Below are 115343 nucleotides of genomic sequence, written 5' to 3' on the forward strand. Positions count from 1 at the left end.
AAACCCGGGTGCCGGACTGGAAAGTAAAACAGGCCGTAACGCTAATGGAAGAGCATCAGGCATTGCTGTCACAGGTTGGCAGGGAATATGGTGTACAGCCAAGGTTTATAGTGGCGCTGTGGGGCAATGAGTCAAACTTTGGGCGTATTCAGGGCAGTTACCCGGTACTTTCTGCACTTGCCTCACTGGCGTTTGAAGGTCGGCGCGAAGCGTTATTTAAAAAGCAGTTTATGGCGGCGCTGACTATTTTGCAGGAGGGGCATATTCCCCTGAAGGACTTTAACGGCTCCTGGGCGGGGGCTATGGGACAGAGCCAGTTTATTCCCACTTCATTTTTGCAGTACGCCGTTGATTACGATGGCGATGGTCGCAAGGATATCTGGGGCACGCCGGCAGATGTTTTTGCCTCAATAGCCAATTTCCTGGCTTCCGAGGGCTGGCAGGATAGCCAGACCTGGGGACGCCAGGTTAGCGTTAGCAGTGATTTTGATTACACCCTGGCCGGACTTGACCGGGCTAAATTTAAACCTCTGTCTTTCTGGCAGGAGCAGGGTGTGCGCCGTTTTAATGGTAAAGACCTGCCCGAAGTGGATATTAACGCCTCCCTAATTATGCCCGATGGTAACAACGGCCGCCTGTACCTGGTTTATCAAAACTTCCATACGCTGATGAAGTGGAACCGCTCCAGTTATTTTGGTGTGTCTGTCAGCTATTTGTCAGAACGTATCAAACAGGGGAAATAACATGTATCACCATACCTCCTTATCGGGCGAACACATAGACTTGCCGGTTGGCAAAGTGGTGTGTGTGGGCCGCAATTATCTCGACCACATTCAGGAATTAAACAACGAAGTGCCCGCTGAACCTTTGTTATTTATGAAGCCTGCAACCGCACTGTGTGAGATCAGCAAACCGCTGGTTATCCCTACCGACATGGGGGAGTGTCATAACGAGCTGGAAGTTGCTCTGTTAATTGGTCAGCCGTTGCGTCAGTGCAGCAGCATGCAAACTGCAGTCGATGCGGTATATGGCATTGGCCTGGCGCTCGATTTAACCTTGCGTGATGTACAGCAAAAACTGAAAGACAAGGGGCAACCCTGGGAGCGCGCCAAGGCGTTTGACGGGGCATGTCCGGTTAGCAGCTTTACGCCGTTGGACAATTCCGCCGCTCTCGGTAACCTTGATTTCTCGCTGACAATCAATGGCGAAGTCCGCCAGCAGGGCAACACCAAAATGATGATGCGGGATGCCTGTTCATTGCTGTGCGCTATCTCTGAGGTGTTTACCCTGCAACCCGGTGATATTGTATTAACCGGCACCCCCAAGGGGGTTGGGCCATTATTACCTGGAGATCAGCTACAACTTAAGATGGCGCCATGGTTTGATATTCGCACACAGGTTGGGGAGTAACATGGACGACCGTTTTTGGGAAACCAAGTCACTCGATGACATGAGCCGTGAAGAGTGGGAGGCGATTTGTGATGGTTGTGCCAAGTGCTGCCTGCACAAGTTTATCGACGACGATGATGCCGAAGAAGCCGCGCCAACGGATTATATGGAGCATCATGAGACCATTCATTACACCAGTATTGCCTGCGATTTGCTTAATACCAAAACCTGCAGCTGCACACGCTATGCCGAACGTCAGCAACTGGTCCCGGATTGCGTAAAATTAACCAAAGAAAACCTCAAAGATATTTTCTTTATGCCTACGAGCTGCGCTTACCGGCGCCTGCACGAGGGGCGCGGGTTGCCGTCGTGGCACCCACTGCTAAATCGCGGTAAGAAAACGGCGATGCACCGGGAAGGAATGTCGGTGCGCGGTAAGACCGTGCCTGAATCAGACGCTGATTTGGACAACTTCGAAGAGTATATCGCTATCTGGCCATTGGAAGACCTAGACTAGGGAGGGCCATTAATGCCGCTCATCGATTAAACTGGTCAGCACTGGCAGATTTTGCTATCACTGGTATTAACACAAAGGAGTGTCGTTATGCCCTATAAAATTAATTTCTTCGCCCGCCCCATCGATTCGGACTATCGGTTGAACTGGGAAAGTTTGCTCATCGAGTTATCGCTGGCTGTTATCTGTACCACTATGGCTTTGTATGGCTGGGACAAAGGGATGCTGTTGATGGCGTACCCGGCAGGCTTTGTTGCCCTTATGTGTTTTGGCCTGGTTAGTTATTCCCTGATTAGCTTTATACGCTCCAGGCTTCAAAAATAAACCCCTGTTACGACATCTTTATATCTACTTGATTAGTTTTTCTGCAAGCAATTTCATTTATTGGTCAAAGGAGCGGCCATCTTGATACCGGTTTTCCACGGTCGGCTTTGTAAACCGGACCTTCACAACTTAGTCTTCCAGCTTCAACTATGAGCGAAAAGCGGAAGTGGGCAGTGGGCAGTTCATTCTTTGCGTAACGAGTAAGAAGTTCTTAGGCGACGTTCGCCTCTCTAATAGTTGAGTGAGCGCTTTCATTCCAAAGAATATGAATTCAAATGGTTTACCCTGCTCATCGACTAATTCAACAGTGGGACTTGTTCTGACCTTTCTTATTTGTTCAGCATGTTCTTGATTCTCTGTCCGTTTTCACCATAAGGCCAGCCAATTTCTGTGTTAATCAAAACGCCATTTTCAAAGTAATAAAATGAAGGGGTTCCCCAATATTTTAATTCATTCCAATCAGCATTCTTATATGACACTGCATAATTTAAATCTGAAAATACTTCATAATCTTCTTCAAAGGGAATCCATTGCGGCAGCAAAAATAAGGTTTTTGTATCTCTTAATAAATTATACTTACCTTCATTTCTATACCAATCGGCAAACCTCTTTGAAGGATTACAAAAAGGAGAGCTCACAATAACCAGCAGTTTTTCAGAAAACTTATAGCTCTTTGAGAAATACTTTCCATCTTCACCTTTCTCGATAATTGTGTGAGTTTTTTTATCCTTAAATTCTTCTATTTTGGTGGTTTTTATATATAAATTGTAATTAGAATTTATTTTTTCGATAAGTTCAACGTCTCTTGCGTGAGACGCCAGTTTACTTATTTTTAAAATAATAGGTTTGATGTTATCATGATATTCAGCTCTTTCATTAATTTCATCTATAATCAAAAGGAGTTTTTCAGCTATTAAATTTTTCAAAGTTAAATAATATGCATCATATAGTTGTTCTTGTACGGATTTTAATTCATGGTTTGATAGAGTTTTTAAAAAATCTTTTTTTATAGCAAGGTCAAAGCATTTATCAAAAACACGAGAAACCTCTATACCTTTGTCCATTGGTATGTGGTCTTTTCTTTGGCTTGTATCAACAATTTTCTCAATTGATTTCAACCTTTCTGAAAGATAATCCAAATACTTCTCACTATCAATTTCATTTTTGCAATTTGACTCTGCATTTACATTGATTGAAAATGCCAAGAATAATGTCGGTGTGATTTTTTTCATTTTAATTAAATATTTTATAAATTAAATGCGGACCGAAATGAGAGTATATCTTGGTATATGGCTTTAAAATATTTCTAGCAATTGGATGTGCATATACGATTACTGTCACGAACACACGTGCCACGCGATTCGCACTTGTAACCTTCGTGGTCTGCACCTATACCAATAACGCCAGAATCGAAACTAGAAGTTGTAACTCCAGAGTTAGTTTCTTTCTCATTAGATAGAAACGCTGGATTGTTCATAAGTAAATAGTCTGAATTAGTTACAATCCGAGCGTTATCAAACATTGGAACTAGCCGTTGCAATCCGAATAGTGATAATAGATTATAAACTTCTGTCGGTGTAAGTTCCGATTCCAATATTTTATAATTGAAACTAGCTAGTCCACTATCACTAAAAATCAAAGAGTCCAAGAATTCGACTCTCACCGATTCTGACAAAGTGTTTATTGGTGAGTCAAATTTTTGTAATTCAATTGACAGGTCGTTTAAACTTTTTACTGGAGCTAAACTTTGAGACAGAGCCTTTTCATAAGCGTTAGAATGAATAACTTTTGGAGTTGAATTTTCTGTATTTGCATAGATAGAAGTAGAAAATAATAATGCAAAGAAAAACATATTGATTTTCATGATATTCCTTAAATAATTATTGTAATGCGAAAAACGAGTCCATATCAATTCGCAAATTTAATGTAAATTGTAGCCATTTTATTGTCAAGTGTAGTTGCTCATATCGTAAAGGCCTGTTCAAACGTGATTTTAATGCTTTTGAACGTAAATAAGCGGCATTGAGCGCCTATTTAGTGGAGCGAAAACTAAGAAAGAATGGCAGACTGTCAGTAAAAGATATGGCCATCTAAGACTTAATCCAGCAATATAACAAGCGGATCCATTTTCCCCAAAGCTACGCGTCGGCTGAGGTAACTTCCACTCCTTGTCTAAAGCAGAAGCCATTATTTACTTGTGTGGATAAATTAGCGATAACTAAATAACTGATCCTAACTCTGCTTCATCTCCCGAATTCAGATAATAAGTGCACCACTCATGGTTAAAGGGTGACAGACGATCAACTGCCTGTTGGTGGTATTCTAAAGTCGCCAAACAATTAGAGTATTACCATGAGTTACATGCAGTTGATCGAGGGACAAAGATACCAGATCGAGGCCTACTTACGCGAGGGTTTCAGTTATCGAGAGATTGGAAAGCGTCTGTGTGTAAGTCACAGCACCATTAGTAGAGAAGTTAAACGTAATCGAATTCGAGATAGCCATTACCTACCGGAAGTCGCTCAGGCCAAGGCATTAAAACGACGTTGTCAGGCCGCAAAATACAGGATATCTGAACTGACGATTACCTTTGTAGAGTTTGGGCTGAATGAGAAATGGAGCCCTGAGCAGATTGCTGGTGTAGGTAAAATCATCGGTCATCACGTCAGCCATGAATGGATTTATGGCTACGTTCAGCGTGATAAATTAAGCGGCGGTAAATTGTATAAACAGCTACGCCAGAGCCACCGAAGATACCGTAAAGGTAGCCGCGCGAAGCGTGTAATTATCCCAAATCGCGTTGGCATAGAGCATCGTCCCGCTATCGTGAACAAGAAGAAGCGGTTCGGTGACTGGGAAGCTGACACGGTTTTAGGCAAGCAAGGAACGGGCGCGATTGTTAGCTTGGTGGAGCGTAAAAGTAAGCTGTATCTGATACGCAAAGTGCCAGCGAAAAGTGCAGCCGATGTGGCCCGTGCCATGGTTGGCATGTTGTGGAAATATCGCAGTCATGTCCGAACTATCACGGCGGACAACGGCAGCGAATTCTGTGATCACGAGCTGGTCGCAGAGAAGCTTAAAACGGATATTTACTTCGCGAACCCTTATTCTTCCTGGGAGCGCGGACTGAATGAAAACTTTAACGGTTTGCTTCGCCAATACATACGTAAAGGCTCCGATTTGCGGACAGTAATGGACAAGCAAATTGCTCAGATTGAACGGGCATTAAATGCCAGGCCGAGAAAGTGTCTCGGCTTCAGGCAACCTGTCGCGATATTCAATGAATTACGCAAGGCTGCCTAATTTAGCGAGTGGTGCACTTCGGAGTTGAATTCGCGGCTTGATAATAACTGTCGTATCGATTAGTTTAATTTAGCTAGCTTTCCCCTATTGTTTTCTTGCTTTATGAGTAAATATGTTCAAAATTACAATTACTTATATTCGACCCATATTTAACTTATGAATATCAAAATTCTCAAGGCCAACAACGGCGACTCTATTTTACTCTCGTGGCTCTATGGGGGCATCACAAAAAATGTTCTCATAGATGGTGGTAAGTCGAATACCTACAAGCAAGGCTCATTAAAGAAAGATTTATTCAAAGTTTTGTCTAACGTCAAGGAAAAAGGACAAAGGATTGATCTTTTGGTGCTGACACATGTTGACGATGATCATATTGGTGGTCTCTTGAAAGCTTTCAAACATGGCGAATTGTTGAGGGAGCTTTGTGACAATGTATGGTTTAACTCAGGTTTGCTCATAGATGAATATTTTCAAAAAGAGCATGACGATACACATGAGATTTTCTTTGATAAAGCTACGACAGGATCTGATTCAGATAATTATACTAGCATTCGTCAAGGAGTGAGCTTTGAGGAAACAATTACTGAGTTGGATATCTGGCATCGAGAAATTATCAAAGCTAATGACGTTCATGAACATTGGGGGGCTAAATTTTCCATTCTTTCTCCTACAGAAAAAAAGCTGGAGAAACTTTTAGTTAAATGGAGAAGAGAGAAACCTGAATCTCTTACATCGAGAAAAAAAACAGACTATACAAAGACCTTTGACGAGCTCTTAGTAGCAGATGAGTTCAGAGATGACAGTTCGATTCACAATGGCAGTTCCATAGCATTTTTATTGGAACTAGAAAGCAAAAGTATGCTTTTGCTCGGAGATGCCCACGATGACGTTGTTGTTGAAGAAATAAAAAGATTAAAAGATGCAAATGGAAAGCAATATTCGGAAGGTAACCCTTTAAAAGTGAACTTTGTAAAATTGTCTCATCATGGCAGTCAGTATAATACAAGCCCCGAGTTTTTGCGGCTGATAGATGCTGAAAACTTTATTATATCTACTGATGGCAGTGCCCACGGGCTCCCAGATAAGCGAACTGTTGCTCGCATCCATCAGCGATTTCCAAATGCCACTATTTATTTTAATTATGATAGTCCTAGAAAGCACATGTTCAAGCGTGAAGAACGAGAGCAGCTAGAGCAAGCAGGGTTTAAGCTAAAGGTAATTGAAAACGAATTGGAACTATGACGGAAGCATTAAGGCAGGTTGCCAAACGACATGTGGTAAAAGTAGCTGAAGGCAGCGGTGTTTTGATTCAGCCTGCTAACGAAGATTATAGCTATGTACTAACAGCAAAACATGTAGTAAAAGAATCCGAATTTCCAGAGATCTCAGATATTTCTGTTCTCGACAATAATGGTAACTCAATAACTGTTCAGGAACGATACTTCCATCAGGAAGAAGGTTGCGACCTCGCCATACTAAAAGTGGATTTTCAGCAAGGGCTAGAACTTGGATACTTTTATAATGAGCTTAGTATTGGAATGTCAGTTTCAATTTACGGACACCCGAGAATCAGAGAGCCAGAGCAGGGATTGCCTAGTGAGCCATCGACGTATGAATTAATACTCCATGATATTCGTGAAAATGAACTCTTAGAGTTTAGGAACCAGTCTCAAGCAATATTTGAGGATATTGAAGGCTATTCAGGCTGCGGAATATTTTTCTTCAATGATAAGACAAATAAAGTTGAATTAGTAGGCATAGAAAACCGGATGGCAGCAGCCATTTCGAATGATGGTCATATCTATGGATACATATTTAAAAAAGTTGAAGAAACTATAAAATCACACAAGTTGGTTGAGATAAAACCTCCGTATCTTAAAAGCTTTAGCTACCACGAAGACAAATTGTTTAATTCAGTCCAATTGCTTGATGATGATGGAATTGAATGTGTTAAAGAATTAGCTAAGTATTATTTTCATCAAAATCAAATTCACACATCTTCTGAAATCAACCCTGATAGCATCATCGAAAAATTTGGATGTGTTCTGCTCGCATACAAGCAAAAAAATGAAGATCTTTTTGACAATAATATTTGGAGCAGTTTCCTTGAGTTTTTATTTGTTCAATTTGTTATTCATTTTGAAAGGACAGGGAGTGAGTTAGTTCATGAGGAGTTTTTAGATAATCTTTTCAGCGGCTATAGATTGATTTTCGACCATGAAAAGCTGAGTTATAAACTTCTTTGGTGGCGCTATATTGCCCAGACTTCATTTGAAGAGCTAGAAGAGACAGCTAAGATTATTATTTTATCGAAGGGAAGTACACCTCCAAGTGCTCGGATACCAGAAAAACTTAAGAGAACACCAAAAAATATTACTGAAGGTTCAGATAGACACAATCTAATAGATAGAGTTATTAAAAATAAAGCAATGGATAATCCGATATTTCATTGGGATGCTTTAAATAAAGCATGTATAGAAAACAATGAAGAGCAATTTGAGAGCTTGAATCTTACTGATCATAAAGATCAAATTGAAGAACTGGTTAGGAATGAGTATGTCAACATATTAAATGAAGGCCAAGAAGATGAGTGATAAACAATTTATCTTTAAACGCAAAGAGTTAGCACTTCCCTGCTTTTCTGATTTTGATGCGGAGTTTATTACATTTAATGTTGAACTTTCCACAAATGCAACAGCCACTTGCATTTGTTGCATATCTGATACAGCTCAGTTTATTCAGGATAACTGGGAAAACGTGGTACATGAAGTTAATTATGACTATATCACTACCGACATAAGCAAATTTGAGCTTTGGAATATCTACCTTGTTTTTGCTAGCAAAAAGCAGTTGGATACTGAAACCCAATATAAGTTAGAAAATAACAAGATCGCTATGCGTAAACTGTATATTAAACTTCCAGATGACTTACAGCCAACTCAAAGTGAGCAAGTTTTGTCCAGCATTCTAAGCAACAAATTGTTAATAGCAGATGTAAATATTGAACTGCAACAGGAAGCAGCCGGCAGCTTTGCAATAAATGAAGGAAGCTTTGGTTATAGAGTCTGTGAACTCAAATTAACCAATTCTCGTGCCAGAGATGACGCTGACAAAAGGAAGCGTTGGTTGAAAGAAGAGTTGCAAAGGAGATTAAGTAATGAAGATTAAACGAGTCGAAATTCAGGCGTTTAAGTCATACCATCATGCCAAAGACGGTACTTTTGTCTTTTCTGATGAAGCGGGGAATCCAGCTAATTTCATATCAATATTTGCCCCCAATGGCTTTGGTAAAACCTCTTTTTGTGATGCGGTCGATTTTGCCATTACAAATAAAATACATCGCTATTCAAGAATGAAGCAGATTGAAAAGTTGTATGATAAGGAAATGAAAGAAGGCAATCAAACTGGTGAAAGGCAATTCGTTATCAGAAACAAATTTGCAGATAATTCACTCGAAACTGCTATTTCTGTTGAAGTAGATAGCCAAAACGAAGCTTTCCAAAGTGAATACAGAAATCCTCGCATTGGGGGGGGCGATTATAAATTTGATGGAGAATCCACAGCAGGAACAGAGTTTTTCCAACATGCCATGCTTTATCAGGAAGCCATAGATAGCGTACTCAGAGAGACTGACCCGGAAGAGCGCTTTTCCAAACTTGCCGAAAATGAAGAAAACCTATCGAAAATTACAATAAATAGAGCATCGCTAATTGCAGCAAAAAATGAAGCAGAGAAAGAGAAAAAAGAGGTTGAAACAGATAAGACTCGAATTGCGGGAGAGATGTTAATTTACGATGATAAGAAAAAAGATGTTTCAGCCCTGAACACGCACTTGAAACAAGTAAACAGTATATTAAACAAGGACGAGTTTAACATTCTTGATGAATTGCAGCCTTTTACGCAAGAACGGTATGACCAATTTGAACAATCTGCTATAAGCACAACTCGCACTATAGAAAACCTTAAAAGCAAAGCGTCTTCGACTAAATCAGAGTTGATAAAGCACCTGTCAAAGTTGGATACCTATCAAGCTGCATATGCAGATAAAAGGGCTACTGATCAAGAGATTGCCCTGATTAATGATTCACAATATAGAAAGAAGTCTATTGATGATCTAGAAAAGCTGAAAGCCCAGTTCTTAGAAGAAGAAAAGAACTATGTGGATTTACTGAATAAGCTCAGAAAAAATGAAGCTCAGGTGAGTGGATATTTTGAGTTAAAGAAAACTTATGATTCTAAATTGCTTGAAAAAGAGAAACTTAATACTCTAGAAGAGCAAAGAATCTCCACTCTGACGAGTTATAGGACAGAGCATAAAAGGCTCTTAAAAGAATTTAATGTATCGAACAAGGAGCTTCATGAACAGCTAGAACTTTTGCAAAATTCTGATCAGACTTTCGCAGAAATAACTTCACTACAAAAAAGGGAAAAGGAACTTGTCCAAAAACTAGGGGAGTTAAAACAACAAGAGAAAAAGCATATCGAAGATATCGAGACGCTAGAGATGAATGTTCTAGCATTAAATCGTTTATCAATAGAAAGTGCGAATCTTGCTGAATATGAGTCAATTATTGCGGAAAATATGTTGTCTGAAATTATGCAGCAAAAGTCTCTCTTTAAGAAATATTCCGAGAGTATTAATGAGAAACAATCACTATTGACGAGAAAAAAACAAGAGTTGGCTCAAGTTCAAATCCATTCCAGCCAACTACAGCAACTTATTACTCAGGCTCATGAACTAATTCTTCATACCAAGCAATCCGAATGTCCAGTTTGTCAGCATTCATATGCAGATTTCTCTGCTTTAGAAACGAAATTAAAAGAAAACCCAAGTTATCATAACAGAGAACAGGCGTTGTCGGAAGAGAGTGCCGCATTAAATAAGCAAATAGAAGAGCTTGAAATATTAAATAAAAACGCTCGTAACAAATTTGATGCACTAAGATTTGACATTCTGCAACAGTTAGATAGAGAGCTTGCAAAGGAACGGGATATTAAGAAAGGACTCGACATTTCTCGCTCAAGACTTGTACAAGAGCAGAGCAAAACAAAAGAAGATTTGAACTCATTAAATGAAAAAGTATCATTTAAAAACAAACTGAGTTATGAATCGAATCTAACCAAAGAGCTAAATAAGTTAGAGAAGCAATCAACACGACTCAAAGATGATATCTCTAAAAAAGAAGATGAGATTGGGACTTTAGTCGAACATGAAAGTCATTCGAAAGGCTTACTGGAAAAACAAAACCAAACAGTTTCCCTACTAAGAAAAAGACTCAACTCGTATAATGAATTTATTACCTTTCTAGAAAGTAATAAGTGGCAAAACTTAGACTCTGAAGAAAAGTTAGCCCAAGCCTTCATAACGGAAATAGAGAGAGTTAACTTATCCAGAAAAAAAGAATCCGATTCAGTTAAAGGCACGAAAGAGGATATTCAGAAATTGAAAGGGAAACTTCCTAAGAAATTTCTAGTGACTTCTATATCCGAATTAGAACAAGAAAAAGACTCTTTGAGGAAAAAACAGACAAAATTGTCCGAAATGGTTCTACAATTTGAACGGGTAATAGAAGACATAAACTGTTCTGCCCAGCATAGGCAGGATATGGAACAGGTTAGTCAACTTATTACTCAGAAAGTTAAAGAACTTGACGAAGATGTTGCACTGTATTCAACAGGAATTTCAAGCTTGGAAACAGCGAAAGCATTAGCAAAGGCGCTAGTTGGAGTTGAAGGATTAAAGGCATTAGAAGAGAAATATCAGATCGCGGAAAACAAAGAGTTGGTTCTTGATGGAATTATTAGTGAGTTGCAAGGCGATATCGATACTCTTGGGCAATACATTCAAAGTAAGGTTGATGCCTTCTTTAAAACTCAATTAATTAATCAGCTTTATCAGGCCATAGATCCTCACCCTGAATTCAAAAATATTTGCTTCGAGTGTAAAACCGATGGTGATAAACCGAAGCTGCTTATTAAGGCTAAAACATCCGATGATTCAATGAATGTTTCACCAGTGTTGAATTTTAGCTCAGCACAGATCAATGTGTTGGCTTTAAGCATATTCTTGGCGAGAGCGCTTACGTTAACTGACGGTGAGGGTAACCCAGTTAATTGCATCTTTATTGATGATCCTGTCCAGTCAATAGACTCTATTAACACTCTTAGTCTTATCGACCTCTTCAGAATGTTAACAATTAAGTTCGATAAGCAACTTATTGTGACGACACATGACGAAAACTTTCATGAATTATTAAAAAAGAAAATGCCTACAAAGCTATTTCCCTCCAAGTATTTACGACTAGAATCCTTTGGTAAAGTCGCAGTGGATGCGCCGTAGATATAAAAATTTTTCGCACTATTTGACCTAATAAAAAGTCTTGTGCACCAAGTTAAAGATTAAGCTTTAGCTCGCACCAAATACAAGTATTCAGATGATGTAGTGTATCTCCATTTACTTTGAGAAAAATAGAGGTAGCAGTGTGAATCTATTGGAACACGTCAAAAACCGAGGGCGACGCTGAACTTACCTTGTCTATTAGTGCCAGTCATCTTCAGCTATGTACGTCTAAGTACTCAAGCCTTAAAGGACACCCAAAAACAAGAACATAAATAGCTTCTTGCGAGGCGTCAAATATCCATGTTATTCAAATTAATGTACGACAGAATTTCGACTGCGTTATCCATTTCTCTTATGCAATACACCCACACCTTTTCATCATTTCCATCAGTAAAATGCGGGTTCACACATAGAGTGTTTACTCCTGAAAGCGAGGCCCAATGATCATTACTAGAATTCCCTACAAACAAAACATCCGATAGCTGATATTTTCTATGCGCAATCAGTTTTTTGATGTAGGTTGCCTTGCCCTCAAAATCATGAGGGGTTCCCCTAATATCAGATAGTTTACCATTTCGAAATTTGAACTCATTAGCTTCGATGTTAGTAAACATTTGAAACAACTCGTCTCCCAGAACACTCCTAATTATGTAATCAATAGAGCCTGATACAATATGCACTTCTATATCATTTTCGACCAGCGTTGTGATCAATTCTTTGACACCCGCGACTAGTTCAATTGACTTAGCAACACTTTTAAGCAAAGACTCATCACAATCTCGATCCATGAATTTTTCACACGTTATCTGGCACCACTGCTCATGTGAAATCATATTATTATTATATTGTCTGTGGTAGTAATTGGTATCATTTACGGTGTAGCCTAACTTTTCCCAGATTATTTCCCATGTTGTTCTAGACTTTGCTCTGGTGAGTGTTCCATCGAAATCGAATACCACAGCTTTTTTCGGTAGTAAGTCAAAGGTTTGATCTCCCCGTATATTCTTCGTGGTTTTTTTGCCTCTATTTATATAGTAATAATTCACATAATGAGAAAGCATATCGTCGTCTTGACCGACAGATAACAAACCTCGGCATTCGAGCACATCTTCGAGCTTTTCTAAAATTAATTGATCACATTCCCTAAAAGGCAGCTCATTAATATCGTCGTGATTTATTTTTTTGACAGACTCTAAGCTGGAAATATGAGCTCTTTTCACTCCAACAGTTCTGGCAAGTTCAGTCAAAGACATGTTTTTTGTTCTGCGTGCATAAAATAGCTTGTATGCATTAATTTTAACTTTTTTTAATGGATCATTTTGCGTGGCATTGCTCAGGCCTTTCTGTACCAAATGTGCTATTTCTTTTTCAATTTTATCGATTATCTCGATGGACTCGACATACGGAATTAGCTCGTTATTATGGCTAAGGGACTTTATTTCCTTTATTAAATCGAAAATAGCTAAGTTATCGATAAACGTTGGTTGAAAGTGCTTTCGCTGTGCCTTTGGTTGATTAGTGTAGGTGTAATACTCGTGGATTACGCTCTGTTTTACGAAAGTTAGTATTTTTATCCCAACAGCCCTAGCTTGCAAATACTCTTGTTTCGTAATTGAGTTTATTGTTCTACCATCTGTGGAGCTTATGCCGTCACTGACCGCTGAACCATAACGAGAACCAATGACTAATACCATCATGTCGCAGTCTTTTACGGCCTCGTAACAAGAATAATCCATTGGTTTATTATGGTCGTAACTAATCCCTCCCCGCTCCATTGAGACAGCGTTGAAGTGCCGTTCATTAAAACATGATAAAATAGCATTTCTTGTTTCTACTAAATCTAAGTATGTCGAACTAATAAATACACTTGGGAATGCCATTCTGACTCCTTTCTAACGGCTATGATTTGAACTCTCAACATTGAACTGTACATAATTTCACCACCCTGTTCAAATAGTGATGTGCGTTGACTGTTCGATACTTGATCGTCTGCAAAATTCCACATCATCAACAAAGAGGCTATTGCTGCTACAAGTGAGGCGATTTATGCAGACAGCCTAATTTTTTCCGAGTGATAAGCATGGACTGCAGAAGATGTAACACAATTAGGATCCGTTATTTAGCAAACGAAGCCGAACTACAATTTTTGTTTTTGAACGTCCTTTGTCTAAAGCAGAAGCCATTATTTACTTGTGTGGATAAATTAGCGATAACTAGTGGTTGAGCAATAGGCTGAAGAGCAGGGCATCCTGATTGAGAATGCGGCGTTTGCAGAGGGCTTCTTTTTTGGCACCAATGGCGTGAGCAAGTTTAATACTGGGCTGGTTATCGGGCAGGGTGAAATACTCAATACGGTTAAGGCCTAAAGGTTGTCTGGCAATTTCTATCAGGCGTTCACACAGTTTAACTGCCAGGCCCCGGCCTCTGGCCTCAGGAACCAGCCATAAACCCAGGTTGGTGTTGAGATGCACCGGATGAATGTAGTTAAGCAGGCCCATTCCCAGGCACTGTTCATTCCACATCATCAGGTAGGTAATGCCATAGCCGATTTTACGTTGCTGTTCTAATGTCTCGATGAGGGATTCAGCATGACGCAGGGTAGTGGGAGTTAAACCTGAACCCATCCAGGGCTTAACGGAGGAGGAAGCGAGTTTTCCAGCTTCCGATAAGGCCTGTGCGTATTTGTGATGAACGCGGATAATTTTGACCGGCCCGGCATCCGTAAAAATGGGAGCCAGTCTGACAGGCAGGGTGGTAAGGTCGATCAAAAGAGTTTCTTATCGATAACTCTGGCTAGCAGCACAACCATTAAAACAACAAAGTAAGCGCCAAATATGATTTGCATCCACTCGGCCATACCCATGGAGAGGAATTGCCAGCTGTTTTCCAGACAGTCACCCTTGGCGGCAAAAATGGCGGGTAGCCACTCATGAAGTGGGGCCCACTCGGGGAAGTTAGGGAAAATTTCACAGGTGCCAAAGAACGGATCGTCCGACTCGATAATTTCAATGTGTTCAGAAGCTATCATAAAGCCTCTTACTGCACTGTATCCCCACAGTCCATAACTTACCAGGCGGGTGAGCGGGTGGTTGAACAGCAGCACCAGCAGGCCTGCCAGCACAATGCCCCACATTGCTGTACGTTGGTAAATACACATTATGCAGGGTTCGAGGCCCATACCGTGTTGAAAATAAAGCGCCGTGCACTCCAATGCCAGCGAAGTGGCGAAGAGCACCAGCCAGGCAGACTTCTGTTCTGCCCAGCTACTTAGTCCATTCAACAATCCCATTCTTTGTAATGCTCCTAATGGCCGCTGTTTTCGGCACCAGGGATGCCAGTGTGATGTTCTATGAGGTGTATGTCATAAAGCCACTGGGTAGCGTCCGATAATCCCCAGTAAGTGGCTAGTAAGCCCACAATTGCCAGCACAATGGTATAGGGCAGTGCCATAAAGACCATGCGTCCGTATGACAGTCTCAGTAGCGGTGCAATAGCGGAGGTCAGCAGGAACAGGAATGCGGCCTGACCATTCGGGGTAGCCACACTTGGCAGGTTAGTGCCGGTGTTGATGGCGACTGCCAGTAAGTCAAACTGGTCGCGGGTAATTTCGCCATTGGCCAGTGCGGTGCTGACTTCGGTAATGTATACGGAGCCCACAAAGACGTTATCACTTACCATCGAGAGCACCCCGTTGGCGAGATAGAACATTACCAACTGCGTGGTGCCTTCAAAACTCAGTACCCAGTGGATAACCGGCGCAAACAGACCCTGTTCAATAATCACCGCCACCACACCGAAAAACACACACAGCAGGGCGGTAAAGGGAAGTGCTTCTTCAAAGGCTTTACCCAAAGCGTGCTCTTCAATGACACCGCTCATAGAGGTGGCCAGCACGATAACCGAGAGTCCGATTAAGCCAACTGCCGCCATATGCGTTGCCAGGCCGACAACCAGCCATACGCCAATCAGGGCTTGCACACCCAGGCGCGCTTTATCACGAACTGAACGGGCTTGGTCCATAGACTTATCATAATCCATCAAAATCTGGCGTACTGCACCTGGCAGCTTGGCGCCATAACCAAATAATTTGGTTTTCTCAAGTAATACAGTGGTGAGAATACCCATCAGGAATACCGGAATAGTGATGGGCGACATGCGGATGAAGAACTCCACAAAATTCCAACCAGCTTTATCTGCGATGATCAGGTTTTGCGGTTCACCGACCATGGTCATTACACCACCCAGCGCGGTACCGACTGCCGAGTGCATCATCAGGTTACGCAGGAAGGCGCGGAAGTCATCCAGATCGTTTGAGCCTAAATCTGCCACACTATCGTCAGAGGTGTGGTCGTGTTCGTGATGAAATTCTTTGCCCGATGCGACCTTGTGATAAATGGTGTAAAAGCCCAGGCCAACGGCAATGATTACCGCTACCACAGTCAGTGCATCAAGAAACGCAGAAAGAAATGCCGAGGCAATAATAAACGCGAGTGACAGAACCGTTTTATTACGTACCCGGATAACCAGCTTGGTAAACAAAAACAGCAGCAGGTCTTTCATAAAATAGATACCGGCCACCATAAATACCAGCAGCAACAGCACTTCCAGGTTCACCTCTATCTCATGCATCATGTGTTGGGGGGTTGTCATGCCTATGAAGAGCGCTTCAATCAGTAACAGCCCGCCGGGCTGGAGGGGATAACATTTTAACGCCATAGCGAGGGTAAAGATAAACTCGATAATCAGTAACCAACCGGCCAGAAAGGGATCGAGCATGAAAATCAGAGGGTTAGCAATTAAACAGCCAATAATAGTCTTTTTGTACCAGTCTGGCGCATGCCCCAGAAAATTCTTATAGATCGCCATGGTCATAGAGGTTTGCATGGAGTAATTTCCTTTTTTATCACAGGCTTAATTTGTTGTTCTCAGCTAATAATAGACGAGTTTTATAATTTTTTGTCACCTCCAGGGTGACAGTTTGAATGTGAATGTCTGTTTTTAGGACACTTTTCGTCTAAGTCTGCAAAGACTAACCGAAAACTATCACGACAGGAAGTATAAAGCGACGTATCTCAGACCATATTCACACAGCTGTTTAAAAAATGCGCTAACTGAGAATTGTTTATGGATTTGGGCAACATTTAATGCTCAAAACGGCAAGCTATCGCTCTGGGCTGGTTTCTTATGCTGTTTTCGTCTTTAAAACTGTTACAATCGGCCGCATATGTCTGAGTTAAGTGTGACTTGCCGGTTAGCGGCGATTTATTCATTGTGCTTATGAAAATTCATCTGGTACAATCAGTTTGAAAATAACAAAAACGTTCAGTGGCGAGCAAATATGATATACAAGGCACAAAGTCCGGCTGGTTTTGCCGAAGAATACATCGTAGAGTCGATTTGGAGTGGGCGTTTTCCTCCTGGTACTATTCTTCCCGCTGAACGGGAATTGTCTGAGCTTATCGGCGTTACACGCACCACCTTGCGCGAAGTATTGCAGCGTCTGGCGCGTGATGGCTGGTTAACGATCCAGCATGGTAAACCCACTAAAGTGAACAATTTCTGGGAAACCTGCGGGCTCAACATTCTTGAAACCCTGGCCCGACTCGATCAGGATGGAATTCCCGAACTGGTTGATAATCTGCTGGCAGCCCGGACCAATCTGAGCGCGGTATTTATTCGCGGTGCCATCCGTAAAAATCCACAGGAGTCTGCGGAAATAATTGCCCGGTATAAAGATGTTGAGGAAGACGGTAAAGCGTTTGCGCATTTTGACTATCAGCTAAACCACGATTTAGCCCTGGCTTCCGGCAACAATGTATTTGTACTGATGATGAATGGTTTTCGTGGTTTGTATTCACGCATCGGCGGTTTCTTTTTCTCGGATCCCCGTGCTCGCGATGTAGCCAAAGAATTCTACGCCAAATTACAGCAAGTGGCTGAGCAGGGCGATTATAAATCAGTGCCTGCCGTGGTTCGCGAATACGGTTATGCTTCAGGGCGGGTATGGAATGAAGTTCGTGATACCATGCCTCAGGACCTCGTCGATTAAGCGCCGCACTCGCGGCGTTTTTGATCTGTATTGTTACAAATCCCGCCAATAAAAATGTTTTTAGTATGTGATTTCTAAATTCTCCTTTTACACTGATACACAGTTAGCAAAAGGAGACCAAATCATGGCAGCTAAAGACGATATCAAAAGCAAAATCAGCGAAGCTGAAGAATTCGCCCGTAAAATCTGGTTGGCAGGTTTAGGGGCTTATGGCAAGAGTGTTGATGAGGCGCAGGGCCAGTATGAAAAACTGACCAAAGACGCTAATAAGATGTTTGAGGATCTGGTGTCTAAGGGTGAGACCCTGGAATCAGACGCTAAAGACAAATTCAAAGAAACTACCAGTGAAGTGGAAAGTCGCGTAGCCGACGTTCGTAAGAAGCTGGGGCTGGATACCGACGACACCGACCAGAAGATTGAAGAGCTTTCTGCGAAAGTGGATGCACTGACTGAAGCGGTCGCTAAACTGGCAGCAAACAAGTAACAACTGAGCGGGCAGCGATGTCTGCCCATCAGCTAAGGAGTTATCATGTCAGATAAAAAACCGACATCACCCATTATGGGCTGGTTCGAAGCAGGCTTAGGCTTGTTTACTGACCAACTCAATGCGGCCAATCAGCAGGTGCAGCATAAGGTGGATGAGTCACAAAAAACACTGGACGAGCTCGCCGCCCGGGGCGCTGAGGTGGAAGCGCAAATTCGTAAAACGGTTGATCCATCACAGTGGCTGGAGCTATGGCGTCAGTCGCCTCTGCATCACTGGATGCCAACATTTACCACGCCCAAACAGAAACGGGCAATGCAGATTGAGGCATTATCGGCCAAAGTGGATTTATTGGTAGAACAGGTGGCGTTACTGGCCGCTAAACAAGCTGCAGCCAAAGCGGCAGAGGCCGAGAGCAAATCAGAAGCCAAGCCGAAAACCACCCGGGCAAAAACAGCCACAACCACTAAACGGACAACGGCTAGCCGAACAGCCAAGTCGGCGACAGCTCGCAAAACGGCGAGTAAGGACTCTCCCGCCGAAGGGGAGTAATAAAAGATACTGATGGAAGGCCGGTTAATCACCGGCCTTTTTTATTGCCCGTCTTAAACCACCTACTTCAGTAGGTGGTTATCATTCATGAGAGGGCTTTGCCCGTATACCCACCCATGTTAAATCTCCCTTTGATTTTTAGCGAAGTCAAAAAGGAAATTAACATGAGTAGATACGAGAAAGCATCGCATGTGTTCTGGCGATGTCAATATCACATAGTGTGGACACCGAAATATCGGTTTAGGATTTTGAAAAATAAACTAGGGAAGGATGTCTATAGATGCATTCATGTTTATTGCGAGCAACTAGGTTGTATCGTTATGGAATTGAATGTCCAAATCGACCATGTTCACTTAGTTGTAAAGGTCCCGCCCAAGCTATCCATATCGAATTTGATGGGAGCGTTAAAGGGAAAAATAGCTTTAAAACTCATCAGTAAATATCCGCATTTAAGAAAGAATAAGATGTGGGGCAACCACTTTTGGCAGAGAGGCTACTTTGTTGACTCAGTTGGGATAAACGAAGAGATCATAAGACGATATGTTCGTCACCAAGAGAAGGTTGAAAGACAAGAGCAAGCTCAGCTAGCCCTTGAATAGAAGGCCCCCTTTTAGGGGGTTAACGCAAAGCCACCTTCTTTAGAAGGTGGATTCTTTACTATGCCTGGTAAAAAATAGAGGTTACTGGTCGTCAATTTTTCTGTTAGCAAGACAGGTTTTCGTTATTGCTAAGAGCAACGATATGTATGCTTAATCCGCAGCTCGTTGGTTTTTCAGTTCATCAGCATACGCTTTGGACATCTGCAAAATCTTGGGGTAAACGTCTTGCATCAGTTGCTGAGTTATTTGCATGGAAGCGGCCATGACCTCAGGCATTTTCTTCACTACCGACTGACCGGTTTCAGATTGGTAAAATGCCAGCATATCCTGTAATTCCTGTTCGGTGTAATGGGCCATATAAAGATCAATCATAGGCGCTTTCAACGTCTCCCAGTTCATTTCTTCTCGAAGCATCAGGCTGACTTTTTGCATATGCTTATTAAAGCTGGCCCGCTCAGATTCTTTAATTTTAAATTGCTCTGCCATATTGGCAAACACGCCGTCAAACTGAGCATAAACCGCATCCAGAGTGCTATCTGCCCCGGAGGCAATTAACAGGGCTTCCACGGTGTCACGCTGCCCAGAATCGGCAACGGCGGTGGTACTTAAACCGAGGGTGGCAAGAATAATTATGAGTGCCTTATGCATGGTAAATTCCTTTTCTTTTGGTTAATTCCACATCCAGTCTACCCCAATAGCAGTTGCTGATCGATAGGGGTAAATACGCTGGCGGACTGCATCAGTGAAGCCGCGGTAAGCGCCGGTACGCCATATACTTCAACTTTGTTTTGATTTTGTTGAGTAAGCCGGTCGCACAGAATGCTGAAATCGCCATCACCAGACACCAGGATCAGGGTGTCGGCTTCACTGGCGGCATCCATCATGTCGATGGTGATCCCTACATCCCAATCGCCTTTCGCAGAACCGTCTGAGCGCTGGATAAAGGGTTTTAGCTTTACTTCAAAGCCAATGGCACGCAGGATATTCTGAAATTCACGCTGCCTGGTATCGCCGCGCTCTACGGCATAAGCAAACGCTTTTACCACCTCTCGGTTAGCGGTGGCTTTGCGCCAGAAAGCGTTGTAATCGAAGTTCTTGCGATAGGTTTGACGGCTGGTGTAATACACATTTTGCACATCAACAAATATAGCTACGCGTTCCATAAACGTGTTGCTGCCTTACAGTGAACAAGGGAAACCTCATACTAACAGAAGACTTGCTGAAATATTTGATAAGACGCGTCAATATTCTTACTCATCAGGTTAACCGAACAAAGCCTGGCCCCCTGGGCGCGAGATTACAGCACTGGCGTGTTGCAATTACAGGGCGTGAGCGCTGACGAGCGGCGCTGCAATGTCGTCTGTTGTCAGCTTCGCATTCCCGAATCTGTGTTCTGCCGGGGCCAGGCACCAGTAAAGCTATGATTTCGATGCCCTGGCCTCCAAAATTTGCCGTTGATGAAGACACAATAGAATCCGGTGTTACATACTTTTCTATTATGTTGGCGCAACAGGCGCTTAAGTTTGATTATCAATTGTTAGCTGACGGAGGTATAAAAATAGCGGTAGTCCTAAAGATACCCCTACACAGAGCGTTGCCAATACCGCCAGCCAGGATTTTTCGATGGCCAGGCGTCTTCCTTCAACAACGATAAAAGTGATAAGCACCAGTGCAGAAACTACCACATCAAACACGAAGAAGCGGCTGATACGGTTGGCCAGTAAGTGCTCAAAAAACAGTGGCAGGTCAGCGCCGTTAACTATGAGCCAGGGCACAAATTGTGAAAGCGGCAAGGCAGCGCCTGCTACGCAGAAAATCAAGTACACATGTTTGAGTGTCAAACCTTAATCCTTATGGTTTACAACTATTTTTTTACAGGTTATTCCATAATACCCTCAGGCGTATGATCAAACAAACGGGCTTCCCGGGCTTTCAGCGCTCTTAGCTTACTGCGCAGGGTTTCGCTTATCCGGGTATTGCGGTCAATCACATCCAATTGTGACCAGGTGGCCCTTTCGCCGCTGGCAATAAGTTCCTGAATACTGCTCAGCGTTGGATTGGCGGCAACCTGCATTAAATTGCGTAACTGCTTTTGCGGCAGGATATTAATATTGCCCACATATTGCTGATCTATCACCGAGCGAACTTTATGCAGCGCCAGTTTGCTGCTGCGATTAGGGACTAAGTGCTCCATAATGTCGAAAGCATAAATGCTATTCGCTTTGGCAAGCTGGCGTAAATGCCGGAAGGTCATGCTTGAGAGCGTTTTAGCCTGAGTACGTGAAGATGACAAAAACGGTACCGCCAGGGGGTTGGTCTGACTCACAATACTATGGTTTACGCCGTATAGCCTGGCAAGGCGTTCAAAGGGTAAATCGGCCATAATCGAACCATCGGCGAAGCGGCGGTTGGGAATATACGGCACAATGTCGCCAGTGGCGCTTTTGGCTTTTAGCTGTACTGATGTGAATAACAGCGGCACCGCACAGGACGCGCGAATAGACTGCATAATTAAGGCGTTCGGGGAGGTTTTTGCATTCAAAAGCCTTGAGTACTGATGTAAATCTGCCGGCGACACGGTAACGGTGATATGACGACCAGTTTTCTTGTAAGCCTCTTCAAAAGTAGTCAGGTCGAACAGTTCAATGAGCGTATTTTCCAGTGCCCGGCTGTCCAGTATGCTTTTCCGGCCCAGGCCGCCCCATAATCGCCAGTTCTGAAAGTGTTCAAAAATAAACTCTGCACTTAGCGCTTCGAGTAATTCGTCGTGGGTGCGGGTGCCCAGTATACCGGCAATGATTGAACCTGCACTGGCGCCCGATATAACGGTAGGCAGAAGGTTATGCTCATTCAGTGATTTCACCACCCCACAATGGAAAAAGCCCAGCCCGGCACCGCCAGACAACATTAAACAACTGCGGCCGAAAGCGTGCGCCGTCTCTTCAAAAAAGGACAGCTTGTCGTAAAAATCGATATGGTCCTCATCGGCGTGATAGATTTGCTCCAGCGCACTGACGACCTGGGTAATAAACTCTTCAATCAGCTGTTTAGTACCAATTTTACAATGGCCAAGTAACTCGGGGTTCGCAATGTTACCTAAATTGCCGTGGAGCCCTTCGTGAAGAATAGACATTAAGCCGCTGATATCATCCTGACTTTGGGCAAACTTGATACGCTGCACCCGTTTGCGGATTAAACGGTAATCATATAAACGGCAGGGATCCTTGGCTTTCCAGTCGTCTGCCCCTGACAAAGCGTCATGGGCCTCGCAGGCTTCCTTGTATGCCTGATAACTGCCAGCATGCTCAATGGCGCGTTCCAGTTCGCCTAATTTAGATTGAAATACGGTCATACATCCCCCGGCACTGATTTGGTTAATTTCCGGTATTTGCGCCTATACTGGCAGTGTAGAGTGCACAATTAGAATCGGCTAACTAATTTATTGGACCACGGGAATGGCGATAGTACGTCATCAGAGGTAAATAACCGGACGAAACGGTTTAAGTTGATCTAAGCCGATGTATAAACAAAGTTAATTTGACCAATAGCACACCACAAAGTAGCCTGAGCATTGACAATGATAACAATAGCCTTGTAGCACCAACATGGAATGGAATGTACAAACCTTAAGTTTGCTGTCTATCCCGCTGATTAGCGCGTTAGTGGGGTGGATCACCAACTATCTGGCGGTAAAGATGATGTTTTATCCGCTCAAGTTTGTAGGGATCCCGCCGATTTTTGGCTGGCAGGGATTGATTCCGGCCAAACGTCGGCAAATGGCCGAGATTGAGGTAGAACTGGTACTCGGTAAGTTACTCAGCGTTGAAGAGCTGGCCAGTCGGCTCGACCCTCAGGCGCTCACCAATGCCATTGAACACCGTCTGCAGCAGGTGGTACGGAAAATCGTTAACGAAGTGATGGAAGAATCGGCACCGCAGCTATGGGCCGCTTTACCAGTGCAGGGCAAAAATCTGGTGTACCGCCGCATTGAAGACGACATCCCTTATGTGGTTAGCAAAATGGTGGAGGATTTCCAGCATAACGTCAATGAAATCCTCGATATTAAAGAACTGGTGGTAGCACAGCTGGTTAACTCTCCTGAGCTGATTAACGAGATTTTTCTGCGGTCCGGTGAGCGGGAGTTTCCTTTTATTGTGCGTTCCGGCTTTTACTTTGGCTTTTTATTTGGTCTGCCTACTATGGCCTTATGGTATCTGTACCAGGCCTGGTGGATCCTGCCTTTAGGCGGTTTACTGGTGGGTTATGCCACTAACTGGATTGCCATTAAAATCATCTTTGAACCCAAGCGCCCGGTGCGTGTTATGGGCTTTACCATTCAGGGCATGTTCCTTAAACGCCAGAAAGAGGTGTCGCGGGTATACGCTGACATTATTGAAAGCAAACTGATTAATTCAAAAAATATCACCCATATGATTTTGCATGGCTCCGGCTCCGCGCAACTGCTGGAACTGATAGAACTCCACGTGAACGATGCTATCGAACGCTATGTCGCCATTGCGCAGCCTTATTTTGCATTGGGCGTCGGTTCGGAAAATTACTTCAAAATGAAATCCATGGCGGTCAGGCGGTTGTTCGAAGACACCGATAAATATCTGCTTTACGCCTTTGATTATGCCAATCAGGCCCTGCGGGTAGGAGACGATTTATGTGAGCGTCTGCAAGCCTTGCGATCAGAGGAATTTGAAAGCGTACTGCGACCGGCCTATCAACAGGATGAGTGGAAACTGATTGTCACCGGGGCCTTGCTTGGCATGGCTGCGGGTGTTGCGCAACTTTACCTGCTGATGATGGGCTAGGGCACAGAATTATGGCTAGTAAAACCGCAGAACGTATCCTCGCCGCCGCACTCACCTTGTTTAATGAACAGGGCGAAAATGCCGTAACGTCGGTGGATATTGCCATGGAGCTGGATATTAGTCCCGGTAATCTGTACTACCACTTTAAGGGTAAAGAGCAAATTATTGATGGCTTGGTGCACTGGTACAGCGAAGCTATGCAAACGTTGTTACGCCCGGCCACACTGGAAAAGGTGCAGGCAGAAGATTTCTTCTATTTCATTGCCATTGTGTTGGATAAACAACAACTGTTTCGCTTCATGTATCGCAGCCCGGCCGACCTGGCCGAGAAGTATCCTAAAGTAAAACACTGGCACAAACAGCAAATAAGGCAGTTGGAGGTGAGTTTAAGCAAACTGCTATTACGGTTTGCGGCGCAGAAGGCATTGCTCGCAAGCCCCGCTGAACAGCGCTTAATGGTGGATCTGATTATTATGATCCTGACTCAGGCAAATCAATACGATGACCTGCGCAACAACGATGATCCTCAGGCGCAAAAGTTTCACGCTTTAAGCCTGATGATGACGGCGCTGCTGCCCCGCTTTCGCTTAAAAGAAACAACCGTGGCTCAGCTACGTAAAGCCATTGAGCATCACTCCATGGCCAATCTCATGTTGCCGGCCGCCAAGGGGGAGGTATGAGCCAGAAATTGTCGTTTCTGGACCGGTCGTTTTGGATCACCGAGTCTAAAGCCAATCCCAAGCATGTGGGCTGTCTGCAACTGCTTGAAATGCCAGAGGGCAGTGATCCCAAAGCCTACGTGAGTGCCTTACATAAAGACATGCAGGGTTTTGCCCGGGCCTGCCCGCCGTTTAACTGCCGGGTAAAAGCCGTGGCTATCTGGCCTCTGGGTTTGCAGCCCGTTAAGCATATGCAAATGGATTATCACGTACAACTTCATCAGGTGGAGGATGTTCACAACCGTCAGGCACTGGATGAGTTTATTGCCCGCATGCATGAAACCCGCCTCGACCCGGACAAGCCGCTTTGGCAATACCACTTTTTGTATTCCACCACCCAGCAGGTGTTTGCTATTTATGCGCGGGTTCATCATTTGTATGGCGATGGCGCTACCCTGGTGCGCTGGTTTCAGGCCGGTTATCTGGATGAGGCGCAAAGCTCCGGCTTTGTGCCGGTATGGGCTTTAAAGCGGCTGCGGCATCAAAAACGCCCGCAGTACAAGCGCATGAAACGTTTTTGGATGAATCTATGGGAATCGCTCCTTACCGGTAAGGATTTGCTGGTGATTTTTACCCGCTTACTGTTACGCCTGATTCGAATTAACCGCCATTATATGCCGGTACCCTTTACCGGCACTCGTACGGTGCTTACCGGACAGGTCAAAGCGGGACGGACAGTAGCGACCTTTGATTTGGACTTTGCCCGCGTGCAGGCGCTGGCCCGGCGCACCAGAGCCTCTGCTAACGAAGTATTACTCACCGCTTTTGATATTGGTATTCATCGGTTGTTACAGGATCACGGCCATGTATTTACCCGTGCGCTGTATACCAATATGCCCATAAACTTAAGAAAGCCCGGCGAAAAAACCACCGGCAATCGTATTGCCATTGTGCCGGTGCAGTTAGCTCATGATGAGAGCGATCCTTATTTGCGCCTTCGCCAGATTATTTACCATCATCGCATTGTTAAACAAGCCGCCCAGCGGGCCCGGCCTTCAGCTTTCAGCAGTTATACCATTGTTATCCAGGCCATCGCGTTGGTATTTGAATGGTTGCATGTGTCAGACTGGGTAAAACCTATAGCCAATGTGCTGGTATCAAATATTCCAGGTCCCAAACGACAAAAATACTTCAAAGACAGTAAACTTCTGGCCTGTTATCCTATTTCCACACAAACGCCCGGGGGCGGCGTTAACATCACCCTCATGACATACAACGGTAAAGCCAATATCGGTATGGTGTGTTGTAATCAGCACATTAAATCGCTGCAACCGCTGGCGGATTATTGCAGTGAAGCCTTCGAAATGTTGGAAGCCAGCGTTGACGATCCGAGCCTGAGTATCGACGACATTGGTGAGCACAGTGACGAGGTGCCGCTTTCCATTGTCAGCGATCACTAGTAGCATTGCCGCTCCTGTTTTACTGAGGTATAACTATGTGGCGTTGTCCGCTTTGTCAGCAACCTTTACAGCAATCGATGCGCACCTGGCGGTGTGAAAATCGTCATGCCTTCGACGAGGCCAAATCCGGCTATTTAAACTTACTGCCGGTGCAGAATAAAAAGTCCAGACAGCCCGGCGATGACAAAACCATGGTCAATGCCCGCAGGCAATTTCATGATGCAAAAGGCTATCAGCCACTGATGGCAGCGCTGGTGGAGATTATTCAGGAGCACTATACAGTGCAATCGGCAGTGCGCTTATTTGATGCCGGTTGTGGCGAGGGCAGTTATCTTGGATACATCGTCCAGGCGCTACAGGATGCAGAGCTAACGGTTAAAGCAGCTGGCTGCGATATTGCTAAACATGCAGTTGATCTGGCGGCGAAACGCTACAAAAACTGTCATTTCGCGGTAGCCAGTAGTGCCCATCTGCCGCTTGACGATGCTTCGCAGGACGTGGTGCTACAGGTATTTGCGCCGGGTAGTGATTCCGAGTATAAACGGGTGATTGCTCCAGGTGGCCTGCTGATAACGGTGGATCCGGCCGATAATCATTTATGGTCAATCAAGCAGGCCATTTACGATAACCCGAGACAGCACAAGGTGGAGTTTTCGAACCGGCCAGGTTTTAGTCAGGTGATTGAGCGACGGTTAAGTTTTACGGTGGATTTATCCGACCAGCAAACTCGCCAGGGATTACTTGAAATGACACCTTATTACTGGCGGCTACCGCAGGATGAAGCTCAGGCGCGGTTCGCCGATTTAGAGCAGGTGGAAGCGGATTTTGTTATTCATGTATGGCAACGGGAACACAGCTAAACTGACATTTTGTGTGCTCTGTATATTGTGGAATCATTTCTCAGCCCACATAGTAACGAGATGTCACTAAGTTGTTAAGGAAAACCCATGCATCTCGCCCAACTCAACATCGCCAGGCCCAAATACCCTATGGATTCTATCGGGATGGCAGACTTTGTGAATAATCTCGATCCGATCAATGCCATTGCGGAAAATAGCCCAGGGTTTATCTGGCGCTTAAAAGACGACACCGGCAACGCCACCAGTATCTCTATTTTTAATGATCCTGAGCTGATTGTGAATATGTCTGTATGGCAGGACGTCGTCTCGTTAAAGCAATTTATGTTTAAAACACATCATATTGATTTTCTGAAACGCAAAAAAGAATGGTTTGAGCCCCTCGACAGTGCATCTTACGTGATGTGGTGGATAGAGGAAGGGCATATCCCAACGGTGGGGGAAGCCGAGGAGCACTTACTTCATTTACGGGAGCATGGCGAAAGTGATTTCGCGTTTAGTTTTAAGCACAGTTTTAACATGTCATAAGGGGCGTAACAGTCGTCACATTGCTGCGACAAATCGATAGCCTCACTAACAATGTCTGTACCTAAAAATGTGCTTTTACCCTGCTGCTATCGGCACATTTCGTGAAGCTAAGGCCGATAAGCAGCGTTGTTATCTGAAAATGATGTGGCTTAAATCAGTATTTGCCAAAGTTGCTCAATAAGGCCTCATCGACTACACCATTATGCTTAAAGATAACGCCATTTTTCATGACCATGTCGACATCCCGTACTAAATTCATATATTTAAGTACGTTGCCACGAACGGCGATGATATCGGCTACCTTGCCCGGCGTTACTGAACCGTAACGGTCCTGAACGCCCATCATTACCGCAGGCCAGTATGTTGCGGCCCGCAGTGTGTCCATGGCATCAAACCCCATGTCATGCACCCAGACCGCCATTTCCTGCCAGGTAGACTGACAGTGAAACTTCATCGGGATCCCCGAGTCCGTACCTACTAGCATCATTACACCAGTTTGCTTTAACTGATTGATTTTATTTTTAATCGTAGGGGTTCTGAGCGGCGTGAGCTGCATGTAATTGAGATGACCTGGTTTGGCTATCGATTGTTTGATATCAGCAATGGTGTCGTCTTTCAAACCCCGTTTCCAGCACGCATCGTCGAGCTCTTCAGGGTTAGCCACCAAATCCGGGTAGGTAAATAGCCCTTCCATGGTAGGCGTCCAGAATAATAACCCGTCAAAAATACCGGTGGCGGTGCGCTCTACCAGTGTATCCAACACATCCTGCGGGTATCCCGGCGCAGTGGTAAGCCCTGTATGTTCAAAATTATCAATGCCTATTTCCACACCAACGCGAATTTCATCCGGTTTATGAGCATGAGCGACTACTTTCATGTTGAGTCGGTGCGCCTCGTTTACAATGGTCTGGGCTACCGCCCGCGGCATATCATCATGGTCGATGAGCTTGACAATTTCCATTCCGGCCTGGTGCAGGCGATTCACGGCGGCTTTTGCTTCACTCTCGGTGGTGATTTCCCAACGATAGTGTTTTTGCCAGTCCTGGACTTCGGCCTGTAAGAAAGGGCCTGAGGTATACAGCGTAGGGCCGGGAATCTCCCCGTTGGCGAGTTTTTTCTTGATGGCTACAGAGTCTTCCAGGGGAGCACCAAGGTCGCGAACACTGGTGATGCCGGCGAGCAACAACTGCACCAGTGAGGCAGGCATAATTTCATCCACCTGACGGTCGCGATAAGCTTTCTGCCAGTGTGTATAGTTGGCGTGACCGGTGAGCATTATGTGGGCATGACTTTCCCATAAACCGGGCAGCACATCGTGCCCCTCGGTGGAGACTATACGGTAGCCCGCGGGCACGGGTAACGAGTCCACTGTGCCTACTTGTTCAATGATGCCGTCTTTTACCAAAATCACGCTATTGTGCAACGGGCGTTCGGCAGTGCCGTCGATAAGTCGACCGCCCACCAGGGCGATATTTTCTGCCTGCGATGGCATGCCAGTGAGCAGGCCGGTTAACAAAGTGAGTGTCGTTAGTAACCGCATTATTTTTCCTTATTCTGGTTATGCTGAATTACGTTATGCTCACAGATTAAACAAATCAATGTTTTCTTTAGAGATATTGATGCAGGCGCAATTATGCTTAATAGCAAAAAGCATCAGTCTTGCCCGACTGATGCTTTTCAATGGCAATGGCGTTTAAGATGCCTCAGCGGCCTTTAAATTTTCGCGACTCTTTTTGCGAAAAGTTCACAAATCGGGTAAAGGCCTTATCCTTTGCCCTTTTTTGTGCCAGTGAGGCTGAGTTGAGCGCATCTTCGCGGAGCAATTTCTGGTAGTTGGCTAGTCGTCGTGGATCAAGTAAGCCTTGTTCCACGGCGGCAAGCACTGCGCAGCCAGGTTCCCGGTCATGCTGACAGTCGGCAAACCGACATTCTGCGGCGAGCTTCTGGATATCAGCAAACGCCGAGGTAATACCATCATGACAATCCGCTAACTGTAATTCCCGCATGCCCGGAGTGTCGAGAATGAGTCCGCCATGCGGCAATGCTAACAGTGAACGTCCGGTAGTGGTATGACGCCCTTTGGCATCTTCCTCGCGAATTCCTTGCGTAGCCTGATGGGATTCACCCAGCAAGGTATTGGTCAGCGTTGATTTGCCAACCCCTGATGAGCCAAGCATGACCACTGTTTTTCCGGGCTTGAGCCAGTCGCTTAACGCATCGATACAGGTGGGGGCCAGTGCGTTAACCGTGACCACCTGCAATTGTTTATCGATGCGGCGGACATCGTCGCGCCAGCATTCGGGCTCATCGGTTAAGTCAGCCTTGGTTAGCACTACCACCGGTTCTGCATCGGCCGCTTCTGTGAGCGCCAGGTAGCGTTCAATGCGACTGGGATTAAAGTCCTCATTCATCGAACAGACGATAAAAGCTGTGTCGATATTCGCCGCAATTAACTGCCACTCCTGACCGGTGCCGGCAGATTTGCGTTTAAAGCAGCTATATCGCTCGAGCAAGCGTACAAACTGCTGATGCTCATTTAGCAATATCCAGTCGCCAACTACCAGTGGAGGCATGGCGGGCGTGATTGGCAAATTAAAAGTATGCGTATCGGCTGCTACAGTCAGCTGAGATTTATGTTGTTCAGTGACTCTGACAGGGATTATTTGTTCCCACTCTTCAAGTGTGAGTTGTTGTTGAAAAAAGGGAGTCCAGCCCATAGTGGCCAGAAATTGAAAATTAGTCATAACTAACCCTTAACTAACGTTAATGTTTTCATTAAGGGGGCAAAAGGCCCCGGTATTAGAACCGGGCAGTAAAAGGGCGGTTTAGTTAGCCCAAAGCCCGGTCAGGTTGACGACAATCATCAATATTCTCCTAACCGTTATTCGACATCGTGAAGTATAGCCTAACAGAAATCTGTATGCACAGGCTTAAGGCTGTCTTTATTGTGCTCAGGGTAGTCTTTCTTGGCTCACGGCTGTTCAGTAAAGTAAAACCGCAGTTGTTTTTCTTCCACGGCTACCCGTTTGCCATAGCGGGCAAATAAAAACTCCCGCCAGTGAGCGTCATCCATGGTGTATTCCAACGCGCGTTCATCGAGCCTGGCGATTAACTCTTTGGCGAGCCTGGGTTTGTGGTAATCCAGAATTCGCTGGGTGTTGCCATGCAAGTAAAGCTTCAGGTAATCCAGTGCCTGATCGGTAGAGCCCGCCGACACCAGACTCAGTGCCGAACGCAACGGCTGGCCAAGTAAGGAGCCCAGCCCGGATAACGGTAAAGGCAGTAATTTATCAATAATAAACTGAGTGTCTTTTACCAGTGAGTACTGGTCGTTGAGCAAATGAATAAAATCGACCCGTGTATCGGTAAGATGTAATGAGCAACTGGCCGGATAGTAATTGGGCAATGCGCTGATGCCTGCAACGGTGTGGGCTTTATAGATTCGCGAACCCATTACTTTTACTTCAATGGCACAGAGGATCTGTAAGGTTAGCCGGTTGGTGGATGTCGGCATACTGAGCTGCGCCTCAAGGCAGGTAAAGTGACCTTCCCCGATGGGCACGGCCAACGGTTCGGTAAAGGGGAAGTGCGGGGCGATGAGTGCATTAAGCTCTTGTTCGGTAAATATATCGTACTGCAGTCGGCCGCTTTTAATCAGGCAATACCCGACCAAAGCATTCACTCTATCGCGCCAGCTTAATGGAGGTAACAAACATCAATCCTTGCAAAGTTTAGTGGGCTAAACCCATCGTTGCGCTAAATCATAACAGTGCTGTTTATAACGGCTCAAGGCATAAAATATTTTGCGTCGCTGGCGACAATGGCGTAGCTTAATTTCAACTGGTACAATCAGTTGGTGGCGGTTGCTTTAATCTGGCCAGAATATAACCATTCAACAACGGGTGAATAATGCATATACCTGTTCAACAATTTGATTATGTGATCATTGGTGCCGGCTCTGCCGGCGCAGTGCTCGCCGCGCGATTAACGGAAAACCCGTTGATTCGGGTATGTCTGGTTGAAGCCGGCAGCAGTGACCGCAACCCGTTTATCCATATCCCGTTTGGCTTATCACTACTGGCACGATTCGACAGTATCGGCTGGGGTTATAACACCGAACCTCAACCCGCACTGAATGACAGAGAGCTGTTCTGGCCGCGCGGTAAAACCCTGGGCGGTTCCAGCTCAATAAATGCGATGTGTTATATCCGCGGTCAGGCCGAAGATTACGACCATTGGGCGGCACAAGGCGCCGATGGATGGGACTTTGAATCTGTGCTGCCTTATTTTAAGCGGGCAGAAAATTACTGCGGTGGTGCCGATGAATATCACGGTGTAGGTGGGCCGCTAGATGTAAATAATCTGCGCCATACCGCCGAAGTCTCCGATACGTTTGTTAACGCGGCTGAATACGTAGACCTGCCGGTAAGAGATGACTTTAACCGCCGCGACCGCGAGGGGCTGGGTTACTATCAGGTTACTCAACGTAACGGGCAGCGTTGTTCCACCGCGAAAGCTTATCTCACTGACGCCCGACAGCGAACAAATCTCACTATCATCACTTCTGCGCTGGCAGAGCGGGTGCTCGTCAAACAACAACGAGCTATCGGCGTACAGCTGAGGTGTAAGGGGAAGGCCATGCGTTTAATGGCGTCCCGCGAAGTTATTCTTAGCACTGGTGCAATCAATTCACCTCATCTGCTGATGTTATCGGGGATTGGCCCGGCCGACGAACTTGAAGACAAAGGCATATACGTGCAGCAGGATTTGCCTGGTGTCGGCAAAAACCTGCAGGACCACCTGGATGCCATTGTTCAATACCGCAGCAAGCAGCATCTTGGTTACCCCATTGCGGCCAGAATGTTGCCACGTTATATCAAAGCAGCTTGTCGTTACTTATTTAAACGGGGTGACATTTTTTCTTCTAACGTGGCTGAATGCGGCGGTTTTGTGTGCTCTTCCCTGGCCCAGGCATCGCCGGATATTCAGTTTCACTTTTTGCCAGCCATTCTTCAGGACCACGGCAGGCATTTTGTGCACGGTTTTGGCTACGGTTTACATGTTTGCGCGTTGTATCCCAAGAGTCGTGGCGAAATTACGCTACAAAGTAATCATCCGGCCGATCATCCCGCCATCCAGCCTAATTACCTGACTGAGGAAGCGGATCTTGCGGTGATGATTGATGCGGTGAAGTGGGCGCAGAAAATACTTAAGAGCGAAGCGTTTGCTCAATATGATGGTTACCTGAGTATTGGTGAGCACTGCCTCGATTCGGACGAAGATATCGCTGCGTTCATCCGCGAACGGGCCGAAACCATCTATCATCCCGTCGGTACCTGTAAAATGGGCGCCGATGATGACCCTATGGCAGTAGTGGATAATAAGTTGCGGGTGCGCAATGTGGCTGGTCTGCGGGTGGTTGATGCCTCGGTAATGCCAACGCTGGTCGGAGGCAATACCAATGCGCCTACCATTATGATCGCCGAGCGCGCAGCCGAGTGGATCCGCGCCGACCAGTAAAAATCAAGAAATAAAGGGGTCAGAGTACATTATTAGCAATAATGTACTCTGACCCCTTTATTTTTTAGGCAGTAACATCAGCACTGCACAGTCGCACATCTCATCGATATGGCTGGAATCGGCGTACACGCCGTCGGTTACCAGTTTTGCCAGGCCATGCAAGGTTGCCCAGATGACCTGTGTCTGGCGCAGTGCTGGCTTATCGGCCAACAGTAAGCCCTGTTGCTGCCAGTGGGTAATTAATCTCAGCATATACTGAAACGCCGGATAGGCTACATCTTTGAGCTCATCGTCAGCCAGATCGTTTTTCCAGATAGGACGGCCAAACATAAGATCGTACAACTGCGGGTGTTCCACAGCCCAATGGACATACCCATACACAAACTGCTTCATCCTTTCCGGTGCAGGTACAGACTCATCGCCGCCAGATTCAGAGGTCATAGCAATCCAGTTGGCAAAACCGTTGGCGGCTACCGCGTTAAGCAGGGCGTTTTTATCACGAAAATGGTGATAAAGCGCTGAGCGCGATACACCTACGTCATCAGCCAGCTTGCGTAATGAAAGCCCTTCAATGCCCTGATTTTCAATACGGGCGGTAGCCGCATCTAATAATGCAGAACGTAAATCACCATGATGATAGGTTTGTGTGCCGGGTGACGGCATGGAGCGTCCTGAAAATTGTCACAATTGCTGACTAGCATAATCTTTATCTTGACAGTGTCAAATTCAATGCTATCTTGACACTGTTCAGTTTAATGAAAAGTTAATAAACGGGGTTCTCATGTCGCAGACAACCGCTGCTAATCAACACCAGGCGTATCCGCATTTATTCGAGCCGCTGGATTTGGGGTTCACCGAGTTAAAAAACCGGATTGTAATGGGCTCAATGCACACCGGGCTGGAGGAAATGCCTAACGGTCATTTAAACATGGCTGAGTTTTATGCTACGCGGGCCAAAGGCGGTGTGGCATTGATGGTAACCGGCGGTATCGGACCTAACCAGGAAGGTGGCGTACATATAAAAACCAAAATGCTCGACAGCGACGAAGCGGTTGAACATCATAAAATGGTCACCGACGCGGTGCATGCTAACGGCGGCAAAATCTGCATGCAAATTCTGCATACGGGGCGCTATGCCTATAACCCCAATCTGGTTGCACCTTCTGCGTTGCAAGCTCCTATAAATCAGTTCAAACCCCGCGAGCTTACCAGCGAAGAAATTGACGGGCAGATTAACGACTTTGTTGAAACGGCCAAACGGGCCCATTCTGCCGGCTATGATGGCGTTGAAATTATGGGGTCTGAGGGCTACTTTTTAAATCAGTTTATTGCTGCGCGAACCAACCACCGCAGTGATGAATGGGGTGGTGATTACCAAAACCGTATTAAGCTACCGGTGGAAGTGGTGCGCCGTGTACGCGAGGCTGTGGGTGAAGAATTTATTATTATTTACCGGTTGTCGATGCTCGATTTGGTAGAGGGTGGTTCAACCTATGAGGAAGTTGTCACGCTGGGCAAAGCCATCGAAAAAGCCGGTGCCACTATTATTAATACCGGTATCGGCTGGCACGAGGCGCGTATCCCTACCATCGCCACCAAGGTGCCGAGGGCGGCTTTTACCTGGGTCACCGCTAAATTTCGCAAGGCCCTGAGTGTACCGGTGATTACCTCTAACCGTATAAATACGCCGGAAGTAGCCGAGTCGGTGCTGGCTCACGGTGATGCTGATATGGTTTCGATGGCTCGGCCATTCCTGGCCGATCCCGAATTCGTGAACAAAGCACAAGCTCAGCGCAGCGATGAAATTAACACCTGTATTGGCTGTAATCAGGCCTGTCTTGATCATATCTTTGATGGCAAACTCACCAGCTGCCTGGTGAATCCCTTTGCCTGTCATGAGTTGATGTACAAAATGACCCTGGCTGAATCACCGAAAAAAGTGGCCGTGGTGGGGGCAGGCCCGGCCGGTCTGGCTGCGGCTACCACGGCAGCCAAACGCGGCCATAGTGTGGTCTTGTTCGATGCAGCCGGTGAAATAGGCGGGCAGTTTAATATTGCCAAGCAAATCCCCGGCAAGGAGGAGTTTTACGAGACCTTACGCTATTTCAGTCGTCAGTTAGAGTTACTCAACGTGGATGTCAGACTCAATACGCCGGTCACTGCCCAGACATTAAACGAACATGGTTTTGACGAAGTATTGCTGGCTACCGGTATAGTGCCGCGTACGCCGGATATCGAAGGTATCGACCACGGTAAAGTAATGACCTATCTGGACGTACTGCGGGATAAAAAAACAGTAGGCGCTAAAGTGGCAATTATTGGCGCAGGTGGCATTGGCTTTGATACCGCAGAATATTTAAGCCACGGTAAGTCTGTACCGAGTCAGGATATCGCCACGTTCATGCGCGAGTGGGGGATTGATATGACATTCTCTGCCCGCGGCGGGGTGGAAGGGATACAGCCACAGCCTGAGCCGTCGCCACGACAAATTGTCCTGCTGCAACGTAAATCCAGCAAAATAGGGGCGGGCCTGGGCAAAACCACCGGCTGGGCGCATCGTATGGGTCTGCAAATGAAAGGGGTGAAAATGATCCCAGGCGTGCAGTACCACAAAATCGATGATAACGGCTTGCATATCACAGTGGGCGAAGAACAGCAGGTGCTCGATGTTGATAACGTGATCATTTGTGCCGGTCAGGAGCCCCAGCGGGCATTGGTAGAAGGTCTTAGCTTACCTTACCATCTTATTGGTGGCGCTGATGAAGCGCTGGAGCTCGATGCCAAACGGGCCATAGAGCAGGGCACAAAGGTCGCTATGGCCCTTTAACTGGCGTTGCTAGTCGTTATTGGGACAGCAGCTTCTCGCTGCTGACTCATGAAATGTTGCGCTAATGGCAACGAAACCTGCTGGTCTCGGCGTATAGCCCTTTGGCGTACTGAGTAACATTTGCCGCGAATGTTTTAATATTATGTTGCGTCTGCGTAACGTCAGAGACTCGCTGCACTGTCTGCTTCAGGCTTAGTGAATTCGATTTTGCGGTGGTCGCCACTTCCTCAATTGAAACAGCTTGTTGTTGATTTCTATCATTAACGTGTTGGAACGTTTTTGTAATGCGCTGCATGGCAACTATTGCTTCATCGCCAAGATTTCGGCTATTTGTTACCTGATTCTGGCTTACCTGCATATTCTGCAGGAGTTGATTGACTTGTTTTTGCATCTCTTGTGTTATCTCGTTAATGTTGGCGGTTGCGGCAACGGTTTTTTCCGCGAGGGCTCTCACCTCATCAGCAACAACAGAAAAACCTCTCCCGGCTTCTCCGGCTCTAGCCGACTCTATTGCGGCGTTTAACGCAAGTAAATTAGTTTGTTCGGCAAGTCCGCCGATCATTGCGGTAACACCATCAACGTCTTTCGATGATGCATCCAGCTTGTCTAATTGCTGTCGTAGCGAATCAAACATGTTGGAGAGTCCTTCCATAGAACCCAGTGCATTATTGATAATTTCGCCACCATGATTAGACTCCTCCCGGGCAGCTTTTGAGAGCTGATTGGTTTCATCCAGAGACAATGCCATTTGTTCTACAGTGGTTGTTATTTGATCGATAGCCTCTGATACCTGGCCCAGTTCGCGCTCTGTCATTTCACTTGCTTCGCTTTGTTTATTTAATGTGTAATGAAGTTCTGATGAACGATCATTTAAAGCGTGACTGGCTGATTGTACCTCAGACAATACCTTGCTAAGTTTTTCGGTTAAATGGTTCACGGTATTGCCCAGACGATCAAAGTCATCGTTCCGCTGCAGGTTGACCGGGAGTTGTTGAGTGAGATCGCCGTCAGCTATTTTTTCCAGAGTTGTCACTGTGTTTGCCAGTGTACTTGTTGCATGGCGCCAGATTAACCATAATATGAATGAACAAACGACCATGACACCAACCCCCAGAGTCAGCATGGCTATACGAGCTGAAACGGTGATTTTGGTGGCCTGATTACTGGCAACACTGCGCTGTTGCGCCAACCGTTTTTCTTGTTGATGTAACAAATCCTGCAAATGGTTTAACGACGATTGTGCTGACGATTGACTTGAATGTAATTTCAACACGGATGCCGTGACGCCATCCAGCGCAATACGAGTTTCCGTGAGCAGATCGTCGAAGTCCCCTCGCATTCCGATGTAATCAAAAAATTCATCAAATGTCTGATATTCACTATTGACCAACTCAACGGATGCAGGGTTGTAACTTTCTAACATTGGGCCGAGCGCATCAACAAACGCATTGAACTTACTCACCATATGCGTATGAATATTGGCTTTCAGGTAATCGATCGCGATGAACAGATCATTACGTAAACCGCTATCATTATCAGTACCCAGTATTTGCTGCTCTCGTTGCACTCTTTCTATACTGCTGGCCCAACTGTCGAAGGCCTTTGTCAGTGCAGGGCCAAATGCTACGCTTTCGTTGTTTAGCTTTACCAGTAATGGCGTAACCGATTGCCTGACATTCTCTGTATCAAAAACTGTCTTATTGGCGCTGGGTACCGCTTTTATCTGGCTGCGCAGTTGCTCCAGCGTAAGTAATTGTTGATTGGTTTTTGTTAGTGTACTTGCTGCTAAATTTTGTTGATGAAAGGCGAAGAGTGAGGCGCCAATAACAATACAGAATCCCACTATTATTATGACTACCAACAATAATAGTCGCTGACGAAAACCACTTAGTTTGGTCATGAAAACACCTTATTTGCACAACATATTCAGCGAACTGTCCAAATAAATAGCTGCACACTTATTAAGTTGGAATATTTTTACTTTTTTGATTTCTAGTTGCTCGTCAGCACACAACTAAAATCCATGTCATAGAGCAATTTTTGAAGAGACAACTAACCGAAGGTACGCTGGATTTGCTAATCGTTAGTACGCACCCAGCCAATGTAGTGGCTTAACCGTAACGGTTACATTGGTAACAGGCATTATTTTTATAGAACTTTAGTGTAAAGGGTAATTTAAGCGGCGAGTTCATTTGTTTACGATAGTTTAAATTTCGGGCTGAATTGCACCGTATTGAACACAAGTTCAATATTACAACTTGTCCACTTCCCTTTTAACTCACTGCTCAAATGAAAGTAATTTTGAAAAGTCGTTGAGGGTCTGGCGAAGTGTTTCGCTTCCCCCAAGGTTGTATTTACTGTGCAGAGTAAGGAGACGAAGCTCCTGAATGGATTTGGGCGTAACAAATTTGTTGGCGCTAAAGTCTGAGATATCGAAGGAATAAAGCACTGGAACCCGATTTAAAACACCACATCGAGCAGGGAAAACCCTGTCAATAGCCGTGTAACTGGCGCTGCTCTTAAACTATGTGCCAGTAGCAAGTTAACGCATCTGACCTTTTTAATAAATTAATTTGACGTTTCTGGCAGGGAAAAGCCGACTTCTAATTTGCCAATCTTGCTTTGTTTTATGTCAGGCAGAACGTTAGCCTCAATCATAAAACCGCTATTGTTAAAGTGAAAAAAGCAAAGTGATTCACTTTGCTTTTTTCGACAGATCACCTGATCGTTATTCTACGTCAATTTTCTTACCCTTCATACGCATCAGGGTGCCGTCTTTGTCGATAATATGGTGCTTTAAGGCTCCGACTATATGCAGAACAATACAGACAATTAGCAGGTAACCAACGATTTCGTGCACTTCTTCTGCCATTTCACCCAGTTCGGCGTTGCGCGGAATGACATCCTGTGGGTTAGCCGGATCGTGGTTGGCCGGGATCAAATCGATACCGAACAGTGGTACATTGTGGCCGCCCATCGACGACATGATGACACCGGAAATGGGCATAATCAGAGTACCCAGAATCAGTACCCAATGAACCGCATGGGCTAGTGTATGCTCCCAGGCTTTATAGTGACCGGCCGCGAGTGGCCAGCCGTTTTTCATCCGCCAGTAAACCCGGCCCAGCGCCAGCACCAGTACGATGACACCAAAGGATTTATGCAGGCCATACAGGCTGTAATCTTTATTCTCGGTCATGTAAATGCCAACGGCCAGCAAGGCGATCATTAGCAGGGCAACGATCCAGTGCAATGATATGGTGATTTTACTCAATTGCTGTCGGGTGTCTGTTATCATTATAAACTCTCTATCAGGCAGTAAAATGTGTAAGGATTAGTTTGAGCTAGCTTGTAGGTGAACCACATGCGGTAAATCCTACCACTAAATGATAAGCCGTAAATCAGTGTAATAGAAGGCAAAAATGACGGTGCATCAGGCTGGTTCGGTAAGCGTTGGGGCTAGTGATTAAATTCGGACGTATTGCGCCATTCGGTAACTATTTTTCCAGCCAATGTTGCATGGGCGGGTAGTCTTTGTGCGGCTTGAAATAGGGACGTACTGAGTGATAAACGGATAACCCCTGAACCCCGGTTCGAAGGCCCGGGTTAACCAGTGTACGGCGTTACTTTTGTTATTGCAGGCGGGGCGGTAGCTCGTGCCAGCATACCATTAACCTGAACAACCTGTTTCTGCGCACTGGTAAGAGAAATCTCTGCCACCCAGCCAAGTAAGCGAGCTCGCAGCGTAAAGGCAATTTGTATAATCAATGGCTTGGTACTGGCCGTGCCAAAATCGGCTCAATTGGGGGAAACGGATCGATAAGTTGCTGCTGGACGATAACTTTCTATTCACCGTGGACCTCAATAGCGGCGATACTGTTGGAAAAGTCTTTTTGACCTGCTCCCTCACCGGCGAAAGAGCTCAGTGCCGATTAACCGTCAACGGTACAGGTTTGATGGTCAGGGTAATGGTCTGGCCGGCTACAGCGGCTATTGTGGTCGCTATGGAAGGAAGTAACGTCTCACTGGCGTGGTGTTAGCAACAGTTCAGCAGTGGTTTGATCAAGCTGAAAATGAAACTGTTTTAGCACGTTCATGCCCAATAAACCGTCGGCTTGCTGCAAGGTCGCTTCAGGCATCACAAACACACCAATATTACTTAGCTTATAGGGGCCCAGTGTCATATTGTCTATTCGCACCAATGGAGAACGGATTGGGCCGCCTGCGGTGCGTACATCAAACAAGCCAATTACAGGGATCTGATTAAATCGCCTAAGCGTTTTGTACAGCTCAAAACTGATAGCGGTACTGCTTGCTCCTGTATCCAGTAGTAGCGCTGCAGGGCGGTTAAGGATGTCAGTTTCTGCGATATACTGGTCGCCATAGCGGGTCAGGGCCAGTCGGGTTACCGGGGGCTGTTTTGCACCAGCGGGGTTTTCCTCGTTCTTTTCTAAAGAGGGTGCTTGCCCCGGTAGAAACCGCTGGCGCAAACTGCGGGCACCGGCGTTATTGATACTCAGGTTCGCCAGTATGTCTTCCATTAGCGTAAACTTTTGCTGTCTGGCGTAGGCTTCGGCAAGTTTGAGCGTAAGCAGCTCATCGGTGCTATTGAGCTGAAATAACGGCTCTAAAAATTGGGCCAGCATATCCCAGTCGCCGGCGTTATACAGCGCACTGATGGTATTTTCGATTAACTCTGCGCTACGGCTTGCCAGCTCTTTGCGTTGCTCGCGGTTAAACAGGCTGAGTTCCTGTAAAGCGAAAAGATGACTAACGGCCACGCTTAACGGCTCGGTAGCCAGAATATAATCGGCTTCCAGCAATAGCAGTTGGGGCGACTCAGGACTCGTGCGCAGCGCATCAATTAAAAAATGCTCTACCCTGGCAAAGTCGCCTTGTTCAAGCCATTGGCGAACGGTGTCGATATTGGTTGCTGGCGGGGCTGGCAGGTCAGACGCGGCCTGGTAAGCTGGTGCTGACTGCTGCATTGTTAAACCCGGTGGATTAGTCACTCTTTTTGCCGTTGCCGTTGCCGTATTTTCTGGTTTGTGAGGGGCATGCTCAGCAGCTGTGGGCACAGGGGCTGGCCAAAGCAAATAAATGTTAAGGCTAACGGATAGCAACAGACAAACCGAAGCAACCAGGCCATAGCGCGACATGATTTATTTAGCCTGGCTGGCCAGACAAGCTGGCAGGTAAATATCAATGAACGCTTTTGGCATACGGGTGGGGGCACCGGTAGCGAGTTTTACGCAGGCAAACTGTGTGTGACCCCGATACACCGTTTCGCCATCGCTTTCGCGAATATACTGAAACTCACGGGAGAGCGTTATTTTACCGTCGCACTGGGTGATCCAGGTGGCGCAGTGCAGCGTGTCGCCCAGTAAAGCCGGTTTTAAATAATGTAATTCGTGGCGGAAGATCACCATGCCCCGACCGGCCTGTTGATAATGTTCAAATCCCAGCCCCAGCGCTTTAGAATGTGCCCAAGCGAGTTTTTCCTGCTGGCTTAAATAGGCCACGTTATTAACATGATTGTAGTGATCAATATCCTGAGGCTGTATTTCCCAGGTTTTTATAAAGGGGGCCGGGTATTGCCAGTTAAGGGTGTCAGACATAAGGGAGTGGATTTTCTTCAGTCAGGTTAATGGCAGGGTCGAGTAACTGTTTGTTCAGCGCTATTTCGGTAGCGATAACCGGCTCAATAAAGGCGTTTACGTTACCGAGATCTTTAAAAGCCACAAATCCCCGCTGTAAGAATTCGTGCATACTCAGCAGTCCCGCCATTTTCGCCGGTCGACGGGAAAGTTTAATCAGCAGACCAATGCCCGGGATTTTCACCACATCGGCCAGTTGTTCACCCAATCCCGCAACTATTTGAATTTGTTGGGCCCGGTCATCGCCACGGCCCACTTCACGGTAAGCCCGGGCATAATTCTCTCTGTTCAGTGGTGCGTCACCAAGCGATTGTGCCATAGTCATATCCAAGTCGAACGACAGGGCATTAAGCCACAGCGCCTGCTCAATGGCGAGCATCGCTTTGTTCGGCAAGGCTTTGGCGAGTTTTGGAATGACCCGCATTAAGTCGGCATCGCGCTGGCTGAAATCCTTTGGGCCGTAAAGTTCTTCCACAAAAAAATCCATGGCTTTCGCGTAGGCCGGTTTTTGTGCGAGTTCGGCATGGGTGGCGAGCAATCTCTGACATTGCCATTCCTGCAGCGCCTGAATAGGCGCTAATAACTGCATTTGTTCTGCCAGACTGCGTCGGGCATTCACCTGGCGTAAATGGGCAATGATTTGTTCTACCACAAGGCGTCCTTGTTGCTACGCTGTACATTGACTTTATAATACCTTAAACACGCTGACAAATCTGGCCCGTGCTGGCAGATTTTGCTATTCTGCGCGGCCATTAAATAACGATTATCACAAACTGAACTCTGTATGCAGCAGACAATGGCACCAGCCATAAAATACGATAATGATCCTGACGTTGAGCCGCTAATGGCATTATTCGACCAGACGTTTCTTACCCGGTTCAACACGCGCCTGATCAGAGGCGGCGATGAGCCGGTTTACCTGCCTGCTAATGCCACCACTCCTTACCACCAGGTTGTCTTTGCCCACGGCTATTTTTCCAGTGCACTGCACGAAATAGCACATTGGTGTATAGCCGGTCAGCAGCGTCGGTTGCTGGAAGATTACGGTTACTGGTACTGTCCTGACGGGCGTGATGCCACTCAGCAGCGGGAGTTTGAGCAGGTCGAAGTCAAACCCCAGGCCATTGAGTGGGCCATGACCATTGCCGCCAACCGACGCTTTCAGGTCAGTACCGATAACTTAAATGGCGCTGAGCCGGATCGTGAGGGGTTTACCCGCCGGGTACGGGCACAGTTGCTGACCTATTTAAACACCGGCTTTCCGCCCCGGGCCACTCTTTTTATTCATGCGCTGCGAGAGACGTTTCACGGGCCTGTGTTAAGTCAGACCTGGCTGAATAAGGAGTACCCCCAATGAGTAAAACCTTTCGATTAGGCGTGGTGATTAATCCTTTTGCCGGGATCGGCGGTGCCATGGCGCTTAAAGGCAGTGACGGCGAGGCTATTCGGCAGCAGGCGCTGGCGGCGGGCGCAACCAAACTGGCCAACGAGAAAATGACCCGGGCGTTGCGTAAACTGACAGACTTCCCTCACCTTTCAATACTTACTGCCGGCGGTGAAATGGGGGAAACCTGTTGTGCCGCCCTGGGGCTGGATTACAGCGTTATTTATACCAGCCAAAGCGCCGAGACAACACCGGCCGATACCGAAAACGTGGTGCGCGAGTTAGTCGCGCACAATGTGGACCTGATTCTCTTTGCCGGTGGTGATGGTACGGCGCGCAATGTATGCAGTATTGTGGGAGACAAAGTGCCAGTGCTTGGTGTACCCGCCGGGGTGAAAATTCATTCCGGTGTCTACGCAGTAACGCCCTCTGCAGCTGGTGAGGTCGTGGCCAAAATGCTGACCGGTGAACTGGTGAGTGTGCGTCAGGCCGAGGTACGCGATATTGATGAAAGCGCCTTTCGCGAGGGTAAGGTGCGCGCTCAGCATTATGGCGAAATGCAGGTACCAGACGAACTCACCTACGTACAGTCAGTTAAAATGGGCGGTCGTGAAGACGAGTCCATGGTCATTAACGAGATTGCCGAATACCTGAGTGAACTCATTGCCGATGATGACGAACACTTGTACGTAATGGGCTCAGGTTCTACCGTGGCTGAGGTGATGACACGCCTTGGTCTTCAAAATACCCTGCTGGGCGTGGATGTGATAAAAAATGGCGAGGTGATTGCCGCCGATGTCACCGCCAGTCAGTTACTAGCGCTGGTCAGCCAGTCACCGGCCCGATTGGTGATTACCGCCATCGGTGGTCAGGGGCATGTGTTTGGCCGGGGAAACCAACAACTCAGCCCGGCGGTGCTGCGAGCCATTGGCCGCGACAATATCTGGATTGCCGCTACCAAACAAAAACTTCAGCAGCTTGATGGCCGACCATTAAGAAGCGACAGCGGTGACGAGCGCCTGGATGACGAACTGGCGGGAATCATTGCTGTGATTACCGGGTACGATGGCCGGGTGTATTATCCGCTGCAATAAATTAACAGATGATAAGCGAGACACTATGCAACAACAGGTTAAAGCCAACGATGAATTCGTGAACGCCGTAGAGAAAATCGACAGTGCGCTGGACGGCGTGGTAGATCATGGCAATGACGATGAATTGTTTATTGCCAGTTACCTGCAAGGGCACTTTGCGGTAGAAGCACGTAAGCTCGAATTGGATGAACAGGCCTCAGTGGAAAAGCTCTGTCTCACCATGCAACAGAGCCTCGAGCAGGCCTTCGCCAACAACGAGTTGGAACCGGCCGACCAACAGGCGGTGACGGCATTGTGGCAAAAATTGCTGGCTGGCGTTTAAATTCCGGCACGTCCTTGCCGCCTGTAAGCGGCGAATCCCTTTATACCCGGCAGATATAATCTGGTGCGATAATTGCAAAACCTGACTTGTAAATACAGGCTGGATCCCATTATGCGTCAAAATATTCTGCGAACGACTTTTCTTACCACGCTGCTGGCAACCGGGTTACTGAGCGGCTGCAGCTCTGCACCACCGGACATGGAAATGACTAACGAACAGGTGCCGGTGCCTGCGCTGGGTAATGTGGAGTATCACACTTATGTGCTGGCCAATGAACTGTTTGCTAATGTGCGCCCGGCCCGGCAAACCCGCTACGCAGTTACCGGTTTTGTGCCGGTGGACTCGCTGACTTACGATGAAACCTTTCAGCATCCGTTGCAATTACTCGGTCATCAGTTGGAAGAAGGGATCCTTACTGAAGCCACAAAACGTGGATTTACCGCTCAAGAGTTTAAGCTGACGAACGATATAATAGTAGGAGAAAAGTCTGACAGGGTATTGTCGCGCGATATTGACAAGCTATCTGCGATAGAGCGGGTCGATTTTTTCATCACTGGCACGCTGGTTTATCAGCAGGAAGGAGCGATGGTTAACGCGCGCATTATTAATGCCCGGACCCGCGATGTGGTAGCAGCTGCAACGCGCTTTTTCCCGGCAGAATTGTTTTGGCTGGATGAGCAGGTGACAACCCGTAATGGCCGGCTATATCGTACAGAGAATAAAGGGTAATCATTATGCAAAGGGCAGTAAGGGCAACAAGACTTGGCATACTTCTGGTGGCGGCTGCCACGGCAGGCTGTCAAAGTATGGATGAGGAAATGGTGCAAACCACTCAGCCTGAAAAAATGCCATCGCTTAATGTGGTGGACATCACTGCAGCCGATCGCTCAAATCATCAACCCATGATGGCAGAAGACGTCGATAGCTTTGGGGCATTGGGTCAGCCACCGTTGTACTCCAGTGTTCAGGGGGCTTATAAAGGTCGTCCTTTAACCAAGCACGTGGGTGATTACGTAAAGGCCCTGACCCAGGACCTGATTGCCAACATGGAATACGTTACTAATAAAACGCCGGTAGGGGTGACGCATTTTGCGCTATTGGATTCCGATCTGCAGCAAACCAATTTGCTCGGTCAGCAAATGGCCGAGTCCTTCGTTCATGAGCTGCATAAATTTCGTATCCCGGTGATTGATTACAAAGCTACAGACTTTATTCGCATCACTGAAGAGGGCGATTTTGTGCTTACCCGCGATTATCTGGAGCTCGATGCCAGTTTACCCATGGAATATGTGCTCACCGGCACCATGGCCAAACATCAGGGTGGCGTGATGGTGAATGCCCGCATTATTGGTATTCAGTCGCGGGCGGTGGTAGCCAGCGCCCAAATGCTGATACCGTTTTACGTGGCAGACGCGCTGATCCCTAGTGATGGCAGTGAGCGCGGCGGCATGCGTGATGGTGTCAAATTAAGCCGGGGGTAATCATGCGTCAGTTTTTGGCCTGTATGTTTTGCGTAGCGCTGTTCAGCGGTTGCGCCAGCCAGCCTAAAAGCGGTTATTTCTGGTTTGGTAACGATGATGAAGTGCCACCTCAGGCCGGGCAGGCGCAGGTACGCCCGCCTGAAGACAGCGGCCTGGAGTACCGACCGGATTCCCGCGACATTGAAATGCACCGGGTTCAGCAAAACGTGCGGGGCTATCGGGATCCACTGCAAACCGGCTTTACGCCGGGGGTTACCCATAAGGCACTAAATGATTATGCGGCCAGTCTGGCTATGGCATTAATGGATGGCTCGGTGCAGGTGAATACCGATGAACTTATCGGCATCGCCAGTTTTGTGCGCCTTAACCGCTCTTTGCGTGAAACTACGGTGCTTGGCAATCAGCTATCTGAATACCTGATTGCAGAGTTGCAACAATACGGACTCGGCGTGGTAGATTTCAAACTGGCTAATAGCCTGGATGTGACCGATTACGGTGATCTGGCTTTAAGCCGGGAAGGGCGGCGCATTGCTAAACGCCTGGAAATGGATCATATCCTCACCGGCACGCTGGTGGAGCAACCGCGCGGGGTGAATGTGAATGCGCGGATCATCTCCATCGACAAGCAGCGTGTGGTAGCCAGTGCCAATGTGTTTATTCCTGCTTTTGTGGTGACGTCGCTGGTGCCAATGGCGCCGGTGCTGGACACCGAGTAACCCTACTATGCTTGTGGCGGGCGCTTAAACGTTCGCAGCATAAACCGTTCAGGGGCCAGCGCTTGCAACAACTGTTCGCTCATCGGTAACGGCTCATGACAAAGCTGACAGGCCAGGATTTCAGCCATTAGCGGAGCCGTAGTTAACCCTCTGGAGCCCAGTCCGGTCAGCACCAGCAACGCCTGTTCATCGGTGGCCACTTCGTACTGACCGTGGTGCTTGCCTTTATACAATTCACGATAGCGCTCGGTGGTTTTTTGAGGTGGGATAACTGCACCAACCACAGGCTGGTGATCAGCACTGCCCAGGCGTATTGACGCCCTGGCGGTATTATCATGTTGAATCGACTGAGCCCAGTCATAGCCAGCCAGCGCTTTGGCGTGAGTGGCAAGATTCTGCGCACTTTCTTGCTCTTTGCTGGTGGTACTGGTATCGCCTTTAACATAGGTTGAGCCAAGGGCATGACGGCCATCCCAGCCAGGCGTTAAGTAACCTTTATGACAGAGTACGGTTGTTAACTCGTTAAGTGGTGTTTGCTCGGGGACCGCTTCTACCTGGCCGCGCACCGGTCGCAGTGGTAAATGCGCCAGTTCGGCCATTTCGGCGCATTCGTGACCCGCGGCAATGATCACCCGGTCTGCCTTAACCGGTTTGCCATCCTGCAGAAGCAGTACTGTTGGGTTATTCTCTGATAGCGTCACGCGCTGCTTATAAAACTCACTGAGTAAGCCGGTTTTGCGGGCCGCATCAAGTTGAGCGGCAACCACTTCGGCAGGACATAGCCAGCCTCCTTGCGGCACAAACAGCCCGTCGCCGTGAATATCAATACCACTTAACTTAGTGGCCTTTGCGGCGTTTACCGGCTGAATGAGTTGCTCCGGCCACCGATCTTTTTGCCGCAGATTTTGCTGGCGTTTTTGTACCTCTTCATTAAATCCCAGCAGTAATACACCGCAAGGCTGCCAGGTAAAGCTTAGTCCTTTTGCTGCGAGGGCATCGTAGTATCGCCTGGCGTATAAAAAACCGTGGGCCTGAATCAGGGCAGGATTACTCTGATCGGCCTGCAGTTGTGGGTAAAAGCCGCCTTGCCGATTGCCCGATGCACCATCAGCGGGGGTAGGGGCCTGACCAAATAGGCTCACCCTGATTCCGCGCTGACAAAGCGCCAGTGCCAGGGTTGAACCGGCCAGTCCGGCACCGATAACGGCAATGTGTTGTGCCTGAGTGGCAGGCGTATCAGGATATCGGTAATGCCAGGGCGTGGTCACTCTGCGCTCTGGGGGGGTAGTCAACACGCCGGTGAGCATATCCCGTTTGCGACCAAAGCCCTTGCGCTTGGCTATCTCAAAGCCGGCGTTCCTTAAGCCGCGCTTTACCACGCCGGCTGCGGTAAAGGTGGCCAGGGTGGCGCCGGTTTTACTTAAGCGCGCCATCTGGCTGAATAATACGTCGGTCCACATATCCGGGTTTTTGCTGGGCGCAAAGCCGTCTAAGAACCAGGCATCCACCAGACCATTTTGCGGGCAGTGCCATTGTGGTAATAATTCGTGTACGTCACCGAGCCATAAATCGATACTGGTGTGCCAGGCGTCGAAATTCATGCGGTGGCAGCCTCCCAGAGCTGGCGGGTATTGTGCGATCAGCGCATTCACTTCGGCGCTGACCGAAGGAAAAACGGCCAGGGCATTTTGTAAGTCCGTCTCGACCAGCGGAAACTTCTCGGTACTAAGAATAAATAATCGCCTGAGCGGGTGATCGGGATGGTTAGCCCTGAACTGTTTAAACTGCTGCATGGCAATAATACAGTTGAGACCGGTGCCAAAACCGGTTTCGGCAATAATAAAATGTGGTGCCTGCCAGTTTAGCCAGCGCTCAGCGAGATCGTTACCGTTGATGAATACATGTAAGGTTTCATCACAGCCGCTGTCGTTAGAGAAATAGACATCATCAAAGCTGTCTGCCACGGGCGTGCCGGACTCGTTAAAATGGACGTTGGCAGATTGCAGGCGTTTACTCATGGCGTGGCGTTTCGGGTTAATCGTTTAAAGCACGCTATAATAACAGTATTAGTCAATGCATGACAGAAATCGAACCTGAAGCCGACATCAGGGTCGAAATGCACTACAATAGTAAAAATCTTGGATTGTGGTGGAAATTTGCTACTAAATCACGTAGAACAGGGTCGCAAAAGAGCAGACCACTTAGTGTCACAAAATCATTACCATATGCGGCACTAACGCAAAAGGATAATTATGAGAAGAGCAGTTATTACAGGGCTGGGTATTGTATCCAGTATCGGCACAAATCAAGAACAAGTTACCGCCTCACTCAAAGCAGGCAAATCTGGTATTACCTTTTCCGAAGAGTTTGCAGAAATGGGCCTGCGCAGCCAGGTGTGGGGCAATGTGGATATCGATTTTAAAGAACATATCGATCGCAAAGCCATGCGCTTCATGGGTGATGCAGCCGCCTATGCTTACGTTGCCATGCAACAGGCAGTCGCCGACAGCGGATTGGAAGCGAATGAGGTATCTAATATTCGCACCGGTATTGTTGCAGGCTCGGGCGGCGGTTCGTCGTTTAACCAGGTAGCGTCCGCAGACGTTATCAGAGAAAAAGGCATTAAGCGGGTAGGGCCATATATGGTTCCGCGTTGTATGGGATCTACTGTTTCTGCCTGTCTGGCCACGCCATTTAAAATTTTAGGTGTTAACTATTCCATTTCTTCCGCCTGTGCCACCAGTGCTCACTGTATTGGCCACGCGTCTGAATTGATTCAACTGAATAAGCAGGACGTGGTATTTGCCGGTGGCGGTGAAGAGTTAAGCTGGGCATTGTCTGGTCAGTTTGATGCTATGGGGGCGTTATCGACCAAATTTAATGACAACCCGGCAGCCGCATCCCGTACTTATGATGCCGATCGTGACGGTTTCGTCAGCTCTGGCGGCGGCGGTATGGTGGTGGTTGAAGAACTCGAACACGCGTTGGCTCGTGGCGCCACCATTTACGCAGAAGTGGTCGGTTATGGCGCGACCTCTGATGGTTACGACATGGTTGCACCATCCGGTGAAGGTGCGGTGCGTTGTATGCAAATGGCGCTGCAAGGCGTTGAAGGCCCAATCGATTATCTCAATACTCACGGTACGTCTACGCCTGTGGGCGATGTAAAAGAACTCGCCGCTATTCTGGAAGTCTTCGGGCAGTCCGGAGTGCCGCTGGCCTCTACCAAGTCGCTGACAGGCCATGCATTAGGTGCTGCCGGGGTTAACGAAGCTATCTACAGCCTGTTAATGATGAAGCACGGCTTTATCGCGCCTTCGATCAACATTGATAACCTTGACGAAGCGGCTGCTGGCCTTGACGTGGTAACCGCTACCCGTGAAGCCACACTGAACACTGTAATGTCTAACAGTTTCGGTTTTGGTGGTACCAATGCTTCGCTGGTAATGAAACGCTTCGAGAAATAAGCGCAATCAATCAGCCGGAGCGGACGCTCCGGCTGTTATTCCCATTTGTTGTTAAACCGCAATGAATAGGTTTTCGGTTCCTCGCGAACTTGCGATAAAATCCCATCCCATGAAAATACGTTACGAAAACTCACTGCCGCTGGCAGCGGAATATTTTAGTACCTTTGGTGAAGCGTCAGGTTACGATGTTGGCACGCTAACACCTGAGCAACTGGTCGACGTAGACGTACTGGCTGTACGTTCGACTACCCGGGTTACGGCTGAATTGCTTAATTGTGCTAACCGGCTAACCCTGGTCAGTACGGCCACGGCGGGTATTAATCATCTGGATACCCGATATCTGGACGCTCAGGGCATTCACTGGATGTCGGCAGCCGGGTGCAATGCACAGGCGGTGGCTGAGTATGTGTTAAGCGTGCTGTGTAATGCCCACCTTGAAGGCTTTTGCGATCTGCACAGTGCCCGGGTGGGTATTGTGGGAGCCGGGCATGTGGGCAGTGCATTAACGCGCTTACTTGACTCCCTGGGCATCGACTATCTGTTATACGATCCACCGCTGGCAGAGCAGGGGGATGACAGAGATTTTACAGACTGGCAGACAATTCTGACCTGTGATGTGATCACCTTGCATGTTCCCTTTGTACCGGACGGTGCTCACCCTACCGATAAGATGATTGATGCAGAGGTGCTGGCTCGTTTGAGCGCTAATCAACTGCTGATCAATGCTTGTCGTGGTGAGGTAATAGACGAAGTGGCGTTAAAGCAACGTTTAATAGCGAGCGATGGCCCTAAGGTGGTGCTGGATGTGTTTGCTAATGAGCCGGGTATTGATGACGATTTACTGCAGTATTTGTGGCTGGCGACACCACATATTGCCGGGCACAGCCTGGAAGGAAAATACTCGGGTACACAAATGGTGTATGAAGCCATTTGTCGGCTGGCCGGACAAACACCGGAGAAATCACTGGATGAATTTTTACCCGAACGGCCAAATTTGCACGTAGACCTTGAATTATACAGCGATCGAGGCGACAATCTCGCCCCCGCCATAGCACTCGTGCTGTCGGTATACGATGTAAAAGAAGACAATAATAATTTTCGTCAGGGGCTGGCAGGGCCAACGAGTTTTACTGCCATGCGAAAAGAGTACAGAGTTCGTCGCGAATTAGCCGGCCATACGGTGGAATGCTCGCTGCAACCGAACTCAGCGATTGCAACGCAACTTGCAAAATTAGGCTTTAACCTAAAATAACGACAGAACAGAAAAAGTCAGTTTTTTTAAAGGGCAGATACCTGCCAAGTTAGAGTATTAGGAGCTTAACCTACTATGTCACAAGCCTTTAACGTTGCCGTTCTTGGTGCCACCGGTCTGGTTGGTCAGACCATGATTGAAATTCTGGAACAACGGAAGTTTCCGGTTGCAAAACTGTATCCGTTAGCCAGTAAACGTTCTGCCGGCGGTACGATTACGTTTAAGGGCGAAGAAGTAGAAGTGCTGGATGCCGAAGAGTTCGACTGGACCCAGGTACAGTTTGGTTTCTTCTCTGCCGGTGGCAGTGTATCGGCTGAATTTGCTCCGCGCGCTGCGGAAGCTGGTTGTATCGTAATCGATAATACCTCACATTACCGTTATGAGCCGGACATCCCGCTGGTGATACCGGAAGTAAACGCCCATGCACTGGCGGATTTCCGTAACCGAAACATTATTGCAAACCCGAATTGTTCAACCATTCAGATGCTGGTGGCGTTAAAACCAATTCAGGACGCTGTAGGCATTGAGCGCATTAATGTGTGTACTTATCAGTCTGTTTCTGGCGCGGGTAAATCGGCGATGGAAGAACTGGCAAAGCAAACGGCCGATCTGTTGAGCTCGCGTGAAATCACGCCGGAAGCTTTCAGCCGCCAGATCGCCTTTAATGCTATCCCGCAAATCGATGTCTTCATGGACAACGATTACACCAAAGAAGAAATGAAGATGTCTTGGGAAACCAAGAAAATCATGGGTGATGATACCATTCTGGTGAACCCTACGGCGGTGCGTGTACCGGTGTTCTTTGGTCATGGTGAAGCCATCCACATTGAAACCCGTCAGCCAATTGATGCCGAAGAAGTGAAGCAACTGCTGGCCAACGCGCCGGGTGTAAAAGTTTATGAGGCACGCGAGGAATTCCCTACGCAGGTGAGCAGTGCCAGTGGCAATGACGAAGTCCACGTAGGGCGTATCCGCAACGATATCACGCATCCAAATGGTATCAACATGTGGGTCGTGTCTGATAACATCCGTAAGGGTGCGGCGACAAACAGTGTACAAATTGCCGAAGTATTGATTCGCGATTATTTGTAAGCTAACGCGCTGAGCGTTCTAAACTTATGACCAATTTGGTCGATAACACAAAAGCGGGCTGGTTCCCGCTTTTGTTGGTTTAAGCGTAGGATGCTTTTAGACTTAGGTCTATAAAAACGTCTTAAAGGTCATCAGCCTGCAACATTTTCTAGATCGACTCGGGCAACTGGTTTATATTTTAGTAAGTGTAAAGAGCCACAAATTGGCTGATAAAGGCTTACAACGAACAAGGTGAAATAAACCTGGCAAGGTTAATCACCAAGACCGTCCCCACAGCAGTTACGGGGGAGAAATTGCCAACATAACAACAAACAGGCCAGCCTTAGCGCGCTAATGTAAGGGCTGGCACCGCGGATGTGAACAGGGATGATGACATCCGGCACATGACGCTTGAGGGCAAAAAAGGAACGCTATGAAATTGCATTTAACCGGCTGCATACTACTGATGATGTTGATCAGCTTAGTCAGCGATCCGGTTGCCGCACAAAATACGCCTCTCAGAGGGCCAAAAGACGCCACAAACCAGTATTCTGGTGTAGTGTTTGGGCCTATCGACGGGAATGATACCCTGTGGCGGGTAGCCAGCCGCTATCGTCAGAATCCTAACCTGTCTATTTACCAGGTGATGGTGGCAATTTATGAGCTCAACCCGGACGCCTTTGAACAAAACAACCTGAATCTGATGGTTGACGGCGCCACCTTAAAACTGCCATCCGAACGCTATATTGCCCGTATAGACAGAGAAAAAGCCCGTCAGAAAGCCGAAGCCGATGACGCTGCCTTTGCCCGCATGGCCAATCAACCCGGCGATAGCCTGAATAACCTTAAGCCGCCGGTACCGTTGGTTAATCAGGATGATCTGACCCAAACCAAAACCCAACTGGAGCAACAGCTCAGTCAGATAGACGCCTCTCAGGCCCGCCAGTTTGAAGAACTGCGTGATCAATTCGCCACCTCCATCGACAGTGTTCAGATGTTGTTGGACGATAACCGTAAGCTTTACGAGCGCATCGAGAAAATCAATGAAGACCTGAGTGCCTTGCGCGGTCGCGTTGATGATGAAGTTGACGTGAAGGTTGATGAGCAGCTTGCATTGCAGCGCGAATTGCGTGAACTGATTTTAAGCGAAAAGGCAGCTAAAGAAGCAGAGCAGTCAAATTCGTTTATGCATGCCTTAACCAGCCCTATGGCGCTGATTGCCGGAACAGGCTTGTTAACGTTTTCTGCGATTGCCGGACTGATTGTCTGGCTAATGAAACGCAAATCAAAGCCAGAAGAAGAAATTACCCTGCCGCCAAAAGAAACTGCGCCTGAACCAGAGGAGGGTATTGCCGATCTGTCCACTGCACTGGAGTCTGAGTTTGGTGATGATGAACTGTCGGATGAAGAGCTGTTTAACGATGACGATCTGCTCGATGACGTGTTGTCGACGGAACTGGAAGAGTCACTTAATGACGACGACAGCTTTGCCGACCTGAACGATGACATGCTGGTGCCCGATGAGTCCAAAGAAGAGTCCTTCGAGGAGGGTGACTCCGCGCTGGATCAGGATGACCTCGATAGTCTGTTTGATGATGAATTCAGTAACCAGGAATCTGACGATGCTATCGATTTGTCAGATGACGATGACTTACTCGATAACTTCGACGAGGACGAAGGTAATGATGATCTGGCTGACTTTTCTGCAGAAGCCGGAGACGATGAACCTCAAGAGCCAGAGCAAACCTCAGACGAGGAGCTAGCCGCGCTGCTTGAAGACCCGGAGCAGGTCTATCAGTCTGAACCGTCCGCAGATGCCGAAGACGACAGCGGCGACATTACCGATGACGATGATATCGATGCCATTTTAGCGGCACAGCAAGGGGCCCCAGTTACCAGCGAATCCAATGAGACCGACGAGGAAGAAGTGCCGGAAATCTCAATCGATGATTTGCTGGAAGAAAATAAACTCAGTGAAGAAGATAAAGCCAACCTGCCGGTAGATGATGGTCCGGTAGGGGATGAAATGCTTGAAAAACTGGATGATGAAATCACCCAGCAGTCACAGGCTCTCGACCGTTTAACTGATAGTATTATTAGTGAGATGGATCAAATCGAAATGATGGGTGATTTGGCGGGCGATCTGGATGATGAAGATGACGACGATCTGCTGGACGACTCCATCGCACCTGAAAGTAGCGAGAGTGATGAGTCAAAGCTCCAGAGTCTCGATGAGATTACCGAAGATCTTGATGAAATAGATTTTGATAATATCGAAAATGCTGATGCTTTTGACGATCCGTTATCCGATGAGTTACTTGCTGAACTGGAAGCGGAGTTACCGGAAGAAGAAGACTCGACGGATGAACCTGCTGTGGCTGAATCAGGCGCAGAGGATTTTGATGAGTCGGAGTTTGAGCAGGAGGTCAATGACGACCTGACAGACGAATTACTAAAAGAGCTTGAAAGTGAGCTGGAAGAGGACGAAGCCGCTGAAGGTACCTCGCTTGATGCTGATGATTTCGATGAATCAGATGTTGAAGATGACCTGACCCGGGAGTTGCTCAGTGAGCTTGAACAAAGCAAAGATGACGACGATGTGGTGGCGGTTGAAGCTGATGAGTCACCTCTTACAGCGGATGAAGAGGAAACGCCTGACACTGATGAAGCCCTGGCGGAAGACAGTGATGATTTTGACGACCCGTTAACAGACGACCTGCTGGCAGAGTTGAGTGCCGACGAAGAAAAGGAAGCTGCCGAAAATGATGAACAAACCCAGGCGCTGACCGAAGAGTTGGATGAACTGGGTAGCGCGCAACCAACCTATAGCGGTGATGAGGACGTTGCGGTGGAAGATACCACCGAAGAAGAGCCGGAAGAAATGTCTGAAGAGATTGCGCCGGCGGTATCCGACATCGACACTGAAGAGCCAGAGCCAGAGCCAGAGCCAGAGCCAGAGCCAGAGCCAGAGCCAGAGCCAGAGCCAGAGCCAGAGCCAGAGCCAGAGTCGAATGGCGACTCCGACAATGGTGATGACCTGAACGATGACGCGTTAGAGCAAGCCCTCGCCGAATTTGATCGGCAGATGATGGATGACATTCCGTCGTTATCCGGTGAAACAGAATCGGTTGAGGCTGAGCAGTCGGACGATCTCGATGACGACATTCTCGATCAGGCGCTGCAAGATTTTGAGAACGAAATCGACAGTTTTGAGCTGGAACAAGAACAAGACGGCGTAATGCCTGGAGAGAGTGAAACGTCGGAAGAGACTTCCTCACGTCCTGGTGATTTCGATGAATTGGAGGATGTTCCGGGTCTTGATGAATGGCTTAACGACAGTGATTCTGGTGAAGAGGCCGCCATTTTGGATGAGCTGGATAACAGCGAATTTGACGAGCTGCTCGGCGCTATTGATAACGAGGACGAAGCTAAGCCGGAAGACGAAATCGAAGAACTGGCGCTGGATAACCCGGATCTTGACCTCAATGCGCTGTTCAGTGAGCAACCGGAAACCGCACAAGCGGAGTCCGCAAGCGCTGAAGAAGGTTCCCTGACTGAAGACGATTACGTAGACGTGGAAACCCTGATGGCGGACGCAGACGATGTGCCGGATGCAGAAGATGAAAGGGATTTGGACCTTGATGTTAGTTTGTCTGAGTTCAGTGGCGTGAGTGACGACGATGACGTGTTCGATATTGATAAAGACGCAGGTCAGAACGCTAATCTGGACCTTGCCCGTGTTTATATTGAAATGGATGATCCGGAAGCTGCCAAAGAGTTGCTTGAAGAAGTCATGAACAAAGGCTCTGAAGCGCAACAGGCAGAAGCCAAAAAACTCATCGAAACCTTGTAAAGCAGGCAATGTAATGGATAAGCCAGTGAGGAACTTTTTGTTCTGCGGGATGTTGCTGTGTTTTGCATGTGGCGCCTTTGCCAGACAGATTGACACATCATTACTGATTGGTACCTGGGGCAATTCTGAAGATGGCGGCAAAACCTTCTGGGGTTACGATAAATACCTGGAGGATGGCACGCTGGTATCGTGGGGCACTTATCCCGAAACTGACTTCACCTATAAAGTACGGGCTGACTATGACGTAAAGGTGAAGTTTGGCACCTTTTCCTGTCTTACTATTACCGAATCCAGCCCCATCGCCGACATCGTTGGCGAGTTCTGGTGTGATGAAATCATTGAACTTACCGCGCAAACGTTTACGTTTAAAAGTTCTGATGGTGAACTTACTACCCTCTACAGGGTACCCTTGCGCTGATTAATGAAAATGAGTTCTACCGGCTTGGACGGTGTTATCCCTAATCATAATTTTTCGGCAAGTCATGGCATCCGCATAGTTTACATTCTGTATTTAACGCAAACTAATTGTGGGAAATAAAACCTTAAATTATGGACGATGATTATAATGAAAAATACATTAGTCACGCTGTTGGCTGCGGCAATTGGTCTTACTGCCGTCGGGCTGGCATCGCCGCAATTAAATGCACGGCAGACGGTGCAAACCGAAGTACTCGACATCATTAAACAGGATGTCAGTTCATCCACTCTTTCTTATGATATTGTCGAATCCTTAACCACCGAAGTAGGCGCCAGAATGGTAGGCACGCCGGGTGCCGATACTGCAACAGCCTGGGCGGTGGCTAAAATGAAGTCCTTAGGTTTTGATAAAGTGTGGGTCGAAGAAAGCCAGGCGCAACTGTGGCAGCGCGGCGATCTGACCGCCAGCATCACCGCGCCTTATCCCCACAAGGTAGTGGCTATTGCATTGGGCGGTAGTGTCGGTACCAATGGCGCAACCATTAACGCCGAAGTGGCCTATTTTGACGATTTAACAGCGCTACAGGCCACGCCGGAAGGTAGCCTGAAAGGCAAAATTGCTTATGTGGGTTACCGGATGGAACGTCATATCGATGGCCATGGCTATGGCAAAGCAGTTGGGGCCAGAGTGGCAGGGGCCTCAGTTGCGGCTAAAAAGGGGGCGTTGGCGTTTATTATGCGCTCGGTCGGCACAGACACCGACCGCATTGGGCACACCGGGATGATGCGCTACGAAGAAGGTGTGGCAAAAATACCGGCGGTGGCGTTGTCTAATCCTGACGCGGATCTGCTGGAAAATATGTTACACCGTGAGCAGCCAGTCACGTTTTCACTAAACACCAGCGCCAGCGGCCCAACGGGTGACACGGTCACTATTGCTAATGTCATTGGTGAAGTTACCGGCGCTGAAAAGCCTGACGAGCTGATTACCCTGGGTGCCCATATTGATAGCTGGGATGTGGGGACGGGTGCTATCGATGATGGTATCGGCATTGGCATCGTGTTGGCGGCCGGGCATTACATTGCCGCAATGGAGCAGCGTCCGGCGCGAACTATTCGGGTTATTTTGTTTGCTGCCGAGGAAATTGGTCTGGTAGGTGTGCGCGATTATGTGGCACAACACGAAGCAGAAATGTCGCGGCATATGTTGGGTGCCGAATGGGATTTTGGTAACGGTCGTATTTATGAGCTGGAACCAGGAGTAGGGCCTGAAGCTCTGGCATCGGTGCGTGATTTTGCCAACTACCTGGCTCCTATGGGCGTTGGTTTAGCGAGTACTAATACCGCCAAAGGTCAGTCGGACATGAGCTTGCTGGGTAAAGCGGGGCAGCCGGCGTTTAACTTTGCGCCGGATGGCCTCGATTATTTCGACTTCCATCACACCGACAACGATACCCTTGATAAAGTGGATCAGGAAGCCCTGAAAGTGAATACCACCATATACACCTTGTTTGCCTGGTATGCCGCCAACAGTGGCGTGGATTTTCGCCAGTAAGCGCTAAATCCCGGGGCAGGGCCGACGCTTTGCCCCGGCTCTTGCCGGTAAATAGTTATCTGCGATGATTATCCTGATTGCCGAACGGCCTCGCTTTACGTAAACTTACGCGCCTCATAGCAACGCAAAGCAACAGAAGACATGACCAGAATAGCCCTTGGTATTGAATATGATGGTGCCCAGCACTTTGGCTGGCAACGACAGCAGGAAGTGCCCAGTGTGCAGGGCTATTTAGAAAAAGCGCTGTCGACAGTAGCCAATACAACTATTGAGGTACAGTGCGCCGGACGAACCGATGCAGGTGTACACGCTACCGGTCAGGTAGTGCACTTCGACTGTGATGTGGCGCGGCCGCTTAAAGCCTGGACTATGGGCGTAAATGCTAATTTACCAGACTCCGTGGCGGTGAAGTGGTGCAGTGAGGTAAGCGACGATTTTCACGCGCGGTTTTCGGCTACTGGCAGGCGTTATCGCTACATTATCTATAACCATAAAATGCGCCCTGCAATTTTGCACCATGGCGTAACCCATGTGCATCGTGATTTGAACGAAAAACGCATGCATGAGGCGGCTCAGGCCTTACTGGGTGAACAGGACTTTAGTGCCTTCAGAGCATCTCTTTGTCAGTCTAAAACACCTTTTCGCAACGTTACTAAAGTGACCGTTACCCGTCAGGGGTGTTATGTGATTGTGGATATTAGTGCCAATGCATTCTTGCATCATATGGTGCGAAATATCGTCGGGTCGCTGGTTGAGATTGGCAGTGGTCATCAGCCCCTCGACTGGATTGCTACTTTGCTGGCTGGCAAAGACCGCACTCAAGCAGCGGCAACGGCTAAACCCAATGGTTTGTATCTGGTGGATGTGGACTATCCCGCCGCCTTCGGGTTGCCGCGTTCAGTACTTGGTCCGCTGTTTCTGCCGGATAATTAAACGCAGATGAGTTATCTGGCAGCTCATTGATGACATTAACAGCACAATTCATTAGGCCATACCAATAAACCCGTTTATACGTATAAATATTCGTACTTCTTAGACCAGTTTTATTTTTCGCTATTGCGTTGAATATGCTCTAATATGTCGCCATATGCGGATATAATCCATCGTTTATTATTTCATCATCCTGTACCGGGCACGAACAAGTATAAAAAGCCGGGGTTTGCAGGCTAGCTAAAAGGACATCTCTGGCATGAGCTGGATACAAAAAATTCTTCCAAAGACACAAACTTCCACCAAAGGTAACGTTCCTGAAGGTATATGGACGAAATGTAATAGCTGCCAGGCCGTGCTGTATAAGCAGGATCTGGAAAAGCAACTGGAAGTTTGTCCGAAATGTGACAACCATATGCGTATTGGTGCCCGTCGTCGACTGGATGCGTTCCTCGATGCGGGTGATCGCCAGGAGCTGGCTGGTGACCTTGAGCCGCAGGACGTGCTGAAGTTTAAAGACTCCAAGCGCTATAAAGATCGTATTACAGCTGCCCAGAAGTCGACTAACGAGAAAGATGCGTTAATCGTGATGCAGGGTAAATTGAAAGGCATGCCGATTGTCGTTGCCAGTTTTGAGTTTGCGTTTATGGGCGGCTCTATGGCGTCGGTTGTTGGCGCTCGTTTTGTCGCGGGGGTGAATGCGGCCATTGCCGCTAATTGCCCGCTGGTGTGTTTTTCTGCCAGTGGTGGTGCGCGGATGCAGGAAGCATTACTGTCACTGATGCAAATGGCCAAAACCTCAGCGGCCCTGGCCAAGCTGAGCGAGAAAGGCTTGCCGTATATTTCTGTGATGACAGACCCGACCATGGGCGGGGTATCAGCAAGTCTGGCCATGCTGGGAGACATCAACGTGGCAGAACCTAAAGCACTGATTGGTTTTGCCGGCCCTCGTGTTATTGAGCAGACCGTACGTGAAAAATTGCCTGAAGGCTTCCAGCGCAGTGAATTTTTGCTGGAGAAAGGCGCTATCGACATGATTGTGGATCGCCGCGAAATGCGCGATAAACTGCACGGTGTTCTGGCTAAATTACATCGCCCTGATTAACTCAGGGCTTTTTATTTCCTATGCGTAAAACTCTGTTGCAATGGCTCGATTATCTTGAGTCCATTCATCCCAGCGCCATTGATATGGGTCTGGATCGTGTAAACGAAGTGGCGCAACGACTTAACATTCGTTTCGATTCACGGGTGATTACTGTTGGTGGTACCAATGGTAAGGGCACCACGTCTGCGCTGATTGAAAACGCCTTGCTCCTTGAGGGGCAGTCAGTGGGCGTATACAGCTCGCCGCATTTACTCGACTACCGGGAACGTGTTCGTATTAATGGCGCGTTACCCGAAGCCGCGGCCTTTTGTGATGCTTTTGAACGAGTAGAACAGGCCCGTGGCAATATCACTTTAACTTACTTTGAATTTGGCACGCTGGCCGCCATGCTGATGATGATGGCGGCAAAACTCGATGTGGTAGTGCTTGAGGTAGGTCTTGGTGGCCGGCTTGATGCCACCAATATTATTCCTCCGGATTGCGCGGTGATAACCAGTATTGGCCTTGATCACCAGGACTGGCTGGGCGATACGCGGGAAAAGATCGCCGTGGAAAAGGCCGGTATTATTCGCCATGGCGGTAAAGTGGTGATCGGCGAACCTGAGCCACCCGACACCTTACGCGATGCGGTTGAGGCCCTGAATGCCGATGCCTGGTGGCGTAATGACGAGTTTAGCATTGCTCGCAGTACCGATGGTAATGTTACCTTTAAGGCCGCAGAGCAAGCGCTTACACTTACCGATACCGCAATTCCGCTGAACAATGTTGCCACCGCGCTGGCCGTGCTCAAACATGCTGGTTTTACCGTCAGTGATACGTCCATGCAACAGGCTGTTGCCAACACCCGGTTGCCCGGGCGTCGTCAACGGATTGTCGCACAGCCGGCTACTTATCTGGATGTGGGTCATAACCCCCAGGCCACTGAATCACTCGCGGAGTGGCTCGATAGCAAAACATTTGCGCAGTTACATATTGTGGTGGCGATGCTTAACGACAAAGCGCCAGCAGCGTCGCTGGCACCTTTTAAGCGTTTCGCGCCGCACTGGTACCTGGCGGCCACGCATGGTCCTCGCGGATTAGCAGCAGAAAAACTGGCGGCAGCCGCGGAAAATACTCAGCGGCGCTTGTTCCCGGCCGTGACCGAAGCTTATGAAGCTGCACGTCAGGATGCACAGAGCGAAGATCTTATTTTAGTCGTTGGCTCTTTTCATACAGTTGCAGATATCCTGGCGTTACCGCACAATACACAAAACTCATAACAGGATCACAGGTAGTGGCGGCAGCGTTAAAGAACAGGTTGGTAGGCACTGTTATTTTGGTAGCAGTGGCAGTTATCATTTTGCCAGATATGTTGGATGGTAAAAAGTCCAGCAATGGTGACGTGTTTGTTAATGTACCAGCAGCACCAGCGAAGAAACCCATTGTTAATCCCGAACCATTTCCCAACGAGAGGGTAGTTGCTTCAGCGCAAAGGCCAGTTGAAATTGTTAACGAAAAACCGGTTGATAAGCCTGAGCAAAATGCCGAGGTTGCGACCGGGACAAATAGCAACACAACGGCACAGGTAAACAACTCACCTAATGATGATTTGGCCCGCCAGACCGTGGTGGAAGCGCCGAAAGAATCAGAGCAAAATAACAGCTGGGTGATCCAGCTTGGCAGTTTCAGGCATCAGAAAAACGTTAAACAATTACTCGATAAACTGGAAAATGCGGGTTATCGGGCGTTTAGTCGGCCAATAGAAACCAGTTCGGGGCCGTTAACCAAAGTCTTTGTGGGACCCAACCTAAACAAACGGGAACTGGATGGGGCATTATCACACCTTCAGGAACTGACCGGCTTACGAGGTAAAGTAACCCGCTTTAACGTAAATAGTTAAACCAACAGGCACACTCAGGACAGAATAGTTGACAACCAGTGACTGCATAAAATTTCGGCACTGGTAATCAGGCAGACTTCTGGTAGAATGCGCGCGAATTTGATGCGATGCTGTTTAGACAACCTCCATGGTGACTTTACGCATCGTTAACAGGACGGGTAAGAATCTTCAAATGAATTGGCTGGATTACACGATTATAGGTGTGATAGCGCTTTCCACGCTAATTAGTCTGGTGCGTGGCTTTGTGAGAGAAGCTATTTCACTGGCAGTCTGGTTTGCCGCCATGTTTGTCGCCAGTCAGTTCTATGCCGACCTGGCCGTCTATTTTACGCGCATCAGTGACGAACTTATCCGTAACGGCGCGGCCATCGCTACTCTCTTTGTGGCGACTTTATTGTTGGGAGCCTTGCTGAATTACACCATCAGCCAACTGGTTCAGGTAACCGGTTTGTCTGGCACCGACAGAGCACTTGGCGCAGTTTTTGGTGCATTGCGCGGTATTCTGATAGTCAGTGCGCTATTATTTTTCCTGGATACGTTTACGCCTTCAGCCTCATCAGACTGGTGGGATGAATCGGTTCTTGTACCGGAATTTGCAATTATTATTGAGTGGTTTTTTAGTTACGTAAAAGACAGCTCCAGTTTTTTAACTCCCGCTTAAATAGGTAACCTACATGTGTGGTATTGTCGGAATAGTTGGTAAAACACCAGTTGCTCAGTCGCTCTATGACTGTTTAACCGTTTTACAACACCGTGGTCAGGATGCGGCTGGTATCATGACGATCGACAACGGTGTATTTAATCTGCGTAAAGACAATGGACTGGTTCGGGACGTGTTTCACACCCGTCATATGAAGCGCCTCACAGGGAATATGGGAATTGGCCATTGTCGCTATCCCACGGCTGGTTCTTCCAGTTCGGCAGAAGCTCAGCCGTTTTATGTAAACTCTCCCTTCGGGATGGCGTTTGCGCACAATGGCAACCTGACCAATGCCCTCGACTTACAAATCGAAGTCGCAAAGATAGCCCGCCGGCATATCAATACCACATCAGACTCAGAGATTCTGATGAACATTTTTGCCCACGAGTTATCACAGCGCACTACCGGACTGACTGTGTCGCCAAAAGATATTTTTGAGGTTGTCACCAATGTTCATAATAAAGCACGTGGTGCTTATGCCTGTGTGGCGGCAATCATTGGTCTTGGGGTAGTGGCTTTTCGCGATCCCAATGGCATTCGTCCCCTGGCGCTGGGTAAGCGCATTACCGAAATGGGTGAAGAATACATGGTTGCCTCTGAGAGTGTTGCATTGGATGCAGTGGGCTTTCAGTTTATTCGTGACGTAGCACCGGGCGAAGCCGTATTTATTACTGAAGCGGGCGAGTTATTTACCCAACAGTGTGCCCAGGCGCCACTGACTTCGCCGTGTATTTTTGAATTTGTTTACTTTGCCCGTCCTGACTCGTTCATCGATGGTATTTCAGTGTACGCCTCACGCGTTAACATGGGTAAGAAACTCGGTGAAAAAATTGCCCGCGAGTGGGCAGATCTGGATATTGACGTAGTAATACCAATTCCGGAAACCTCCATGGATGTGGCGCTTCAAATTGCGATTACTCTTGATTTACCCTATCGTCAGGGCTTCGTGAAAAACCGCTATATTGGCCGCACGTTTATTATGCCCGGCCAGACTCAGCGTAAGAAATCGGTACGCCGTAAGCTGAACGCAATTTCGTCTGAGTTTAAAGGTAAGAATGTTCTGTTGGTCGATGACTCAATTGTTCGTGGCACCACTTCCGGCCAAATCATCGAGATGGCGCGTGAGTCGGGCGCGAAGAAGGTGTATTTTGCCTCTGCAGCACCTGAAATTCGTTTCCCTAATGTGTATGGTATTGATATGCCATCAGCTAACGAGTTGATTGCTTATGGCCGCGAGATTGACCAGATTTCCGATCTTATCCAGGCCGACGGTCTGATTTTCCAGGATATCTCAGATCTGGTCGCAGCAGTTCAGCACGAAAATCCGCAGATTTCACGGTTTGAAACGTCAGTTTTCGATGGTAATTATATTACCGGCGACGTAGACCAGGCGTACTTGGAACGTATTGATGCAGCCCGTAACGATCAGGCCAGAAAGGCGCCGGTCGTTCAGGCTGAATTATCTAACCTGGATATGCATAACTTCGAAGCGTAAGTTAGTTTGCAGAGACTAAAAAGCCGTTCATATGAACGGCTTTTTATTGCTCTGAAAACGTGTATTAGTGCATGTAGATAGGGCCCAGACCCATGCTCCATAAAATCACTGAACTCGCCATCAGGATGACTAACAGCACCAGACCGCATGTAACCACCGAGCTCGAATAGATAAAGCCTTTTTCTTCTGGTATGTGCATCATAATTGGTACACCGGAATACAACAGGTAAATCGAATAGGATAACCCTACCAGGCCAACTGACATAATAAACCATAATTCGGGATACAGTCCGGCGAAGCCAACCATAAACAATGGCGTTGCAGTATACGCTGCCAGTTCAAGAGACTGACTGTACGTAGGTGAGGTATCAAACGCTTTTGCCAGTTCATGCATCAGGGCGGCTAGTGCAACAACTCCGGCAATCAGGCCAAAATACATTGCGACACTCATGGCCAGAGCGCTTTGCTGGGTGAGTTTGATGAGCTCACCTGCGCCAAAACTCCAGCCTAAATGAGCCGCCGAGTAGTAGCCCACAATGGCTGGGATCAGTGCAATGATGGCTATGTGACTTAACGCGTAAAAGTAGTTTTCGTGGCGTTTATCAATAGTTTGCCATTCTTCTTTTGGATGGGTGTATATACCCCACAGGTGGTTCAGGATCATAATCTTTCCCTCAGTGCTGACAATGTTTTTAATTTGTTATTTATTTAACAAATAGTAAACATTTTTCAGTTTTATCCAAAGCGAAAACTAAGTCAATATATTTTGGTGATAAATTAAACAGAGCAGGACAAAATCCGCAGCCGGTAAAGTGAGGGCGGTTAAGGTCGGTTGTTTTCTGCCACACCCGATGGTTTGAGGTATAGCATGAATAAGGCCAGCAGCAGACTCATCGCATAGATTGATGTGGCACTGCCGAGCAAGAAGACATGCAACTGAACACTGGCTTCAAGTAACTGTGGAAAACTGGACTTGAGGTGACTGATACCCTTAATTTCTGCCGCCAGGATAAACGCGCCTTCAAACGTGCCGCTGCCTGCTACTCCGTGGATGGGTAACACTGATGATAGATCAGCTCCAACAATGCCCAATAACGCGGTATGGAACGACAATCCCGATATGCCTAACACAATTAAAACAAACGCCGTTAGCTTACTCAGCCAGGAACAGAGTGTCAGCACTGCGATGGTAAAATAGGTTCTCCCCGATGCGGGAAGTTGTATGAGTGTGTCCCTGATTTTAACCAGTACCGGTTGATGGCTATGGCGAAGTAATCGCAGGGCAAGCAATTTAAGCAGTTCACTATACCTGATCACAATGATAAACAGTCCGGAAATGGTGAGCGATAATACAGGTACGTCTCGCCATAACAGCACCACTCCGCCAATGCAAAGCAGACTAAGTAAATCCAGTAACCTGAACATAAGAAGATGCAGTGAGGCAGTTAGCATAGGTACATTAAATTGCGCTTTCATAAAAATAGGGAAGCTGGCTTCGCCGGTGCGCATGGGCATCAGGATATTCAGGATATTATGGGTTAGTGACAGTTTAAACAGTTCAGCAAAGTGTCCTTTTATTGCCAGACTCATCTGAATTCGCCAGGTGCGCAGCATATAGGACACTACCATTAATGCCATTGCAGCCCATAAATAATGGCCTGGTAAATGATTAAAGCCACGCACAATGGCATGCCAGCCAACAAAATAATCAACTCCGGTAATCGTTAGAATTAGCAATACTAAGGCCAAGAAGATATGAATAGTGTGCTTCATCAATATTACTACTTCAACGAGTTAAGTCATTGGCCAGATGATTTTCCAGATTACCGATACTATATCTGAAAACCTCGGTAGCCATGAATATTTCTCAATTACCGGAAGATTATACTTTATGGGACTAATTTCAGTAGCGCACGGTGTGATAAACTATCCTGGTTTGTTGTTAACCATACCGACATAAGGTCAGAGAATTTCAGGTGAATGAATTATTATCACCCATTAATGCATTTTTAAAGTGCCCCACGCCACAGAGCTGGATAGACGAGGCCACGAAACGGGATAACCTGCCTGTAGTGTTACTTGATCATCTGGTTTGCGAACTTAAAGCAGCACAATCTGCGATGTACCTGATCCGCAAATATGCTGTTGATAAAGAAAGTGGTGAGGCGTTGCTCGCCTGGTTAAAGCCTTTCGAGGATTTCACCTATCGTAAGCAAGGCGATTGGCGTGAACTGGCCAACCACGAAAAACTTCACAAGTCCATGATGCCTAAATCCGGCGCGCCATATAGTCAGGATCTCATTGATAAAATGATCATGCTGATTAAAGAAGAGCTGCACCATTTTTATCAGGTGCTGGAAATCATGGATGAATATGGCATCACCTACGAGTCGGTGGGATCCAGTCGATATGCCCGGGGGATGCTACGTCATGTGCGCACCTATGAGCCGCAGGCGCTTATCGATAAATTGATTTGTGGTGCCTACATTGAAGCCCGTTCCTGCGAGCGCTTTGCCGCTTTAGCCCCGCACGTTGATAAGCGGCTAGGGGATTTTTACGTATCGTTACTGCGTTCTGAAGCCAGGCATTACCAGGATTACCTCACCCTCGCAGAAGACATTGCTGGCGCTGATATTTCTGAGCGGGTGGTATTTTTCGGCGAGGTAGAAGCTAAGCTGATAGCCTCGCCGGATGAGGATTTTAAGTTTCACAGTGGTGCCCCTACAATAAAAAAATAGTTTATATAAATTTTCAGTCTCTCCTATATTTAACCGAATAAAATTTTAAGCAGGCAAATGGCACATGTTTTGGTTTGTGCCATACTGAGTTGAAGTATTTCTATAGTCCGGTTATCCATGTTCAATCAGAAACTGAAAACGGAAATTGTCAACCTGCAAGCCGAGCTTGTGCAATATAAACGCGCGTCAGACAACCTTAAACAAGATCTATTGCACTGGCAGTTAACGCCCGGCGGCGTGATACAAACATGCGGAAGTAAAAATGAAAGTGTATTCGGCTCTCGCTCAGGCAGATTAATCGGCGAGCCATTTATAGCAATCGTTGCCGACAACGAGCATAAATCCAAATCCTTGCGCAATTTGTCTGATGCCATTCAAAATCACCATCACTGGTCCGGTAGTATCAATTTGAAAGCTGAGGATTCTCACGCTTCAGTGCAGCTCATTGTTCAGCCGCATTTTTCAGCTCAGGGGGGGTGTGATCATCTGGATGTACTTGGTTCTCGTTTGGCCGTGGACACTTATTCTTCAGAGAGTAATGAAGACATTCTTGAGGCGCTTGATCGTTCTATGGCCATCATTGAGTTTGAACCGTCCGGGGTGATCCTGAAAGCCAATTCCTTATTTTTGCAAACCACCGGCTATTCACTGGATGAAATTCGCGGTAAACATCACCGTATTTTTTGTCCAAAGGAGGTGACTGACGACCCTGATTATCAGACAACCTGGGATGCACTGGCCCGTGGCAAGTTTATTTCCGGACGCTTTCAGCGGGTCGATAAACACGGTAATGCGGTATGGCTTGAAGCATCCTACAACCCGGTGATAAATGATGACGGAAAAGTATACAAAGTCATTAAATTTGCCAGTAATGTCACCCAACAGGTGGACAATGAACGCCGGGTAAAAGAGGCGGCGGAGTTGGCGTCCTCGATGTCTGCTGAAACCGGTGCGCAGGCAGATAGAGGGCAGCAGCTAATGACAGAAACCGTGGCGTCATTGGTCTCACTCACTGAACAAATGACTAAAGCCTCATCTGAAATAAGTGAACTGGAGCAACAATCCACAGAGCTGAATAAAATGGTCAGTGCCATTAGCGCGATTGCAGACCAAACCAATTTGCTGGCACTTAATGCTGCTATCGAAGCCGCCAGGGCCGGCGATCAGGGCAGGGGATTTGCAGTGGTTGCTGATGAAGTGCGCGAGTTGGCGTCACGCACTACCGAATCGACCAAAGAAATCATGGCCGTCTTTTCACGCAACGACCAGTCAACCAAACACGCTGTAAATACCATAAAACAAGGGCTGGATACGCTCAGCGAAGTGGCCGGGAGTGTTGAGGAAACGAAGGCATCGATGAGTGAAATCGCTACGGGTTCCAAAAAAATCATCAGTGCTGTCGATAGATTAGCCAGGCATTAGGACTAACGGTTAAGTGCTTTAACTCCTGGTTGTTGGCTTTTTGATACCGGTACAACATAACGGGTGGCCAGCCAGCTTTCATCGGTGCGTTTCACCAGCACTACTTTATCACCGCTATGCAGGCGTTCGCTGGCTTCCATTGCCTGAACGGTAATCGTTAGCAACCGGTGGTTTTTGTCAAATACCGTTGCACGGACCTTGTCACCAAGAAACTCGCTATGGTCAATAATGGTGGCAATGCGCCCGGCAAATTCTTCACGGGCTCGCAGGCTGTTATAACTGCGTAAATGTGGTGCCAGATGGTGAATCACTACGGCAGTAGTCATGGCTGCCACCACCAGAGTAACTGTGAACAATACGGCCTGAGGGGCATACGCATGCCAGTAGGCAAAGTACAACCGCTGGATAAGCATGCCACTGATACCGAAAGTGATCAAAAACACCATAAACCAGAATACCATTGTTACTTCGTATAACCGTAGGGTGTGCGGTATAAAGTGATAGCGACTGGGCACCGACTGAGCGCAGAGCTGCGGCATATCAAGTAAACCAAAAAACGATTTGCCGCGCAGCAGAAACAGGCTTTCTATAGTACACAGCATCAACCCAACGATAATGGGAACGCTGTAAATAAAATACGCCTGGGTAAACAGAAATATCGACATTGTCCCCTTCCCTGATGTCGAGGTCGTCCTAAACAGAATGGTGCCGAGACCGTATAACCAACACGACACCTCGTTTGGTTATAGCACATCAGTAGTAAACCGCCAGTTCGACTATACCACTAAGGTCTTGTTGTCGGGTATCTGTCAGCTGGTTAGACTCTGAGTTTTAGTAATCTGGAATAGTGCAGATGGCGATCAGTAAAGGTTATAAAACATTGCTCGATGAAGCGATGGAGCAAATAAAAACAATCCCGTTAGAAGAAGCCCGGGAGCTGTACGAGTTAAGTGAAGCCTGTTTCATTGATATCAGAGATATTCGTGAATTAGAGCGCGACGGTATGATACCTGAGGCGGTTCATGCGCCGCGGGGCATGCTGGAGTTCTGGGTTGACCCTGACAGCCCATATTACCGGGAAGTGTTTGGTCAGTCTGGTCTGTTGATTCTGTACTGTCAATCTGCCTGGCGATCTGCGCTGGCCACTCTAACGCTTCAACAGATGGGGATGGATAATGTTTGTCACTTAGAAGGCGGATTTAAAAACTGGATGGGGGCAGGCCTGCCGATTGCCGAAAAGCGTGCTGTAAGCCACTAGCGAATCAATCTGTTATTTTTGAAAACTGTCGCTTTTCCAGTCGCACATCTACCGGACTAACCCTTAATACACTGCCCTGAGTATACCAGTCGCCTACCACAATGCGGTGGGCGGGTTTGCCGTTAACGGTTAAAGAGTGAATGTTCGGCCGGTGAGTGTGGCCATGGATGAGCTGCTGAACGTTGTGTTTTACCATTACGTAAACCACTTCATCGGGGGTAACATCCATAATTTCAGCAGTGAGGTTCTGTTGGTTTTTCTGACTGGTTTTGCGCCCACGTTTAGCCAGTTTGCGGCGTAACCATAGCGGTAGAGCACCTACCAGGCGCGGCCACCACCACCCTCGGGCTTTTTTCCGGAATTTCTGATATTCGATATCCAGCGTGCACAATTCATCGCCGTGTAACAGCAAGGTTGGCGTACCGTACAGGTCAATCACCTGTTGTTCCGGGAGCAGGGTCATTCCCGCCTTTGTGGTCCAGCCTTCACGGATAGCAAAGTCGCGATTACCGTGAATAAAATACACCGGCGTAGTCGCCGATAATGCCTTAAAAGCACTGGCTACACGTTCAGACAGAGGTGTAACATCGTCATCACCCAACCAGAACTCAAACAGGTCGCCGAGCACGTAGAGCGCTTCTGCCTGTGGGGCATCCTGCTCCAGAAAGGTTAATAAACACTCGGTGATATCGGCACGCTCAGCGCTTAAATGTATGTCTGCAATAAAATAAGTAAACGGCATTAAATATTAGCTTTTAGGCATTAAAAAGGGAGCCTGCAGACTCCCCGTAGCGTGTTAGCAATCAGGCTGCACTGTGCAGATTATTCACTAATCACTGCTTTTTCGATGATAACAGCTTCAACCGGCACATCCTGATGATAACCGTAATTGCCTGTTTTTACATTTTTAATTTTTTCAACGACATCCATACCTTCGGTTACTTTACCGAATGCACAATAGCCCCAGCCATTCATGCTCTCGCTGGAAAAGTTGAGAAAGTCGTTGTCTTTCACATTAATGAAAAACTGCGCAGTGGCTGAGTGCGGATCGTTAGTACGTGCCATCGCGATAGTGCCGGCTTCGTTAGCAACACCATTGTTCGCTTCATTTTCGATAGGCGCTTTGGTTTCTTTTTGCTCCATATCCGGTGTCATCCCGCCGCCCTGGATCATAAAGCCATCAATCACACGGTGAAAAATGGTGTTGTCGTAAAAACCGTCTTGCACATAAGACAGAAAATTCTCAACCGTTTTCGGTGCTTTATCGGCATACAACTCCAGGGTAATGTCGCCGTGATTTGTTTTAAACGTCACCATAGTATTTAACCTTACCTTAATTTAGTTTTTGGCTATATAGGCCGCTAATGGTAGCCCAAATGCCAGAATGCGAAAACCCCTCTGAAGGACCTAATTGTTTATTCCCCTGAAAATGCGGTTATAACTGCTGGCAGAGCGTGGTCAGACGGTAATTACAGTGCTAAACTTCGCCACCCAAACTGGTTAATGAGGAAAATAGGATATGTTGCAACTGTTTAACACCAAAACCCGTCAGAAAGAGCGTTTTCAGCCGCTGGTAGAAGGGAAGGTGGGACTCTATGTTTGTGGCATAACTGTATATGACCTCAGCCACATGGGCCATGCCCGTACGTATCTCAGTTTTGATGTCCTGGTACGTTATCTGCGCCATCTCGATTACGATGTGAAGTACGTGCGTAACATCACCGACGTGGACGATAAAATTATCGCCCGGGCCAATGAAAACGGCGAAACAACCGAAGCGCTCACCGAGCGTACCATTGCCATGATGCACGAAGATTTTGCCGCGTTGAATCTGGTTAAGCCGGATGTCGAACCGCGGGTCACCGGGCACATGAATGAGATTATCGACGTTATTGAAAAGCTCGTGGCTAAAGGTTATGCCTATCAGGCTGCAAGCGGCGATGTATTGTTTGATGTCAGTAAATTTGACCAATACGGCAAACTGAGTCGGCAGAATCTGGAGCAATTACAATCTGGTGCGCGAGTTGAAGTAGCAGCGGGTAAAGATGATCCGCTGGACTTTGTGTTGTGGAAAAGCGCCAAACCGGGCGAGCCTGCCTGGGCTTCACCCTGGGGTGAAGGTCGTCCTGGCTGGCATATAGAATGTAGCGCCATGAACCATAAGCACCTTGGCGAGCACTTTGATATTCACGGCGGAGGCTCGGATTTAATTTTCCCACACCATGAAAATGAAGTAGCGCAATCCTGCTGTGCATTCGACACGCCCTATGTGAATACCTGGATGCATACTGGCATGGTACAGGTAAACGACGAGAAGATGTCGAAATCTCTGGGGAACTTCTTTACCTTGCGGGATGTGTTGGCAGAACACGATGCTGAAATACTCCGTTTCTTTTTAATGTCGGCCCATTATCGTAGTCAGCTGAGTTATTCCCAGGATAATATCGACCAGGCTAAATCGGCTCTTGAGCGACTTTACACTGCGCTGCGCGGTGTGAAAGTAGACAGCGTAACTGACTTAAGTTATGGCGGATACCTCGAACGTTTTGAACAGGCAATGAATGATGATCTGAATGTGCCGGAAGCCTATTCAGTATTGTTTGATTTGGCCCGCGATTTAAATAAACATAAATCACAGGGCGATGCCGGTACGGAAGAAGTCGGCAAGCTTGCTGCAGTGTTAAAAGGTATTGGTGGTATTCTTGGCTTTCTACAGCGTGATCCGGAAGCTTTTATGCAGTCGGGCAATGACGATGACGTAGCGGAAATCGAAGCGCTTATCAAAGCGCGCAATGATGCTCGCGCAGCCAAAGACTGGGGCGCAGCCGATGCGGCGCGCGACAAGCTTACAGCCATGGGCATTGTGCTGGAAGACGGCGCTGGCGGTACGACCTGGCGCCGCCAGTAACGCAAAAGGTTGATTAGTCAATTTGTCATCCCGGAGTTTGCGTGGCAAGTATCCGGGATCGCCAAACCTGATATCGAGGAGCTTACACAACAGCCTCTGATAACTTCCTGATCAAACCTCCACAATCAACAATAATGTCGCTGCGGTGGCGGCGCCCATCACCAGGTTAAAACCTCTTTGCCGACGTGGGTTATTCAGCCACACCCGTAACTTTGCCCCAGTGCCCGCCCAGAGTGAAATTGCTGGTAACCCGAGCAGTGCAAAGGCCAGCATAATTATCGCGCCGGATTCAGCGTAGTCATTACCGGGTAAGCTAAACGTGCTCACACTGCCCAGTGCCATCATCCACGCTTTGGGATTTACAAACTGAAATAACGCTGCCTGCCACCAGGTGAAAGGTTGTGTTGCCCGGCCATTATCAATGTTGATGCCGGTAACCGGACCTGAGGCAATTTTGAAAGCCAGCCAGAGTAAGTACGCCGCACCGGCAACATTCAGCACTGAGTACATTACCGGATAAAGCTGAAACAGCATACCCAGCCCCAACAGTACACTCAGCAACAACATGGACACACCAAACACGATGCCCAGCATGTGCGGTAACGTACGGGTAAATCCAAACTGTGCCCCTGATGCCAGCAGCATCATGTTATTCGGTCCGGGAGTGACGGAAGTAATAAAGGCAAAGGTAGCTATGCCCAGCAAGAGTGAGGTTTCCATAAAAATGCGTCCTGAAAAGTCAGTGATTAAATTAACGTTACAGCACAGGCTGTTGCTATAGCATGCGGTATCTATCTGTATTTATTTAGATGCAATTAATAAGGTAACTAGCCATACAGATCTCTAATTTAATCGGCTGTATGGTGGAAATTCCCTTAAACTGTATGGTTATGCATCTAAAACTCCTGATATATTTGCAAGTGTATGGTTTTGATGTTTGGCGGATACGTAGATGAGCAGATATTTGCACCTGGCCACCCGGCTTAAAGAACACATTCAGATGGGCTATTTTGCGCCGGGCGATAAACTGCCGTCTGTTCGCCAACTCGCCAGTGAGCACGGGGTAAGTATTTCCACCGTACAGGAAGCCTACCGGGTGTTGGAGCAGGAAGGACTGGTTACCGCCAAAGCAAAATCGGGCTATTTTGTGGCAGGTGCCAAAGAGCGAATAGCCCGACCCAAAGAATCGAAACCGCCGCAACGGCCTATGGACGTGTCGCTATGGGAAGATGTACTGGCCATGCTGATGGGCCATGGCGTAGAGGCCAGCTGCGAGTTTCAGCATGCTATGCCGGATATGAGCTCATCCACTCTCAAGCCACTGCTAAAAAATATCTACGAGCTAAATCGGCATCGCCCGCAGGATGGCATGTCTTATGGTCATGTGCAGGGTGAATTGGGACTCCGTCAGCAACTGGCAAGGCTGACCGCTACCACCGGATGCCAGCTCGATGCAGAAGACTTTGTCGTGACCTCTGGTTGTCAGGAAGCTTTGTCGGTTTGTTTACGGGCAGTTGCGCAAAGCGGGGATGTGATTGCGGTGGAATCACCAGGGTTTTATGGTGCCATGCAGGCCATCAAAGCGGCAAACTTAAAAGCGCTGGAAATCCCTACTGACTCCCGGGATGGTATGAGTATTGAAGCACTCAGACTGGCTATGGATCAATGGCCGGTTAAAGCGATATTAGTCACGCCAACCGTTAATAATCCTCAAGGCTACGTCATGCCGCTTGCGAAAAAGCAGGCCCTGTATCAACTGGCGCGGGAATACGATATTGCGATAATCGAAGATGATATTTATGGTGATATCGCCTTTGAATATCCTCGCCCCAAAACCATTAAATCCTTTGACGAAGATGGCCGGGTTTTGCTGTGCTCTTCTTTCTCGAAAACCCTGGCGCCGGGCTTCAGGGTTGGCTGGATTGCGCCGGGGCGATACCGGGATAAAGTAACCCATATTAAATATGTCAGTAGTTCTATGTGCCCCACATTACCGCAATTGGCGATTGGTAATTTTATCCGCCAGGGTGGTTACGACAGGCATTTACGGGCGATGAGGCAGTCTTATCGCAAAGCCAGGGACGCGATGCTCAAAGCCATCGAAGCGCATTTTCCGGTGCATACCCGGGTGAGTTTTCCTGAGGGCGGGTTTATCCTGTGGGTAGAGTTACCTGAGGGCTATGATGCAGCCAGGCTGGCAGAGCTGGCCAAACAGCGCGGGATTATCCTGGCGCCCGGCCAGATGTTTTCCGCCACCGGAAAGTACCGTAATTGTTTGCGGTTTAATTATATTGATCGTGACCTTGCCACCAGGCTCAGTGCGCTTAGAACACTGGGTGAATTAATGACCGAAAACGAAGTGAGTAAACTGGTACTGAGTAACTAGCGTTGCCCGTACCAGCGCTTAGTGCGCTCGCAATAAGCGGTAAATTCGTCGCCGAAAAGGTCAAGCATGACGCGTTCCTCCGGCATAATTTGAAAGCGTTGCAGGTATGCCATGGTTAGTAGGGCAAAGGCAAATCCTGAGGCGTCGCGCACCATAAAGGCTACACCCACCACGCCAACAATCAGGCCCAGATACATAGGGTTGCGGGTATAAGCGAAAATGCCGCTGTCTACCAGACTGCTGGCATTTTGCGGTCGGTGGGGATTTACGGTGGTGCGTTGCTGCCGGAAGGCCACGACGCCCGCCACACCAATCAGCCCACCGGCCACAAACATTACAACACCGAAGGGACGTAGTGGGTGAGGCAATGGCATTATACTCAGGGTGGCGCAGTACCAGGTAAGTGCTAGCGCCGCAATAAACACGATGACCGGCGGCACTTTAAGTTCAAGGTTGTTCAACATCGCTATCGTCTACCACGGGTTTCATTTTTGCTGCTTTTTTCTGCTGTTGTTTCTCGATGAGCTGTGACTTCCAGCGCTGCTGCGATACATGCCCTTTAATGGCTTCAATACATTCATTCACTACCAGCAAAAACTCTTTATCCAGATTTTGTTCTTCCGGCGTAAAATCTTTCAGACCGGAACTAACGAAGTCTTCAATATCACGCGCTTGCAGGTCGGTCAGCAAGTTAACAATAGACGCGGTAACAATATCGGTTACCGCGTTCTCCAGCGTATTTTCAATGCTGCGGCCGACTACAGGAACATAAGAAAGGGTAGACACCTGAGCGTTTTCACGCACGGCTTTGCCGACACTTTCTTTTACATGTCGTCGGATCACATCGCCATGTTTACTGTCGTTGATTGACTGACCCAGATGGTTAACGATATTGGACATCCAGGAACTAATTACCGGTCGTCTGGGGGCTAATACGTTTTGCGTGATATCGTCGATTAGCGGTGAGCCAGCGGCAATGTCCTGTTGCGCGTCAGTGAGAACCTTTACCACAATCCGGTCGCTTAACTCCTCCACAAACACATCGTAATAAAACGAAAAGAACCGATAAATGCCGGTGTCGTTGAGGTCGATGATTTGATTTTTGTGCAGCCGGTACAGAATAGAAAATATCCGCAGAAAGCGGAATATCCGCGTGCCACCTAACGGAATACAGCCGACCAGATCGTACCAACGTAAGAACGGGAAAAAGTACCAGCGCAGATATTCTTCGGTCTTTATGGCGACAATCCAGCGAACGAAAAACTCCGTTAAGAAGATGGTAATAAACACCATATCGACCAGAATAAAGTTGCGGTGGATAGGGTCGTAGAAACTAACAAACGCCGGCGACCATACACTTAACGTATCGCGAATAAACGCCGTGTTATACAAACCATCAAACAGTAAAAAAAGCAGGTTTAGCAGCAACAACCCCAACATTATGATGTCGAGCAGTAGCCAGGGGCCCTCATGGCTGTTGCGTAGATTTTCCCGGTTTATCCTAAACATGGGCCCTCTGTATCGTTAGCGATTATCCTACATTGCGTAAACGTGTCACATCCACGTGTAGGGTTAGTTTTTGCCCCGGTTGTAAATACTTCTTCGGATTCAGGTTATTCCACTTGCTAATGTCGCTGGTGCGTAAATTAAATTTTTGTGCAATCCGTGCCAGTGAATCACCGCGTTTTACGGTATACGTTAATGTGCGCATGATTGCGTCACGCTTCTGCTCATCACTGGCTTCATCTACCCAGATCACCAGCGTTTTACCCGGCATAAGCGGATCAGTGGGGGCCATGCCATTCCATTTCGCTAGCGATCGGGTGCTTATTTTGTATTTACGGCCAATATCCCAAAGTGTATCACCTGCAGTCACTTTATGAGTGAGCTGGTAGCTGCCACGTTTTTGATTTTGCGTAGACACCAGGCGCTGATCCTGTGACAACGTGTAGGCATCCAGCTTCTTAAGCGCAACCGGCACCATGAGGTGATCGCCAATGCGGATCATGTTGTCTTTCATGTCGTTGATATTTTTAATGACATCAACGGTGGTGTGGTATTCCTTCGCCAGTTTTAACAGGCTATCGCCTGATTTTACTTTATGGCGTACCCAGTTAAGGCGTTCCTTACGGTCAACCTGTGCAAGTTGTGCGGTAAATCCTTCAGCTTTGTCCAGTGGCAATACCAGGCGATGGGGACCATCGGGATCGGTAGCCCAGCGGTTGTAGCCGGGGTTAAGCGCATGTAGCGATTTTAGTTCCATGCCGGCCAGTTCGGCGGCAAAGGCGAGGTCCAGCTGAGAGCCGGTATCGACAGTGGCAATGACCGGCGCGTTGTCGATTTCAGGCCAACTGAACGCATAGGTGTCGTGATTTTTTAAAATATCTGCCAGCGCCAGTAGTTTCGGCACGTAAGCGCGGGTTTCCCGTGGCAAATCAAGAGACCAGAAATCAGTAGGTTTACCGGCTTGCAGATTTCGTTTGATGGCTTTACCCACGCGGCCTTCACCACTGTTGTAGGCGGCGAGAGCGTGTAACCAGTTACCATCAAACATTTTGTTCAGATAGGTCAGATAATCTAAGGCGGCGTTGGTAGACGCTACCACGTCACGACGGCCGTCGTACCACCAGGTTTGCTCTATGCCGAAGCGCTTTGCGGTGCCGGGAATAAACTGCCACATGCCTGCCGCCCGGCCATGAGAATAAGCGAAGGGATCAAAGGCACTTTCCACAATTGGTAGCAGCACCAGTTCCAGAGGCATCTCGCGGGCTTCAATTTGCTGAATTATGTAATACAGAAAGGGTCTGGCGCGTTTGGATACCCGTTCCATATAGGCCGGGTGTTTGAGGTACCAGTCGCGTTGCACCGCTACCCGCCTATTATCCGGAATGTCGAACGCAAACTGATTACTGGCTCGTAACCACAGGTTTTCAATGACAACCGGCTCAACGGCTTCCTCTACCGGTGAAATATCTACTTCTACCTCTTCGGTAGGGTGCATGACTTCAATAACGCCTTCATTGGCCAGCTCACAATCGGCCTGGTCGTTAATATTGGTATGGGCAATTTCGCAGGTTGATCGGTTGTCCTGTAATTCATTCTCGGCTTGCTCAGTTGTCTCAGTTAACTGGCAACCACTGAGCGAAGCAACAACGATAAGATGAAGTGCAGACAACTTTAATTTCATTGAGAAACGAACCCTTAGGTAATTCAACAGCATACCAGTGTACGCAAATTCACGCCTCAATGCATCCTGTTGAAGCTAATACTATAGGCGACATCCGCGCCCAACCACTTTTTCAACAGTCAGAAATTATCTTTCCATTGTCTCAGATGTGTAAAGACGGCTATTTCGTCGATAAGTTCCGCTTTTGAGTGACTCGCGACTGATTTTTTTACATCAGGAGAGTCACAGCGCAAGAAGGGATTAATGTCCAGTTGCGTGCTAAGCGTGGTGGGCAGGGTGGGAGTATTTAGTGCTCGGGTTTCTCTTACCCAGTTGTCGTACTCCTGCAGCGCTTTATTTTCGGGTTCAGCAGCCAGGGCAAAATTCACATTTGCCTGGGTGTATTCGTGAGTACAGTAAATGACAGTAGAAGCCGGCAGACGCTTAATTTTGTTCAATGAACGGTGCATCTGGCCGGGCGTTCCCTCAAACAAACGTCCGCAACCGGCTGAAAACAGTGTATCTCCACAAAACAGCGCGTTATGCCCAACAAACGCGATGTGATCCAGTGTATGACCAGGGAGTTCCAGTACATTAAATTCACAATTAATCAGCGGCAGCTTCACCAAGTCGCCCTGGGCAACCGATTTAGTAATGCCGCTGATGTGGCCGCCGCGAGGGCCGATTACCGGTAAATCTTTTATCGTGGCGCTTAGTTTAGTAATGCCGCCGGTATGGTCGTGGTGATGGTGGGTAATCAAAATGGCTGCCAGAGCCAGATTATTTTCTTTACAAAATGCCAGTACCGGGTCAGCATCACCCGGATCCACCACGACAGCATATTGCTCGTTGTGTAAACACCAAATATAGTTGTCGTTAAAGGCGGGGATCGGCGTAACATAAAGAGTCGCCGGAAAACTGTCGGTTGGCATAGTCCAGTCCGTAAGTTGTACATGGTTAGTCAGATACTATAAAGTTGTGTGGTTGCATGCAATACATGCGAACAGTTAATCCCGGTCGTTTACATACATCAGGCGTTTATGAAATCAGCGTTCCACCCCAAACCATTACGCTACCCACAAAGCTGGTCTGAATTACCGGGGGGCGAAGAGCTAAAACAGGCTATCGAGGGCGTTTGTGATGAGTTAAGCCAGCGGGTGTTTGGCTATAACCTGGTAAAACTGGGCAATCTGAGTAGCGAAATAGACCTGCCAGGCTGCGCCATTCGCAACCAGGTAACGCAAACCCAAACCGCCTGCGAAGCGAGTAGCCTGATTTCCTATTCCGATAATCTGCCCTACATCGAGAACAGTATCGATGGCTTTTTGTTGGCCAATGAACTGGATTTTGCCAGGGACCCCCACGAAATACTGCGCGAGGTAGACCGTACAATTACCAATAACGGGTATGTGATTATCAGCGGTTTTAACCCCTATAGTCTGACCGGGTTGGTGCGCTTTCTGCCCATCAAAAAGGGCAATATTTTGCACCAGGCCCGTTTTTTCTCGGCTGGCCGGATAAAGGACTGGTTGCAATTACTTGGCTTTGAAATTGTCGAGCACCGGCATATTTTGTTTTCCATGTTGTTTGCCAGTCATCACAAAGGCCAGCCCGCCGGTTGGCAACAATGGTGCAGTCGATACTGCCCCTGGTGTTCATCGGTTTACGTACTGATGGCCCGTAAACGCACTATTCCAATGACCACGGTAAAACCAAAGTGGAAGGTTAAACCTAGCTTCTCTGCTGTAGGCGCCAGTATGCGCGATACGGCTTCAAGGGTAACCGGTTCTTCAAACCGCTGATTGACCGAAAGTAAGTTTAGTTCCGGCCAACAATAAAATTGCCTCAACCCCCTATGTACTTACGCCGTCATCCCCGTATGCTTTTGGGCGGGGATCGCCTGAAAAGTCTGGTTAATTTAAATACACATAAAAAATCCCGGCTGAGGCCAGGATTCTAGGAATGGGTTGTTTTGAGGTAGTCAGGTTTTTATGGGTGATCCCGGCTCGGGAGCCGGGGCGATTGTGTCGCTTCTCAGAAGATCCCGGATAAGCCCTTTGAGCTTTCCGGGTTAAGAAAAAACTTGAGTTTTATCTTACTTAACCCGCATGCCGGGTTGGGCACCTTCGTGGGGCTCCAGAATGTACAGGTCTTTTCCGCCGGGGCCAGCGGCTAATACCATGCCTTCAGACATGCCGAAACGCATCTTACGTGGTGCCAGGTTGGCAACCATTACGGTGTGTTTGCCGATTAAGTCTTCTGGTGCGTAGGCAGACTTAATGCCCGCAAATACCTGACGGGTTTCACCGCCAAGGTCGAGTTCTAACCGTAACAGCTTGTCAGCCTTCTCAACATGCTCTGCGTTAGCAATACGAGCGATACGGAAGTCGACCTTGGCAAAGTCATCAAAGGTGATTTCTTCGCTGATAGGATCCTTGGCCAGCGGGCTGTTCGGATCTAATTTCGGTTCAGCAACCAGGCTTTCTTTTGAATCTTCAACCATAGCGTTAATCTTATCCATCTCTACGCGTTGCATCATTGGCTTAAACTTATTAATAGCGTGATCAGTTAACACTGTTTGCGCACTGTCCCAGGTTAACTCATCGTTCAGGAACGCTTCTGCTTTCTCGGCCAGTACCGGTAATACCGGTTTCAGATAGGTCACCAGAATACGGAACAGATTAATCCCCAGCGAGCAAACGTCGTGAGTAAACTGTTGCTTGTCTTCCTGCTTGATAGTGACCCACGGCGCGTTGGTATCGATAAACTGGTTGGCTTTATCGGCCAGCATCATGATTTCACGCACAGCCTGATGGTATTTACGTTTCTCGAACAGGTTAGCAATGGTTTCTGAGGCATCCTGAAACTGTTTCACTAGTTCAGGTTCCAGCACGTTTTCTGATAACTTGCCGTCGAAACGCTTGGTAATAAAGCTGGCGCAGCGGCTGGCGATATTCACCACTTTACCTACCAGGTCAGAATTCACTTTTTGCGCAAAGTCTTCAAAGTTAAGATCGATATCGGTAACGCCATCCCCCAGTTTGGAGGCGAAGTAATAGCGCAGGTATTCCGGGTTCAGGTGATCCAGATAAGTACGGCCTTTAATAAAGGTGCCGCGGGATTTAGACATCTTCGCGCCGTTAACGGTAACGAAACCATGAATGTTCACGCCAGTTGGTTTACGGTAGCCGGCTCCTTCCAGCATGGCAGGCCAGAACAAACAGTGGAAGTAAGTAATGTCTTTACCAATGAAATGGTACAGCTCGGTGTCGGAATCGGCTTTCCAGAAACTATCGAAATCCACGTTATTGCTGTCGCAGAAGTTTTTAAAGCTGGCCATGTAGCCTACCGGCGCATCGACCCAAACGTAGAAGAATTTATTCGGCGCACCGGGAATTTCAAACCCGAAGTACGGCGCATCGCGGCTAATGTCCCACTGCTGTAAACCGTCTTCAAACCATTCCTGCAGCTTGTTGGCCATTTCTTCCTGGATTGCACCGGAGCGGATCCACTCTTTTAACATACCTTCAAACTGCGGCAGGTCAAAAAAGAAGTGCTCAGACTCTTTAAGTACCGGCGTAGCACCAGACACCACACTACGAGGGTTCTTCACTTCGGTGGGGCTGTAAGTAGCACCGCACACGTCGCAGCTATCGCCGTTTTGGTCTTCTGCACCACAGCTTGGGCAGGTACCTTTAACAAAACGATCCGGTAGAAACATATTCTTTTCCGGGTCGAACAACTGATTAATAGTGCGCTTGGAAATGTAACCCGCCTTATCCAGACGATTGTAGATTTCTTCACAGAACGCTTGGTTTTCCGGTGAATGGGTCACATAGTAATTGTTGTAATCAACAAAAAAGTCACTGAGATCCTGATGATGCTCAGCGCGGGTCTTCGCCACCATTTCTTCTGGCGTGATGCCAAGCTCCTGGGCTTTGAGCATTACCGGCGTACCGTGTGCATCATCGGCACAAACGCTGTAACATTCATTACCGCGTAAACGCTGGAAACGGGTCCAGATATCGGTTTGAATATGTTCAAGCAGGTGACCTAAATGAATAGATCCGTTGGCATAAGGTAACGCGCTGGTTACCAGAATTCGGCGCTTACCGTTAGTCAGATGACTCTGTTCAGACATAGAATAATTCGTTCGGCTAATTGCTAATGGAAATGGCGCAAATACTAGCGGAAAAGCGCTTTTTTTGCATTGTTTTTGTATGAGTTAATCTCATCTAACCGATAAATTTGCAGGTATTGTATGTTTTTTTCGCGAAAGTCCGCCAAATCCACACCGCTAATTCAGTGTGCTGTCGATTATCTGAGCAATTACTGTGTGTTGGATAAAGACGACGTATTGCCCTGGTGTAGTGAAGAAAATGGCAATCTCACGATCAGTTTTCCCTTTGCGAATCAAACCCAGTGGCCCTTTATCAAAGCCGGGCTGGAAGATGCACTTAACCAGCACAAGCTTACCGCAGCGGTCACCCTGAAAACCAAAATTCAGGCCGGCCAAACGACCAAACCTGTCATCACTAACATTCGTAATGTTATTGCGGTGGCATCCGGTAAAGGCGGCGTGGGTAAATCGACTACCAGCATCAATCTGGCCTTTGCACTGATGCAGGAAGGGGCCAGAGTGGGTATTCTTGATGCCGATATCTATGGCCCATCGGTGCCTATTATGCTGGGAAATAGCAGCGAACGTCCGGCAACCGCCGATAATAAACATATGCAGCCGTTGCAGGCCCACGGTATGGTGGCGAATTCCATCGGGTATCTGGTGCCGGCGGAAGATGCCGCTGTTTGGCGCGGGCCTATGGCCAGTAAAGCACTGTCGCAAATTATTAATGAAACCCGCTGGCCGGTGCTTGATTACCTGGTTGTAGACATGCCGCCGGGGACGGGCGATATCCAGCTTACCATGGCACAACAAGTGCCGTTAACCGCTGCTGTGGTGGTGACTACACCACAGGATTTGGCCATTGCCGATGCACAAAAAGGCATAGCCATGTTTAACAAAGTCAATATTCCGGTACTCGGGCTGGTGGAAAATATGAGCTTTTATCAGTGCACCGCTTGTGGTCATAAAGATTATATTTTTGCTAAAGATGGCGGCAATGTGTTGGCAGAACGCTACAATTTGCCGTTGCTTGGTGCGCTGCCATTGGATATTCGTATTCGTGAACACGCCGGCTCCGGCCTGCCCCTGTTGGTTGGCGAACCGGACAGTCCGCTCGCTGAGACTTACCGGGAAATGGCCAGGGCTGTGTCATTAGAGCTGGCGACAACCGTGCCAGTGGCAGCCGATCAGGGTAAAAATATCAAAGGCGATCCCATTGCGTTTAATCCATTGACTGATGGCTGATTAGGGCAAATGTGGATCATAAACGTTTAAAATCAATGAAAACCCGTTGCCTGGGGCGCGATGCAGCCGCATAATAGCGCCCCGGTTTAGGCTTAGGATATACCTCCCATGCGTTTATGTGATCGCGATATTTATCAGTACCTGCAAGACGGCAAAATCAAAATCGATCCACAACCCGATTACGATCAGATAAGCGGATTAACGGTAGACATTCGTCTGGGCAATAAATTTCGGGTGTTTGAAGATCACGCCGCGCCTTACATTGATTTAAGCGGTCCGAAATCGCAGGTTCAGGCAGCCCTTGAATCGGTCATGAGCGACGAAATTGAACTGCCGGAAGACAAAGCCTTTTTCCTCCACCCTAAAGAACTGGCACTGGCCATTACACATGAATCGGTCACCTTGCCAGACAATATCGTAGGCTGGCTGGACGGTCGCTCTTCACTGGCTCGTCTGGGTTTGATGGTGCATGTAACCGCCCATCGTATTGACCCTGGCTGGTCGGGTAATATTGTGCTGGAGTTTTACAACAGCGGTAAACTACCTCTGGCGTTGCGTCCCCTCATGAAAATCGGTGCACTAAGTTTCGAAGTGCTCAGTCAGCCGGCAGAAAAACCCTACAATGCCCGTATCGACGCCAAGTACAAAGGGCAGGCAGGTGCCGTGGCTAGTCGTATATCCGCAGACGGAAAAGACGACAGCGAATAGATTACAACTTTCGGTCTTTTTTAAAGACCCATAATTATTTGTAAATTTATTGTTTAAAATTTACATCTATAACTTTACTTAATCGATTAAGTTGCTATCTTAGTGGATATCAAAACCATCTAAGGAAGCAACTATGCGCTTGGCTACCGCTTTATATTTGTCTGCTCTCTCACTGTTGAGTTTTTGCTCGCAGGCAACAGATTTTTCTGTCACGTCACCAGACGGCGATATTAAATTAACTTTCACCGATAAAAACGATTATGCCCAGTATACTGTGGACTATAACGGTAAACAGATCATGCGTCCGGCGCGACTGGGCTTTGCATTTGCTGAAGCTAACTCAATTTACCGTCACCTGAAAGTGAGTGAAGTGAGCCGTAGCAGCGAAGACAGTACCTGGGAGCAACCCTGGGGCGAGCAACGCCTTATTCGCAACCACTACAATGAACTGGTGGTTAAATTCACTGATAAAAACGATGCCGGTAATGCCTTCAAGGTACAGGTTCGCGTGTTTGACGACGGTATAGGCTTTCGCTACCACGTTGAAGCCGACGGGCAGCGGGATATTACCCGCGAAATGACCGAGTTCTCCATTATCGATTCACATACGGCTACTGCCTATTGGATCCCAGGGCAGGGCTACGACCGCCAGGAATATCTGTATCGCGAAACCCGCCTGCAGGACGTGGGTAAAGCCAGTACACCCATGACCATTAAACTGGAAGACGGTACGCACCTCGCTATCCATGAGGCCGCGCTGGTGGACTATGCTGGTATGAGCCTTGATTGGCAGGCCTTGGGGCGCTTTGAAGCTGATTTAGCACCACGAGCAGACGGCATTAAAGTACGCAAACAGGGCAGCTTTACCACGCCGTGGCGAACCATACAAATAGCGCCAAATGCGGCCGGTTTAATCAATTCCTATCTCACACTAAACCTTAACGAACCCAATAAACTGGGTGATGTCGACTGGATTAACCCGGGTAAATACATTGGGATCTGGTGGGGGATGCATATTCAGAAATACACCTGGGGCTCAGGTGAAAAGCATGGCGCTACGACTGAAAATACCTTGCGCTACATGGACTTCGCGGCGAAGCACGGTTTCGACGGTGTGCTGGTGGAAGGCTGGAATCTAGGCTGGGATGGCGACTGGATCCAAAACTCCGAACTGTTTTCCTTTACCCAGAGTTATCCTGACTTCGATATTCAACAAGTCAGCGACCACGGTAAAAAAGTGGGCGTTAAGCTTATTGGCCATCATGAGACCTCAGGCGGCATTACTAATTATGAAGCTCAAATGGAAGACGGCTTCGCGCTGTATCAGAAGATGGGTGTGGAGCAAATCAAAACCGGTTACGTTGCTCATGGTCAGAGTTTAAAAGTCACCGATAAGCAAGGCATTCAACGCCTGGAATACACCGACAGCCAGCCAGTGGTAAATCACTTTATTAACAACATTACCACCGCGGCGAAATACGGCATTTCTATTAATACCCATGAATCGGTAAAAGATACTGGTTTGCGCCGTACTTATCCCAACTGGATTGCCCGGGAAAGTGCACGTGGCCAGGAATATAACTCAGGTTGGGCGGCACCTAATACGCCGGAACACGTGCCAATGCTGGCTTTTACCCGTATGCTCTCTGGCCCGATGGACTTTACACCGGGCATCTTCGACCTGGATTATCCGCCAATTAAAGGGGGGACCGAAGAGCATGGCCGGGTGAAATACATGCGCCCGCAAACCACCATTGCTAAACAGTTAGCCGAGTATGTGGTGTTATACAGCCCGATTCAAATGGCGGCGGATCTGCCGGAAAATTACGAGGCGAAAATGGCACCGTTTCAGTTTATCAAAGATGTCCCGACCGATTGGGAGCAAACCCGTGCTTTACAAGGCGAAGTAGGCGATTATGTCGTGATCGCCCGTCAGGAACGAAAAGCACGTGAATACAGTGGTAACGACTGGTATTTAGGTGCAATTACCAATCAAGATGCGCGGGAAATTACTGTGCCATTGAGTTTTCTGACACCCGGTAAGACCTATGAAGCGCAAATTTACAAGGATGGTAAAAAAGCTAACTGGCAAACCAATCCTTATGACATTGATATCAGCAAACGGAAGGTGACCAACCAAGATTCTTTAACCTTGCACCTGGCGGCTGCAGGCGGTGCAGCTATACGATTTAAACAATTGTAAAGCTGATTGATTTCGACAGAAACGTCTAGGGCGCCTGACACTGCAGTGTCAGGCGCTTTTTGTTATGTGCTTAATTCATACAGCAATACCGATAAAAAAACCTTCCTTCAAGGGATAAGCTCTCTAGCGCTATTCGGGTGTTAACTCCTAATTTTACTGATGTGGTTATATAACGAACTGCTTTTTCTGTGTAAATATTTGTGTTCAATCTATATTTTATGCTGAAGAATTGACTCGCTTGCAAGGTTAAAGATCTCTGCTAGTTTTATTACTTGAATGAACTTAAGTGAATCTATGCCATGAATGCAAAGCGAGCCGAAATATTACTTGTTGAAAGTCCCCGCTCACATCTGCACGGGATGGTTAATTCGTTAGAGAACGAATTCTTTGTGCAGGAGGTTTTCAGTGGCCAGAAGGCGCTTGAAGTCGTTCGTGAAAAAGAGAAAGCCCCTTGTGTTGTTTTGATCGAAACCGCACTGGAAGATACTTCTGGCTTTGAGGTTTGTGAACAACTAAAACTACAGCCCGGCGCTGAACATACCGACGTGATTTTAATGAATCAGGAAGCGTCTTTAGCCGATAAGCTGAAAGGCTATGATGCCGGCGCGTCGGATTTCATTACCGGCAAGGCGGCGCTAGAGGAAGTGGTGCGTAAAATTAAGCTGGCTGCCAGCAGAGACTGCCAACTGGAGCAGGCGGAAGCTGAAAAACAGGCGGCTATGGATACGGCAATGACTGCAATTGTGAATGCCGGAGAGCAAGCCAGCATCATTCACTTTATGCGCGAGAGTTTTAAGTGCGACTCAGTCAACTCGCTGGCGCAGTTGATAGTTGATACCGCTGCGGGCTTTGGTTTAAGTACTTCGGTGCAAATAGAAACGCCAACCGGGGTTATCAGCGCTTCTAGTAACGGTAGCATTTTACCGCTTGAAACTCAGCTACTTACTACATTTCAGAAAGTTGGTCGTATTCATCAGCGTGGTCAGCGACTGATCCTCAGCTATGGCATGATTTCGCAACTGATAAAAAACATGCCGGTTGATGACGATGAAAAATGCGGCCGCTATCGGGATCACTTTGCGGTGATCCTGGAAGGCGCCGTGAGCCGCCTGAAAGCGCTTTCTATCCTCCACGAGCTGGATGAAGTGCTGGTTGAGACAAATAAGTCTCTGGCCAGTTTATCCGGTTTGCAGTCCCATCAGAAAAAGAAAAACGTCGATATTATGGCCAGGATGCAAGAGGACATTCTGCATAATTTTTTCAATTATGGCTTAACCGAAGAGCAGGAAAAAGTGCTTCTCACCATTGTGGAAGGCTACTCCGATGAAATTTTCCGGGTCTATGAAGAGGGCATGACGATAGACTCTAAACTTTCCGGTATTGCCCAACGCATTCAGCAAGTAACACAACAGAATTCGTAACCTAACCGCTGTAACCAGGAGAAATGGAATGACCAAAACAGTTGTTATTGCCGACGATTCAGCCTCTGTGCGACAGATTGTTAGTATGGTATTGAAAACCAACGGGTTTACAGTACTAGAAGGAGAGAACGGCGAACAAGCATTAAGGCATCTTGATGGTAAAAAGGTCAACCTTATTATCAGCGACGTTAACATGCCGGTGATGGATGGCATGACCTTTATTAAAGAAGTCAGGAAAACAGAGGCGTATCAGTTTACACCCATTTTAATGCTGACCACCGAAACCGATGAAAATTTAAAAGCACAGGCCAAACAACAGGGAGTGCGCGCCTGGCTGGTTAAACCGTTTCAGCCGCAGTTGTTGTTAAAGTCTATTGCAATGCTGACTTAGGAGGTGCTTATGCCACTTGAGTTTAAAGGCGAACCCGTAGATACCATTGTGCTGCCGGAGTCAGTCACCATTTTTGAGGTGAAAGCTATTCATGAAGCACTACTGAGTGTTGACACTGGCAGACCTGTAACACTGAATTTGCAGAAAACCTCGGAAATTGATGCCGCCGGTGTGCAGTTACTGTTGGCCTTTGTGTACCACCATGGAAATACAGCGAATCCTGTGCACCTTACAAATGTGACTGATGAACTACAAGCCACGTTAACGCTGCTGGGAGCCGAATTAAACAATACCACTGCAAACACCGGGGAAGCATTGTGATTGCGCCGTTGGAAACATTTCAGATCGAGGCCAGGGAACATCTGGTAAATCTGGAAGCAGCCCTGCTTGAACTGGAAGAACAGCCGGAGGAAAGTGAAGCCATCGATACCGCCTTTCGCGCTATTCATACCATTAAAGGCGCCGCTGGTATGTTTGGCTTTCAGCAGCTTACTGATTTTGCCCACCACCTCGAAACGGCGCTGGATAAACTCCGCCAGGGTAAGCTGGATGTTAGCAAAACGTTTATCGAAATCTTCTTAGATGCCGGTGATCTGATGGCTGAGATGCTGGAAGATACCGAATTCAGTGCGGGGCAAACTATTAGTAGCGAAAAGTTGCTGGAGCGGCTTTACCAGATCGCGCCCGAAGACGACCCTCGAAAAAGCCTTATTCAGGCACCTGACGTACAGGCCGAACCGGCTGAGGAGGAAGCCATTTACCGGGTTCGTTTCAGGCCCGATCCGGACAGCTTCAAGAATGGCTTTGATGCAATACCAGTGCTACGCGAATTAACCAGCTTAGGCACATCCGAGGTGATCTGTAAGCACGAAAACCTGCCCGCATTTAATGAACTGGAGCCCCAGGTAAGTTATCTGAGCTGGGAGTTATTGCTGGTGACCAGGGCGTCGAAAGATACCTTGCTGGATGCTTTTATGTTCGTCGCGGATGAGTGGCAGGTTCAGGTTGATGAGATTGATATTCACGATACAGATGAAGACGCCGACAAGCTGGGCGAGTTGCTGGTGGCCCGGGGCAATGTAGCGAAACAAGCACTGGATGAAGCGCTGGACGAGAAACCGGCAATTGGTGCGCTGCTCAAAGAGCACGGCGTAGTGCAGGAGGAAGAGGTTAAAGCCGCTCTTAAGGAGCAGCAACTCACCCGTCAGGTGAAAGCCAAAAAACAGGCAGGTAAGTCGCAGGCAACAGTGCGTGTACCGGCTGAAAAGCTTGATTCTCTGATGAACCTGGTGGGTGAATTGGTGATTGTTCAGGCCCGGTTAAATCAGGTATCAGATTCAGTGAATAATGATGCTATTGAGGGGATTGCCGAAGAACTGGAGTTGCTTACCACGCAAATGCGGGATGAAACCTTTGGTATTCGCATGATGCCCATCGGCAGTACCTTTGGCCGTTTTCGCCGCTTAGTTCGCGACCTCTCTTCAGAGTTAGGTAAATCTATCCAACTGGACACTCAGGGCGCGGATACCGAGTTGGATAAAGTGGTGCTGGACAAACTCGCCGATCCGCTTATTCACCTTATTCGCAACAGTATCGATCACGGCATAGAGCCCACAGAAGACAGAGTGGCCCTGGGTAAAACGCCAACTGGTAATATCCTGCTGTCGGCCAGTCATGCCGACTCCCAGGTAGTGATCACCATAAAGGATGATGGCCGGGGATTAAATAAAGACAAAATCAAAGCCAAAGCGATAGAAAAGCAACTGATCACCAGCAAAGACCAGCTCACCGATGAGCAAATTCATCAGCTTATTTTTGAGCCGGGTTTTTCCACCGCGGCGAAAGTGTCTGACATTTCAGGACGTGGCGTGGGTATGGACGTGGTGAAGCGCTCAATTATGGAACTTGGCGGTAAGCTGTCCATCGATTCTGCTGTGGGCGAAGGCACCGTACTTACTATACGCTTACCCATGACGCTGGCAATCATTGAGGGGTTAATGGTAGCGGTAGGCACCGAATATTACGTATTACCGCTTAATAATGTAGAAGAATGCATCGAGCTGACTCAGGCCAATACGCATGCGAAAACCCGTCACCGCATTGTGGAACTGCGGGGCCAGCAAATCCCTTATCTCAGCTTAAGGGAGTGGTTTGAGGTCCCTGGTGATGAGCCGCCTATCCAGCAGGTGGTGATCACCCATTCAGGCAGCGAACGTTTTGGGTTTTGTGTCGATGAGGTCATCGGCCAGTACCAGACCGTGATTAAACGGTTAGGCAAACTTTACGAGGGGGTCAGTGGTTTCAGCGGTGCCACCATCTTGGGTGATGGCAGTGTCGCGATGATCCTCGACCCGGTAGCGCTGATAGACAGCGTGTCCGCAAACGAACCTGGTGAATATACTACTCAACCTATAAGGATGCAGTCATGAATCGCATCAGCTTAAAAGCCCTAATAATGTCAGCCTTTGTGATTTTACTGGTTGCTATGGCCACCACTAACTTTCTGGGTATTTCGGCGTTATCCGGCATGAACAGTCAGCTAAACAGCATAGTGGATGAGTCGGCAGAAAAAGTAAAAATTGCGGCTCGTATCCGACAGGACCTGCTGGCCATCAGCCGGGCCGAGAAAAATCTGATCCTGGCACAGACGCAGGCAGATATGGATCGCTACGCCACTTATATCGAGCAGACCGAGCAGCAAATGCAAAGTAAGCGCCAACAGTTACGGGATCTGGTTGATGTGACCGGTCAGCAGAAACTCGACGCTTTTGGTGAAGTATGGGCCAAGTATCAGCAACTCAGTCGCCAGGTACAGGATTTGGCACGGCTAAATTCTAACACTCGGGCTAAATCACTCAGTCAGGGAGAAGCCCGAAATGCCTTCGATCGGGCTCAACTCGCTATTAACAGTATGGTTCAGATGTTCGATGAGCAGATTACCAGTGCTAACACTATTGCAACGATAAAATCGTTGGCGACGAAACAAAATCTGGCGGCACAGATTAGCCGCAATCTGGTTGAAATCCAGCGCGGCGAGAAAAACATCATACTGGCTACCACACAGGACGAAATGGATGCTTTTGCTGATGCCATTGAAACTATTGAGGTGAATCTGACCGAGCAAATTCGTCAGCTCGCGTTACTGACCAGTAACACCGAGCAAAACGCACTCAATCGATTTCAACAGCAGTTTGAAACCTATTATGAACTGCATCGCCAGGTGCGCAGTTTAAGCCGTGAAAACGGTAATGCCAGAGCCTTCGCCATGTCTGCCACTGATGGGCGTGCCTTGCTGGATGAAGCAGAAGGCTTACTGGCTGACATTGTGAATGTAAACGATGCGGCGCTGGAAGCGGATAAAGGCCTCAGCGATGCCACCTATGCATCGGCAAGAACGCAGTTGATTGTGGCATTGGTTATATCGTTAGTGGTCGCAGTAGCCATTGCGCTGACGGTTATTAAGCGGGTGAATGTGGTGAGTAAAATTACCCAGCAAATTGGCGATGGCGACCTCACTGCTAATTTTGACAATAACACGCCCGACTCCGACATTTACGGCGTGCTGAGGAACATGAATGCAAACCTGAAATCCATTGTAGGTGAGGTAATTGAAGCCTCTTCTAACGTTGCTGCAGGCAGCACGCAATCCAGCGCAACCGGCCAGCAGATAGCGCAGGGTGCCACCGAACAGGCCGCTTCACTGGAAGAAATTTCGTCTTCCATGGAAGAAATGGCGTCGAACATCGCACATTCTGCGGATAATGCCCAGCAAACAGAGCAAATTGCCCGTAAAGCGTCAACCGATGCAGAGCAAACCGGCGTCGCCGTAAATGAAGCCGTAGAAGCCATGAAAGACATTGCCGATAAAATTGGCATCATTGAAGAAATCTCCCGCCAAACTAATCTGTTGGCACTGAATGCTGCTATTGAAGCCGCTCGGGCCGGTGAGCATGGCAAAGGCTTTACGGTGGTGGCGGCAGAAGTACGTAAACTGGCCGAACGCAGCCAGAAAGCAGCCGCTGAGATCGTTACCCGGGCCAAAGGTAGTTTAGAAGTGTCAGAGCAGGCCGGCACTATGCTGTCGCAACTGGTGCCTGACATTCAGCGTACTTCCGATTTAGTTCAGGAAATCAGTGCGTCATCTCGTGAACAGGACGCTGGTGCAAGCGAAATCAATAAGGCCCTGCAACAGCTTGACCAAACTGTTCAGCAATCTGCGGCTGCAGCAGAAGAGATGGCTTCCACCAGTGAAGAACTCTCGGCGCAGGCTGATCAACTGAACGCCACCATTTTGTATTTTAAGCTGGATAAGCACAGTGGGGCTCGCAATGCTGGTAGCACCTCTGGTGGCGGCAACAGTAATCCGCCCTCACGCGCCAAACGACAAAGTAATGTGGCCAAAATGCCGGAGGCGACAAGTAGTGGAGTGGATATTGATTTAAGCGATGATAAAACCGAGTTTGTACGCTACTAACAGAGGTGATTATGAGTGAGCAAACCATAGCGCAGAGTGAGGTAGCCCATGATGAAGAACTGTCATCGCACATCAGTATACAGGTACTGACTTTCTTACTTGATGACGAAGTGTATGGTGTGGATATCAGGCAAATTCAGGAGGTACTTGAGTACCGTAAAGTCACCCGTGTACCCCGAAGTCAGCCATTTTTGCTGGGGGTTATCAATTTACGCGGCAAGGTAGTACCAGTACTGGATTTGCGACGGTTATTCGATATGAGCCTGGCCGATATCACGGTAAACACCTGCATTGTGATCATCGACATACTACTGGACGGCGAAAAAGTCTCCATAGGCGTGTTAACCGATGCGGTGCGGGAAGTTGTTGAATTACCTGTAACCGAAATCAGTGCGCCGCCACGTATTGGCAGTCGGGTGAACAACCGGTTTATCAGTGGCATGGGCAAGCACGAAGGTGACTTTATCGTGATCCTCGACGTCCAGAAAGTGATGGCTGATGAGGAGTTTAATGCCATGCTGGATGTGGTGAGTGATGAAGCGCTGGTAGCCGAAGAGACGGATAGCAGTGATAACCCTAATAATGAGTAAGCGGTAGCGGCCATGCTGTACGACAAACTGCGGGAACCTGATCGTAAAAAGGTGGCTGAATTTGTTCAGGGAACGGCGGGGATCCAGTTACCGGTATCGAAAGTATCGCTGATGGAAACCCGCTTAAGAAAGCGTCAGAAAGCGCTTGGGTTTGACTCTTTGCACGCCTACATCAGCTACACCCTGGAATCACAGGAGGGTGAGAGTGAAAAGCTTAATTTACTGGATGCGTTAACTACCAATAAAACCGACTTTTACCGCGAGCCTGAACACTTTACTTTTTTACGCGAATTTTTGTTGCGTAATCAACACCGGCTGCAGCAACCGGTTAGGATCTGGAGCGCCGGGTGTTCAGCCGGCCATGAGCCTTACACCCTGGCCATGGAAATGCTTGAACTGCAACGACAATGGCAAAACCTGCGCTTTGAAATTTGGGCAACGGATATCTCGGTAACCTGTTTGAAGCAGGCTAAGCGTGGGGTTTACCCCCATGATGTCATTACTCCGGTGCCGATGGCACTGCGCAAAAAATACTTGCTCAGAGCCCGTAATAAACATGATAACCGTGTGCGTATGGCACCTGAGGTTGAGCGCCATATCAGCTTTGCTTTTTTTAATCTGCTCGATGATGACTTTGGTTCGTTACGACAGCGCTTTGATGTAATTTTTTGCCGTAATGTAATGATTTATTTTTGCGACAACGACCGCCAGTACCTTACCGACAGGTTTCACTGCGCCCTTAAACCTGGTGGGGTGCTGTGCATCGGACATTCAGAAGCCTTATTAGATGCAAATGCACGGTTTAATAAATGCCAACCCACTATCTATCAGAGTTGCACACAATGAGTAAGATAAAAGTACTAATTGTTGATGACTCTGCGTTAGTCAGACAAGCCCTGAAAGAAGTGATCAGTTCTGATCCACAACTCGAAGTGATCGCTACCGCCGCCGATCCGTTCTCGGCGGTCGAGAAAATGAAACAACAACGGCCTGACGTGATCACCCTTGATGTCGAAATGCCACGCATGGATGGAGTAACGTTTCTGCATAAAATCATGGAGCAGCACCCGGTGCCGGTAGTTATCTGCTCTTCGCTGGTAGGCGATGGCACACAAACTCACATTAAGGCGCTGGAAGCCGGGGCGGTGGATATTATTGTTAAGCCGACGCTGGGTACCCGAAAATTCCTTGAAGAGTCTAAGGTGAGAATTTGCGATGCGGTAAAAGGCGCAGCCAGAGCGCGACTTAAAAAGCTTAGTAAGCAGGCGGCTTCACCGACTAAAAAGCTCAACGCCGATGCGGTGATTGCCCCGCAATACTCATCGTCCATGGTGGAAACCACCGATAAAGTGATTGTTATTGGTGCTTCCACAGGCGGTACTGAAGCGATCAGAGTAGTACTGCAGACGATGCCGCTAGGCTGCCCGGGTATTGTTATTGTTCAGCACATGCCAGAAGGCTTCACGCGCTCATTTGCCAAACGCTTAAACGGCCTGTGCAGCATAGAAGTCAAGGAAGCCCAAAACGGCGATGCCGTGCTGCGGGGGCAGGCTCTGATTGCTCCCGGGAATAAACATACGTTATTAAAACGCAGTGGCGCACGCTATTACGTGGAAGTGAAAGATGGCCCGCTGGTTTCCCGGCATCGGCCATCGGTTGACGTACTGTTTCGCTCAACAGCCAAATATGCTGGCAATAATGCGATTGCTACCATTTTAACCGGCATGGGTGATGACGGTGCCAATGGCATGGTTGAAATGAAAGAGGCGGGCGCCTGGACCTGTGCCCAAGACGAGGAAACCTGTGTGGTATATGGCATGCCCAAAGAAGCCTACGAGCGCGGCGGCACCGACTTGTTATTGCCGCTTAATCATATCGGCGCGCGATTATTACGGGCGGTGTAATGCCACCAGACAAAAAAGTCCATTTGCATGCCGGTGATTACTGCTTTGGCGAAGCAAACCTTGAGCTGCATACATTGCTCGGCTCCTGCGTATCAGTGACTCTCTGGCATCCAAAGCTTCGAATCGGCGGCATGTGCCACTTTGCGTTACCGGCCAGGGAAAATGAAATTGATGACAAGCTAAACCCTCGGTACGGCAGTGACTGCTTTGGATTATTCAAACGTTCAGCAGCCCGTTACCAGATTTCATTAAGCGAGTTTGAAGCCAAGATCTTCGGCGGAGGCAACATTCTGAAAAATGCGCCCCCCAACGCTTTTTCATCGGTGCAGAAAACCCCGGTCGGTGATAAAAACGTGCAGGTGGCGTTTGAGTTTCTGCTTGCCAACAAAATTGATATGAAAGTGGCTCATGTAGGCGAGTCGGGCTATCGAAAAATCATTTTCGATGTTGCCTCTGGTGATGTATGGGTGAAATTTACTCCTGTCGAAATAGTCGGCAATCAGGACAGCTTAACCGGTAAAACGTAATCAATAACGCCCTTAACTGTTGAGTATTAAAGCAGTTAACCACAGATATCGTAATATAGCATTGCATTCGATAAAAAAATGAGTACACTTAGCGGCTCTTTCGGTCGGTGTGTAGCGCAGCCTGGTAGCGCACTGTCATGGGGTGTCAGGGGTCGGAGGTTCAAATCCTCTCACACCGACCAATCTCTCCTATTTTTCAATGACTTACCCTAATCATTGATTGCTCTTGAAAAGAGCGTCCCAAAACTGTCCCATAATTGTCACAATATACAGTAGTTGTTAGTCTCACGATTCACATCATTGTTTTCTTGGTTCAACATTCAATCCACTAGGTTTATTTTGCAGGTATTCGAGATGTATGCAGGTCTGAAGTAGCAAAGTTCTCCTGATACGAAACTAGTTATCTCTGAGGTTTACCAACTGAGGACTTAACTATGACTAAGAAGACAAATAACACTGATCTGCAAATCACGTTTATACATCAATTCAAACGCAGTACACGTACCGAGTGGCCTGACAAATTCCGTGTTTGCTGGTATTTCAATCCAGAAACTCTGGACTATATCTACGAACATAAGAATGAAATGTTTGTCACTAACGGATTTGTTATCTCAGACGGCCTCGCAAATCTGTAGATATTTTGAAAGGATACCCTCTCGGAGCTTGCCGTTACCCTTATTCTTTGCATTCGATGTCTCCATCTCAATGGCGACAGTGCATCCTGTGTCAGCATCTACAACTAATCCATCGACCAATCGCGGATCGTTGCCCCGATTTTCAAGTAGTATCGCGAGGTCTTTCTCTGATGCGAATCCGGTAATCTGTTGACGTTTCGCTAAATCCAAAATCACTATTTGTACCGAAAGGTCATGTATCAGATTTCGCTCATTGATTCTGCTCGAATCAGAACGAAGGTGTAGCTCTCTATTCAACAGAAACTCAGCTTCTCTGATGCCTTGTGATGTGAGTAAAATAAACCCCTTATCACTGTTCGCAAAAGAACTGTGCAAAGTAATTAGCTGCTTTTTCTTCATGCGATTTACGAGTTTGTTCACTGCCTCTCGACTAAGTCCCAGGTGGCGCTGTAATACGCTCTTAGTGGAAACTCGAAAAGCCCCGAGAATTGCCAGAACGGCATTTTCTATTTGCATACCCAAAGTGCCTGGATCTGAAGCTCCCGCTACAATGATATGCGTCAGTGATTTTTCAATTGCTCTTTCAACGTAGTTCATATTGTCTCCTGTTTTTTTACGTCGAAAGTAAATAGATTCACACGAGGATAAATCGGCAGGGTGGGGCACAATGCTATGCATTATGCCCGAGCTTCGCTTAGCTAATGTATTTTCTAGCCAGAAAACACAAACAACTTCGTTGTAGTAAACCTTCTGCACAGCAGAGCTGACGCGACTCGTCGCTGCTCTGCTACGTGAGCACCTGTGTTTCACACAGCACTCACTGCGCAATCGTTATTGAGCGTTGCTCAAGCTGTTTTTCAAACTCTGTTAGAGTTTGTGTTTTGAGCTTTTTCGAAGAAAAGCATGATAGGTTTGCCAACATTTTCGGTAGGTGGTTATTAATTCAAATTGGACTTTCGTAGAATGAGCGGGTAAAAATGAACATATATCCCTCTTTCTGAAAGGGAGTTGTTCGAAGGGAGTCGAAAAATGAAAGATGCATGTATCGAAATTCCGGTTGTTGGAAATGTTGAGTTAGCAGTTGATATAACGTCCACCTTTTCACTCGCTGCTCAGCAAAATGCTTATCCCGTTTTAAAATCTATCCGTATCAGCTATCCCAAGGATGAAGAGCGAGAGCTTTCTTCGTACAGCTCTTTGGTGCTTAAGCTGGCTGGTATTGAAGGATGGATGAATGAAGAAACCTGGCTGATTGATCGATTGGAGCCAGGCCAATCTATAAGCATTAAGGTAAAAGAGCTTCGTTTTCCTTTCGACAAACTTTTCGGGATAACTGAACAGATTACGCATGTTCTTTCATTTTCCCTACTTGATGACAAACAAAATGTACTAGCAGAGCAACACCCTAAACTGGATGTACTGCCAGCAAATTTCTGGGGTGGAGAAGAAAGACAGCCTGCGTTATTAGCCGCTTTCGTAAAGCCAAACGGTGTCTACGTCGAATCTCTCGTCAGGCAGTGTGCACTGGCGTTAGAGAAGGGGGGCTATGGGCGAGTCGTGGATGGGTATCAATCGAATACACGAGAAAAGCCGTACCTGATGCTTGCCGCGCTATGGAATGTCATCTTTAAAGAGAAGCTGGCATATGTCAGTCCCCCGCTGGGCTTTGCAAAAACTGGACAAAGGATTAGGTTGGCCTCTGATATAAGCAATTCTCGGACGGCTGCCTGTCTCGATTCCTCATTGTTGTTTGCGAGCTGTATTGAAGCGATGGGATTAAATTCTGTTGTTGCTGTTACAAAAGGGCATGCGTTTGTTGGTGCCTGGTTAATCGATGAAAAACTGCCGATTCTCACAAACGACGATCCACAGGATATTCGAAAGCGTGTCGATAACAGGGATTTGGTCTTATTTGAAACAACGCTAATTACTAATGACACCCCTGTCACGTTTGAACAGGCCAGAGACCATGCGCGAGAACTACTTGCCGAAGAAAACGAGTCAGAGTTTGTCATGGTCATCGATATTGCTCAGGCTAGGGCACAGTCTATAAAGCCTTTATCAACAGTTGAAGAAGCCAAGGAAGAAAGAACATCAGAAGGAAGTCCTGAAGAGCTTGTTCTGCCAGTCATTCCGCCTTTGCCTCCCGTCAGAAAAGACGAGCAAGTGGTTGAGGAAACGCCCGAGACAAGAATTGATACATGGTCTAGGAAACTGCTAGATCTGACAAAGAAAAATAGCCTTCTGAACTTTAGTGACAGAGCCGTCGCTATCAAGCTTTACTGTCCAGATATTGCTGAGATGGAAGACATGCTCGCCGACGGCACGAAATTCAAATTCCTCTCTGCGCAAGAAAGTCCTCACTTTGATCCAAGTCGTGACAGTGAAATGTTTAGGCTTCAAACAGGTTCTGATGTACACCGCGATTATGCACTCAATCAAATTCAGAATAAGGTTTTGATTGCGAATCAGCCAGCCAAAAAGCTGGAAAAAAACTCCGTGGAGTTGTTCAGACGAGCGAAAAACGATCTCGAAGAGGGCGGCTCAAACACTCTGTTTTTAGCCTTAGGGTTCCTAAAGTGGAAAGAAAATCCTGAAGATTCGAGAAGCTACAAAGCGCCGCTTTTGCTGATCCCTGTAAAACTCACTCGCCGCAGTGCACGTGCTCCTGTTTACGTGGAACAGTTACAGGAAGAAGATCCTATTTTCAATCTCACGCTAATTGAGTTTCTGCAATCTGAGCACGACATAAATCTTAGCGAGTTCAAAGATGAATTACCTGAAGATGATAGTGGTGTGGATGTGCCATTTGTCTGGCAGAGAGTGCGGGACGCTGTTAAAGAGCAAGCCGGATTTGAACTTGTCGAAGAGCTGGTACTAGGCTCATTTTCATTCGCGAAATATTTGATGTGGAGAGATCTGCGTGATCGACTTGATGACCTGAAAGAAAATCCTTTTGTTCAACATTTAGTCGATAACCCAAGAGAACCGTATCCACAGGAAAGTAACTTTGTTAACAGAGAAGAGATAGACGAGAAGTTAGATCCCGCCGAAATATATACGCCGCTTAACTGTGACAGCTCGCAGCTTGTGGCTGTCGATGCCTCTGCTAAAGCTCAAGATTTTGTACTTGAAGGCCCTCCAGGTACAGGGAAGTCTGAAACTATTGCAAATATCATCGCGCATAATATTGGCAAGGGGCGAAAGGTACTTTTCGTCGCTGAGAAAATGGCAGCACTGAATGTTGTCTATCGGCGTCTTCAAAAAGTGGGTTTAGATCACCTTTGTCTTGAACTGCACAGTAACAAAGCGAATAAAAGAGGCGTATTGGAGCAACTCAACAGTGCCTGGCAGAAGCGAGAAGGACTTAACTCACGAACCTGGGACGCAACAGTATCTGAGCTGAAACAAAAGAAAGAACAGTTAAACAACTATGTCAGAGCACTGCACCGTAAATCCGATTTTGGGGTATCTGCACGGGATGCAATATCGACGGTTGCACTGAACAATGACTCATTGAAAGTAAAACTCGGCTGGCCGCAAGATGTCGCTGGGGCACCCATAAAGTCTGAAAGCGAGCTGTATTCGACACAAGAGTTGGTTGAACAGTTGGCTCTGGCTTTTTCGGATGTGCGCGACCTTAATATAGCTGCATTCAGGTTTGTTACCGCCACTGAATGGTCTAACGTTTGGCAATCGAAACTTCTGATGTCAATTGATGACTGGCAGCAGAAATTAAAGGCTACAGAAAAGAGCCTGGTCGAACTGCTTCCTCTGTTTTCTCTGGAGAGTATAGATCAAACTATTGCAAACCTTATAGCGCTGAAAAATGTTAATTACTTAGCAGAGTTGGCTCTTCAGCAAAACATTGCATTCGCCGTCGATAGTGGGGCTAAAGAGCGTGTCGAACTAATTCATGAGTTGGCAAGTTTAAAAGCGCAGTTTGATAGCTCGCTTGGTGAAATATCCCACGGTGTTACCAGCGAAAATGTATCTAAAGTGCCTGTTCAACAGTGGAAGCAATTAGCACAAGAAGCTGAATCGGGTTGGTTGAAGGCTTTTTTCAATAAGCGGAAGATCAACAATGAAGCAGCCTCTCTGGGCATCGAAAAGATAACTGACTTATCTATCATCGAAAAGATTGACCTTTGCCAGAAGCAAAAGTCAGATATTGAAAGCAAGCTTTCGCAGGTTGAAAAATATTCCATCTGGGAAGGATGGGCAACTACCTCTGAATCTCTTCTGGAAAAGGCAGAAGTGGGCAGCGAAATCAGACGAAATATTTCAGAACTTGTGGCTCTAACTGACGATCCAACTGAGATACTGATCCCTGTTAAAAAATGGTTTGTGGATGGTAGGGAGTTTTTAGAAGAGTCAAAAGTCTTTGCCACCGCTAATGTTTATTCAAGGGCCCTTGATGCTTTTCTAAGTGCGAACGCCTCCCTTGGTGAGATGGGGGTGTCCGTAGGCGGCAATGAGTCGCTTCAGGCTGTTTCACATAGCCTAGGGGATATAAACGCAAATGCGAATAAGTTAAAAAATTGGTGTGAATGGCAATCAGCTAAAGAACGGGCGTTATCGGTTAATCTTGAGGTTCTGTGTTCAGCGCTTGAAAACGGCTCAGTTAATAATGAAGAGCTGGGTCAACAATTCAGAAGCGCATTCTGCTATTGGCTTGCTCCGTTGCTAATTGACGCCGACCATGAGCTTCGTCAATTCAAAGCATCTACACACGAGCAAACGATAGAGACATTTAAAAAGCTTGATGAACGTGTGGCTCAAATTACCAGTGACTATATTGTAGCGCTGGCATCCGAGAGCAAGCCTGTTAAGGACGCAAAAGATAATCCAAAAGAGTTTGGTGTTCTCGCGAAAGAGCTTCAGAAGAAAACACGCCACATTCCCATCAGAGCCTTAATCAATCAGCTCGGTGACTCACTATTGGATCTATGCCCATGTTTGATGATGTCGCCATTGTCTGTCGCGCAGTTCCTGCCTTCTGATTTTAAAGGCTTCGATTTGGTTGTCTTTGATGAGGCTTCACAAATGACGACATGGGATTCTGTTGGTGCTATCGCCAGGGGCAAGAATGTGATCATTGTTGGAGACCCTAAGCAGATGCCTCCGACTAATTTCTTCTCTGCGGGGGGTAATTCAGACGATCCTGACGAAGAGGATTTGGAATCAATACTTGATCAGGCGTTGGCAGCAAGGTTACCGCTCAAGCGTCTAATGGGTCATTACCGAAGCAAGCATGAAACATTGATAGCCTTTTCAAATAGCAAATATTACGAGAATTCGCTGATGACGTATCCATCATCAGAAACCAAAGAATCAGCAGTTTCTCTTCACCGTGTTAACGGCATTTATGCGAAGGGTAAGGGCAGAAATAACACCGTCGAAGCCAAAGCCGTCGTTGAAGAAATTGTTCGCAGACTGCTGGATAAGCATGAGCGCAACAAATCTATAGGTGTGGTAACTCTGAATACTGACCAGCAACGCACCATTGAGGATTTGCTGGACGATGCAAGACGGCAGCACCCTTCTATAGAGAAATATTTCCAGGACGGTCAAAACAGAGATCCTGTATTTGTAAAAAATCTTGAGTCAGTGCAGGGCGATGAGAGAGACGTGATTATGCTCAGCCTTGCATACGGGCCGACTGAACCTGAAGCGAAGACGATGAGCATGAACTTCGGGCCACTTAACAAGAGCGGTGGTGAACGCCGATTAAATGTTGCTATTACCCGAGCAACAACCGAGGTAGTCGTATTTTCAAGCTTTGATTCTTCGATGATAGATTTAAGTCGAACCAACTCTGTAGCGGTTGAGCACTTAAAACACTTCTTAGAGTTCGCTGAGAAAGGCCCAATCGCGCTTGCTGAAATTGCCTCTGCTGACCATGGTGTCGATCAGTTCGATAGTGACTTTGAAGAGGCGGTTGCACAGGCATTACGTTTGAAAGGTTGGAAAATACAGACCCAGGTAGGAGTGAGTAAATTCAGGGTTGATTTGGGAGTTCTGCATCCTGACAAGCCAGGAAAATATATCGCTGGCGTAGAGTGTGACGGCGCTACCTATCATGGTTCACCAGCCGCTAGAGATCGAGACAGAGTAAGGCAGATTGTTCTGGAAAGCCTTGGTTGGAATATAGTGAGGCTGTGGTCTACCGACTACTTTGTCGATCCAGAGTCAGCGGTAGACAAAGTTGATGTTAAGCTGCGAGAAATTCTTGAAGAGGAAAGAGAGCTAGCCACACTGCGAGAAGCAGAAGCAGAAGCAGAAGCAGAAGCAGAAGCAGAAGCAGAAGCAGAAGCAGAAGCAGAAGCAGAAGCAGAAGCAGAAACAAATGTGCTGGCTCAAAATACGAATGGTGAGGCTGTTGACGAGAGCCTTACTGAAGAAGGTGAAACCGAAGCTTTACAGGATACTACCTTAAATGCTGCCGATTACTTCAAACCTCAGTACAAAAAGCGACTCACTTCACTAGTCAAGGAAGTATTATCCGAGCGTCCTGGAATAACACTTCACTCATTGGCTTTGGAAATTGCCAACCTTCATGGCCTAACCAGGACTAGTAAAAAGCAGATCGAGTATCTACGTGAGATTGTCGAGCAATTCGCAGGATTTAATGAGAACGAGGGCTATTCTCCAACGCTGTGGCTGTCACCGGAAGACCGAGTTAATCTTATTGAGTGGCGGGGCGTGGATGTTTTTGGCTTTGATAGGAAATGGAGTGAGCTGGCATATGAAGAAGCGCTAGGCTTAGCCAAGTACGCGGTTGCGAAGAGTCCAGATTCTCCCGTTGATGTAATGTGTGATGAGTTGAAGTTGAAAAGACGTCATGAAACAACGCTAGCAAAATTTAGCCAGTGGATAAGTGAGATTAGATAGAAAGCGTTGCAGCACTAAAATGGCTACCAAGCTCGCAGGACATAAGCAGTTGTCACTAACATACAACCTGTACAGTAAGTACAAGAATAAGAGCGAACTCTGGCGGTACGTTGAGAAGATACATGAAGCAGATTGTCTTAAACCTATCTTAGCGCTGTAAGCCTTTACACAGGCCACTTGTACCCCATATTATTGATTGAATAGCGGGAAGCTAAGATTAGGCATGGCATCAGACCTGAAGAAACAAGCAGTACAGTATGGCTACACAACTACTGAAGGTTTGGTACTGACAGACGGTAAGCTAACGCCACGAGGTAAACTGTCAGTTAACCATGACTATGACGCAGAGGTTTGTGCGCTCAGCCAAGTTGACCAGTTACTTAACAGGTCAGGTGTGTATCGAATCTATACTGATGACGGTATTCCACTGAAGGTTGGCATAGCGACAAAGTTAAGAGCAAGGCTCAGGCAACACGCTAAGTCGTCCCAGAAGTACCTGAAGTTCAAGCACGAAGGTACAGACATACAACCAAGTGATGTTCGGTCAACGCGTTCCATCTTAGCCAAGCACCTGTACTTCGATAGTTCAATAGCACCAGCTTACGACCTGACTACTGAAGAAGGTAGGCAAAAGTTCTTACAGGATGACTGTTACCTGATGATTACCTACACGGACAGCAGGGAAACTGCGCGAGAACTTGAGAAGTTGTTTGAAGCTAAGAAGATATTTCGATATCAGGGTAAAGTCGTTAGGAGATAACCGCTGAGTGGTCCCAACTGCTAATTCATCGGGGGTAAGGTGGAAGATTTTGAGCAGATACAGGCTTATGATTCTGATGAGCAGAAAGCCTTATATATGACCTATTTCCGTGTACTCCAAGGAATACTGGTATCGTTGGAAGCGGTTGATGCAGTGAAGGAAATTAAAAAGCCTCAAGATACCAAAAGTAGTTCGTACATAAAGGCTGCTAAGGAGCTTCAAAGTTATTTCATTAATGCTGGAGCAATAAAGGAAGTCATTGATGCTCTGCCGCAGGTCTCAAGCTTCACGTTCTCTCGTGACCAACAATGCCGATATATCGTAGGCAAAGCCATAAGAAACAAGGTTGCTCATGAAGGGCTATGGACACCTACATTCAGGACAGCATATAGCTTAGCGAATAACTGGCAACCAACGATATGCGCTTTTGCTTATGAGGCAGATGAAGTGATTGAGGGCATCAGAAAGCTATACGCCAAAAGGACGTACGGCGCTACAGATAAAGAACAGCGTAAAGTTCAACGTGACAAGCAAAAGTTACTAGATGCAAAAAACTTCGTTCAATTGAAAGCCGATAAAGGATATTTGGACATCATTGCTTTCACTTCCGGACATTCCGACTCACTTTTTCCTACTTATATAGATCACATTGAGCAAGCTTATATGAAATGTAAAATGCAAGCCTTGTCAAACATGAGGAAAAACTTCGGCTTAACTACCATTGACGACCAGCTTTCCTTGCTGCAAACAAAATTCAAATAAGTTACCCTATTTTGCTACAAAAATCTGAGAGGCCAAATCGACAATGATGAAGCCCCATTTCCCCCCCGTACCCCCATACCGTCAGAAAAACTCATTGGCTGAACTCAGGCCATAAACTTTCCGCTCACTCACAGCACGTCAATCTGACGCCCTATAGCCACGGCTCAGAGTGTCCCCGACATATGCAACGAAAGTCAGAACGCATGACAATGACAACGAACAAACTATAAGAACACAACGTCATTGAATACGCTTCTGACTGTGCGCTTGTCTGGTCGCCAATGTTCACGAAAGCAAAACATAATGAACTTCTTTATCTACCGTTCATTAACATATCGTCCATATAGTCTTTAGACTTTACTGAACAACACGGAGTAGTGTCTTCGACAAAAGAACTGCCAAACTGATATCCAATCAGCGTGTCCTCGTTGTTAAAGTTAAAAGTCTGATAGCGGGATGCCACTTCATTAGGGTTAACTGCTTTAGCATTGCGATTATGATGAATATAGTTAAAGGCTGTACCCTGGTTGTGGGTGTTTGTGGTGGTCGGTTTTCCCAGCAGTCCGATGATATCCTGAGCGGTTGTTTCGCCAAGCACTAACTGAGGTTCTTCGAGCTTCTGGAAGTTTCTGCCAATTGTAGTGACACAGCCTGTCAGCAGCAAAAGAATAAAGAAGAGGCTGTAATGACGAAGTTTCAGAATGTCCATGTTCTGCTACATCAGGTCGTTAACGTTGCCTATCTCTATAGCACAGACTGCGTTAGCAGAGGCATTTTTATTAAAAGATATTAAACGCGCTTGGATTAAACAGCTGAATAACGCTGATAAGTTGCATGTTGGTTTCATCCAAGGCTTCTTCGGTGTCGTTTTCTGTGAGTTTCAATGCTGCCAGCAGTGCCGGACCTGCGGGCGGATAACCCACGTTTATATCAGCGTTAACGTTGTCCTGCGCCAACAGATATGCCTGCTTTACAATAAGTGCGTCTGTATCCAGTTGGGAAAGGTCTGTTTCCATCAACATAGAAATAGGCCGGTATATGCTTGAAGGCAAACCCCAATCCTTGATCAGTGCCGCAGAAAAGTCGCAGTAAGTAAACCCCATCAGCTCTTTTTGCAGAGAGAGCGAAGAGGTGTCTTTATCGGTATTCAGGCAACGCTTAGCCATGTCGGGGGCCACTTTAATCATGGCCAGTTCGCCAATGTTGTGCAATAAACCGCTGACAAAGAACCGCTCGGATTCTCTGATACGTTTTTTCTCTGCCAGGTGCCTGGCCAGCAAAGCGCAACTTACACTTTGTTCCCAGAAGCGGTCGATATCGATGATGGTGGTTTCAACCGTTTTCAGGGTGTGTGATACGCCGTAGGAAAGGGCTAAGTGGTATGTGGCACGAGTACCAATCACCTGTACGGCTTTAGTCACCGTTTCAATGGGCGACGTGAAATTATACAGCGCGCTGTTGGCAATTTTCAGTAACTGTGAAGTTAGCGAGGGGTCGAAGCTGATAATTTCTGCCACGTCGTCGAGGCTTGATGAATCATCTTCGATACAGGCTTTTAACCGAGTTACCGAGTCAGGTAATACAAAGACGGATTCCGCTTGTTGCACTAATTGCGCTAGGTTCATACTTCGTTTCACTTTTTGTTCATTACAGTAGTCAGTGATGCTTACTGCTTATCCGTCACTTCAAATAACTTAAATTTTAATCAAAATACATGTTTTCTGAAGCAATTAGTATGGGTTAAATACGACTTAGGAGTAATAAAAGATACTTAATCAGCTGTTAGCGACCAGTATTTTCTAAGCCCATCAATAAATATAGTTCATATTTGGCTGACTATTGGTGTAATCAGTATGAAAATAATGATTTTGTAGCGAATAACAGAATTATAGATTGTGCCAAACAGAGTGAGGGAGTAATGCGGTAGCCGGTTATACGCCCGGCTACCGAACAATTACTATTCTAATACGTAAATATCACCGTCAATCAGGCCCTGAATAGTGAGCTTCTGGCTCGCCAACGCATTAAGATAATTGATGTGTTCGGCTTCTATGGTTTGCCCCGGCACCAGCAACGGGATACCCGGTGGATAAGGGGTGATCAGCGCCGCAGCAATCCGGCCTACGCTGTCTTGCAGGGGGACCGTTTCCCGTTTACCAAAGAATGCATCGGAAGGCAGCATGGCCAGGCTAATGGGCGGGATCTTATTGGGCAGTTCTTTCTGGCGACTACTTTTACGTAAAGATACATGCCCGGCATCAAGCTTATTGAGCGCGTTATACAGGCGTACAATTTTAGAGCGCATCCCGCCAAAGGTCAGTAATACCAGTAGTGTACTATGCGTAAATTTCTCTATTTCCAGGCCGACTTCGTCCATCAGGAAGCGATGGATTTCCTGGTTGGAGTAGGAAAGCGCGGAGATATCAATCAGGATCTTAAGCGGATCGTGGCCAATATTATCGGCCTCAAAATGGCTGAACATCTGTCTGAAGTCGTCCTTCCCTAAAATACGAATGCGACTAAATTTAGCTGCCTGTTCCTTAAACTCTCGTACGTGATTAAGGAGGTTATTGATAACCTTAAAGCCTTCCATTTCGAGTTGCTTGCGACACACATCCAGTGAGGCAATCAGATGATATTGGGGGGATGTGCTGGTGTGAATGGCATAAATTTCTCTAAAGAAGTCTTTATCGAAGTCCGGATCGTTAATGTGAATGTATGAGGCCTGCGAAAACGCCGAAACCACTTTGTGAGCTGAATGGGTAACGTAATCTGCACCGGCATTAATAGCGGAGTATTCTCTATATTGCGGATGAAACAGCGAGTAGGCAAACCAGGCTTCATCAATAAATACCTTAATGTCGAACTGGTGGGCAAACTTCACAACCTGCTTTAAATCGGTAAGCAGGCCGTCGTATGTACAGCCAGTCAGTACAACGAGTTTGGCGTCTTTATTGTCGCTGATAAACGCTTTTAGCTGGCTGAGTGAGGGCGGTGCAAAAATACCGTATTTGGGATCCAGGATGCTGTCGAGGTACAGGGGCAGGGCGCGGGCCTGCACAATGCCATAATGTACCGACTTGTGGCAGTTTCGGTCTACAATTACCTTATCCCCTTCCCGAAGCAGTGTTTGAAGGATAATTTTATTGGAAGTGGAAGAGCCATTGGTCACAAAGTAAGAGTGGTTAACCTCAAAGGTATTGGCTACCAGGTTCTGCGCTTTGCCAATGGCGTTGGTACCGTCTGATAAAGAGCCCAGAGAATCCACACTCACCGACAGATCACTGATAAACATATTGCGGCCAAAGAACTTATAAAAATCGTTGATATAGCTTGAGCTTCTGAAGCTCGCACCTCCGCTATGCCCCGGCGTGTGCCAGGAATCGTTAGTTTCGACTGCGTATTTTTTATAAGCCGTCCAGAACGGGGTTTCGCTGCGATCGTCAAAGTCATTGATGATATACGCCAGGCATGACTCCGGATCCGAAGCGATGTCGTGCAGCGCAAAAAACGCTTCAATTTTGCTTGAGCGACTGACGATATCAAACCCTACCTCATCTTCGCCGGTAACATACACCGGCACTTCCAGGCGACGGGATTTAATTGCATCAATTATGGATGAGTCGCGAAGGGCGTCGCCCAGGGTTTCCCAGCTCAGTAACACCGCCTGAATGTCGCCATCACTGTCGAGTTCGGTTACCGCCGCTGACTCAGAGTTAACCGCCAGGAACTCTAATGACAAATCCTTGCGGTCGAGTACCGATACCACCGATTCCAGGTACTGCTGAGTGGTAATCAGTCGGGGGGTATTGTGATCGATAATCAACACTTTTAAACATGGCGTCGCTGTCACTGGGGATCCTTCTTCGATGATTGGTAACGGTTTTTTAAACCAGAGCGGTAATAATCTGGTGCAGTTGTTTGAGCGTAATATACGCTATTTTTTATGCATGAAAAGCGAACAATGCAAGGTACTAATAAAAAGCTTAAACAGGCGTCAGGCTTGTTGAGAATGATGCTGAATTCGAAGGGTTATAAACTCTGCGGGCCTGATTACCGCCATGCCAATTTCGATGTTCATTAAGCCCTGGTGTATATCATTGGCGGTCATGGTTGTACCCAGGCCACAGTGCACATAAAAGGCATCATCAGGCGTTGAGGCGGTTAGCGCACCGCGTTTCCATAAGCTGATGAGGTAGTGCTCAACTGAATGCGTAATCCGGGCCCAGGTATTGGCGTCGTTGGGCTCAAATACAGCCCGGCTTAGCCACTTCTGCACCGATTCTTGTACAATGTTGACCAAACGCCGGGTGCTTATGTAGCGCCATTCGTTATCATTACCAGCCAGCGTGCGAGCCCCCCAAATGCGAATTCCGCGGCCGGTGAATTCACGAATCGCATTGATGGATTTACCGGTTGCAGTATCGGTATTTAACGCCTCATTTTCAGTATCAGAAAGGCTTATCACAGGGTGGCTAATGCCGCGCAATTTCACATTAGCGGGGGCTTTCCATACGCCCTCAGAGGCATCGACCTGAGTGATTGCTCCCGCTACCGCCGCCGACGCCGGTAAGGAAACAAACAGATCTGCGAGAAGAGGTTCAATGCCCCTGAATAGTTTAGGGTCGTCAGCTTTTATCTGGCTGAGTTGCGCTGTCTTGCCGTTATCGACGCTAACGGTAATGTGTTGATGGTATTGGGCAGACTGCCAGCGTTGAGTGGTGGTTAAAAAAGGGTAATAACACGCGCCACAATCAAGGTGGATATTACCGAAGTAGGCGCGGTTGGTACCTAACAGTGATGTGTTCATCGTCTTATCCCCGTCGGGCAGGTCGAACAGTGCCATTCGGTCGGCTAGCCTGTCGCATTGCGAGAGCATCAAATTGACTACTTGTTGGTAGTCGGCTGGTGCGAGTAGTACGTTTTCTGGTGCAATCAACAGGGTAATATCATCCACCTTCGCTGCGGCACACACGCCGTCAGACAGGACCGATAGCGTTAGCGGGGTTTGATAATTACCTGTAGAGACTACGTAGCACTGAGCGCCGCCGTTTTCAAAAAATAGCCTGATGGCATACCACAGCATCTGGCGGGGCAATACTGGCGATGTACTTTTCAATACTGGTCCGCCCGGAGTGGATGTCAGGTCCAGATGCAAAGACTCGGCTTCACTTTCGCCAAAGAACTGGCAGTATTCCCGAAACGAGCTGATTTTGGTTGGGACTAAGTGTAAGTCGCCATCCTTTTGGCGCGAGGCGACTCGCGTATAGCCAATAAACGCCGGTATCGCAGTGGGACCTTCAACGATACTGGTATTGATAGTGGGGATTTCCTCAATAAAAACGCCGGGATGCTTGAACTTGGGCATAGTCTTACCCCATGGGTTGTTGAAGTCGAATGACTGCACTGTACAACGCAACCAGCAAGATTGAGCATAGCACATTTATTCCTGGCCAAGCGAGAAGGGAGAGGAAGTGAAGTTTAAAGCTAACGTTGAGTTACCAGGTCGCAAGGCTGCAGGCCTGGAATATCAGGTTTGCTTGTGGCAGTTGCTATCTGACAGGGTGAAAGTGGGGTTGGCTCCTGGGGTCTGAGCTTGTTCATAAGCCACCTCGCAGCATGGCTTTGCGGGCATCCCCCTGAAAATCAATGAATCGTGGTGCGGTGGTCACCGTAAAATTACCCAACACCACAATTAGCGCTATTAGCATAAAACCATGGTGTTCCATGTTTAATCCCTGGCTTCGCCGAACTGGCACACCTTATTCGTTATCAGTACCGGGCCGTAATACACCGGTAGATATACTTGCCATTCGGCATATCAAGCGGCATCGCTGACTCTGAATCACTGGCGAACCCGTACATTGGCATGATCGAAGATGCGCGTGGGCTGTTGTTTAATTAGCTCCAGGGTGCTGTCTGGTAGCGTTGACCGGATACCGGTTATGCCCATCCAGGTGTCGCGATTGCGGCGTTTGGCACCGTATAACGCAGCATCCGCTATGCCGACGGTGCTTTGCCAGTCGAAAAAAGTATAGCGTTGCTGGTGTAGCGGATATGCAGCAAAACCCACCGAGCAGGTCACCTTTAACTGGGTCTGTCCGTTAATACTCATATCGCTTGCATTCACTGCATTGATTATACGCTCGGCCAGCAGGCAGGCCTCTTCCCGCGGTGTATTCTGCACCACTGCCAGAAACTCCTCGCCACCCCAACGCACCAGATAATCACTGTCGCGGAAGATGGCCGACAAGCGTTTTTGGGTTTCTACCAGCACCGCATCACCGGCCTGATGACCGTGGTTATCGTTAATGCGTTTGAAGTGATCCAGGTCGATTATAAAAAATAACATATCAGACTGATGGTGCGGGCGTGTATTGGTGGCTTCACAGTCTTTGTAATACCGGTGAACGCGGCTGATATCCCGCTGCATGTTCTGACTTAAAAAACGCCGGTTATGTAAGCCGGTCAGCGCGTCGGTTAAGCTGGCTTTTTCCAGAGCGACCGCCTGTTCGCTGAGTTTCTCATTTGCGGATAGCAGTTCAGCTGTGCGCTCGGCAATTTTTTGCTCCAGCACCTTCTGGCGGTGGCGGTAATGACGGAGGCCTAACTGATGTACGCCAAAAATGGCAATGGCCAATAGTAACAGGCTGGCCATGCTCGCATAGATAGTTTGATACCACGCAGGGAGCACGGTAAATCGTTGGCTGAGCGATGCGTGCTGCCAGGTAGTGCCATTGTCTGAGTATTGCAGCTCCAGTATGTACTCGCCCGGGTCGGGATCGGTAAGAGTCACAATCCGGTGATCGGCATCAAGTTGCGACCAGTTATCTTCGGTACCGGCCAGGCGATAACGGTATTGCAAATGTTCCGGATCAAGGTAGTCCAGCGCTACAAATTCAAAGGAAACACGTTTGGGCAGCGCGCTGATTTCAATGTGATCCAGTGTGGTCGCCGGATAGACTTTACGGTTATCCGCGGTCATTACTTCCATTTGTGTAAAGTTCAGGGACAATGGAATTGTCTGGCGGGGCAGTGACCCCGGGGCGATTATGGTCAGACCATTCTTACCACCGAACACCAGGTCGCCTGCCGCTGTCGTCGTTGCCGCGGCACGGGAGTAGGGGCTGTTTACGGCGGCTGGTCCGGCGGTTATCACGCGCAGAAGCTTTTGCTCAATATCAATGGCCGCAATCCCTCGCGACGTGCCTACCCATACCTGCTTATCACTCTCGCCGGCGATGGCCATTACGTTGTCGCCTGGCAGGCCAACGGCCGTGCTGAATTCAAGCCAACGGTTATCGGTGGTGAGCACAAACAATCCCGCCCCGCTGGTTGCCACCCAAAGCTGATCAAGACTATCTGCATAGAGGTCGGCAATAAATTGCTGTGCCAGGCGCGGATGGTCTACCGTTTCAATATCAACACTTTTAAGCAAGCCATTGGTAAGCCTGCCGCGCAGTAAGCCTTGCCAGCTTCCCACCCAGAGTGAATCGGGTGTTGCCAGCAACGATGCCACGCGGCGCTCGCTAAAACGCTCTGACAGTAACTGAACGGTAGGCTTAGTTGCTATCGCAGGTTGTTGCCATAAACCATCGGTTCCCCCTATCCAAAGCGCGTCAGACGACCGGGCCAGAGCGGTAGTGAAAGTGGACGCGCTCCTGCCTTCTACAGTAAGCGCTAAAGGCTGTTTATTGTCTGACGGGATAATCACCGACGCAAAATTCGCCGAGGCATAGAGGTTACCCGAGGGATCTGCAAATAATGTTTCCACCGGGTCCGTTCCATTTTGCCAAAGTTGCCGGATGGTGCCTTGTTGTGCAGTGAACTCTTCCAGCCCTTGTTCGCCGGACCCCACAATCAGATTATTGCCTATAGCCTGAACCGCATGTACTTTGCGGTTTATCAGGCCTCCGGGTCGTCCACTATCACCAAAAATATGTGCAACGGCAATATTGCCGGCATCATAGACATTGAGCGTTGCACCGCTGCCTATCCACACCAATCCTCTGGAATCGCGCAATAATGACCAGACGTTATTATCGCTAAGGCTGGCCGGTAATAAACGGTTGTGCCTGAAACGGCGAGTTGTCTGACTGGCTAAATCAAGCTCAATCAGCCCATCACCAAAGGTACCAATCAGTAGCACATCGGGGCGAATTTCTGTCACAGTAAACAGCCACGGGCTGTCATCCTGAGCGAGAGAGTAAGTAATAAAACCGGCTCCTTCAGACTTAACAAATAAGCCCTCGGCAGCGGTGCCTACCACGAGGTTTCCCTTCGCCGTGTTGGTAATAGCGCTGACCCTGATACCTTCAGGAAAGCCTGGTTCGGCGGTGAGTGGTGCAAACCGGCTATTGTTAAGTTTACTGCGGTACAAGCCTGTGTCGGTACCCACCCAAAGCGTATTGGCCTGGTTAACATGGAGGGCGTGGATCCGGGCATCGGTCGAAATGTGTAGCTGACTGAGTTGCGCTGATGCCGTATCAAACTGATAAAGCGCCCGATCACTGGCGATAACCAGAATGTCAGTGTGTGGCAAACTTAGCGCAGCGCCCGCTTGCACTGGTATGTCCTGCAGTAGGCTGGAGGCGACAGGTGTAAATGAGTTAGTGCCAGGGATGAGTCGGTACAAGCCGTTACTGGTGCCAATCCAGATACGGCCCTTGGCATCGCTAAATCCCTGGTTAACCTGAGGCGTGGGGGCTTTTTCATCCACACTTTTGAACCGTGCACGCACCAGTGATTTTGAATCCCAGCGCCACAAACCATTGGCTGCGACCAGCCAGATAAATCCTTGCTGGTCTTCCAGCACGGTATCGATTTGCCCTTCAAGGGTCGTGGAGCTTCCTAACGGCGACAGAAAAACCGGCTGCGCGTGGGATTGCCATTGGTTCACGCTGGCGTGGGCGGTAGTGCAAACAACTACCGTAAGCCAGAGTAGACCCAACGGTGTTAAAAGGCGTTTAGAAATAGACAAAGCACGCACCACAATCATCACTACTTTGTTTGCAAAATACCCGGCGAGAAACGGTGCATTCACAATTGTCGAAAAACTAGGCTATCAGTATAAGGTGTAAACGTCGGCCTGCCAATCCATCGTGGCCGCTGCGGATAAATAAAGGGCGCTGAGTATTCGCTAAGAAAGCAACTAATATCATCTTTCAGAGCACTCAAAAATGATCATACACCGGCAATAACCAGTACAAAACGGGTGTTTTATATTATTTAAAGGATTGGTATGACAGCGAAATCGAATTTAGACGAGTTTAACGAGTGGATTGAAAATCGGTACCCGCACCATGCGGAATACTTGCAGGCCACCAAAGAACTCGCCGCCGATGTAATGCCGATTTACAACGCACATGCTGACTATAAGCGCTATAACGTGCTAAAACGCCTGAGTGAGCCAGAGCGGGTAGTGCATTTTGCCGTACACTGGATGAACGACAAAGGTGAGGTGGAAGTTAATCGTGGCTGGCGGGTGCAACACAGCGGGCTTATTGGCCCCTACAAAGGTGGCTTACGCTTTCATCCCACGGTGAACGAGTCGGTACTGAAGTTTCTTGCTTTTGAGCAATCGTTTAAAAATGCGCTTACCGGCCTGCCCATGGGCGGCGCGAAAGGCGGCTCGGAGTTCAATCCGAAAGGCCGCAGCGACAATGAAATTATGCGCTTTTGTCAGGCGTTTATGCAGGAATTGCAGCGTCATATCGGGCCGCGCACTGACGTACCGGCTGGCGATATTAATGTAGGCGCGCGCGAGATTGGCTTTTTATATGGTCAGTACCGCCGTATGCACAACGAGTTCGGCGGCAGCCTGACCGGTAAAGACATCGATTTTGGTGGTAGCCATGTGCGAACTGAAGCCACCGGCTTTGGCTTAATTTACATGCTTCAATGCGTGCTCAAACATCACGATGACGCGATTGAAGGTAAGCGAATAGCCATTTCAGGTGCCGGTAATGTGGCCTTGCATGCTGCGTTAAAAGCCGCTGAACTGGGAGGCACTGTGATCAGTTTATCTAACAGTCGTGGTAGCTTTATTAAGGAAGAAGGCCTGAGCAGCGCTGATATTCGCTGGGCCATTGAAAATCGCATGCACGAGGCGAATATTCTTACCGCCCTGGCTGATGAGCGCGGTGGGAGCTGGTTTAGCGGTGAGAAACCATGGGGTTGCACTTGCGATGTAGCATTGCCGTGCGCCACGCAAAATGAACTTGATGAG

98 protein-coding genes and 1 tRNA gene (2 of these 99 only partly in view) are annotated in these 115343 nt (G+C 47.6%); 61 read left to right on the forward strand and 38 right to left on the reverse strand.

Annotated elements, in window-relative coordinates; genetic code table 11:
• The 4 genes from AC2T0J_RS15775 to AC2T0J_RS15790 all read left to right on the forward strand — a co-directional run.
• A protein-coding gene (locus AC2T0J_RS15775; protein ID WP_489806728.1) for a lytic murein transglycosylase crosses the window boundary here: on the forward strand, positions 1-743 show its 3' portion. 244 nt of this gene lie to the left of the window's left edge; 743 of the gene's 987 nt are visible here — the last part of the coding sequence; the start codon falls outside the window, past its left edge; it ends in the stop codon at positions 741-743.
• 1 nt (position 744) lies between these two features.
• On the forward strand, positions 745-1410 hold the full coding sequence (locus AC2T0J_RS15780) for a fumarylacetoacetate hydrolase family protein (protein ID WP_489806729.1): 666 nt from the start codon (positions 745-747) through the stop codon (positions 1408-1410).
• A 1-nt stretch (position 1411) separates the two neighbouring features.
• On the forward strand, positions 1412-1906 hold the full coding sequence (locus AC2T0J_RS15785) for a YcgN family cysteine cluster protein (RefSeq protein ID WP_489806730.1): 495 nt from the start codon (positions 1412-1414) through the stop codon (positions 1904-1906).
• 87 nt (positions 1907-1993) lie between these two features.
• A complete protein-coding gene (locus AC2T0J_RS15790) occupies positions 1994-2227 on the forward strand; it encodes a hypothetical protein (protein ID WP_489806731.1) in 234 nt (77 codons plus the stop codon).
• A gap of 329 nt (positions 2228-2556) precedes the next feature.
• Here the strand turns inward: AC2T0J_RS15790 and AC2T0J_RS15795 are convergent, their stop codons facing one another.
• The gene (locus AC2T0J_RS15795; protein ID WP_489806732.1) at positions 2557-3459 is read right to left on the reverse strand and encodes a hypothetical protein; all 903 of its coding nucleotides are present in this window, start codon (positions 3457-3459) and stop codon (positions 2557-2559) included.
• Positions 3460-3533: 74 nt separating this feature from the next.
• Positions 3534-4091, reverse strand: a complete 558-nt coding sequence (locus AC2T0J_RS15800) for a hypothetical protein (RefSeq protein WP_489806733.1) — start codon at positions 4089-4091, stop codon at positions 3534-3536.
• Positions 4092-4579: 488 nt separating this feature from the next.
• Here AC2T0J_RS15800 and AC2T0J_RS15805 point away from each other — a divergent pair, with 488 nt between their 5' ends.
• From AC2T0J_RS15805 to AC2T0J_RS15825, 5 genes are all read left to right on the forward strand, one after another.
• On the forward strand, positions 4580-5530 hold the full coding sequence (locus AC2T0J_RS15805) for an IS30 family transposase (RefSeq protein WP_489806734.1): 951 nt from the start codon (positions 4580-4582) through the stop codon (positions 5528-5530).
• A gap of 156 nt (positions 5531-5686) precedes the next feature.
• Positions 5687-6772 (forward strand): ComEC/Rec2 family competence protein, encoded by a 1086-nt coding sequence (locus AC2T0J_RS15810; protein ID WP_489806735.1) that lies wholly within the window; start codon positions 5687-5689, stop codon positions 6770-6772.
• The gene (locus tag AC2T0J_RS15815) at positions 6769-8124 is read left to right on the forward strand and encodes an ABC-three component system protein (RefSeq protein WP_489806736.1); all 1356 of its coding nucleotides are present in this window, start codon (positions 6769-6771) and stop codon (positions 8122-8124) included. Before AC2T0J_RS15810 ends, AC2T0J_RS15815 begins: the two co-directional genes overlap by 4 nt.
• On the forward strand, positions 8117-8698 hold the full coding sequence (locus tag AC2T0J_RS15820) for a hypothetical protein (RefSeq protein ID WP_489806737.1): 582 nt from the start codon (positions 8117-8119) through the stop codon (positions 8696-8698). Before AC2T0J_RS15815 ends, AC2T0J_RS15820 begins: the two co-directional genes overlap by 8 nt.
• Positions 8688-11870 (forward strand): hypothetical protein, encoded by a 3183-nt coding sequence (locus AC2T0J_RS15825; RefSeq protein ID WP_489806738.1) that lies wholly within the window; start codon positions 8688-8690, stop codon positions 11868-11870. The genes AC2T0J_RS15820 and AC2T0J_RS15825 overlap by 11 nt, the downstream gene beginning before the upstream one ends.
• Before the next feature lie 290 nt (positions 11871-12160).
• Here AC2T0J_RS15825 and AC2T0J_RS15830 read toward each other — a convergent pair whose 3' ends face one another.
• From AC2T0J_RS15830 to nhaB, 4 genes are all read right to left on the reverse strand, one after another.
• Complete coding sequence (locus AC2T0J_RS15830; protein WP_489806739.1) at positions 12161-13750, reverse strand: HAD-IB family phosphatase; 1590 nt, start codon at positions 13748-13750, stop codon at positions 12161-12163.
• A 333-nt stretch (positions 13751-14083) separates the two neighbouring features.
• Complete coding sequence (locus AC2T0J_RS15835; protein WP_489806740.1) at positions 14084-14638, reverse strand: GNAT family N-acetyltransferase; 555 nt, start codon at positions 14636-14638, stop codon at positions 14084-14086.
• Positions 14635-15159, reverse strand: coding sequence for a disulfide bond formation protein DsbB (gene dsbB / locus AC2T0J_RS15840; RefSeq protein WP_489806741.1), 525 nt, complete (start codon positions 15157-15159; stop codon positions 14635-14637). Before dsbB ends, AC2T0J_RS15835 begins: the two co-directional genes overlap by 4 nt.
• 14 nt (positions 15160-15173) lie before the next feature.
• On the reverse strand, positions 15174-16754 hold the full coding sequence (nhaB, locus tag AC2T0J_RS15845) for a sodium/proton antiporter NhaB (RefSeq protein ID WP_489806742.1): 1581 nt from the start codon (positions 16752-16754) through the stop codon (positions 15174-15176).
• A 454-nt stretch (positions 16755-17208) separates the two neighbouring features.
• Here nhaB and fadR point away from each other — a divergent pair, with 454 nt between their 5' ends.
• The 4 genes from fadR (at position 17209) to tnpA (ending at position 19554) form a co-directional block, all read left to right on the forward strand.
• Positions 17209-17919 carry a fatty acid metabolism transcriptional regulator FadR gene (gene fadR / locus AC2T0J_RS15850; protein WP_489806743.1) on the forward strand — a complete coding sequence of 237 codons (711 nt, stop codon included), beginning with the start codon at positions 17209-17211 and terminating at the stop codon, positions 17917-17919.
• Between the two features lie 124 nt (positions 17920-18043).
• Positions 18044-18403, forward strand: coding sequence for a phasin-related domain-containing protein (locus tag AC2T0J_RS15855; RefSeq protein ID WP_489806744.1), 360 nt, complete (start codon positions 18044-18046; stop codon positions 18401-18403).
• 45 nt (positions 18404-18448) lie between these two features.
• The gene (locus tag AC2T0J_RS15860) at positions 18449-18955 is read left to right on the forward strand and encodes a hypothetical protein (protein ID WP_489806745.1); all 507 of its coding nucleotides are present in this window, start codon (positions 18449-18451) and stop codon (positions 18953-18955) included.
• A 164-nt stretch (positions 18956-19119) separates the two neighbouring features.
• Positions 19120-19554: an IS200/IS605 family transposase gene (gene tnpA / locus AC2T0J_RS15865; RefSeq protein ID WP_489806746.1), complete on the forward strand. Its 435-nt coding sequence runs from the start codon at positions 19120-19122 to the stop codon at positions 19552-19554.
• Positions 19555-19704: 150 nt separating this feature from the next.
• Here tnpA and AC2T0J_RS15870 read toward each other — a convergent pair whose 3' ends face one another.
• The 4 genes from AC2T0J_RS15870 to AC2T0J_RS15885 all read right to left on the reverse strand — a co-directional run bounded on the left by AC2T0J_RS15870 (position 19705) and on the right by AC2T0J_RS15885 (position 22906).
• Positions 19705-20202, reverse strand: coding sequence for a DUF2059 domain-containing protein (locus tag AC2T0J_RS15870; protein WP_489806747.1), 498 nt, complete (start codon positions 20200-20202; stop codon positions 19705-19707).
• 38 nt (positions 20203-20240) lie between these two features.
• On the reverse strand, positions 20241-20717 hold the full coding sequence (locus tag AC2T0J_RS15875) for a LabA-like NYN domain-containing protein (RefSeq protein WP_489806748.1): 477 nt from the start codon (positions 20715-20717) through the stop codon (positions 20241-20243).
• Between the two features lie 354 nt (positions 20718-21071).
• Positions 21072-21395 (reverse strand): DUF2834 domain-containing protein, encoded by a 324-nt coding sequence (locus tag AC2T0J_RS15880; RefSeq protein WP_489806749.1) that lies wholly within the window; start codon positions 21393-21395, stop codon positions 21072-21074.
• 38 nt (positions 21396-21433) lie between these two features.
• The gene (locus tag AC2T0J_RS15885) at positions 21434-22906 is read right to left on the reverse strand and encodes a DUF3336 domain-containing protein (RefSeq protein ID WP_489806750.1); all 1473 of its coding nucleotides are present in this window, start codon (positions 22904-22906) and stop codon (positions 21434-21436) included.
• Positions 22907-23159: 253 nt separating this feature from the next.
• Here AC2T0J_RS15885 and AC2T0J_RS15890 point away from each other — a divergent pair, with 253 nt between their 5' ends.
• The 5 genes from AC2T0J_RS15890 (at position 23160) to AC2T0J_RS15910 (ending at position 27875) form a co-directional block, all read left to right on the forward strand.
• Complete coding sequence (locus AC2T0J_RS15890; protein ID WP_489806751.1) at positions 23160-24371, forward strand: DUF445 domain-containing protein; 1212 nt, start codon at positions 23160-23162, stop codon at positions 24369-24371.
• Positions 24372-24382: 11 nt separating this feature from the next.
• Positions 24383-25051, forward strand: coding sequence for a TetR/AcrR family transcriptional regulator (locus AC2T0J_RS15895; RefSeq protein WP_489806752.1), 669 nt, complete (start codon positions 24383-24385; stop codon positions 25049-25051).
• Positions 25048-26490 carry a wax ester/triacylglycerol synthase domain-containing protein gene (locus tag AC2T0J_RS15900; RefSeq protein WP_489806753.1) on the forward strand — a complete coding sequence of 481 codons (1443 nt, stop codon included), beginning with the start codon at positions 25048-25050 and terminating at the stop codon, positions 26488-26490. Before AC2T0J_RS15895 ends, AC2T0J_RS15900 begins: the two co-directional genes overlap by 4 nt.
• Before the next feature lie 35 nt (positions 26491-26525).
• Complete coding sequence (locus AC2T0J_RS15905; RefSeq protein WP_489806754.1) at positions 26526-27350, forward strand: putative RNA methyltransferase; 825 nt, start codon at positions 26526-26528, stop codon at positions 27348-27350.
• Positions 27351-27437: 87 nt separating this feature from the next.
• On the forward strand, positions 27438-27875 hold the full coding sequence (locus tag AC2T0J_RS15910) for a DUF3291 domain-containing protein (RefSeq protein ID WP_489806755.1): 438 nt from the start codon (positions 27438-27440) through the stop codon (positions 27873-27875).
• Between the two features lie 154 nt (positions 27876-28029).
• Here the strand turns inward: AC2T0J_RS15910 and AC2T0J_RS15915 are convergent, their stop codons facing one another.
• The 3 genes from AC2T0J_RS15915 to AC2T0J_RS15925 all read right to left on the reverse strand — a co-directional run bounded on the left by AC2T0J_RS15915 (position 28030) and on the right by AC2T0J_RS15925 (position 31587).
• A complete protein-coding gene (locus tag AC2T0J_RS15915) occupies positions 28030-29415 on the reverse strand; it encodes an amidohydrolase family protein (RefSeq protein WP_489806756.1) in 1386 nt (461 codons plus the stop codon).
• Positions 29416-29578: 163 nt separating this feature from the next.
• The gene (gene rsgA / locus AC2T0J_RS15920) at positions 29579-30619 is read right to left on the reverse strand and encodes a ribosome small subunit-dependent GTPase A (RefSeq protein WP_489806757.1); all 1041 of its coding nucleotides are present in this window, start codon (positions 30617-30619) and stop codon (positions 29579-29581) included.
• A 227-nt stretch (positions 30620-30846) separates the two neighbouring features.
• Entirely contained in the window at positions 30847-31587 is a 741-nt protein-coding gene (locus AC2T0J_RS15925) for a DUF1439 domain-containing protein (RefSeq protein ID WP_489806758.1), read from the reverse strand.
• 197 nt (positions 31588-31784) lie between these two features.
• On the opposite strand from AC2T0J_RS15925, the gene AC2T0J_RS15930 reads away from it, so the two are divergent.
• Positions 31785-33395, forward strand: coding sequence for a GMC family oxidoreductase (locus tag AC2T0J_RS15930; protein ID WP_489806759.1), 1611 nt, complete (start codon positions 31785-31787; stop codon positions 33393-33395).
• 57 nt (positions 33396-33452) lie between these two features.
• On the opposite strand, the gene AC2T0J_RS15935 is transcribed toward AC2T0J_RS15930, so the two are convergent.
• A complete protein-coding gene (locus AC2T0J_RS15935) occupies positions 33453-34058 on the reverse strand; it encodes a TetR/AcrR family transcriptional regulator (RefSeq protein WP_489806760.1) in 606 nt (201 codons plus the stop codon).
• A 118-nt stretch (positions 34059-34176) separates the two neighbouring features.
• Between AC2T0J_RS15935 and AC2T0J_RS15940 the strand changes: the two genes are divergently transcribed.
• Entirely contained in the window at positions 34177-36222 is a 2046-nt protein-coding gene (locus AC2T0J_RS15940; protein ID WP_489806761.1) for an NADPH-dependent 2,4-dienoyl-CoA reductase, read from the forward strand.
• 61 nt (positions 36223-36283) lie between these two features.
• On the opposite strand, the gene AC2T0J_RS15945 is transcribed toward AC2T0J_RS15940, so the two are convergent.
• The 5 genes from AC2T0J_RS15945 to AC2T0J_RS15965 form a co-directional block, all read right to left on the reverse strand.
• Positions 36284-38122, reverse strand: a complete 1839-nt coding sequence (locus tag AC2T0J_RS15945) for a methyl-accepting chemotaxis protein (RefSeq protein ID WP_489806762.1) — start codon at positions 38120-38122, stop codon at positions 36284-36286.
• An 828-nt stretch (positions 38123-38950) separates the two neighbouring features.
• Positions 38951-39520 (reverse strand): cytochrome b, encoded by a 570-nt coding sequence (locus AC2T0J_RS15950; RefSeq protein WP_489806763.1) that lies wholly within the window; start codon positions 39518-39520, stop codon positions 38951-38953.
• A gap of 724 nt (positions 39521-40244) precedes the next feature.
• Entirely contained in the window at positions 40245-41210 is a 966-nt protein-coding gene (locus AC2T0J_RS15955) for a retropepsin-like aspartic protease family protein (RefSeq protein ID WP_489806764.1), read from the reverse strand.
• Positions 41211-41384: 174 nt separating this feature from the next.
• Positions 41385-41840, reverse strand: a complete 456-nt coding sequence (locus tag AC2T0J_RS15960; protein WP_489806765.1) for an acyl-CoA thioesterase — start codon at positions 41838-41840, stop codon at positions 41385-41387.
• Positions 41833-42531, reverse strand: coding sequence for a DUF8198 family protein (locus tag AC2T0J_RS15965; protein WP_489806766.1), 699 nt, complete (start codon positions 42529-42531; stop codon positions 41833-41835). Before AC2T0J_RS15965 ends, AC2T0J_RS15960 begins: the two co-directional genes overlap by 8 nt.
• 132 nt (positions 42532-42663) lie before the next feature.
• On the opposite strand from AC2T0J_RS15965, the gene AC2T0J_RS15970 reads away from it, so the two are divergent.
• The 6 genes from AC2T0J_RS15970 to AC2T0J_RS15995 all read left to right on the forward strand — a co-directional run bounded on the left by AC2T0J_RS15970 (position 42664) and on the right by AC2T0J_RS15995 (position 46876).
• Positions 42664-43236 (forward strand): elongation factor P hydroxylase, encoded by a 573-nt coding sequence (locus tag AC2T0J_RS15970; protein ID WP_489806767.1) that lies wholly within the window; start codon positions 42664-42666, stop codon positions 43234-43236.
• Positions 43233-44357, forward strand: a complete 1125-nt coding sequence (locus AC2T0J_RS15975; RefSeq protein WP_489806768.1) for an ATP-NAD kinase family protein — start codon at positions 43233-43235, stop codon at positions 44355-44357. Before AC2T0J_RS15970 ends, AC2T0J_RS15975 begins: the two co-directional genes overlap by 4 nt.
• Positions 44358-44382: 25 nt before the next feature.
• Positions 44383-44679, forward strand: coding sequence for a YfcL family protein (locus AC2T0J_RS15980; protein ID WP_489806769.1), 297 nt, complete (start codon positions 44383-44385; stop codon positions 44677-44679).
• 111 nt (positions 44680-44790) lie between these two features.
• Positions 44791-45408: a FlgO family outer membrane protein gene (locus tag AC2T0J_RS15985; protein WP_489806770.1), complete on the forward strand. Its 618-nt coding sequence runs from the start codon at positions 44791-44793 to the stop codon at positions 45406-45408.
• A 5-nt stretch (positions 45409-45413) separates the two neighbouring features.
• On the forward strand, positions 45414-46160 hold the full coding sequence (locus AC2T0J_RS15990; protein ID WP_279319187.1) for a FlgO family outer membrane protein: 747 nt from the start codon (positions 45414-45416) through the stop codon (positions 46158-46160).
• A gap of 2 nt (positions 46161-46162) precedes the next feature.
• Positions 46163-46876: a FlgO family outer membrane protein gene (locus AC2T0J_RS15995; RefSeq protein ID WP_489806771.1), complete on the forward strand. Its 714-nt coding sequence runs from the start codon at positions 46163-46165 to the stop codon at positions 46874-46876.
• 5 nt (positions 46877-46881) lie between these two features.
• Here the strand turns inward: AC2T0J_RS15995 and mnmC are convergent, their stop codons facing one another.
• Positions 46882-48894 (reverse strand): bifunctional tRNA (5-methylaminomethyl-2-thiouridine)(34)-methyltransferase MnmC2/FAD-dependent 5-carboxymethylaminomethyl-2-thiouridine(34) oxidoreductase MnmC1, encoded by a 2013-nt coding sequence (gene mnmC / locus AC2T0J_RS16000; protein WP_489806772.1) that lies wholly within the window; start codon positions 48892-48894, stop codon positions 46882-46884.
• A 234-nt stretch (positions 48895-49128) separates the two neighbouring features.
• Between mnmC and fabB the strand changes: the two genes are divergently transcribed.
• The 12 genes from fabB (at position 49129) to purF (ending at position 64600) form a co-directional block, all read left to right on the forward strand.
• Positions 49129-50343 carry a beta-ketoacyl-ACP synthase I gene (fabB, locus tag AC2T0J_RS16005; protein ID WP_489806773.1) on the forward strand — a complete coding sequence of 405 codons (1215 nt, stop codon included), beginning with the start codon at positions 49129-49131 and terminating at the stop codon, positions 50341-50343.
• 109 nt (positions 50344-50452) lie between these two features.
• Positions 50453-51595 (forward strand): 4-phosphoerythronate dehydrogenase, encoded by a 1143-nt coding sequence (locus AC2T0J_RS16010; protein WP_489806774.1) that lies wholly within the window; start codon positions 50453-50455, stop codon positions 51593-51595.
• A 75-nt stretch (positions 51596-51670) separates the two neighbouring features.
• Positions 51671-52687: an aspartate-semialdehyde dehydrogenase gene (locus AC2T0J_RS16015; RefSeq protein ID WP_489806775.1), complete on the forward strand. Its 1017-nt coding sequence runs from the start codon at positions 51671-51673 to the stop codon at positions 52685-52687.
• Between the two features lie 412 nt (positions 52688-53099).
• Positions 53100-56519: a FimV/HubP family polar landmark protein gene (locus AC2T0J_RS16020; protein ID WP_489806776.1), complete on the forward strand. Its 3420-nt coding sequence runs from the start codon at positions 53100-53102 to the stop codon at positions 56517-56519.
• A gap of 13 nt (positions 56520-56532) precedes the next feature.
• Positions 56533-56937 carry a hypothetical protein gene (locus AC2T0J_RS16025; protein WP_489806777.1) on the forward strand — a complete coding sequence of 135 codons (405 nt, stop codon included), beginning with the start codon at positions 56533-56535 and terminating at the stop codon, positions 56935-56937.
• 147 nt (positions 56938-57084) lie between these two features.
• A complete protein-coding gene (locus tag AC2T0J_RS16030) occupies positions 57085-58491 on the forward strand; it encodes a M28 family peptidase (RefSeq protein ID WP_489806778.1) in 1407 nt (468 codons plus the stop codon).
• A 141-nt stretch (positions 58492-58632) separates the two neighbouring features.
• Positions 58633-59424 (forward strand): tRNA pseudouridine(38-40) synthase TruA, encoded by a 792-nt coding sequence (gene truA, locus AC2T0J_RS16035; RefSeq protein ID WP_489806779.1) that lies wholly within the window; start codon positions 58633-58635, stop codon positions 59422-59424.
• A gap of 256 nt (positions 59425-59680) precedes the next feature.
• Positions 59681-60526: an acetyl-CoA carboxylase, carboxyltransferase subunit beta gene (accD, locus tag AC2T0J_RS16040; protein ID WP_489806780.1), complete on the forward strand. Its 846-nt coding sequence runs from the start codon at positions 59681-59683 to the stop codon at positions 60524-60526.
• Between the two features lie 20 nt (positions 60527-60546).
• Positions 60547-61785, forward strand: coding sequence for a bifunctional tetrahydrofolate synthase/dihydrofolate synthase (gene folC, locus AC2T0J_RS16045; protein ID WP_489806781.1), 1239 nt, complete (start codon positions 60547-60549; stop codon positions 61783-61785).
• Between the two features lie 14 nt (positions 61786-61799).
• Positions 61800-62405: an SPOR domain-containing protein gene (locus AC2T0J_RS16050; protein ID WP_489806782.1), complete on the forward strand. Its 606-nt coding sequence runs from the start codon at positions 61800-61802 to the stop codon at positions 62403-62405.
• 172 nt (positions 62406-62577) lie between these two features.
• A complete protein-coding gene (locus AC2T0J_RS16055) occupies positions 62578-63066 on the forward strand; it encodes a CvpA family protein (RefSeq protein WP_489806783.1) in 489 nt (162 codons plus the stop codon).
• Positions 63067-63079: 13 nt separating this feature from the next.
• The gene (purF, locus tag AC2T0J_RS16060; protein WP_489806784.1) at positions 63080-64600 is read left to right on the forward strand and encodes an amidophosphoribosyltransferase; all 1521 of its coding nucleotides are present in this window, start codon (positions 63080-63082) and stop codon (positions 64598-64600) included.
• A gap of 64 nt (positions 64601-64664) precedes the next feature.
• Here purF and AC2T0J_RS16065 read toward each other — a convergent pair whose 3' ends face one another.
• Both AC2T0J_RS16065 and AC2T0J_RS16070 read right to left on the reverse strand, forming a co-directional pair.
• Complete coding sequence (locus tag AC2T0J_RS16065) at positions 64665-65264, reverse strand: Yip1 family protein (RefSeq protein WP_489806785.1); 600 nt, start codon at positions 65262-65264, stop codon at positions 64665-64667.
• 158 nt (positions 65265-65422) lie between these two features.
• Positions 65423-66373 (reverse strand): lysylphosphatidylglycerol synthase domain-containing protein, encoded by a 951-nt coding sequence (locus AC2T0J_RS16070; protein ID WP_489806786.1) that lies wholly within the window; start codon positions 66371-66373, stop codon positions 65423-65425.
• A gap of 203 nt (positions 66374-66576) precedes the next feature.
• Between AC2T0J_RS16070 and miaE the strand changes: the two genes are divergently transcribed.
• Together miaE and AC2T0J_RS16080 are read left to right on the forward strand one after the other, a co-directional pair.
• Complete coding sequence (gene miaE / locus AC2T0J_RS16075; protein ID WP_489806787.1) at positions 66577-67338, forward strand: tRNA isopentenyl-2-thiomethyl-A-37 hydroxylase MiaE; 762 nt, start codon at positions 66577-66579, stop codon at positions 67336-67338.
• Between the two features lie 117 nt (positions 67339-67455).
• Entirely contained in the window at positions 67456-68760 is a 1305-nt protein-coding gene (locus AC2T0J_RS16080) for a methyl-accepting chemotaxis protein (protein WP_489806788.1), read from the forward strand.
• Positions 68761-68762: 2 nt separating this feature from the next.
• Here the strand turns inward: AC2T0J_RS16080 and AC2T0J_RS16085 are convergent, their stop codons facing one another.
• The gene (locus AC2T0J_RS16085; protein ID WP_489806789.1) at positions 68763-69425 is read right to left on the reverse strand and encodes a hypothetical protein; all 663 of its coding nucleotides are present in this window, start codon (positions 69423-69425) and stop codon (positions 68763-68765) included.
• A gap of 188 nt (positions 69426-69613) precedes the next feature.
• Here AC2T0J_RS16085 and AC2T0J_RS16090 point away from each other — a divergent pair, with 188 nt between their 5' ends.
• The gene (locus AC2T0J_RS16090) at positions 69614-70018 is read left to right on the forward strand and encodes a rhodanese-like domain-containing protein (protein ID WP_489806790.1); all 405 of its coding nucleotides are present in this window, start codon (positions 69614-69616) and stop codon (positions 70016-70018) included.
• 4 nt (positions 70019-70022) lie between these two features.
• Here the strand turns inward: AC2T0J_RS16090 and lpxH are convergent, their stop codons facing one another.
• Positions 70023-70760 carry a UDP-2,3-diacylglucosamine diphosphatase gene (gene lpxH, locus AC2T0J_RS16095; protein ID WP_489806791.1) on the reverse strand — a complete coding sequence of 246 codons (738 nt, stop codon included), beginning with the start codon at positions 70758-70760 and terminating at the stop codon, positions 70023-70025.
• Positions 70761-70840: 80 nt separating this feature from the next.
• Positions 70841-71335: a peptidylprolyl isomerase gene (locus AC2T0J_RS16100; RefSeq protein WP_105935762.1), complete on the reverse strand. Its 495-nt coding sequence runs from the start codon at positions 71333-71335 to the stop codon at positions 70841-70843.
• 202 nt (positions 71336-71537) lie between these two features.
• Between AC2T0J_RS16100 and cysS the strand changes: the two genes are divergently transcribed.
• Positions 71538-72926 carry a cysteine--tRNA ligase gene (gene cysS, locus AC2T0J_RS16105; protein ID WP_489806792.1) on the forward strand — a complete coding sequence of 463 codons (1389 nt, stop codon included), beginning with the start codon at positions 71538-71540 and terminating at the stop codon, positions 72924-72926.
• Positions 72927-73037: 111 nt separating this feature from the next.
• On the opposite strand, the gene AC2T0J_RS16110 is transcribed toward cysS, so the two are convergent.
• The gene (locus AC2T0J_RS16110; RefSeq protein WP_489806793.1) at positions 73038-73646 is read right to left on the reverse strand and encodes a LysE family translocator; all 609 of its coding nucleotides are present in this window, start codon (positions 73644-73646) and stop codon (positions 73038-73040) included.
• Between the two features lie 232 nt (positions 73647-73878).
• Between AC2T0J_RS16110 and AC2T0J_RS16115 the strand changes: the two genes are divergently transcribed.
• A complete protein-coding gene (locus AC2T0J_RS16115) occupies positions 73879-75312 on the forward strand; it encodes an aminotransferase-like domain-containing protein (protein WP_489806794.1) in 1434 nt (477 codons plus the stop codon).
• On the opposite strand, the gene AC2T0J_RS16120 is transcribed toward AC2T0J_RS16115, so the two are convergent.
• From AC2T0J_RS16120 to gloB, 4 genes are all read right to left on the reverse strand, one after another.
• Complete coding sequence (locus AC2T0J_RS16120) at positions 75309-75776, reverse strand: methyltransferase family protein (RefSeq protein WP_489806795.1); 468 nt, start codon at positions 75774-75776, stop codon at positions 75309-75311. The two genes, AC2T0J_RS16115 and AC2T0J_RS16120, sit on opposite strands and share 4 nt — an antisense overlap.
• Positions 75760-76821, reverse strand: coding sequence for an ion transporter (locus tag AC2T0J_RS16125; RefSeq protein ID WP_489806796.1), 1062 nt, complete (start codon positions 76819-76821; stop codon positions 75760-75762). Before AC2T0J_RS16125 ends, AC2T0J_RS16120 begins: the two co-directional genes overlap by 17 nt.
• A gap of 22 nt (positions 76822-76843) precedes the next feature.
• Positions 76844-78499: a lytic transglycosylase gene (locus AC2T0J_RS16130; RefSeq protein WP_489806797.1), complete on the reverse strand. Its 1656-nt coding sequence runs from the start codon at positions 78497-78499 to the stop codon at positions 76844-76846.
• Between the two features lie 119 nt (positions 78500-78618).
• A complete protein-coding gene (gene gloB / locus AC2T0J_RS16135; RefSeq protein WP_489806798.1) occupies positions 78619-79410 on the reverse strand; it encodes a hydroxyacylglutathione hydrolase in 792 nt (263 codons plus the stop codon).
• A gap of 108 nt (positions 79411-79518) precedes the next feature.
• Here gloB and AC2T0J_RS16140 point away from each other — a divergent pair, with 108 nt between their 5' ends.
• The gene (locus AC2T0J_RS16140) at positions 79519-80280 is read left to right on the forward strand and encodes a class I SAM-dependent methyltransferase (RefSeq protein WP_489806799.1); all 762 of its coding nucleotides are present in this window, start codon (positions 79519-79521) and stop codon (positions 80278-80280) included.
• Positions 80281-80573: 293 nt separating this feature from the next.
• On the opposite strand, the gene metG is transcribed toward AC2T0J_RS16140, so the two are convergent.
• Positions 80574-82619, reverse strand: coding sequence for a methionine--tRNA ligase (gene metG / locus AC2T0J_RS16145; RefSeq protein ID WP_489806800.1), 2046 nt, complete (start codon positions 82617-82619; stop codon positions 80574-80576).
• A gap of 120 nt (positions 82620-82739) precedes the next feature.
• Here metG and apbC point away from each other — a divergent pair, with 120 nt between their 5' ends.
• The 13 genes from apbC to AC2T0J_RS16210 all read left to right on the forward strand — a co-directional run bounded on the left by apbC (position 82740) and on the right by AC2T0J_RS16210 (position 96246).
• The gene (gene apbC / locus AC2T0J_RS16150) at positions 82740-83846 is read left to right on the forward strand and encodes an iron-sulfur cluster carrier protein ApbC (RefSeq protein WP_489806801.1); all 1107 of its coding nucleotides are present in this window, start codon (positions 82740-82742) and stop codon (positions 83844-83846) included.
• Between the two features lie 108 nt (positions 83847-83954).
• Positions 83955-84554, forward strand: coding sequence for a dCTP deaminase (gene dcd, locus AC2T0J_RS16155; protein ID WP_105935772.1), 600 nt, complete (start codon positions 83955-83957; stop codon positions 84552-84554).
• A gap of 133 nt (positions 84555-84687) precedes the next feature.
• A complete protein-coding gene (locus tag AC2T0J_RS16160; protein ID WP_489806802.1) occupies positions 84688-86757 on the forward strand; it encodes a glycoside hydrolase family 97 protein in 2070 nt (689 codons plus the stop codon).
• A 299-nt stretch (positions 86758-87056) separates the two neighbouring features.
• Positions 87057-88178 (forward strand): response regulator, encoded by a 1122-nt coding sequence (locus AC2T0J_RS16165; protein WP_489806803.1) that lies wholly within the window; start codon positions 87057-87059, stop codon positions 88176-88178.
• A gap of 28 nt (positions 88179-88206) precedes the next feature.
• Complete coding sequence (locus AC2T0J_RS16170; RefSeq protein ID WP_489806804.1) at positions 88207-88569, forward strand: response regulator; 363 nt, start codon at positions 88207-88209, stop codon at positions 88567-88569.
• Between the two features lie 9 nt (positions 88570-88578).
• Positions 88579-88890: an STAS domain-containing protein gene (locus AC2T0J_RS16175; protein WP_489806805.1), complete on the forward strand. Its 312-nt coding sequence runs from the start codon at positions 88579-88581 to the stop codon at positions 88888-88890.
• The gene (locus tag AC2T0J_RS16180) at positions 88887-90998 is read left to right on the forward strand and encodes a chemotaxis protein CheA (protein WP_489806806.1); all 2112 of its coding nucleotides are present in this window, start codon (positions 88887-88889) and stop codon (positions 90996-90998) included. The genes AC2T0J_RS16175 and AC2T0J_RS16180 overlap by 4 nt, the downstream gene beginning before the upstream one ends.
• The gene (locus AC2T0J_RS16185; protein ID WP_489806807.1) at positions 90995-93043 is read left to right on the forward strand and encodes a HAMP domain-containing methyl-accepting chemotaxis protein; all 2049 of its coding nucleotides are present in this window, start codon (positions 90995-90997) and stop codon (positions 93041-93043) included. Before AC2T0J_RS16180 ends, AC2T0J_RS16185 begins: the two co-directional genes overlap by 4 nt.
• Before the next feature lie 11 nt (positions 93044-93054).
• Complete coding sequence (locus tag AC2T0J_RS16190; RefSeq protein WP_489806808.1) at positions 93055-93633, forward strand: chemotaxis protein CheW; 579 nt, start codon at positions 93055-93057, stop codon at positions 93631-93633.
• A gap of 12 nt (positions 93634-93645) precedes the next feature.
• A complete protein-coding gene (locus AC2T0J_RS16195) occupies positions 93646-94479 on the forward strand; it encodes a CheR family methyltransferase (protein WP_489806809.1) in 834 nt (277 codons plus the stop codon).
• Entirely contained in the window at positions 94476-95537 is a 1062-nt protein-coding gene (locus tag AC2T0J_RS16200; RefSeq protein WP_489806810.1) for a protein-glutamate methylesterase/protein-glutamine glutaminase, read from the forward strand. The genes AC2T0J_RS16195 and AC2T0J_RS16200 overlap by 4 nt, the downstream gene beginning before the upstream one ends.
• The gene (locus tag AC2T0J_RS16205; RefSeq protein WP_489806811.1) at positions 95537-96064 is read left to right on the forward strand and encodes a chemotaxis protein CheD; all 528 of its coding nucleotides are present in this window, start codon (positions 95537-95539) and stop codon (positions 96062-96064) included. Before AC2T0J_RS16200 ends, AC2T0J_RS16205 begins: the two co-directional genes overlap by 1 nt.
• Before the next feature lie 105 nt (positions 96065-96169).
• Positions 96170-96246 (forward strand) — tRNA-Pro (locus AC2T0J_RS16210).
• Positions 96247-96675: 429 nt separating this feature from the next.
• Here the strand turns inward: AC2T0J_RS16210 and AC2T0J_RS16215 are convergent.
• Positions 96676-97296: a helix-turn-helix domain-containing protein gene (locus AC2T0J_RS16215; RefSeq protein WP_489806812.1), complete on the reverse strand. Its 621-nt coding sequence runs from the start codon at positions 97294-97296 to the stop codon at positions 96676-96678.
• 432 nt (positions 97297-97728) lie between these two features.
• Here AC2T0J_RS16215 and proA point away from each other — a divergent pair, with 432 nt between their 5' ends.
• The 3 genes from proA to AC2T0J_RS16230 all read left to right on the forward strand — a co-directional run bounded on the left by proA (position 97729) and on the right by AC2T0J_RS16230 (position 105115).
• The gene (gene proA / locus AC2T0J_RS16220) at positions 97729-103593 is read left to right on the forward strand and encodes an anti-phage protein ProA (RefSeq protein WP_489806813.1); all 5865 of its coding nucleotides are present in this window, start codon (positions 97729-97731) and stop codon (positions 103591-103593) included.
• 223 nt (positions 103594-103816) lie between these two features.
• Positions 103817-104353 (forward strand): GIY-YIG nuclease family protein, encoded by a 537-nt coding sequence (locus AC2T0J_RS16225; RefSeq protein ID WP_489806814.1) that lies wholly within the window; start codon positions 103817-103819, stop codon positions 104351-104353.
• Between the two features lie 39 nt (positions 104354-104392).
• On the forward strand, positions 104393-105115 hold the full coding sequence (locus AC2T0J_RS16230) for a hypothetical protein (protein WP_489806815.1): 723 nt from the start codon (positions 104393-104395) through the stop codon (positions 105113-105115).
• Between the two features lie 313 nt (positions 105116-105428).
• Here AC2T0J_RS16230 and AC2T0J_RS16235 read toward each other — a convergent pair whose 3' ends face one another.
• The 6 genes from AC2T0J_RS16235 to AC2T0J_RS16260 all read right to left on the reverse strand — a co-directional run bounded on the left by AC2T0J_RS16235 (position 105429) and on the right by AC2T0J_RS16260 (position 114158).
• Entirely contained in the window at positions 105429-105824 is a 396-nt protein-coding gene (locus AC2T0J_RS16235) for a hypothetical protein (RefSeq protein ID WP_489806816.1), read from the reverse strand.
• 70 nt (positions 105825-105894) lie between these two features.
• Positions 105895-106740 carry an HDOD domain-containing protein gene (locus AC2T0J_RS16240; RefSeq protein WP_489806817.1) on the reverse strand — a complete coding sequence of 282 codons (846 nt, stop codon included), beginning with the start codon at positions 106738-106740 and terminating at the stop codon, positions 105895-105897.
• A gap of 332 nt (positions 106741-107072) precedes the next feature.
• The gene (locus tag AC2T0J_RS16245) at positions 107073-108968 is read right to left on the reverse strand and encodes an aminotransferase class I/II-fold pyridoxal phosphate-dependent enzyme (RefSeq protein ID WP_489806818.1); all 1896 of its coding nucleotides are present in this window, start codon (positions 108966-108968) and stop codon (positions 107073-107075) included.
• A gap of 144 nt (positions 108969-109112) precedes the next feature.
• Positions 109113-110483, reverse strand: coding sequence for a phage tail sheath family protein (locus tag AC2T0J_RS16250; protein WP_489806819.1), 1371 nt, complete (start codon positions 110481-110483; stop codon positions 109113-109115).
• A gap of 232 nt (positions 110484-110715) precedes the next feature.
• Complete coding sequence (locus tag AC2T0J_RS16255) at positions 110716-110844, reverse strand: hypothetical protein (RefSeq protein WP_489806820.1); 129 nt, start codon at positions 110842-110844, stop codon at positions 110716-110718.
• Positions 110845-110960: 116 nt separating this feature from the next.
• Positions 110961-114158: a ligand-binding sensor domain-containing diguanylate cyclase gene (locus AC2T0J_RS16260; RefSeq protein ID WP_489806821.1), complete on the reverse strand. Its 3198-nt coding sequence runs from the start codon at positions 114156-114158 to the stop codon at positions 110961-110963.
• A gap of 198 nt (positions 114159-114356) precedes the next feature.
• Here AC2T0J_RS16260 and gdhA point away from each other — a divergent pair, with 198 nt between their 5' ends.
• Positions 114357-115343 carry the 5' portion of an NADP-specific glutamate dehydrogenase gene (gdhA, locus tag AC2T0J_RS16265; protein ID WP_489806822.1) on the forward strand. The gene runs 354 nt beyond the window's last position, so 987 of the gene's 1341 nt are visible here — the first part of the coding sequence; its start codon is at positions 114357-114359; the stop codon falls past the right edge of the window.

The sequence above is a fragment of the Alteromonas sp. ISO5 genome (genome assembly GCF_058105165.1).

What these genes read in the sequence shown, in the direction of transcription:
- AC2T0J_RS15780 (WP_489806729.1), top strand. Translation starts at nt 745, where the DNA reads ATGTATCACCATACCTCCTTATCGGGCGAACACATAGACTTGCCGGTT.
- AC2T0J_RS15785 (WP_489806730.1), top strand. Translation starts at nt 1,412, where the DNA reads ATGGACGACCGTTTTTGGGAAACCAAGTCACTCGATGACATGAGCCGT.
- AC2T0J_RS15790 (WP_489806731.1), top strand. Translation starts at nt 1,994, where the DNA reads ATGCCCTATAAAATTAATTTCTTCGCCCGCCCCATCGATTCGGACTAT.
- AC2T0J_RS15795 (WP_489806732.1), bottom strand. Translation starts at nt 3,459, where the DNA reads ATGAAAAAAATCACACCGACATTATTCTTGGCATTTTCAATCAATGTA.
- AC2T0J_RS15800 (WP_489806733.1), bottom strand. Translation starts at nt 4,091, where the DNA reads ATGAAAATCAATATGTTTTTCTTTGCATTATTATTTTCTACTTCTATC.
- AC2T0J_RS15805 (WP_489806734.1), top strand. Translation starts at nt 4,580, where the DNA reads ATGAGTTACATGCAGTTGATCGAGGGACAAAGATACCAGATCGAGGCC.
- AC2T0J_RS15810 (WP_489806735.1), top strand. Translation starts at nt 5,687, where the DNA reads ATGAATATCAAAATTCTCAAGGCCAACAACGGCGACTCTATTTTACTC.
- AC2T0J_RS15815 (WP_489806736.1), top strand. Translation starts at nt 6,769, where the DNA reads ATGACGGAAGCATTAAGGCAGGTTGCCAAACGACATGTGGTAAAAGTA.
- AC2T0J_RS15820 (WP_489806737.1), top strand. Translation starts at nt 8,117, where the DNA reads ATGAGTGATAAACAATTTATCTTTAAACGCAAAGAGTTAGCACTTCCC.
- AC2T0J_RS15825 (WP_489806738.1), top strand. Translation starts at nt 8,688, where the DNA reads ATGAAGATTAAACGAGTCGAAATTCAGGCGTTTAAGTCATACCATCAT.
- AC2T0J_RS15830 (WP_489806739.1), bottom strand. Translation starts at nt 13,750, where the DNA reads ATGGCATTCCCAAGTGTATTTATTAGTTCGACATACTTAGATTTAGTA.
- dsbB (WP_489806741.1), bottom strand. Translation starts at nt 15,159, where the DNA reads ATGGGATTGTTGAATGGACTAAGTAGCTGGGCAGAACAGAAGTCTGCC.
- nhaB (WP_489806742.1), bottom strand. Translation starts at nt 16,754, where the DNA reads ATGCAAACCTCTATGACCATGGCGATCTATAAGAATTTTCTGGGGCAT.
- fadR (WP_489806743.1), top strand. Translation starts at nt 17,209, where the DNA reads ATGATATACAAGGCACAAAGTCCGGCTGGTTTTGCCGAAGAATACATC.
- AC2T0J_RS15855 (WP_489806744.1), top strand. Translation starts at nt 18,044, where the DNA reads ATGGCAGCTAAAGACGATATCAAAAGCAAAATCAGCGAAGCTGAAGAA.
- AC2T0J_RS15860 (WP_489806745.1), top strand. Translation starts at nt 18,449, where the DNA reads ATGTCAGATAAAAAACCGACATCACCCATTATGGGCTGGTTCGAAGCA.
- tnpA (WP_489806746.1), top strand. Translation starts at nt 19,120, where the DNA reads ATGAGTAGATACGAGAAAGCATCGCATGTGTTCTGGCGATGTCAATAT.
- AC2T0J_RS15870 (WP_489806747.1), bottom strand. Translation starts at nt 20,202, where the DNA reads ATGCATAAGGCACTCATAATTATTCTTGCCACCCTCGGTTTAAGTACC.
- AC2T0J_RS15875 (WP_489806748.1), bottom strand. Translation starts at nt 20,717, where the DNA reads ATGGAACGCGTAGCTATATTTGTTGATGTGCAAAATGTGTATTACACC.
- AC2T0J_RS15885 (WP_489806750.1), bottom strand. Translation starts at nt 22,906, where the DNA reads ATGACCGTATTTCAATCTAAATTAGGCGAACTGGAACGCGCCATTGAG.
- AC2T0J_RS15890 (WP_489806751.1), top strand. Translation starts at nt 23,160, where the DNA reads ATGGAATGGAATGTACAAACCTTAAGTTTGCTGTCTATCCCGCTGATT.
- AC2T0J_RS15895 (WP_489806752.1), top strand. Translation starts at nt 24,383, where the DNA reads ATGGCTAGTAAAACCGCAGAACGTATCCTCGCCGCCGCACTCACCTTG.
- AC2T0J_RS15900 (WP_489806753.1), top strand. Translation starts at nt 25,048, where the DNA reads ATGAGCCAGAAATTGTCGTTTCTGGACCGGTCGTTTTGGATCACCGAG.
- AC2T0J_RS15905 (WP_489806754.1), top strand. Translation starts at nt 26,526, where the DNA reads ATGTGGCGTTGTCCGCTTTGTCAGCAACCTTTACAGCAATCGATGCGC.
- AC2T0J_RS15910 (WP_489806755.1), top strand. Translation starts at nt 27,438, where the DNA reads ATGCATCTCGCCCAACTCAACATCGCCAGGCCCAAATACCCTATGGAT.
- AC2T0J_RS15915 (WP_489806756.1), bottom strand. Translation starts at nt 29,415, where the DNA reads ATGCGGTTACTAACGACACTCACTTTGTTAACCGGCCTGCTCACTGGC.
- rsgA (WP_489806757.1), bottom strand. Translation starts at nt 30,619, where the DNA reads ATGACTAATTTTCAATTTCTGGCCACTATGGGCTGGACTCCCTTTTTT.
- AC2T0J_RS15930 (WP_489806759.1), top strand. Translation starts at nt 31,785, where the DNA reads ATGCATATACCTGTTCAACAATTTGATTATGTGATCATTGGTGCCGGC.
- AC2T0J_RS15935 (WP_489806760.1), bottom strand. Translation starts at nt 34,058, where the DNA reads ATGCCGTCACCCGGCACACAAACCTATCATCATGGTGATTTACGTTCT.
- AC2T0J_RS15940 (WP_489806761.1), top strand. Translation starts at nt 34,177, where the DNA reads ATGTCGCAGACAACCGCTGCTAATCAACACCAGGCGTATCCGCATTTA.
- AC2T0J_RS15945 (WP_489806762.1), bottom strand. Translation starts at nt 38,122, where the DNA reads ATGACCAAACTAAGTGGTTTTCGTCAGCGACTATTATTGTTGGTAGTC.
- AC2T0J_RS15950 (WP_489806763.1), bottom strand. Translation starts at nt 39,520, where the DNA reads ATGATAACAGACACCCGACAGCAATTGAGTAAAATCACCATATCATTG.
- AC2T0J_RS15955 (WP_489806764.1), bottom strand. Translation starts at nt 41,210, where the DNA reads ATGCAGCAGTCAGCACCAGCTTACCAGGCCGCGTCTGACCTGCCAGCC.
- AC2T0J_RS15960 (WP_489806765.1), bottom strand. Translation starts at nt 41,840, where the DNA reads ATGTCTGACACCCTTAACTGGCAATACCCGGCCCCCTTTATAAAAACC.
- AC2T0J_RS15970 (WP_489806767.1), top strand. Translation starts at nt 42,664, where the DNA reads ATGCAGCAGACAATGGCACCAGCCATAAAATACGATAATGATCCTGAC.
- AC2T0J_RS15975 (WP_489806768.1), top strand. Translation starts at nt 43,233, where the DNA reads ATGAGTAAAACCTTTCGATTAGGCGTGGTGATTAATCCTTTTGCCGGG.
- AC2T0J_RS15980 (WP_489806769.1), top strand. Translation starts at nt 44,383, where the DNA reads ATGCAACAACAGGTTAAAGCCAACGATGAATTCGTGAACGCCGTAGAG.
- AC2T0J_RS15985 (WP_489806770.1), top strand. Translation starts at nt 44,791, where the DNA reads ATGCGTCAAAATATTCTGCGAACGACTTTTCTTACCACGCTGCTGGCA.
- AC2T0J_RS15990 (WP_279319187.1), top strand. Translation starts at nt 45,414, where the DNA reads ATGCAAAGGGCAGTAAGGGCAACAAGACTTGGCATACTTCTGGTGGCG.
- AC2T0J_RS15995 (WP_489806771.1), top strand. Translation starts at nt 46,163, where the DNA reads ATGCGTCAGTTTTTGGCCTGTATGTTTTGCGTAGCGCTGTTCAGCGGT.
- mnmC (WP_489806772.1), bottom strand. Translation starts at nt 48,894, where the DNA reads ATGAGTAAACGCCTGCAATCTGCCAACGTCCATTTTAACGAGTCCGGC.
- fabB (WP_489806773.1), top strand. Translation starts at nt 49,129, where the DNA reads ATGAGAAGAGCAGTTATTACAGGGCTGGGTATTGTATCCAGTATCGGC.
- AC2T0J_RS16010 (WP_489806774.1), top strand. Translation starts at nt 50,453, where the DNA reads ATGAAAATACGTTACGAAAACTCACTGCCGCTGGCAGCGGAATATTTT.
- AC2T0J_RS16015 (WP_489806775.1), top strand. Translation starts at nt 51,671, where the DNA reads ATGTCACAAGCCTTTAACGTTGCCGTTCTTGGTGCCACCGGTCTGGTT.
- AC2T0J_RS16020 (WP_489806776.1), top strand. Translation starts at nt 53,100, where the DNA reads ATGAAATTGCATTTAACCGGCTGCATACTACTGATGATGTTGATCAGC.
- AC2T0J_RS16025 (WP_489806777.1), top strand. Translation starts at nt 56,533, where the DNA reads ATGGATAAGCCAGTGAGGAACTTTTTGTTCTGCGGGATGTTGCTGTGT.
- AC2T0J_RS16030 (WP_489806778.1), top strand. Translation starts at nt 57,085, where the DNA reads ATGAAAAATACATTAGTCACGCTGTTGGCTGCGGCAATTGGTCTTACT.
- truA (WP_489806779.1), top strand. Translation starts at nt 58,633, where the DNA reads ATGACCAGAATAGCCCTTGGTATTGAATATGATGGTGCCCAGCACTTT.
- accD (WP_489806780.1), top strand. Translation starts at nt 59,681, where the DNA reads ATGAGCTGGATACAAAAAATTCTTCCAAAGACACAAACTTCCACCAAA.
- folC (WP_489806781.1), top strand. Translation starts at nt 60,547, where the DNA reads ATGCGTAAAACTCTGTTGCAATGGCTCGATTATCTTGAGTCCATTCAT.
- AC2T0J_RS16055 (WP_489806783.1), top strand. Translation starts at nt 62,578, where the DNA reads ATGAATTGGCTGGATTACACGATTATAGGTGTGATAGCGCTTTCCACG.
- purF (WP_489806784.1), top strand. Translation starts at nt 63,080, where the DNA reads ATGTGTGGTATTGTCGGAATAGTTGGTAAAACACCAGTTGCTCAGTCG.
- AC2T0J_RS16065 (WP_489806785.1), bottom strand. Translation starts at nt 65,264, where the DNA reads ATGATCCTGAACCACCTGTGGGGTATATACACCCATCCAAAAGAAGAA.
- AC2T0J_RS16070 (WP_489806786.1), bottom strand. Translation starts at nt 66,373, where the DNA reads ATGAAGCACACTATTCATATCTTCTTGGCCTTAGTATTGCTAATTCTA.
- AC2T0J_RS16080 (WP_489806788.1), top strand. Translation starts at nt 67,456, where the DNA reads ATGTTCAATCAGAAACTGAAAACGGAAATTGTCAACCTGCAAGCCGAG.
- AC2T0J_RS16085 (WP_489806789.1), bottom strand. Translation starts at nt 69,425, where the DNA reads ATGTCGATATTTCTGTTTACCCAGGCGTATTTTATTTACAGCGTTCCC.
- AC2T0J_RS16090 (WP_489806790.1), top strand. Translation starts at nt 69,614, where the DNA reads ATGGCGATCAGTAAAGGTTATAAAACATTGCTCGATGAAGCGATGGAG.
- lpxH (WP_489806791.1), bottom strand. Translation starts at nt 70,760, where the DNA reads ATGCCGTTTACTTATTTTATTGCAGACATACATTTAAGCGCTGAGCGT.
- AC2T0J_RS16100 (WP_105935762.1), bottom strand. Translation starts at nt 71,335, where the DNA reads ATGGTGACGTTTAAAACAAATCACGGCGACATTACCCTGGAGTTGTAT.
- cysS (WP_489806792.1), top strand. Translation starts at nt 71,538, where the DNA reads ATGTTGCAACTGTTTAACACCAAAACCCGTCAGAAAGAGCGTTTTCAG.
- AC2T0J_RS16110 (WP_489806793.1), bottom strand. Translation starts at nt 73,646, where the DNA reads ATGGAAACCTCACTCTTGCTGGGCATAGCTACCTTTGCCTTTATTACT.
- AC2T0J_RS16115 (WP_489806794.1), top strand. Translation starts at nt 73,879, where the DNA reads ATGAGCAGATATTTGCACCTGGCCACCCGGCTTAAAGAACACATTCAG.
- AC2T0J_RS16120 (WP_489806795.1), bottom strand. Translation starts at nt 75,776, where the DNA reads ATGTTGAACAACCTTGAACTTAAAGTGCCGCCGGTCATCGTGTTTATT.
- AC2T0J_RS16125 (WP_489806796.1), bottom strand. Translation starts at nt 76,821, where the DNA reads ATGTTTAGGATAAACCGGGAAAATCTACGCAACAGCCATGAGGGCCCC.
- AC2T0J_RS16130 (WP_489806797.1), bottom strand. Translation starts at nt 78,499, where the DNA reads ATGAAATTAAAGTTGTCTGCACTTCATCTTATCGTTGTTGCTTCGCTC.
- gloB (WP_489806798.1), bottom strand. Translation starts at nt 79,410, where the DNA reads ATGCCAACCGACAGTTTTCCGGCGACTCTTTATGTTACGCCGATCCCC.
- AC2T0J_RS16140 (WP_489806799.1), top strand. Translation starts at nt 79,519, where the DNA reads ATGAAATCAGCGTTCCACCCCAAACCATTACGCTACCCACAAAGCTGG.
- metG (WP_489806800.1), bottom strand. Translation starts at nt 82,619, where the DNA reads ATGTCTGAACAGAGTCATCTGACTAACGGTAAGCGCCGAATTCTGGTA.
- apbC (WP_489806801.1), top strand. Translation starts at nt 82,740, where the DNA reads ATGTTTTTTTCGCGAAAGTCCGCCAAATCCACACCGCTAATTCAGTGT.
- dcd (WP_105935772.1), top strand. Translation starts at nt 83,955, where the DNA reads ATGCGTTTATGTGATCGCGATATTTATCAGTACCTGCAAGACGGCAAA.
- AC2T0J_RS16160 (WP_489806802.1), top strand. Translation starts at nt 84,688, where the DNA reads ATGCGCTTGGCTACCGCTTTATATTTGTCTGCTCTCTCACTGTTGAGT.
- AC2T0J_RS16165 (WP_489806803.1), top strand. Translation starts at nt 87,057, where the DNA reads ATGAATGCAAAGCGAGCCGAAATATTACTTGTTGAAAGTCCCCGCTCA.
- AC2T0J_RS16170 (WP_489806804.1), top strand. Translation starts at nt 88,207, where the DNA reads ATGACCAAAACAGTTGTTATTGCCGACGATTCAGCCTCTGTGCGACAG.
- AC2T0J_RS16175 (WP_489806805.1), top strand. Translation starts at nt 88,579, where the DNA reads ATGCCACTTGAGTTTAAAGGCGAACCCGTAGATACCATTGTGCTGCCG.
- AC2T0J_RS16185 (WP_489806807.1), top strand. Translation starts at nt 90,995, where the DNA reads ATGAATCGCATCAGCTTAAAAGCCCTAATAATGTCAGCCTTTGTGATT.
- AC2T0J_RS16190 (WP_489806808.1), top strand. Translation starts at nt 93,055, where the DNA reads ATGAGTGAGCAAACCATAGCGCAGAGTGAGGTAGCCCATGATGAAGAA.
- AC2T0J_RS16195 (WP_489806809.1), top strand. Translation starts at nt 93,646, where the DNA reads ATGCTGTACGACAAACTGCGGGAACCTGATCGTAAAAAGGTGGCTGAA.
- AC2T0J_RS16200 (WP_489806810.1), top strand. Translation starts at nt 94,476, where the DNA reads ATGAGTAAGATAAAAGTACTAATTGTTGATGACTCTGCGTTAGTCAGA.
- AC2T0J_RS16205 (WP_489806811.1), top strand. Translation starts at nt 95,537, where the DNA reads ATGCCACCAGACAAAAAAGTCCATTTGCATGCCGGTGATTACTGCTTT.
- AC2T0J_RS16215 (WP_489806812.1), bottom strand. Translation starts at nt 97,296, where the DNA reads ATGAACTACGTTGAAAGAGCAATTGAAAAATCACTGACGCATATCATT.
- proA (WP_489806813.1), top strand. Translation starts at nt 97,729, where the DNA reads ATGAAAGATGCATGTATCGAAATTCCGGTTGTTGGAAATGTTGAGTTA.
- AC2T0J_RS16225 (WP_489806814.1), top strand. Translation starts at nt 103,817, where the DNA reads ATGGCATCAGACCTGAAGAAACAAGCAGTACAGTATGGCTACACAACT.
- AC2T0J_RS16235 (WP_489806816.1), bottom strand. Translation starts at nt 105,824, where the DNA reads ATGGACATTCTGAAACTTCGTCATTACAGCCTCTTCTTTATTCTTTTG.
- AC2T0J_RS16240 (WP_489806817.1), bottom strand. Translation starts at nt 106,740, where the DNA reads ATGAACCTAGCGCAATTAGTGCAACAAGCGGAATCCGTCTTTGTATTA.
- AC2T0J_RS16250 (WP_489806819.1), bottom strand. Translation starts at nt 110,483, where the DNA reads ATGCCCAAGTTCAAGCATCCCGGCGTTTTTATTGAGGAAATCCCCACT.
- AC2T0J_RS16255 (WP_489806820.1), bottom strand. Translation starts at nt 110,844, where the DNA reads ATGGAACACCATGGTTTTATGCTAATAGCGCTAATTGTGGTGTTGGGT.